This is a genomic window from Nocardioides fonticola (assembly GCF_039536805.1).
Taxonomy (GTDB): Bacteria; Actinomycetota; Actinomycetes; order Propionibacteriales; family Nocardioidaceae; genus Nocardioides; species Nocardioides fonticola.
The window spans coordinates 148,671-262,186 of the sequence record NZ_BAAAZH010000010.1 but is presented as its reverse complement, the minus strand read 5'-3'; the positions used below and the strand labels follow the sequence as shown (position 1 = coordinate 262,186).

The 113,516-nt window shown below is 73.1% G+C and carries 109 protein-coding genes and 3 tRNA genes (1 of these 112 only partly in view); 47 read left to right on the top strand and 65 right to left on the bottom strand.

All coding sequences use genetic code 11. From position 1 onward, the window contains the following. Nucleotides 1-817, bottom strand: the 5' portion of a protein-coding gene (locus ABD671_RS06510; protein ID WP_344732460.1) for an AMP-binding protein. 737 nt of this gene lie to the left of the window's left edge; the window shows 817 of its 1,554 coding nt (coding positions 1-817); it begins with the start codon at nt 815-817; the stop codon falls past the left edge of the window. A gap of 212 nt (nt 818-1,029) precedes the next feature. Between ABD671_RS06510 and ABD671_RS06505 the strand changes: the two genes are divergently transcribed. The 3 genes from ABD671_RS06505 to ABD671_RS06495 are packed head-to-tail and all read left to right on the top strand — an operon-like array spanning nt 1,030 to nt 3,828. Then, nucleotides 1,030-1,710, top strand: coding sequence for a hypothetical protein (locus ABD671_RS06505; protein ID WP_344732459.1), 681 nt, complete (start codon nt 1,030-1,032; stop codon nt 1,708-1,710). 10 nt (nt 1,711-1,720) lie between these two features. Next, the gene (locus ABD671_RS06500; RefSeq protein ID WP_344732458.1) at nt 1,721-3,175 is read left to right on the top strand and encodes a sensor histidine kinase; all 1,455 of its coding nucleotides are present in this window, start codon (nt 1,721-1,723) and stop codon (nt 3,173-3,175) included. Continuing rightward, nucleotides 3,160-3,828 carry a response regulator transcription factor gene (locus ABD671_RS06495; protein WP_344732457.1) on the top strand — a complete coding sequence of 223 codons (669 nt, stop codon included), beginning with the start codon at nt 3,160-3,162 and terminating at the stop codon, nt 3,826-3,828. Before ABD671_RS06500 ends, ABD671_RS06495 begins: the two co-directional genes overlap by 16 nt. A gap of 89 nt (nt 3,829-3,917) precedes the next feature. On the opposite strand, the gene ABD671_RS06490 is transcribed toward ABD671_RS06495, so the two are convergent. The 9 genes from ABD671_RS06490 to ABD671_RS06450 form a co-directional block, all read right to left on the bottom strand. Continuing rightward, nucleotides 3,918-4,553 carry a hypothetical protein gene (locus ABD671_RS06490; protein ID WP_344732456.1) on the bottom strand — a complete coding sequence of 212 codons (636 nt, stop codon included), beginning with the start codon at nt 4,551-4,553 and terminating at the stop codon, nt 3,918-3,920. 95 nt (nt 4,554-4,648) lie between these two features. Continuing rightward, on the bottom strand, nt 4,649-5,221 hold the full coding sequence (locus ABD671_RS06485; protein WP_344732455.1) for a TMEM165/GDT1 family protein: 573 nt from the start codon (nt 5,219-5,221) through the stop codon (nt 4,649-4,651). A gap of 310 nt (nt 5,222-5,531) precedes the next feature. Then, nucleotides 5,532-5,957, bottom strand: coding sequence for a hypothetical protein (locus ABD671_RS06480; RefSeq protein ID WP_344732454.1), 426 nt, complete (start codon nt 5,955-5,957; stop codon nt 5,532-5,534). After that, on the bottom strand, nt 5,954-7,339 hold the full coding sequence (locus tag ABD671_RS06475) for a DUF4331 domain-containing protein (RefSeq protein ID WP_344732453.1): 1,386 nt from the start codon (nt 7,337-7,339) through the stop codon (nt 5,954-5,956). The genes ABD671_RS06480 and ABD671_RS06475 overlap by 4 nt, the downstream gene beginning before the upstream one ends. A gap of 1 nt (nt 7,340) precedes the next feature. Then, nucleotides 7,341-7,592 carry a hypothetical protein gene (locus tag ABD671_RS06470; RefSeq protein ID WP_344732452.1) on the bottom strand — a complete coding sequence of 84 codons (252 nt, stop codon included), beginning with the start codon at nt 7,590-7,592 and terminating at the stop codon, nt 7,341-7,343. Nucleotides 7,593-7,704: 112 nt separating this feature from the next. After that, nucleotides 7,705-7,776, bottom strand: a tRNA-Val gene (locus ABD671_RS06465). Nucleotides 7,777-7,975: 199 nt separating this feature from the next. After that, complete coding sequence (locus ABD671_RS06460; RefSeq protein ID WP_344732451.1) at nt 7,976-8,452, bottom strand: peroxiredoxin; 477 nt, start codon at nt 8,450-8,452, stop codon at nt 7,976-7,978. Then, complete coding sequence (locus tag ABD671_RS06455; protein WP_344732450.1) at nt 8,445-10,058, bottom strand: AMP-binding protein; 1,614 nt, start codon at nt 10,056-10,058, stop codon at nt 8,445-8,447. The genes ABD671_RS06460 and ABD671_RS06455 overlap by 8 nt, the downstream gene beginning before the upstream one ends. 32 nt (nt 10,059-10,090) lie before the next feature. Then, complete coding sequence (locus ABD671_RS06450; RefSeq protein ID WP_425574891.1) at nt 10,091-10,537, bottom strand: DUF3052 domain-containing protein; 447 nt, start codon at nt 10,535-10,537, stop codon at nt 10,091-10,093. Between the two features lie 248 nt (nt 10,538-10,785). Between ABD671_RS06450 and aceE the strand changes: the two genes are divergently transcribed. Beyond that, the gene (aceE, locus tag ABD671_RS06445; protein ID WP_425574892.1) at nt 10,786-13,521 is read left to right on the top strand and encodes a pyruvate dehydrogenase (acetyl-transferring), homodimeric type; all 2,736 of its coding nucleotides are present in this window, start codon (nt 10,786-10,788) and stop codon (nt 13,519-13,521) included. A 118-nt stretch (nt 13,522-13,639) separates the two neighbouring features. Then, nucleotides 13,640-14,530, top strand: a complete 891-nt coding sequence (gene ppk2 / locus ABD671_RS06440; RefSeq protein ID WP_344732507.1) for a polyphosphate kinase 2 — start codon at nt 13,640-13,642, stop codon at nt 14,528-14,530. A 41-nt stretch (nt 14,531-14,571) separates the two neighbouring features. Here ppk2 and ABD671_RS06435 read toward each other — a convergent pair whose 3' ends face one another. Next, nucleotides 14,572-15,558: an alpha/beta fold hydrolase gene (locus ABD671_RS06435; protein ID WP_344732448.1), complete on the bottom strand. Its 987-nt coding sequence runs from the start codon at nt 15,556-15,558 to the stop codon at nt 14,572-14,574. A 181-nt stretch (nt 15,559-15,739) separates the two neighbouring features. Between ABD671_RS06435 and ABD671_RS06430 the strand changes: the two genes are divergently transcribed. From ABD671_RS06430 to ABD671_RS06405, 6 genes are all read left to right on the top strand, one after another. Beyond that, nucleotides 15,740-16,981: a PucR family transcriptional regulator gene (locus ABD671_RS06430; protein ID WP_344732446.1), complete on the top strand. Its 1,242-nt coding sequence runs from the start codon at nt 15,740-15,742 to the stop codon at nt 16,979-16,981. Between the two features lie 80 nt (nt 16,982-17,061). Continuing rightward, a complete protein-coding gene (locus tag ABD671_RS06425) occupies nt 17,062-18,246 on the top strand; it encodes an acyltransferase domain-containing protein (protein WP_344732445.1) in 1,185 nt (394 codons plus the stop codon). Further along, nucleotides 18,243-19,241: a beta-ketoacyl-ACP synthase III gene (locus ABD671_RS06420; protein WP_344732444.1), complete on the top strand. Its 999-nt coding sequence runs from the start codon at nt 18,243-18,245 to the stop codon at nt 19,239-19,241. The genes ABD671_RS06425 and ABD671_RS06420 overlap by 4 nt, the downstream gene beginning before the upstream one ends. Nucleotides 19,242-19,300: 59 nt before the next feature. Beyond that, nucleotides 19,301-19,546, top strand: a complete 246-nt coding sequence (locus ABD671_RS06415; protein ID WP_344732443.1) for an acyl carrier protein — start codon at nt 19,301-19,303, stop codon at nt 19,544-19,546. Nucleotides 19,547-19,613: 67 nt separating this feature from the next. Beyond that, entirely contained in the window at nt 19,614-20,864 is a 1,251-nt protein-coding gene (gene fabF, locus ABD671_RS06410; RefSeq protein ID WP_344732442.1) for a beta-ketoacyl-ACP synthase II, read from the top strand. A gap of 17 nt (nt 20,865-20,881) precedes the next feature. Further along, nucleotides 20,882-22,327, top strand: coding sequence for an acyl-CoA carboxylase subunit beta (locus ABD671_RS06405; protein ID WP_344732440.1), 1,446 nt, complete (start codon nt 20,882-20,884; stop codon nt 22,325-22,327). Here ABD671_RS06405 and ABD671_RS06400 read toward each other — a convergent pair. From ABD671_RS06400 to ABD671_RS06385, 4 genes are read right to left on the bottom strand one after another with little or no spacing between them, the layout of a single operon-like run. Beyond that, nucleotides 22,324-22,932 (bottom strand): methyltransferase, encoded by a 609-nt coding sequence (locus ABD671_RS06400; RefSeq protein ID WP_344732439.1) that lies wholly within the window; start codon nt 22,930-22,932, stop codon nt 22,324-22,326. The genes ABD671_RS06405 and ABD671_RS06400 overlap by 4 nt on opposite strands. Continuing rightward, complete coding sequence (locus tag ABD671_RS06395; protein WP_344732438.1) at nt 22,929-23,126, bottom strand: CDGSH iron-sulfur domain-containing protein; 198 nt, start codon at nt 23,124-23,126, stop codon at nt 22,929-22,931. The genes ABD671_RS06400 and ABD671_RS06395 overlap by 4 nt, the downstream gene beginning before the upstream one ends. Further along, complete coding sequence (locus tag ABD671_RS06390; RefSeq protein WP_344732437.1) at nt 23,123-24,121, bottom strand: iron-containing redox enzyme family protein; 999 nt, start codon at nt 24,119-24,121, stop codon at nt 23,123-23,125. The genes ABD671_RS06395 and ABD671_RS06390 overlap by 4 nt, the downstream gene beginning before the upstream one ends. Continuing rightward, a complete protein-coding gene (locus tag ABD671_RS06385; protein ID WP_344732436.1) occupies nt 24,121-26,130 on the bottom strand; it encodes a catalase in 2,010 nt (669 codons plus the stop codon). The genes ABD671_RS06390 and ABD671_RS06385 overlap by 1 nt, the downstream gene beginning before the upstream one ends. Nucleotides 26,131-26,391: 261 nt before the next feature. Between ABD671_RS06385 and ABD671_RS06380 the strand changes: the two genes are divergently transcribed. The 3 genes from ABD671_RS06380 to ABD671_RS06370 are packed head-to-tail and all read left to right on the top strand — an operon-like array spanning nt 26,392 to nt 28,351. Then, on the top strand, nt 26,392-27,189 hold the full coding sequence (locus ABD671_RS06380) for a sigma-70 family RNA polymerase sigma factor (RefSeq protein WP_344732433.1): 798 nt from the start codon (nt 26,392-26,394) through the stop codon (nt 27,187-27,189). Continuing rightward, complete coding sequence (locus ABD671_RS06375; protein WP_344732432.1) at nt 27,186-27,920, top strand: ANTAR domain-containing protein; 735 nt, start codon at nt 27,186-27,188, stop codon at nt 27,918-27,920. The genes ABD671_RS06380 and ABD671_RS06375 overlap by 4 nt, the downstream gene beginning before the upstream one ends. Then, nucleotides 27,917-28,351: an SRPBCC family protein gene (locus ABD671_RS06370; protein ID WP_344732431.1), complete on the top strand. Its 435-nt coding sequence runs from the start codon at nt 27,917-27,919 to the stop codon at nt 28,349-28,351. Before ABD671_RS06375 ends, ABD671_RS06370 begins: the two co-directional genes overlap by 4 nt. Here the strand turns inward: ABD671_RS06370 and ABD671_RS06365 are convergent. After that, nucleotides 28,327-29,031 (bottom strand): hypothetical protein, encoded by a 705-nt coding sequence (locus ABD671_RS06365; RefSeq protein ID WP_344732430.1) that lies wholly within the window; start codon nt 29,029-29,031, stop codon nt 28,327-28,329. The genes ABD671_RS06370 and ABD671_RS06365 overlap by 25 nt on opposite strands. 95 nt (nt 29,032-29,126) lie before the next feature. On the opposite strand from ABD671_RS06365, the gene ABD671_RS06360 reads away from it, so the two are divergent. Both ABD671_RS06360 and ABD671_RS06355 read left to right on the top strand, forming a co-directional pair. Continuing rightward, a complete protein-coding gene (locus ABD671_RS06360; protein ID WP_344732429.1) occupies nt 29,127-29,993 on the top strand; it encodes an SDR family oxidoreductase in 867 nt (288 codons plus the stop codon). A 1,100-nt stretch (nt 29,994-31,093) separates the two neighbouring features. Continuing rightward, complete coding sequence (locus ABD671_RS06355) at nt 31,094-32,377, top strand: HNH endonuclease signature motif containing protein (RefSeq protein WP_344732427.1); 1,284 nt, start codon at nt 31,094-31,096, stop codon at nt 32,375-32,377. A 42-nt stretch (nt 32,378-32,419) separates the two neighbouring features. Here ABD671_RS06355 and ABD671_RS06350 read toward each other — a convergent pair whose 3' ends face one another. The 6 genes from ABD671_RS06350 to ABD671_RS06325 all read right to left on the bottom strand — a co-directional run bounded on the left by ABD671_RS06350 (nt 32,420) and on the right by ABD671_RS06325 (nt 37,697). Continuing rightward, entirely contained in the window at nt 32,420-32,830 is a 411-nt protein-coding gene (locus tag ABD671_RS06350; protein WP_344732426.1) for a hypothetical protein, read from the bottom strand. Nucleotides 32,831-32,936: 106 nt separating this feature from the next. Continuing rightward, nucleotides 32,937-33,012 (bottom strand) — tRNA-Asn (locus ABD671_RS06345). 91 nt (nt 33,013-33,103) lie between these two features. Further along, nucleotides 33,104-33,595 (bottom strand): hypothetical protein, encoded by a 492-nt coding sequence (locus ABD671_RS06340; protein ID WP_344732425.1) that lies wholly within the window; start codon nt 33,593-33,595, stop codon nt 33,104-33,106. After that, nucleotides 33,595-35,469 carry a DNA primase gene (gene dnaG, locus ABD671_RS06335; RefSeq protein ID WP_344732424.1) on the bottom strand — a complete coding sequence of 625 codons (1,875 nt, stop codon included), beginning with the start codon at nt 35,467-35,469 and terminating at the stop codon, nt 33,595-33,597. The genes ABD671_RS06340 and dnaG overlap by 1 nt, the downstream gene beginning before the upstream one ends. Before the next feature lie 30 nt (nt 35,470-35,499). Beyond that, nucleotides 35,500-36,432, bottom strand: a complete 933-nt coding sequence (locus ABD671_RS06330; protein ID WP_344732423.1) for a 2-hydroxyacid dehydrogenase — start codon at nt 36,430-36,432, stop codon at nt 35,500-35,502. Next, nucleotides 36,429-37,697 carry a deoxyguanosinetriphosphate triphosphohydrolase gene (locus ABD671_RS06325; RefSeq protein ID WP_344732422.1) on the bottom strand — a complete coding sequence of 423 codons (1,269 nt, stop codon included), beginning with the start codon at nt 37,695-37,697 and terminating at the stop codon, nt 36,429-36,431. Before ABD671_RS06325 ends, ABD671_RS06330 begins: the two co-directional genes overlap by 4 nt. Before the next feature lie 139 nt (nt 37,698-37,836). On the opposite strand from ABD671_RS06325, the gene ABD671_RS06320 reads away from it, so the two are divergent. Further along, nucleotides 37,837-39,951 (top strand): AfsR/SARP family transcriptional regulator, encoded by a 2,115-nt coding sequence (locus ABD671_RS06320; protein WP_344732421.1) that lies wholly within the window; start codon nt 37,837-37,839, stop codon nt 39,949-39,951. A 37-nt stretch (nt 39,952-39,988) separates the two neighbouring features. Next, nucleotides 39,989-41,959, top strand: coding sequence for an acetoacetate--CoA ligase (locus tag ABD671_RS06315; protein WP_344732420.1), 1,971 nt, complete (start codon nt 39,989-39,991; stop codon nt 41,957-41,959). A gap of 9 nt (nt 41,960-41,968) precedes the next feature. On the opposite strand, the gene ABD671_RS06310 is transcribed toward ABD671_RS06315, so the two are convergent. Beyond that, nucleotides 41,969-42,286: a hypothetical protein gene (locus ABD671_RS06310; protein WP_344732419.1), complete on the bottom strand. Its 318-nt coding sequence runs from the start codon at nt 42,284-42,286 to the stop codon at nt 41,969-41,971. A 76-nt stretch (nt 42,287-42,362) separates the two neighbouring features. On the opposite strand from ABD671_RS06310, the gene ABD671_RS06305 reads away from it, so the two are divergent. After that, nucleotides 42,363-43,310, top strand: coding sequence for an NAD(P)/FAD-dependent oxidoreductase (locus ABD671_RS06305; RefSeq protein ID WP_344732418.1), 948 nt, complete (start codon nt 42,363-42,365; stop codon nt 43,308-43,310). Here the strand turns inward: ABD671_RS06305 and ABD671_RS06300 are convergent. The 6 genes from ABD671_RS06300 to ABD671_RS06275 form a co-directional block, all read right to left on the bottom strand. Further along, on the bottom strand, nt 43,307-44,017 hold the full coding sequence (locus tag ABD671_RS06300) for a fibronectin type III domain-containing protein (protein ID WP_344732417.1): 711 nt from the start codon (nt 44,015-44,017) through the stop codon (nt 43,307-43,309). The two genes, ABD671_RS06305 and ABD671_RS06300, sit on opposite strands and share 4 nt — an antisense overlap. Before the next feature lie 58 nt (nt 44,018-44,075). Continuing rightward, nucleotides 44,076-44,882: a VldE C-terminal domain-containing protein gene (locus ABD671_RS06295; protein WP_344732416.1), complete on the bottom strand. Its 807-nt coding sequence runs from the start codon at nt 44,880-44,882 to the stop codon at nt 44,076-44,078. Between the two features lie 463 nt (nt 44,883-45,345). After that, the gene (dusB, locus tag ABD671_RS06290) at nt 45,346-46,485 is read right to left on the bottom strand and encodes a tRNA dihydrouridine synthase DusB (RefSeq protein WP_344732414.1); all 1,140 of its coding nucleotides are present in this window, start codon (nt 46,483-46,485) and stop codon (nt 45,346-45,348) included. After that, nucleotides 46,482-47,252, bottom strand: a complete 771-nt coding sequence (locus ABD671_RS06285) for a hypothetical protein (protein ID WP_344732413.1) — start codon at nt 47,250-47,252, stop codon at nt 46,482-46,484. The genes dusB and ABD671_RS06285 overlap by 4 nt, the downstream gene beginning before the upstream one ends. Nucleotides 47,253-47,320: 68 nt before the next feature. Further along, on the bottom strand, nt 47,321-48,718 hold the full coding sequence (locus ABD671_RS06280; protein WP_344732412.1) for a glycine--tRNA ligase: 1,398 nt from the start codon (nt 48,716-48,718) through the stop codon (nt 47,321-47,323). 50 nt (nt 48,719-48,768) lie between these two features. Next, nucleotides 48,769-49,089, bottom strand: coding sequence for an antibiotic biosynthesis monooxygenase family protein (locus tag ABD671_RS06275; RefSeq protein WP_344732411.1), 321 nt, complete (start codon nt 49,087-49,089; stop codon nt 48,769-48,771). A gap of 194 nt (nt 49,090-49,283) precedes the next feature. On the opposite strand from ABD671_RS06275, the gene ABD671_RS06270 reads away from it, so the two are divergent. Genes ABD671_RS06270 through ABD671_RS06255 form a run of 4 tightly spaced genes read left to right on the top strand, consistent with a single transcriptional unit; the run spans nt 49,284 to nt 52,453 of the window. Then, entirely contained in the window at nt 49,284-50,246 is a 963-nt protein-coding gene (locus ABD671_RS06270; RefSeq protein WP_344732410.1) for a metal ABC transporter substrate-binding protein, read from the top strand. Next, nucleotides 50,237-51,043, top strand: coding sequence for a metal ABC transporter ATP-binding protein (locus tag ABD671_RS06265; protein WP_344732409.1), 807 nt, complete (start codon nt 50,237-50,239; stop codon nt 51,041-51,043). Before ABD671_RS06270 ends, ABD671_RS06265 begins: the two co-directional genes overlap by 10 nt. A gap of 1 nt (nt 51,044) precedes the next feature. Beyond that, on the top strand, nt 51,045-52,037 hold the full coding sequence (locus tag ABD671_RS06260) for a metal ABC transporter permease (RefSeq protein ID WP_344732408.1): 993 nt from the start codon (nt 51,045-51,047) through the stop codon (nt 52,035-52,037). 17 nt (nt 52,038-52,054) lie between these two features. Next, nucleotides 52,055-52,453, top strand: a complete 399-nt coding sequence (locus ABD671_RS06255; protein WP_344732406.1) for a Fur family transcriptional regulator — start codon at nt 52,055-52,057, stop codon at nt 52,451-52,453. Between the two features lie 9 nt (nt 52,454-52,462). On the opposite strand, the gene ABD671_RS06250 is transcribed toward ABD671_RS06255, so the two are convergent. The 4 genes from ABD671_RS06250 to ABD671_RS06235 all read right to left on the bottom strand — a co-directional run bounded on the left by ABD671_RS06250 (nt 52,463) and on the right by ABD671_RS06235 (nt 55,323). Continuing rightward, complete coding sequence (locus tag ABD671_RS06250) at nt 52,463-53,227, bottom strand: isoprenyl transferase (RefSeq protein ID WP_344732405.1); 765 nt, start codon at nt 53,225-53,227, stop codon at nt 52,463-52,465. Nucleotides 53,228-53,301: 74 nt separating this feature from the next. Beyond that, nucleotides 53,302-54,030 (bottom strand): DNA repair protein RecO, encoded by a 729-nt coding sequence (recO, locus tag ABD671_RS06245; RefSeq protein WP_344732404.1) that lies wholly within the window; start codon nt 54,028-54,030, stop codon nt 53,302-53,304. A 26-nt stretch (nt 54,031-54,056) separates the two neighbouring features. Further along, the gene (locus tag ABD671_RS06240; RefSeq protein WP_344732403.1) at nt 54,057-54,923 is read right to left on the bottom strand and encodes an alpha/beta fold hydrolase; all 867 of its coding nucleotides are present in this window, start codon (nt 54,921-54,923) and stop codon (nt 54,057-54,059) included. Between the two features lie 49 nt (nt 54,924-54,972). Then, nucleotides 54,973-55,323 (bottom strand): histidine triad nucleotide-binding protein, encoded by a 351-nt coding sequence (locus tag ABD671_RS06235; protein ID WP_344732402.1) that lies wholly within the window; start codon nt 55,321-55,323, stop codon nt 54,973-54,975. 78 nt (nt 55,324-55,401) lie between these two features. Between ABD671_RS06235 and ABD671_RS06230 the strand changes: the two genes are divergently transcribed. After that, complete coding sequence (locus ABD671_RS06230; protein ID WP_344732400.1) at nt 55,402-56,295, top strand: Gmad2 immunoglobulin-like domain-containing protein; 894 nt, start codon at nt 55,402-55,404, stop codon at nt 56,293-56,295. A gap of 129 nt (nt 56,296-56,424) precedes the next feature. Here ABD671_RS06230 and ABD671_RS06225 read toward each other — a convergent pair whose 3' ends face one another. Genes ABD671_RS06225 through hrcA form a run of 3 tightly spaced genes read right to left on the bottom strand, consistent with a single transcriptional unit; the run spans nt 56,425 to nt 59,431 of the window. Further along, a complete protein-coding gene (locus ABD671_RS06225) occupies nt 56,425-57,174 on the bottom strand; it encodes a 16S rRNA (uracil(1498)-N(3))-methyltransferase (RefSeq protein ID WP_344732399.1) in 750 nt (249 codons plus the stop codon). A gap of 14 nt (nt 57,175-57,188) precedes the next feature. Beyond that, complete coding sequence (dnaJ, locus tag ABD671_RS06220) at nt 57,189-58,370, bottom strand: molecular chaperone DnaJ (protein ID WP_344732398.1); 1,182 nt, start codon at nt 58,368-58,370, stop codon at nt 57,189-57,191. Between the two features lie 41 nt (nt 58,371-58,411). Then, nucleotides 58,412-59,431: a heat-inducible transcriptional repressor HrcA gene (gene hrcA, locus ABD671_RS06215; RefSeq protein ID WP_344732397.1), complete on the bottom strand. Its 1,020-nt coding sequence runs from the start codon at nt 59,429-59,431 to the stop codon at nt 58,412-58,414. A 163-nt stretch (nt 59,432-59,594) separates the two neighbouring features. Here hrcA and ABD671_RS06210 point away from each other — a divergent pair, with 163 nt between their 5' ends. The 5 genes from ABD671_RS06210 to ABD671_RS06190 are packed head-to-tail and all read left to right on the top strand — an operon-like array spanning nt 59,595 to nt 62,915. Then, on the top strand, nt 59,595-60,302 hold the full coding sequence (locus ABD671_RS06210) for a hypothetical protein (protein ID WP_344732396.1): 708 nt from the start codon (nt 59,595-59,597) through the stop codon (nt 60,300-60,302). Between the two features lie 23 nt (nt 60,303-60,325). Continuing rightward, nucleotides 60,326-61,177: an MBL fold metallo-hydrolase gene (locus tag ABD671_RS06205; RefSeq protein ID WP_344732395.1), complete on the top strand. Its 852-nt coding sequence runs from the start codon at nt 60,326-60,328 to the stop codon at nt 61,175-61,177. 50 nt (nt 61,178-61,227) lie between these two features. Beyond that, nucleotides 61,228-61,410, top strand: a complete 183-nt coding sequence (locus tag ABD671_RS06200) for a hypothetical protein (protein WP_344732394.1) — start codon at nt 61,228-61,230, stop codon at nt 61,408-61,410. 50 nt (nt 61,411-61,460) lie between these two features. After that, nucleotides 61,461-62,318 carry a DUF3097 domain-containing protein gene (locus ABD671_RS06195; RefSeq protein ID WP_344732393.1) on the top strand — a complete coding sequence of 286 codons (858 nt, stop codon included), beginning with the start codon at nt 61,461-61,463 and terminating at the stop codon, nt 62,316-62,318. A 45-nt stretch (nt 62,319-62,363) separates the two neighbouring features. Then, nucleotides 62,364-62,915, top strand: coding sequence for a DUF4870 domain-containing protein (locus ABD671_RS06190; protein ID WP_344732392.1), 552 nt, complete (start codon nt 62,364-62,366; stop codon nt 62,913-62,915). 31 nt (nt 62,916-62,946) lie between these two features. On the opposite strand, the gene ABD671_RS06185 is transcribed toward ABD671_RS06190, so the two are convergent. The 7 genes from ABD671_RS06185 to ABD671_RS06155 form a co-directional block, all read right to left on the bottom strand. Next, complete coding sequence (locus tag ABD671_RS06185; protein ID WP_344732391.1) at nt 62,947-63,462, bottom strand: TM2 domain-containing protein; 516 nt, start codon at nt 63,460-63,462, stop codon at nt 62,947-62,949. Nucleotides 63,463-63,481: 19 nt separating this feature from the next. Continuing rightward, complete coding sequence (gene hemW, locus ABD671_RS06180) at nt 63,482-64,690, bottom strand: radical SAM family heme chaperone HemW (protein ID WP_344732390.1); 1,209 nt, start codon at nt 64,688-64,690, stop codon at nt 63,482-63,484. Nucleotides 64,691-64,718: 28 nt separating this feature from the next. Next, nucleotides 64,719-68,177 carry an error-prone DNA polymerase gene (locus ABD671_RS06175; RefSeq protein WP_344732389.1) on the bottom strand — a complete coding sequence of 1,153 codons (3,459 nt, stop codon included), beginning with the start codon at nt 68,175-68,177 and terminating at the stop codon, nt 64,719-64,721. Nucleotides 68,178-68,189: 12 nt separating this feature from the next. Beyond that, nucleotides 68,190-69,770 carry a DNA polymerase Y family protein gene (locus ABD671_RS06170; RefSeq protein ID WP_344732388.1) on the bottom strand — a complete coding sequence of 527 codons (1,581 nt, stop codon included), beginning with the start codon at nt 69,768-69,770 and terminating at the stop codon, nt 68,190-68,192. Further along, nucleotides 69,767-70,432, bottom strand: a complete 666-nt coding sequence (locus tag ABD671_RS06165) for a hypothetical protein (protein ID WP_344732387.1) — start codon at nt 70,430-70,432, stop codon at nt 69,767-69,769. Before ABD671_RS06165 ends, ABD671_RS06170 begins: the two co-directional genes overlap by 4 nt. Before the next feature lie 113 nt (nt 70,433-70,545). Further along, a complete protein-coding gene (locus ABD671_RS06160) occupies nt 70,546-72,378 on the bottom strand; it encodes an AMP-dependent synthetase/ligase (RefSeq protein ID WP_344732386.1) in 1,833 nt (610 codons plus the stop codon). A 49-nt stretch (nt 72,379-72,427) separates the two neighbouring features. After that, a complete protein-coding gene (locus ABD671_RS06155; RefSeq protein ID WP_344732385.1) occupies nt 72,428-73,105 on the bottom strand; it encodes an MOSC domain-containing protein in 678 nt (225 codons plus the stop codon). A gap of 72 nt (nt 73,106-73,177) precedes the next feature. On the opposite strand from ABD671_RS06155, the gene ABD671_RS06150 reads away from it, so the two are divergent. From ABD671_RS06150 to ABD671_RS06140, 3 genes are read left to right on the top strand one after another with little or no spacing between them, the layout of a single operon-like run. After that, nucleotides 73,178-73,645, top strand: coding sequence for a hypothetical protein (locus ABD671_RS06150; RefSeq protein WP_344732384.1), 468 nt, complete (start codon nt 73,178-73,180; stop codon nt 73,643-73,645). Continuing rightward, nucleotides 73,642-73,956, top strand: coding sequence for a transcriptional regulator (locus tag ABD671_RS06145; RefSeq protein ID WP_344732383.1), 315 nt, complete (start codon nt 73,642-73,644; stop codon nt 73,954-73,956). The genes ABD671_RS06150 and ABD671_RS06145 overlap by 4 nt, the downstream gene beginning before the upstream one ends. Nucleotides 73,957-73,965: 9 nt before the next feature. Further along, the gene (locus ABD671_RS06140; RefSeq protein WP_344732382.1) at nt 73,966-75,084 is read left to right on the top strand and encodes an NAD-dependent epimerase/dehydratase family protein; all 1,119 of its coding nucleotides are present in this window, start codon (nt 73,966-73,968) and stop codon (nt 75,082-75,084) included. A 21-nt stretch (nt 75,085-75,105) separates the two neighbouring features. Here ABD671_RS06140 and ABD671_RS06135 read toward each other — a convergent pair whose 3' ends face one another. The 5 genes from ABD671_RS06135 to ABD671_RS06115 all read right to left on the bottom strand — a co-directional run bounded on the left by ABD671_RS06135 (nt 75,106) and on the right by ABD671_RS06115 (nt 80,606). Then, a complete protein-coding gene (locus tag ABD671_RS06135) occupies nt 75,106-76,023 on the bottom strand; it encodes an aminoglycoside phosphotransferase family protein (protein WP_344732381.1) in 918 nt (305 codons plus the stop codon). 146 nt (nt 76,024-76,169) lie between these two features. Continuing rightward, complete coding sequence (locus ABD671_RS06130; RefSeq protein WP_344732380.1) at nt 76,170-76,664, bottom strand: GNAT family N-acetyltransferase; 495 nt, start codon at nt 76,662-76,664, stop codon at nt 76,170-76,172. 7 nt (nt 76,665-76,671) lie between these two features. After that, the gene (gene lepA / locus ABD671_RS06125) at nt 76,672-78,618 is read right to left on the bottom strand and encodes a translation elongation factor 4 (protein WP_425574889.1); all 1,947 of its coding nucleotides are present in this window, start codon (nt 78,616-78,618) and stop codon (nt 76,672-76,674) included. A gap of 51 nt (nt 78,619-78,669) precedes the next feature. Further along, entirely contained in the window at nt 78,670-79,341 is a 672-nt protein-coding gene (locus tag ABD671_RS06120; RefSeq protein ID WP_344732378.1) for a response regulator, read from the bottom strand. 2 nt (nt 79,342-79,343) lie between these two features. Then, nucleotides 79,344-80,606 carry a sensor histidine kinase gene (locus ABD671_RS06115; protein WP_344732377.1) on the bottom strand — a complete coding sequence of 421 codons (1,263 nt, stop codon included), beginning with the start codon at nt 80,604-80,606 and terminating at the stop codon, nt 79,344-79,346. A gap of 144 nt (nt 80,607-80,750) precedes the next feature. Between ABD671_RS06115 and ABD671_RS06110 the strand changes: the two genes are divergently transcribed. From ABD671_RS06110 to rpsT, 3 genes are all read left to right on the top strand, one after another. After that, nucleotides 80,751-81,290, top strand: coding sequence for a hypothetical protein (locus ABD671_RS06110; RefSeq protein ID WP_344732376.1), 540 nt, complete (start codon nt 80,751-80,753; stop codon nt 81,288-81,290). Between the two features lie 97 nt (nt 81,291-81,387). Continuing rightward, the gene (locus tag ABD671_RS06105) at nt 81,388-82,389 is read left to right on the top strand and encodes a hypothetical protein (protein ID WP_344732375.1); all 1,002 of its coding nucleotides are present in this window, start codon (nt 81,388-81,390) and stop codon (nt 82,387-82,389) included. Between the two features lie 111 nt (nt 82,390-82,500). Beyond that, nucleotides 82,501-82,761: a 30S ribosomal protein S20 gene (gene rpsT / locus ABD671_RS06100; RefSeq protein WP_344732374.1), complete on the top strand. Its 261-nt coding sequence runs from the start codon at nt 82,501-82,503 to the stop codon at nt 82,759-82,761. Between the two features lie 79 nt (nt 82,762-82,840). On the opposite strand, the gene holA is transcribed toward rpsT, so the two are convergent. The 5 genes from holA to leuS all read right to left on the bottom strand — a co-directional run bounded on the left by holA (nt 82,841) and on the right by leuS (nt 90,839). Continuing rightward, the gene (gene holA / locus ABD671_RS06095; protein ID WP_344732373.1) at nt 82,841-83,848 is read right to left on the bottom strand and encodes a DNA polymerase III subunit delta; all 1,008 of its coding nucleotides are present in this window, start codon (nt 83,846-83,848) and stop codon (nt 82,841-82,843) included. Nucleotides 83,849-83,881: 33 nt separating this feature from the next. Further along, nucleotides 83,882-86,293 (bottom strand): ComEC/Rec2 family competence protein, encoded by a 2,412-nt coding sequence (locus tag ABD671_RS06090; RefSeq protein WP_344732372.1) that lies wholly within the window; start codon nt 86,291-86,293, stop codon nt 83,882-83,884. After that, nucleotides 86,290-87,342: a helix-hairpin-helix domain-containing protein gene (locus ABD671_RS06085; protein ID WP_344732371.1), complete on the bottom strand. Its 1,053-nt coding sequence runs from the start codon at nt 87,340-87,342 to the stop codon at nt 86,290-86,292. The genes ABD671_RS06090 and ABD671_RS06085 overlap by 4 nt, the downstream gene beginning before the upstream one ends. Before the next feature lie 145 nt (nt 87,343-87,487). Further along, nucleotides 87,488-88,345, bottom strand: coding sequence for a DegV family protein (locus ABD671_RS06080; protein WP_344732370.1), 858 nt, complete (start codon nt 88,343-88,345; stop codon nt 87,488-87,490). Between the two features lie 7 nt (nt 88,346-88,352). After that, the gene (gene leuS, locus ABD671_RS06075; RefSeq protein WP_425574888.1) at nt 88,353-90,839 is read right to left on the bottom strand and encodes a leucine--tRNA ligase; all 2,487 of its coding nucleotides are present in this window, start codon (nt 90,837-90,839) and stop codon (nt 88,353-88,355) included. Between the two features lie 188 nt (nt 90,840-91,027). Between leuS and ABD671_RS06070 the strand changes: the two genes are divergently transcribed. Beyond that, the gene (locus tag ABD671_RS06070; RefSeq protein ID WP_344732368.1) at nt 91,028-91,789 is read left to right on the top strand and encodes an SDR family NAD(P)-dependent oxidoreductase; all 762 of its coding nucleotides are present in this window, start codon (nt 91,028-91,030) and stop codon (nt 91,787-91,789) included. Nucleotides 91,790-91,896: 107 nt separating this feature from the next. On the opposite strand, the gene ABD671_RS06065 is transcribed toward ABD671_RS06070, so the two are convergent. From ABD671_RS06065 to ABD671_RS06055, 3 genes are all read right to left on the bottom strand, one after another. Continuing rightward, nucleotides 91,897-93,999 (bottom strand): PhoX family protein, encoded by a 2,103-nt coding sequence (locus ABD671_RS06065; RefSeq protein WP_344732367.1) that lies wholly within the window; start codon nt 93,997-93,999, stop codon nt 91,897-91,899. 135 nt (nt 94,000-94,134) lie between these two features. Next, nucleotides 94,135-94,365, bottom strand: a complete 231-nt coding sequence (locus ABD671_RS06060) for a hypothetical protein (protein WP_344732366.1) — start codon at nt 94,363-94,365, stop codon at nt 94,135-94,137. Nucleotides 94,366-94,510: 145 nt separating this feature from the next. Next, nucleotides 94,511-95,482: an AraC family transcriptional regulator gene (locus ABD671_RS06055; protein WP_344732365.1), complete on the bottom strand. Its 972-nt coding sequence runs from the start codon at nt 95,480-95,482 to the stop codon at nt 94,511-94,513. A gap of 50 nt (nt 95,483-95,532) precedes the next feature. On the opposite strand from ABD671_RS06055, the gene ABD671_RS06050 reads away from it, so the two are divergent. Further along, nucleotides 95,533-96,993, top strand: a complete 1,461-nt coding sequence (locus tag ABD671_RS06050; protein WP_344732364.1) for a flavin-containing monooxygenase — start codon at nt 95,533-95,535, stop codon at nt 96,991-96,993. On the opposite strand, the gene ABD671_RS06045 is transcribed toward ABD671_RS06050, so the two are convergent. Beyond that, nucleotides 96,983-98,674: an acyl-CoA synthetase gene (locus ABD671_RS06045; RefSeq protein ID WP_344732363.1), complete on the bottom strand. Its 1,692-nt coding sequence runs from the start codon at nt 98,672-98,674 to the stop codon at nt 96,983-96,985. The genes ABD671_RS06050 and ABD671_RS06045 overlap by 11 nt on opposite strands. A gap of 182 nt (nt 98,675-98,856) precedes the next feature. On the opposite strand from ABD671_RS06045, the gene ABD671_RS06040 reads away from it, so the two are divergent. From ABD671_RS06040 to ABD671_RS06020, 5 genes are all read left to right on the top strand, one after another. Next, nucleotides 98,857-100,332 carry an MFS transporter gene (locus ABD671_RS06040; protein WP_344732361.1) on the top strand — a complete coding sequence of 492 codons (1,476 nt, stop codon included), beginning with the start codon at nt 98,857-98,859 and terminating at the stop codon, nt 100,330-100,332. 93 nt (nt 100,333-100,425) lie between these two features. Next, a complete protein-coding gene (locus ABD671_RS06035) occupies nt 100,426-100,842 on the top strand; it encodes a hypothetical protein (protein ID WP_344732360.1) in 417 nt (138 codons plus the stop codon). A gap of 112 nt (nt 100,843-100,954) precedes the next feature. Next, the gene (locus ABD671_RS06030; RefSeq protein ID WP_344732359.1) at nt 100,955-101,344 is read left to right on the top strand and encodes a carboxymuconolactone decarboxylase family protein; all 390 of its coding nucleotides are present in this window, start codon (nt 100,955-100,957) and stop codon (nt 101,342-101,344) included. A 51-nt stretch (nt 101,345-101,395) separates the two neighbouring features. Further along, nucleotides 101,396-101,530 (top strand): hypothetical protein, encoded by a 135-nt coding sequence (locus ABD671_RS06025; protein ID WP_344732358.1) that lies wholly within the window; start codon nt 101,396-101,398, stop codon nt 101,528-101,530. 79 nt (nt 101,531-101,609) lie between these two features. Then, nucleotides 101,610-102,290, top strand: a complete 681-nt coding sequence (locus ABD671_RS06020) for an SGNH/GDSL hydrolase family protein (RefSeq protein ID WP_344732357.1) — start codon at nt 101,610-101,612, stop codon at nt 102,288-102,290. A gap of 9 nt (nt 102,291-102,299) precedes the next feature. Here the strand turns inward: ABD671_RS06020 and ABD671_RS06015 are convergent, their stop codons facing one another. Next, on the bottom strand, nt 102,300-103,226 hold the full coding sequence (locus ABD671_RS06015; protein ID WP_344732356.1) for a formylglycine-generating enzyme family protein: 927 nt from the start codon (nt 103,224-103,226) through the stop codon (nt 102,300-102,302). A 120-nt stretch (nt 103,227-103,346) separates the two neighbouring features. Here ABD671_RS06015 and ABD671_RS06010 point away from each other — a divergent pair, with 120 nt between their 5' ends. Together ABD671_RS06010 and ABD671_RS06005 are read left to right on the top strand one after the other, a co-directional pair. After that, entirely contained in the window at nt 103,347-105,017 is a 1,671-nt protein-coding gene (locus ABD671_RS06010; RefSeq protein WP_344732355.1) for a sulfatase-like hydrolase/transferase, read from the top strand. Between the two features lie 40 nt (nt 105,018-105,057). Beyond that, a complete protein-coding gene (locus ABD671_RS06005) occupies nt 105,058-106,530 on the top strand; it encodes a hypothetical protein (RefSeq protein WP_344732354.1) in 1,473 nt (490 codons plus the stop codon). On the opposite strand, the gene ABD671_RS06000 is transcribed toward ABD671_RS06005, so the two are convergent. Further along, nucleotides 106,527-106,955, bottom strand: a complete 429-nt coding sequence (locus tag ABD671_RS06000; protein ID WP_344732353.1) for a hypothetical protein — start codon at nt 106,953-106,955, stop codon at nt 106,527-106,529. The genes ABD671_RS06005 and ABD671_RS06000 overlap by 4 nt on opposite strands. 111 nt (nt 106,956-107,066) lie before the next feature. Between ABD671_RS06000 and ABD671_RS05995 the strand changes: the two genes are divergently transcribed. Together ABD671_RS05995 and ABD671_RS05990 are read left to right on the top strand one after the other, a co-directional pair. Beyond that, nucleotides 107,067-107,633, top strand: coding sequence for an RNA polymerase sigma factor (locus ABD671_RS05995; protein ID WP_344732351.1), 567 nt, complete (start codon nt 107,067-107,069; stop codon nt 107,631-107,633). Beyond that, a complete protein-coding gene (locus ABD671_RS05990; protein WP_344732350.1) occupies nt 107,630-108,421 on the top strand; it encodes a hypothetical protein in 792 nt (263 codons plus the stop codon). Before ABD671_RS05995 ends, ABD671_RS05990 begins: the two co-directional genes overlap by 4 nt. Before the next feature lie 93 nt (nt 108,422-108,514). Here ABD671_RS05990 and ABD671_RS05985 read toward each other — a convergent pair. The 6 genes from ABD671_RS05985 to ABD671_RS05960 all read right to left on the bottom strand — a co-directional run bounded on the left by ABD671_RS05985 (nt 108,515) and on the right by ABD671_RS05960 (nt 111,882). Further along, nucleotides 108,515-108,587, bottom strand: a tRNA-Ala gene (locus ABD671_RS05985). Between the two features lie 208 nt (nt 108,588-108,795). Then, nucleotides 108,796-109,407: a histidine phosphatase family protein gene (locus ABD671_RS05980; RefSeq protein ID WP_344732349.1), complete on the bottom strand. Its 612-nt coding sequence runs from the start codon at nt 109,405-109,407 to the stop codon at nt 108,796-108,798. Further along, complete coding sequence (gene rsfS / locus ABD671_RS05975) at nt 109,404-109,781, bottom strand: ribosome silencing factor (protein WP_344732348.1); 378 nt, start codon at nt 109,779-109,781, stop codon at nt 109,404-109,406. Before rsfS ends, ABD671_RS05980 begins: the two co-directional genes overlap by 4 nt. After that, nucleotides 109,778-110,431 carry a nicotinate-nucleotide adenylyltransferase gene (gene nadD, locus ABD671_RS05970; protein WP_344732347.1) on the bottom strand — a complete coding sequence of 218 codons (654 nt, stop codon included), beginning with the start codon at nt 110,429-110,431 and terminating at the stop codon, nt 109,778-109,780. Before nadD ends, rsfS begins: the two co-directional genes overlap by 4 nt. A 16-nt stretch (nt 110,432-110,447) precedes the next feature. After that, nucleotides 110,448-110,591: a hypothetical protein gene (locus tag ABD671_RS05965; RefSeq protein ID WP_344732346.1), complete on the bottom strand. Its 144-nt coding sequence runs from the start codon at nt 110,589-110,591 to the stop codon at nt 110,448-110,450. 28 nt (nt 110,592-110,619) lie between these two features. Then, on the bottom strand, nt 110,620-111,882 hold the full coding sequence (locus ABD671_RS05960; protein ID WP_344732345.1) for a glutamate-5-semialdehyde dehydrogenase: 1,263 nt from the start codon (nt 111,880-111,882) through the stop codon (nt 110,620-110,622). 106 nt (nt 111,883-111,988) lie between these two features. Between ABD671_RS05960 and ABD671_RS05955 the strand changes: the two genes are divergently transcribed. Continuing rightward, the gene (locus ABD671_RS05955; protein WP_344732344.1) at nt 111,989-113,491 is read left to right on the top strand and encodes a lysyl oxidase family protein; all 1,503 of its coding nucleotides are present in this window, start codon (nt 111,989-111,991) and stop codon (nt 113,489-113,491) included. The last annotated feature ends 25 nt before the right edge of the window (nt 113,492-113,516 follow it).

Here is a 113,516-nt window from a genome sequence, read left to right as displayed (position 1 = left end):
GGATCTCGCCCTCCCAGTCGCGGGCGGCCTCGAGGATGGAGGCGGCGACCGCGGGAGCCGCGCACATGATCGTCACGCCGTGGTCGCGCACCCGGCGCAGGATCTCGGCGCCGTCGATCTTGCGGATGACGACCTGCTTGATGCCGAGCCCGGTGGTGGCGAACGGCATGCCCCAGCCGTTGGCGTGGAACATCGGCAGCGTGTGGAGGTAGACGTCGCGGTCGCTCAGCGTGGTGTGCATGGCGAAGGTGACCGCGTTGGTCCAGATGTTGCGGTGGGTGATCTGCACGCCCTTGGGGCGCGCGGTCGTGCCACTGGTGTAGTTGATGCAGGCCGTGGCCGACTCGTCGTGCTCCCACGGCACGGGGACGGCGCCCTCGGGCGCGTACAGCTCGGCGTCGTCCTCGCCGATGATCACCTTGAACTCCGCCTTCACCTCGGCCAGCTCGTCGGCCAGCTCGGGGTCGATCACGAGCATCCGGGCGCCGGAGTGCTGGACGATGTACTCGACCTCGTCGGGGCGCAGCCGGAAGTTCACCGGCACCAGCACCCGGCCGTGACCGGCGACGCCGAAGAACGCCGTCAGCAGCCGCGCGCTGTTGTGGCTCACGAACGCCACGCGGTCGCCGAACCCGATGCCGAGCTCGTCGAGTCGCGCCGCCTGCCGCGCCGCCAGCCGGCCGATCTCGGCGTAGGTGAGCTCCCCGCCCCCGAGCGGCGAGGCGGGCTGCAGCGGCTCGTCGACGACGCCGACCCGGTCGCCGTAGACGCCGACCGCACGGTCGAGGAAGTCGGTGACGCTGAACGGGACGAACATGGGTCCTCCTGGCGGGAGCGCGGGCGGGCATCGCTGCCTGTGACGCTCACCACCTTAGGACGCCGTCCCATCCGCGCCGCCGCGTCGGCCCGGTCGCGCGCCGAGCGGCGATCATCGTGCGCCGAGCGGTCGGTGAGAGCGCGGTGAGTGCGCGATGAGAGTCCTCTCATGGCCGGCCACGGGCCCGCGACCTGCGTCACCATGAGTCCACCATGAAGCGCTACCTGCCGGGCCTCGCCATGCTGGCCCTCGCCCTTCCGCTCGCCGGCTACGTCGCCGGCGTGGTGACCAGCGCGGGTGCCGACCAGCAGCCGTCGCGATCGCCGATCGTGCTGACCGACCGGCCCAGCCCCAGCGAGGACGGCTCGCCGTCCCCGACGCCGCAGGACCCCCGCCCCACCCGGACGACATCGCCGGACGGGCCGGAGGACGGCCCATCCGCCGGGTCCGGGGACGACGCGCCCGGCGCTGAGAGCTCGCGATCGGTGGCGGTCGACGTCAGCCCGGGTGTCGACGACCTCTCCGACGACGGGGCCGGGGACGACCACGGGGACGACCACGGCGGCTCCGGGAGCAACGGCGGCAACGGCGGCAACGCCGGCAACGGCGGCGGATCCTCCGGCAACGGCGGCGGCTCGCACGGCTCGCACGGCCACGACGACGGCAAGGGCGGCGATGACGACGGAACGGGCGGCGGCAAGGGCGGCGGCAAGGGCGGCGACGACTCCGACGACGATCAGCAGTCCGGATCCGGCGGGAACGGGCAGACTGGGGACGACGACGGCGACGATCGAGGAGGTGACGACGACGGCTCCGAGGATCGGCGACCGGTCGTGGTCGCCCAGCGCATCGCACCCGACGGCGGCGCGGCCCGCACCCTCGCTCGCCTCTGAGCACCCGGCGGTGCACCTGAACCCGGCGCGCGGGCGTCGGCGTCCGGTCTTCTCGGTCCGCACCCGCATCACCGCGGTGGTCGCCCTGCTGGTCTCGGTCGCGCTGGCCCTGGCCGGCCTCATCGTCTACGTCGTCGAGCAGAACCGCATCGACGAGCAGACCGATCAGCGCATCGAGCAGGAGTTCGCCGAACTGCGCAAGCTCGAGGAGTCCCGCTCGTGGGACACCGTCGGCGCCCTGCTCGACCGCTACTTGACCAGCCACGTGCCCGACGCCGACGAGGTGCTGGTCACCTGGTACGACGGCGGCCCGCGCTTCGCCTCCCCCGAGGGCACCTCCGACTTCGCCAACTCCGCGCTGTTCGCCCGCACCGTCGAGCCCCTGCTGGCGACGAGCGGCACCGCCACCGTCCAGGTGCCGGAGTACGGGCTCGCGCGCTTCTCGGTGCAGTCGGTGGCCGGTGGCCCCCAGGCGCCCGACCAGAGCGGCGCCCTGGTGATCGTCACCTGGCTCGAACGCGGCCGCGACGGCCTGCACGAGACGATGCGCACCTACGCGATCGTCGCCGCCCTCTCGCTGCTGCTGGTCAGCGGCCTCGCGGGCGCGGTGGCCGGCCGACTGCTGGCACCGCTGCGCGACCTGCGCACGGCCGCGGAGGAGATCTCCGGCAGCGACCTCTCACGACGCGTGCCGACCCGCGGCAACGACGACATCACGGCTCTGACCGACACCGTCAACGGCATGCTGGCCCGGCTCGAGGAGGCCTTCGCCGGCCAGCGGCGCTTCCTCGACGACGCCGGCCACGAGCTGAAGACGCCCCTCACCGTGCTACGCGGCCATCTGGAGCTGCTCGACGCCGGCGATCCCGCCGAGGTGGCCGAGACCCGCGACCTGCTGCTCGACGAGGTCGACCGCATGGCCCGGCTCGTGGGCGAGATGATCCTGCTGGCCAAGTCCGACCGTCCCGACTTCCTGGCCCCGACGACCGTCGACGTCGGCGCCCTCACCGAGGGGCTTCTGGCCAAGGCGCGGGCGATGGCCGACCGCACGTGGACCCTCGACGGCACCGCCGAGGTCGACGCCGTGCTCGACGACCAGCGCATCACCCAGGCGGTGCTCCAACTGGCCGACAACGCCGTCAAGCACACCGCGGTCGGCGACGTCGTGGGCGTCGGCTCGGCCCTCGAGGACGGCGTCCTGCGCTGGTGGGTGCGCGACACCGGACCCGGCATCGACCCGGCCCACCGCGACCTCGTGCTGGAGCGGTTCGGGCGCAGCGCGGTGTCCGCCGACGACGAGGGCTTCGGCCTCGGGCTCTCGATCGTCCGCGCGATCGCCGAGGCGCACGGCGGCGAGGTCGCGATCGAGGACGTCGTACCCCACGGTGCGCGGGTGGAGCTGCGTCTGCCCTACCGTGTGCCGGACACCCCCGATGCCGAGGAGGTCGCATGGCCCGCATCCTGATCGTCGAGGACGAGAGCAGGATCTCCTCGTTCCTGGCCAAGGGGCTGCGCGCCGACGGTCACCAGACCACCGTTGTGAGCGACGGTCGGCAGGGGCTCGACGAGGCGCTCTCGGGCGGCCACGACCTCATGGTGCTCGACATCGGGCTGCCGACGATGGACGGCTTCTCAGTGCTCGAGGAGCTGCGCAGCAGCGGGTCGCGGATGCCGGTCATCGTGCTCACGGCCCGCGACTCGGTCACCGACACGGTCTCGGCCCTCGACGGCGGCGCCGACGACTACATGGCCAAGCCCTTCCGTTTCGCCGAGCTCCAGGCACGCATCCGCCTGCGGCTGCGCATGGCCGAGGCGACCGGCGAACCGGCGGCCGACCACCTCGCGGTGGGTCGTGTGCGCCTCGACCTGCGCACCCGGCGGGCCACGGTGGGCGACCAGGCGGTCGACCTGTCGGCACGCGAGTTCGCGCTCGCCGAGATGCTCATGCAGAACGCCGGCAACGTGCTCTCCCGCGAGCAGCTGCTCGACCGGGTGTGGGGCTTCGACTTCGACCCGGGCTCGAACGTGGTCGACGTCTACATCGGCTACCTGCGCCGCAAGCTGGGCACCACCGCCATCTCGACGGTGCGCGGCATGGGCTACCGCTTCGAGGGCTGAGCCCGCTCCCCCGCAGACACGTCGAGGCCGGTGCCACCCCGAGAGGTGGCACCGGCCTCGTGTCGTCGCGGTGCCGGAGGCGCGGGACCTCAGTCGTCGTCGCCGCCGTGGTCGCCGCCCCAGCCACCGTGCTCGCCGTCGTCGTCGCCCTCGTCGTCACCCTGGCCCTGGCCGGGACCGCCGGGGCCCTGCGAGGCGTGGTCGCCGTCGTCGTCGCCCTCGTCGTCGCCCTCGTCGTCGCCGCCCTGGCCCTGGTGGCCGTGGTCCTCTCCCACGTGACCGTGCTCGAGGCCCTCGTCGGAGGCGTGCTCGGCGCCCTGGGAGCCGTGGTGGTCCTCGCCCGGGCCGTCGTCGTCGCCGGGCTCGTCGGTCGGCTCGGTGGTGGGGTCGTCGCCGGGCTCGGTGACCGGCTCGGTCGCGTCGTCGTCGCCCGGCTCGGTGGTCGGCTCGGTGGTCGGGTCGTCGCTCGGACCGTCGGCGGGCGTGCCGTGCTCGGCGCGATGCGCGGCGAGCCGGGCCTCGCGCAGGGCGGCCCGGAGCTCGCGCAGCTGCGCGTTCTGGTCGGCGATCGAGTGCCCCCGACCGTGCTGCGACGTGGTGGCCGAGGTCGGCGTGGTCGCCGCGTTGTCGGCCTGGGCGCCGGGGACGGCGACCGCCGCGAGGGCGGCGACGGCGAGTCCGGCGATGCCGCTGCCGGCGATGAGGGACGTGCGCTTGGTGACCATCGGGTCTCCTCCAGATCAGGTCGTGGCTGTTGCCGTGATGGGAGGAATCTGTCGGTTCGCCATGAGGTGACCATGAAGGGCACGTGAGGGAGCTCTCACGCGAGCCCCTCCACGATCAGCAGCACACCGAAGATCGCGAAGAGCACGGCGGCACCGATGGTGATGACGCGCTCGGGGAGCCGCTTGCCCAGCACGGCGCCGACGCCGATGGCGAGGGCGTCGGCGGCGACCATGCCGAGCGTGCTGCCGATCCAGGTGCCGAACCAGCCCTCCTGGGTGGCGAGCGTGATCGTGGCGAGCATGGTCTTGTCGCCGAGTTCGGCGAGGAAGAAGGCGAGGCCGACCGCGACGAGGGCCGCTCCCTGGCTGCGGCGGGCCTTGTCGGCCTCCTCCTCGGTCAGTTCGTCGCCCCGCAGGGTCCAGGCGGCGAAGCCGAGGAAGGCCAGGCCGGCGACCACGGCGATGGCGCCCTGGTAGTCGGCGAACGCCTCGCCGATGAGCGCACCGATGGCCACCGAGGCGAGGTGCACGACGGCGGTGGCGACGGTGATGCCGATGAGGACGTCGCGTGCCCGGTAGCGGGCCGCGAAGGTCATCGCCATCAGCTGGGACTTGTCGCCGAGCTCGGCGACGAAGATGACGGCGGTGCTGAGCAGGAAGGCTTCCATGGGTGGGTCTCCTCGGCCGCGGCCGAGGTGACGCGCCCGGGGACGGCCTCTCGACCAGGGCCCGTCAAGGGGTCGCACGGATGCGACCACGGGATCAACTGGTCGAAAGTCTCGTCCGCCCCGTCGCCGGGGCCTGCCGGGCCGGACCCGCCCGTGGTGCGGCGGGTCAGTATGTCGACACGGCTGTTGGGGACTACTCCCTTTCGTCTCCGACCCTAACCCATCCCCGGACGTGAACCGCCCCCGCCCCCGGGGCACGGGAGGCGGGGGCGGTTCGTCCGGGTGCGACGAGCACCTGGACCGCGCCGACTCAGGCGGGCCAGGTCTCGGTGGTCACCTGCCCGCCGCGCACCTGCACGGTCAGGACGGCGTCCCGGGTGCCCTTGGGCATCAGGCGATAGCCACCCTCGCGCAGCTCGGGGAAGACCAGGGACGGCACGGGCCCGGCGCCGGTGGGACGCCGGACGACGGCCACGTGCTCGAGGTGCCCGTGCCCGTGGTCGTGCCCGTGGTCGTGCCCGTGGTCGTGCCCGTGGTCGTGCCCGTGGTCGTGCCCGTGGTCGTGCCCGTGGTCGTGGTGGTGGTCGTGGCCGTCGAGCGGCTCGATCTCCACCTCGGTGCCGACGAGGTGCTCGGGCATGGCCACGATCAACGCGCCGACGTCGCCGCCGATGTCGAGCAGCACCATGCCCTGCCCGGCCCAGCTGTTGTCCTCGGCGGTCATGGCCGCGCTCACGAGACCGACGTGGTGCCCGGCGTGGTCTGGTACCCGCCGCCGGGGTGGCCGAGGAACGGGAAGGTGTCGAGCAGCGGCGAGTTGGTGTAGCTCGTGCCGTCCTGCACCGCCGCGGCCGCATCGTCGGGCGTGTAGTTCGGGTCGACGAGCGGGATGGTGAGACCCGCCACCGCCCGCACCTCGATGGTCACCACGTCGTCGACGAGCCGGCGTCCGTTGGGGAATCCGGCGGCGTCGCCGCCGACCAGACCGAGCGGCTTCTCGGTGCCGGGCGTGGCGGGCGGGATCGCGACGTTGAGGCGCAGCATGTCGGCCTTGACCGCTCCGGTGTAGTTGGCGAACCCGGGGACGACGCCCTTGGGGATGCCGGTCAGCAGGATGGCGTCGAGGTCGGCGCGCGGCTTGGTGTAGGCCGCCAGCTTCGGGAACACGTCCGGGTAGAGCACGGGCAGCAGGCCCTGGAGCTCGGGCTTGTCGACGTACTTCGCGTACTTCGCATCGCCGCTCGGCTCCGAGGCGTTCCACTTGTCCTTCTTGGCCATCGGGATGAGGACCTCGTTGACGAGCGGGTTGCCGAGGCGGGAGACCTGCTTCCAGGGGCCGTGACCGACGTAGGTGCCGGTCTTCTCGTCGTACATGCGCGAGGCGCGGCGGCTCGCGGTCGCCCAGACGCCGATGGTCGACTTGGGAGCCTCGGGGTTGGAGGGCACCGAGCCGTCGCGGGTGAGCTCGTCGATGGAGACCTGCAGCGCGATGGTGTGCACGTTGTAGGACTGCACGGAGTTGATGCCGTCCATCGTCGCCAACGGGATGAGGTGCGCCTGGTTGAAGGGGCGCAGCGCACCGAGGTCGAAGATCGAGCCGAGGTCGACCCAGAAGGCGTCGGCGCGCTGGCCGGCGAAGACCTTGCGACCGCGCGGCAGCTTGTGCACGGCCTGGGCGGCGAGCTTCGGGTAGTCGGGCGTGCTGCGCGGGCCGACGTTGACCGGCGGGCAGGGCAGGTTGCGCTTGATGACCTGCTTCTTGCCGTCCTTGACGCGGGTCACGCTGTAGAACTGCGGCCGGTTCCAGGCCTCGCTGGCGATGTCGTCGATCGGCCCCGTGTTGTAGAGGAAGGTGTTGGGGTTGCGCACCTCGGTGGTGAAGCGGAACTGGTAGCTGATGTCGGCCTCGGAGGTGCCGCGGTTGGAGACGTGGATCTCGTAGAGCACGTCATCGCCGAACTCGAAGAAGTTCGGGCCGCTGTCGGGCTTCTGCAGCGGGATGAAGTTGGCGATCAGCACGACCTTGCCCGGGTCCTCCGGGCTGACGAACGCGTAGACGTCGGTGCTGTCGGCGACGGGGTCCTTGGAGATCTCCGGGGCTTCGCGGTGGGACGACATCTCACTGGCCTCCTGCGGCGTTGAGGATGCGGGTGACGAGGTCGCGGTCGCGGATGACGACCTCGCGCTCGCCGACCAGCAGTCGGAGTCGGTCGGAGGCGTGGTCCTCGATGTAGGCGACGACGGCCTCACGGGCGCGTCCGGGTCGGGGGGTCGCGGCCGAGGCGCTGCCGCCTCCGGCGAGGGTGACCGCGCCGGCGGCCGCACCGGCGCCGGTCATCGCGATCAGGGTTCTCCTGCTGGTCTCGCTCATGGTCCTGCCCTTCTGGGAGTCCGCGCATGTGCGCCGGGTCACAGAGAGTTCGGAGACGTGACCGGACCGGATGGGGGCATCGGGGCACGAATACCGCGAGGAGTGCGATGGGTGCGCAGTGAGGGGATCGAACCCCCGACCAGCCGGGTGTAAGCCGACCGCTCTACCGCTGAGCTAACTGCGCGAGGCCCCGACACCCTAGCGGGGTCGGGCCGGGCACGAAAAAGCCGAGCCGCTGGCGTCTCGGGTCACCAGCGGCTCGGCATGAAGAACAGTACAGGGCGCCACCATCGAGGTCGTCCGATTCGGCGAGATTTTGCTTTGGGATCCGTCGTCGCGGGCGTCCGGGACGACGGGGAACGCTCGCGAACCCCGGCCCTGGGTCAGGCCAGGGCGGCGAGCTGGCGCAGGTGCTCGTCGAGGTCGCGCCCCTCGGGCATCGCGTTGTGCACGGCCCACCGCAACAGGCCGTCCTTGTCGACGATGTAGGAGGAACGGCGCGGAGCTCCGGTGCGCTCGTCGAAGACGTCGTAGGCGCGGCTCACCTCGCCGTGCGGCCAGAAGTCGGAGAGCAGCGGGAAGTTGAGGCCGTCGGCGTCGGCGAAGGCCCGCAGCGCGAACATCGGGTCGCAGGAGATCGCGAGCACCTCGGTGTCGAAGGTGACGAACTCGTCGAGGCGCTGCCGGATGCCGGCCATCTCTCCGGTGCAGACACCGGAGAAGGCGTAGGGGTAGAAGAGGATCGCCACCGCCTTGCGGCCGCGGAAGGACGACAGCGTGACGTCCTGGCCGAACTGGTCGCGCAAGGTGAAGTCGGGGGCGGGGTCGCCGAGCAGGAGACCCCGCTCGGCCTCAGTCACGGTGGGACAGCTCCCGCTTGAGCACCTTGCCGGTGGCGTTGCGCGGCAGTTCGTCGAGGAAGACGATCTCGCGCGGCACCTTGTAGCGGGCGAGGTTGTCCTTCACCCACGTCTTCAGGTCGTCCTCTCCCACGCTCTCGCCCTCACGGACGACGACGAAGGCGCGCAGCCGCTTGCCGAAGTCGGGGTCGTCGACGCCGATGGCGGCGACGTCGGCCACGGCGTCGTGGCGGGCAAGGCAGTCCTCGACCTCCTTGGGGAAGACGTTCTCGCCCCCGGAGACGATCATCTCGTCGTCGCGACCCTCGACGTAGAGGCGGCCGTCGTGGCCGAACCGGCCGACGTCGCCGGTCGACATCAGGCCGGCGATGATCTCCTTGCCGCCGCCGCCGATGTAGCCGTCGAAGAGCAGGCCGTTGCCGACGAAGATCCGGCCGGCCTCGCCCTGCGGGACCTCGCGGCCCTGCTCGTCGAGGATGCGCACCACGGTGTCGTAGGGCGGGTGGCCGGCGGTCGTGGGCGCCTCGCGCAGGTCGGCCGGGCCGGCGATCGCGGCGTAGGCGACCTCGGTGGAGCCGTAGGTGGAGTAGAGGTTGTCGCCGAACTGGTCCATCCAGGTCAGCGCGAGGTCGCCCGGCAGCGCCGAACCGGAGGAGGCCACGACCTCCAGACCCGGGAGCGGGTAGGAGTCGAGGGTCTCCTGCGGCAGCGCGAGGATGCGCTGGAGGAAGACCGGGATCACCACGAAGGAGGAGCACTCCTCGTCGCGCAGCACCTGGAGGGCGCCCTCGGGGTCGAAGCGGCGCCGCAGCACGATCGTCGAGCCGAGCAGCATCGACAGCGCGAGGTGGCCGAAGCCCCAGGTGTGGAACAGCGGCGCGGCGATGTGGGTGCGCCAGCCGTACTTCAGCGGCAGACCGGAGAGCAGGGCGACCGCGGCGCTCACGCCGGCCTCGCCACGAGGAGCGCCCTTGGGCGTGCCGGTGGTGCCGGAGGTGAGGATGACGATGCGCGCGTGGCGTCGCGGCGGCGTCCGGTCGGCGCTGGAGCCGCTCGCGATGAACTGCTCGAGGGTCGGCAGGCTCGGCTCGGCGGAGTCGGTCCAGGCCAGCACGCGGTGGGGCACGTCGGCGCCCTCGAGCAGACCCTGGAACTCCTCGTCGAGGATGACGACCGCGGGCTTGTCGCGGGCCAGCACCTCGCGCAGCTGGGGACCGGCGAAGGCGGTGTTGAGCATCAGCACGTCGGCGCCGAGCTTGGAGGCGCCGTTGACGGCGTCGAGGAAGCCGCGGTGGTTGCGGCACATGACAGCGACGCCGTCGCCCTCGCGGACGCCGAGGGCGGCGAGCCGGTCGGCGACGGCGTTCGAGCGCCGCTGGAGCTCGCCGAAGGTGAGGCCGCCGAGCTCGTCGATGAGCCCGACCCGGTCGGGCTCGCGCAGGGCCAGGGAGGCGAAACCGCCGGCGACGCCGGGGCCCCAGTCCTTGAGGGTCTTGCCGAGCCGAGCGAGGGTCAGCGGGCTGTAGTAGCGGATGATCCCGGCCTGGGAGAGGACCTTGGCGCTGGTCCCCGCGTCGCGGACCCCGTTCAGCAGCTTCTCGAGCACGGAGGGACTCTAGCCGGGTTCAGCCTGAATGCTCAGCCGCGGGACTTGGGAGCGACCAGCTTGGTGGCCGACCAGTCCTTGCTCACCGCGGCGGTGGTGGTCTGGGAGAGGCCCGCGATGGGCGCGGCCTCGGCGATGTCGGCCGGGTCGACCGCCCCGGGACGTCCGACCTTCGGGGTGAGCAACCAGATGGAGCCGCCGCCGACGAGATCGGTCAGGGAGTCGACCAGGCCGTCGACGAGGTCGCCGTCGTCGTCACGCCACCACAGCAGGACGGCGTCGACCACGTTGCCGTAGTCGCCGTCGACCATGTCGGCGTCGATGGCGTCCTCGATGGCGATCCGCAGCTCGTCGTCGGTGTCGTTGTCCCACCCGAGCTCCTGGACCACCATGCCACTGGAGAGTCCCATCCGGGCCGCCGGTCCGGCGGCGGCCTCCTGGCCGGTCTGGGTGGACCCGCCACCCGCGGTCGCGCTCACGTATGCCTCCTGGTCGGTCTCCGAGTGTGGAGTAGTCCAGCGGAGATGACGGGCCGACGCAACCTCTTCGGGACGCTTGCCCCGCCGAGATACCGCTATCCGAGCGCCGCTGAACCGCTCACCGGACGATTCCCGGGCGTACTCGCGGGTAGATTCCTTGCCGCCATTTCGCGTGCCACGATGGCGAGGTGACCGAGGAAACATCCGCACCCACTGGTCAGGCTCGCACCGTCGGCACCCCGTCGGTCATCCACGAGGGACTGCCCACCCAGCTGCCCGACATCGACCCTGACGAGACCCAGGACTGGCTCGCCTCCTTCGACGCCCTCATCGACGAGCGCGGCCGCTCCCGCGCCCGCTACGTGATGCTGCGTCTCCTGGAGCGTGCGCGCGAGCAGGCCGTCGGCGTCCCCGCGCTGCGCAGCACCGACTACATCAACACCATCCCGCCCGAGCGCGAGCCGTGGTTCCCCGGCGATGAGGACGTCGAGCGCCGCATCCGCGCGTTCATCCGGTGGAACGCCGCGGTGATGGTCTCCAGCGCCAACCGCAAGGGCCTGGAGGTCGGCGGCCACATCGCCACCTACCAGTCCTCGGCGAGCCTGTACGAGGTCGGCTTCAACCACTTCTTCCGCGGCAAGGACCACCCCGGCGGGGGCGACCAGATCTACATCCAGGGCCACGCCTCCCCCGGCATCTACGCCCGGGCGTACCTCGAGGGCCGCCTGACCGAGGAGCAGCTGTTCCGGTTCCGCCAGGAGGTGCAGCACGGCGCCCACGCCGGCCTCTCCTCCTACCCGCACCCGCGCCTCATGCCGGACTTCTGGGAGTTCCCCACCGTCTCCATGGGCCTGACGGGCATCAACTCGATCTACCAGGCGCGGTTCAACCGCTACCTGCAGAACCGCGGCATCAAGGACACCAGCCAGCAGCACGTGTGGGCCTTCCTCGGCGACGGCGAGATGGCCGAGCCGGAGTCGCTCGGCGCGATCCGCATCGCCGCCCGTGAGGAGCTCGACAACCTCACCTGGGTCATCAACTGCAACCTCCAGCAGCTCGACGGCCCGGTCACCGGCAACGGCAAGATCATCCAGGAGCTCGAGGCCAACTTCCGCGGCGCGGGCTGGAACGTCATCAAGGTCGTGTGGGGTCGCGAGTGGGACGCCCTGCTCGCCCGCGACGTCGACGGCGTCCTGGTCAACAAGATGAACTCCACGCCGGACGGCGCGTTCCAGACCTTCTCGGTCGAGTCCGGCGCCTACAACCGCGAGCACTTCTTCGGCCCCGACCCGCGCCTGCGGGCGATGGTCGAGCACATGAGCGACCGGCAGATCGAGAAGCTGCCGCGCGGCGGCCACGACTACCGCAAGGTCTACGCGGCCTTCGACGCCGCCACCAAGCACGTCGGCCAGCCGACGGTGATCCTGGCGCACACGGTGAAGGGGTGGACGATCGACGCCCTCGAGGGCAAGAACGCCACCCACCAGATGAAGAAGCTGACCAAGGACGACCTGCGCAAGTTCCGCGACCGGCTCTACCTGCCGATCAGCGACCGCGACCTCGAGGCCGCCTACGACGCCACCGGCACCGCGCCGTTCTTCCACCCCGGCGCCGACTCCCCCGAGATCGAGTACATGCTCGAGCGCCGGCGGGCGCTGGGCGGTTCGCTCCCCCAGCGCGTCAACCGCTCGAAGCCGCTGACGCTGCCGGGCGACGCGATGTACGACGAGCTGAAGAAGGGCGCGGGCAGCCACAAGGTCGCCACGACGATGGCCGTCGTCCGGCTCCTGAAGGACTGGATGAAGGACCCCGAGATCGGACGCCGCGTGGTGCCGATCGCGCCCGACGAGTACCGCACGTTCGGTATGGACTCCATGTTCCCGAGCGCGAAGGTCTACGACCCGCACGGCCAGAACTTCGACTCCGTCGACCGCAACATGCTGCTGTCGTACAAGATGTCGGCCCAGGGCCAGATGCTCCACGAGGGCATCTCGGAGGCCGGGGCGATGGCCTCGGCGATCGCGGCGGGGTCGTCGTACTCCACGCACGGCGAGCCGATGATCCCCTTCTACATCTTCTACTCGATGTTCGGCTTCCAGCGCACCGGCGACTCGATCTGGGCGATGGCCGACCAGCTCTCGCGCGGCTTCCTGGTGGGGGCGACCGCCGGTCGCACCACGCTGACCGGCGAGGGCCTGCAGCACGCCGACGGCCACTCGCCGCTCATCGCGGCGACCAACCCGGCCGTCGTCCACTACGACCCGGCGTTCGGCTACGAGATCGCCCACATCATGCGGGCCGGGCTCGAGCGCATGTACGGCTCGAGCGAGGCGCACCCGCAGGGCGAGGACGTCATCTACTACCTCACCGTCTACAACGAGCCGGTCGACCAGCCGGCCGAGCCGGCCGGGGTCGACGTCGAGGGCATCCTGCGCGGCCTGCACCGCGTCGGCGCCGCCGAGGGTGACGGTCCGAAGGTGCAGCTGCTCGCCTCGGGCGTCGGACTGCCGTGGATCACCGAGGCCGCCCGCCTGCTCCGTGAGGAGTGGGGCGTGCAGGCCGACCTGTGGTCGGTCACCTCGTGGAACGAGCTGGCCCGCGACGCCATCGCCACCGAGCAGTGGAACCTGCTGCACCCGGGCGAGGCGCCGCGCACTCCGTACGTCACCACCAAGCTGGGCGGCATCGACGGCCCCGTCGTCGCGGTCTCGGACTTCATGCGCGCCGTGCCGCTGCAGATCGCCCGCTGGGTGCCGGCCGACTACCGGGTGCTCGGTGCCGACGGGTTCGGTTTCGCCGACACCCGCCCGGCCGCGCGCCGGTACTTCCAGATCGACGCGCAGAGCGTGGTCGTGCAGACCCTCCAGGCGCTCGCCGAGGCCGGCGAGATCGACCCGGCCCTGGTCGAGAAGGCGTCGGCGGCGTACCGCATCGACGACCCCACCGCGGTGGCCGGCGTCAAGCAGGAGGGCGGCGACGCCTGATCCGGACGCACCCGTCCCACCGACGGCCCCGACGTCCTCGTCGGGGCCGTCGGCGTTCGACCTGCGGCCCGCACGCCGTCACCGCCGATTCACGTCGCCTCCCTACGCTGCGCCCGTGATCATCGGCGACGTCCGTGCCCATATCGACCGCCTGCTGCTCGAGGGCCACACGATCGGCGAGGACCATGACGACGACCCGATCCTCATCGATCCGCAGGGCAACGCCGTCGACACGTGGCGGGAGAACTACCCCTACACCGAACGTCTCGACCGCCACGTCTACGACGAGCAGAAGTACCAGCTCCAGGTCGAGCTGCTGAAGTTCCAGACCTGGCAGCAGCGCACCGGCGCCCGGCACTTGATCCTCTTCGAGGGCCGCGACGCCGCCGGCAAGGGCGGCACCATCAAGCGGTTCATGGAGCACCTCAATCCGCGCCACGCGCGGACGGTCGCGCTGGTCAAGCCGTCGGAGCGCGAGGCCAGCCAGTGGTACTTCCAGCGCTACGTCCAGCACCTGCCGGCGGCCGGCGAGCTCGTGCTCTTCGACCGTTCCTGGTACAACCGCGCCGGCGTCGAGCGGGTGATGGGCTTCGCCTCCGAGGACGAGTACGAGACCTTCATGGGCCAGGCGCCGATCGTGGAGAAGATGCTCGTCGACGCCGGGATCTCGGTCACCAAGTTCTGGTTCTCCGTCACCCGGTCCGAGCAGCGCACCCGCTTCATCATCCGGCAGATCGACCCGGTGCGGCAGTGGAAGCTCTCCCCGATGGACCTGGAGTCCCTCGACAGGTGGGAGGCCTACACCGCGGCCAAGGAGGAGATGTTCCGGCGCACCGACACCAAGGCCGCGCCGTGGACGACCATCAAGTCCAACGACAAGAAGCGCGCGCGGATCAACGCGATGCGCTACTTCCTCTCCCAGTTCGACTACGACGGGAAGGACGACGAGGTCGTCGGGGAGCCCGACCCGCTCATCGTCCAGCGCGGCAAGAAGGCCGTCGGCGACTGACAGCCGGATCCAGCCCGGATCCAGCCCGGATCCGGCCGGACTCAGGCGATGGTGAGGGAGCGACCGCCGTGCCGCTCGCTGACCTCGCGGGCGACCTGCGGGATCGGCGCGGAGGCGCCGTTGCGCAGCAGCGCACGCCACCGCGCGCGGCTGTAGACCGCGGGCTGCGTGGACTGCACGAAGTCGGTGAGCAGGGTGACGAAGCGCTGCGGGTGGTCCTTGTGCGGGAAGTGGCCGGCGTCTGCGATCACCTCCACCCGCGCCTTCGGCGCGATGCGGGCCGCGGTGTCGGCGTGCCTGACCGGCAGCACCTGGTCGTCGCGGCCCCAGATGACGCACATCGGCATGGCCTCGGTCAGGTAGGCGCGGTCGGCCATCGTGACGATCTGGCCGCGCCAGTCGACGACCGCACGCACCACGTGCCGGATGGCCGCGCGGGCGGCCGGGTCGGCGAAGCTGTCGACGATGTCGGCGACCTCGTCGAGGTCGTGGGTGTACTTCGAGGGCAGGTGCGAGAGCGCACGCAGCGCGCCGGTGTTGACCTGCCGGACGCCGGGCAGGGTGGCCAGGCCCATCGCCTGGTGGAACCCGGGCGAGGCGATCGCGCGGATAGCGGGGGTGACCTCGGGGCCGAGACCGCCGGAGGCGACGAGCACCATCCGCTCGGTGCGCTCGGGGAACTGGTAGGCGAACTGCATCGCGACGCCGCCGCCGAAGCTGTGGCCGACGACGGTGACCTTGTCGATGCCGAGCACCGTGAGCAGGTCGCGCATGCCGTTGGCGTAGCCGCCGAGGGTGTAGTCGGCCCGCGGCTTGGCCGACTGCCCGTGACCGAGCAGGTCGGGGGCGATGACGGTGAAGCGCTGGGCGAGGGCGTCGATCACCGGCTCCCACGTGGTGTGGTCGCAGGCCAGACCGTGGAGCAGGAGGAGCGCCGGCCCCTGACCGACCTTGACGTATGCGCGCCGGTGACCGTGCAGGGTGACGAACTGGACCTCGTGCGTGGCCTCGGGGGGCGTTGCGGACACCGGTGCTCCTGACGTCGATTGGCGATCATTGAATCGCCAAATGCCCCGTGGATGTTGGGGTTTCAACGATTGGACCCGATGGTCCGACGCTGGGGCAGCGTTGTCACCGCAGCGTTGCGCCCCCGTTGCGAACACGTGTCCTCCTCACCCGGTCGGTGCGGGCGAGGACTAGGGTGCGAGTGTGCCGCGAGCCGCCCGGACAGCCGACACCGCCCGCAGTCGGGCGGCCGCGACCCTGCGCCGCTCCGCCGGTGCGCTCAGCACGGCCGCGACCGCCGAGATGGAGGCCACCCTCCCCTGGTACCGCGAGCTCAGCGCCGAGGAGCGCTCCTGGGTCGGGATGATCCTGCAGGCCGGCGTCCGGGGCTTCGTCGACTGGTACGGCACGGCCGGCGAGGCGGGGCCCGACGGCCACCCGCGTCCGCGCCTGGAGGCTCCGGCCGAGGGCACCGCGCTGGCGGCCTCGGTCTTCGGCGTCGCCCCACGTGCGCTCGCCGGCGTCATCAGCCTCCAGCAGACCGTCGCCCTGGTCCGGGCCGCCTTCGAGGCCGTCGATGCGAACGTCGATTCGCTGCTGGAACCCGAGGGGGCAGCAGACGTCCGCAGCGCCCTGGCGCGCTACTCCCGGGAGGTCGCCTTCGCGACCGCGGAGGTCTACGCCCGCGCCGCGGAGGCCCGGGGCGCCTGGGACGCCCGCCTGGAGGCACTCGTCGTCGACGCCGTGCTGCGCGCGGAGGCCGACGAGGCGGTGCTCGGCCGGGCCAGCGCGCTGGGCTGGACCGCCCAGGAGCGGGTGCTGGTGGTCATCGGCCCGGTGCCGCGACGTCGCAGCGAGGCCGATCTCTTCGAGGACGTGCGCCGGGTCGCCCGCGCCCACGAGGCCGACACGCTCTGCGCCGTCCAGGGCGACCGGCTCGTCGTCCTGCTCGGCGGGGTGGAGGCGGACTCCCCCGCGCTCGGTGCCGTCGGCGAGCTGTTCGGCGACGGACCGGTCGTCAGCGGACCGACCGCCGAGTCGCTCGCCACCGCGCACCTCTCGGCCCGGGCGGCACTGGCCGGGCTGCGGGCGGCACCGGGATGGCCCGACGCCCCGCGTCCGGTCGCCGCCACCGACCTGCTGCCCGAACGGGTGCTCGCCGGCGACGGCCACGCCCGCCGGCATCTGGTCGAGGAGATCTACCTCCCGCTGGCGCAGGGCCGCGGCGCCCTGGTCGAGACCCTGGCCGCCTACCTCGACTCCGGAGGCTCCCTGGAGGCGACCGGACGCCGATTGTTCATCCACCCCAACACCGTCCGTTACCGCCTGCGGCAGGTGGCGGACCTCACAGGACTGCATCCGGCCCGTCCCCGTGAGGCATTCACGCTCCAGATCGCGCTCGCGCTGGGACGGCAGTCCGGCCGCCCCAGCAGCCAGGAATTGTAGGAACCCTCCAAAGATCCGGCAGCGAGTTTCGTGCGCGCCGGACCTGAGCACCGCCGTCCGACGACGGCAGCATGGTGCCCGTGCTCGTGATCGTCGCCCCCGGACAAGGCGCCCAGTCGCCCGGCTTCCTCACCCCCTGGCTGGAGGACCCGGTCTTCGCCGCGCGCTTCGCCTGGCTCTCCAGCGTCGCCGGCCTCGACCTCGCCCACTACGGCACCGAGGCCGACGCCGAGACCATCCGCGACACCCGCATCGCCCAGCCGCTGCTGGTCGCGACGGGACTCGTGGCCGCCCTGCGGCTCTTCCCGCACCCCGGCGACTTCTTCGACCGCATCGGCGCGGTCGCCGGCCACTCCGTCGGCGAGATCGGGGTCGCCGCCGGCGCCCGGGCCATCACCGCCGAGCAGGCCATGGTGCTGGTGCGCGAACGCGGCAACGCGATGGCCGAGGCCGCCGCTACCACCGCCACCGGCATGACCGCGGTGCTCGGCGGCGACCGCGAGGAGGTGCTCGCCGCGATCGAGCGGCACGGCCTCACCGCCGCCAACGACAACGGCCCCGGCCAGATCGTCGCCGCGGGCACCCTCGAGCAGCTCGCCGCCTTCAAGGACGACGCCCCCGCCAAGGCCCGCCTGATGCCGCTCTCGGTGGCCGGCGCGTTCCACACCCACCACATGCAGCCCGCCGTCGCGCACCTCGAGACCCTCGCGCGCGCCGTGTCGACCCACGACCCGCGCACGCGCGTCATCTCCAACCGCGACGGCCAGGTCGTGCACGACGGCCGCGAGGTGCTGGCCCGGATCATCGGCCAGATCGCCTCGCCGGTGCGGTGGGACCTGTGCATGGAGACCATGGCCGACCTCGGCGTCACCGGCGTCCTGGAGATGCCGCCGGCCGGCACCCTGACCGGCATCATCAAGCGCGCCCTGCCCGGGGTGGAGACCTTCGCCCTCAAGACCCCCGACCAGGTCGACGCCGCCCGCGAGTTCTGCGAGAAGCACGGCGAGGCCTCCGGTCTCGACCTCACGCCGACCTGGCGGATGGTCGTCTCGCCCGCCAAGGGCACCTTCCGCCTCGACGCCGAGGCCGCCGAGCTCGACGTGCTGCGCGCCGGTGCCGCCATCGGCGCGGTCGCCAGCCTGCGCGACGAGATCAGCGTGACCGCCGCGCACGGCGGCCAGGTCGTCGAATGGCTCGTCGAGGACGGCGACCCGGTGGCCCCCGGCCAGCCGCTGCTGCGCCTGCACCCCGAGGGCGCCGCGTGACGGCCGAGCCCAGCGGGACGGCGTCCCACGCGCGCATCCTCGGGATCGGCGCCTACCGGCCCTCGGTCGTCGTCCCGAACTCCGACATCGTCGGACGCATCGACTCCAGCGACGAATGGGTCCAGCAGCGCTCGGGCATCAAGGAGCGGCGCTGGGCCGCCCCCGAGGAGACCGCCCGCTCGATGGGCGTCGCGGCCGCCGAGCAGGCGCTCGTGCGTGCCGGACTCGACGCCCGCCAGATCGACTGCGTCGTGGTGGCCACCATCAGCCACTTCATGCAGACCCCGGCCCTGGCCACCCTCATCGCCCACGACCTCGGCACCGAGCAGCCCGCCGCCTTCGACATCTCCGCGGCCTGCGCCGGCTTCAGCCACGGCATCGCCCTCGCGAACGACCTCGTGCGCGGCGGCTCGGCGCGCCACGTGCTCGTCATCGGCGTCGAGCGGCTCTCCGAGATCACCGACCCCGACGACCGCGGCTCGGCGTTCATCTTCGCCGACGGCGCGGGCGCCGCGATCGTCGGCCCGAGCCGCACCCCAGGCATCTTCCCCGTGGTGTGGGGCTCGGACGGCGAGCAGTACGACCTCATCCGCCAGCGCGACGACTGGCGCGACGTCATCACCTCCGAGACGCCGTCCATGCCCTACCTGCAGATGCAGGGCAACGCGGTCTTCCGGTGGGCGAGCTTCGCGATGGCCAAGGTCGGCCTCCAGGCCCTCGACCGCGCCGGCATCACCGTCGACGAACTCGACTGCTTCGTGCCCCACCAGGCCAACATGCGCATCACCGACGCCATGGCCCGCTCGATGAAGCTGCCCGACACCGTGCGCATCGCCCGCGACATCGCCGAGCAGGGCAACACCTCGGCGGCCTCCATCCCGCTCGCCCTCGACCGCATGTACGCCGACGGCGAGGCCCGCACCGGCGACCACGCCCTGCTCATCGCCTTCGGCGCCGGCCTCGCCTACGCGGCGCAGGTCGTCGTCCTGCCCTGACCCTGCACTCAGCCCGATCCACCACCGGCATCCGCCACCTCACAGAAGAAGGAACAGATATGCCCAGCACCGAAGAGATCCGCTCCAGCCTCGCCGAGATCGTCAACGAGGTCGCGGGTGTCGACGTCGACGACGTCCAGCTCGACAAGTCCTTCGTCGACGACCTCGAGGTCGACTCGCTCTCGATGGTCGAGGTCGTCGTGGCCGCCGAGGAGAAGTTCGGCGTGACGATCCCCGACGACGAGGTCAAGAACCTCAAGACCGTCGGCGACGCCGTCGCCTACATCGAGCGCGCCGCGGCCTGACGCCGTCCGCTCCCTCAGCACCCCTCGGGCATCGGCCCGACCCACTCCTCGGAAGGTCTTCGCACTCATGAGCCGCACGCGCGTCGTCGTCACCGGACTCGGCACCACCAGCCCGCTGGGCGGTGATGTCGTCAGCACCTGGGAAGGCATGCTCGCCGGACGCTCGGGCGTGCGCGCCCTCACCGAGGAGTGGGCGGCCGAGCTGGCCGTCAAGATCGCCGGCCGCGTCGCCGTCGAGCCCACCGAGGTGCTCGAGCGGGTCAAGGCCCGCCGCCTCGACCGCACCTCGCAGTTCGCGATGGTCGCGGCCATGGAGGCGTGGGCCGACGCCGGCCTCGACGGCGCCGTCGGCGAGGGCGGGCTGGACGGCGAGCGCGTCGGCGTCGCCCTGGCCTCCGGCATCGGCGGGGTCACCACCCTGCTGGAGAACTACGACGTCCTGAAGGAGAAGGGGCCGCGCCGGGTCTCGCCCCTCGCCGTCCCGATGCTCATGCCCAACGCGCCCGCGGCGAACGTGAGCCTGCACCTCGGCGCGAAGGCCGGGGCGTTCACGCCGGTCTCGGCCTGCGCCTCGGGCAACGAGGGCATCGCGCTGGCACTCGACCAGATCCGTCTGGGCCGGGCCGACGTCATGGTGGCCGGCGGCACCGAGGCCGCGGTGCACCCGCTGCCGATGGCCGCCTTCGCCAACATGATGGCGCTCTCGAAGAACCCCGGCGACCCCACCACCGTCTCGCGCCCCTGGGACACCGGACGCGACGGCTTCGTGCTCGGCGAGGGTGCCGGCGTCCTGGTGCTGGAGTCGCTGGAGCACGCCCAGGCGCGCGGCGCCCGCATCTACGCAGAGCTGCTCGGCGCGGGCATCACCTCCGACGCCCACGACATCGCCCAGCCCGACCCCGCCGGTCGCGGCGGCTCGCGGGCGATCCGCCGGGCCCTCGCCGACGCCGACATCGACGCCTCCGCGATCGCCCACGTCAACGCCCACGCGACCTCGACCCCGCAGGGCGACATCGCCGAGGGCCTCATGCTGCACGCCACCCTCGGGGCGCACGTCTCCGACGTCGTCGTCACCAGCACCAAGTCGATGACCGGCCACCTGCTCGGCGGCGCCGGCGCCCTGGAGGCCATCGCCACCGTGCTGGCGCTCCACCACCGCGTCAGCCCGCCCACGATCAACCTCGACGAGCAGGACCCCCAGGTCGAGCTCGACATCGCCATCAAGCCGCGCGACCTCCCGGTCGGCGACATCGCGGCCCTCAACAACTCCTTCGGCTTCGGCGGCGCGAACGTCGCCGTCGTCTTCGGCAGCGTCTGATCCCGGGAGGGAACCCCATGACCGCCACCGTGAACGCACCCGCTCCGGCCGCCGCAGCCAAGCCGCCGCGCGAGGACGACCCGCGCCACCCGCTGCACCGTCTCGCCGCGCTGCTCGACCCCGGCACGCTCGAGCTCATCAGCCCGGTCGACGACTCCGGCATGATCGCCGCGGTCGGCGCCGTGCGGGGCACCCGCGTGGTCGCCTTCTGCTCCGACCCGACCGTCATGGGCGGCGCGATGGGCGATGTCGGCTGCCGCGTCGTCGTCGACGCCTACCACCGGGCGCTCATCGAGCGGGTGCCGATCATCGGGCTGTGGCACTCCGGCGGCGCCCGGCTCGCCGAGGGCGTGCTCAGCCTGCACGCCGTCGGCCGCATCTTCCAGGTGATGACCCAGGCCTCCGGCGTCGTCCCGCAGATCTCGGTGGTGCTCGGCCCCGCCGCCGGCGGCGCCGCCTACGGGCCGGCGCTCACCGACGTGGTGATCCTCGGGCCCGAGGGCCGCATCTTCGTCACCGGCCCCGACGTCGTCCGCTCGGTCACCGGCGAGGACGTCGACATGCTGCGCCTCGGCGGCCCCGAGCCCCACGGGCGCCGTTCGGGCGTCGTCCACATCCTCACCGACACCGAGGCCGAGGCCCTCGAGCGGGCGCGGGTGACGGCGTCCCTGCTGGGCTCGCAGGGCGACCTGCGGCTCGCCGACGTCGACGACCGCGACCTCGAGGCGCTGCTGCCGGAGTCGAAGAAGCGCGCCTACGACGTGCACCCGCTGGTCGAGACGATCCTCGACGAGGGCACCGCCCAGGAGCTCCACGCCCGCTGGGCCCCCAACATCGTCACCGCCCTGGGCCGCTTCGGCGGACGCACCGTCGGCGTCGTGGCGAACAACCCGCTGCGGCTCGGCGGCTGCCTCGACTCCGCCTCGGCCGAGAAGGCCTCGCGGTTCGTGCGCATGTGCGACGCGTTCGGCGTCCCGCTCATCGTGGTCGTCGACGTGCCCGGCTACCTGCCCGGCGTCGGCCAGGAATGGGACGGCGTGGTGCGTCGCGGCGCGAAGCTGCTGCACGCCTTCGGCGAGTGCGTCGTCCCCCGCATCACGCTGGTGACCCGCAAGACCTACGGCGGCGCCTACATCGCCATGAACGCCCGCTCGCTGGGCGCCACCAAGGTGTTCGCCTGGCCGGGCGCCGAGGTCGCCGTCATGGGCGCCGTGGCCGCCGTCCGCATCCTGCACCGGCGCAAGCTCGCCGAGGTCGCCCCCGAGCTGCGGGCCGCCGTCGAGGCCGAGCTCGCCGCCGAGCACGAGCGCATCGCGGGCGGCGTCGACAAGGCGGTCGAGATCGGCGTCGTCGACGAGGTCGTCTCCCCCACCGCGACCCGCAGCACGCTCGCGCGGGCGCTGGTCGAGGCCGTGCAGACCGAGGGCGTGCGCCGCGGGGCGCACGGGAACATCCCGCTCTAGGGCGGGCCGGGGCGCCGCCACCGCACCACCACGCCACGCTCGGCCCGGCGGCGGCCGAGGTCGACCCAGTCGGCCTCCTCCAGGAGCCGGTCGGCCTGGTCGAGGTCGGCGAGCTGCAACAGCAGGTCGCCGTCCTCGGCGAGATGGTGCGCGGCGACCGCCAAACAGGCGCGCGCCACGTCGAGGCCGTCGGCTCCGCCGTCGATCGCACGCGGGGGGTCCTCGGGCCAGGCCGCGATCGCCGGCGTCGGCAGGTAGGGCGGGTCGGCGATGACGATCGGGAACCGCTCGTCGGCGTCCAGGACGCCGCACAGGTCGCCCTCGCGCACCTCGACCCGATCAGCCAGGCCCGCGGCCGTCGCGTTCGCCCGCAGGTAGTCGCAGGCCACCGCGTCGACCTCCACGGCCACCAGCGAGCGGCCCGAGAGCACGGCCGCGAGCAGCCCGATGTGGCCGGCACCGCTGCACAGCTCCAGGAGCCGACCCTCCGGTGCAGCCTCGGCGATCTCGGCGGCCCATCGCGACTGGATCTCGGTCCACGGGCGCGGGGTGAGGACGCGATGGTCGAAGGCGATCCGCAGCCCGCCGAAGCCCGTCGTCCTCATCGGGGACGCCGCTCGTCGGGCAGCAGCACGTGGGTGCCGTCGCACCACGGCAGCTCCGCCGACCGCAGACACCGGCAGATCGCCGAGACCGGACGCCGGGTCTCGTGCGTCCGCCCCTCGGCGTCCTGGACGACGTGGTCGCCGCGCAGCAGCATCGGCCCGCCCGGGCACAGGACGACGTCGGGGGTCCTCACGCGCCCTCCACCCCCCAGCGGTCGAACTGGGCGGCGGCGAACCGGGCCTCGAGGTCGAGGCAGGTGAAGGCGCCGAAGAGGACGTCGTCGCGCAGCTCGGGCTGCTCCTCCACCAGCGCCGCGCACACGAAGCGCAGCGCCAGCTGGTCGTGCACGCTGTCGGCCTCGACGTGCTCGCGGTAGTACCCGACGACGGCCTCGCCCAGACCGAGCCGGGCGAGTCCCTGCGCCAGGCGGCGGGAGGGCACCGAGCTGGTGGCCTCGAACGCCGCGAAGTGGCCGGCGGCCGCTCCGCGCAACCGCCGGCGCATCCCGAACAGCGACACCGCGTTGTTCTGCTCCAGCACCTCCAGCGGCGCCTCGTCGAGGTAGGCGCCGTACTCCGAGCGCAGACCGGCGCCCTCCAGCCCCGAGGCGAACAGCGCGTGGTGGAGCCGCTCCGGGCGCCCGCCGCCGTACTCGTCGTACTGGATCTCGGCGAGGGCCGCCTTCGCCCGGGTCGGGAGCCGCGGCACCAGCCACGCGGTCGGGTCGGCCTCCTTGAGGTGGTAGATCGAACGCATCCGCAGCAGCTCGCGGGCCTGCTCGGCGTCGGCGCGCGACTGCACGAACCGCGCCATCGAGGGGCCCTCGTGGGTCTCGATCAGCTCGATGAGGGCTGCGACCACGTCGTCCGCGGCACCCGGCTCGACACCCATCTCGGCCCGGGAGCGCCGCTCGGCGTCCCACCGCGACCGCAGGCGCGCCTCGAGGTCGCGCTCGAGCACGCGGCGCACCCGGGCGACCTCGGGGTCGCTCTCCGGATCGCTCGCGGCGTCGTCGGCGACGTCCTCGAAGCCGCGGTAGGACAGCTCGTGCAGCACCCAGAGCACCGAGGCGGCGTCCTCGGGGTCGGCGGCACGCACCTCCTCGTCGGCCGGGAGCTGCCGGGGCATCTCGACGAGCCGGTCGAAGACCTCCACGCCCAGGCGGCCGCGGGGTTTGGGCAGCCGCATCAGGCCACCGTCCCGCGTGCCCACACCCGATGCTCGGCCAGCAGATCGAGCACCGCGGCCGCAGCCTCTGCTGGGTCTGCGGCCGTCACCACGCCGACGTCGTCGCCGACCAGGGTGAGCAACTCCTCCGCACCCGCTCCCCAGGCGCCGAGCGCCTTGAGGTGGCGGTGGGCCTCCCCCAGCAGCCGGGCGTACCGGGCGTCACCGGCGACGGCCGGCGGGTCGGCCACCACCAGCGCATCGAACTCCACCGAGCGCGCCGTGTGCAGCGTGTGGTCGGCGACGGGTTCGGTGCCCTGCGGGGGCAGCGCACCGTCGGGGACGACGAGGAGCGCGGTGACGCCGTCGGCCTCCAGGGCCGCACGGACGGCGTCCCACTCGGCATCGGCGCCCCGCCGGGTCGGATCGAGGACGACGCCCACACGACGACCCGCGACGGGCCAGCGGCGGCCGAGTTGGGAGAGCGCCGGGCTGAGCACCACCTCGGGGGCCGAGTCCCCCTCGGTCGGCTCGGGGGCGGGAAGGCCCAACCCTGCCGCGACCCGGGCACCGAGCTCGGTGTCGATCACGGCCAGCTGGGCGGCCTGACGCGCGACGATCGTCTGGTCGAGGCACTTGCCGAGCTCGAAGCAGTAGGCCTCGACCACATGGTCCTGCTCGACCGGGTCCAGGCTCGCCCAGAACATGCGCGGCTGGGTGAGGTGGTCCTCGAACGAGATCGGGTTCGCCCGCACGCGGTGACCGGCCGGGATCGCCGTCGCCAGATCCTCCAACGCCGGGCCGTCGGCGCCGACGTGCATCGGGCACCCGCCGTCCAGCGAGTTCGGGCGGTACGGCGCGACGCCGGTGTGCACGTCCTGCTGGTGGAATCCGTCGCGCAGCATGTCGTTGACCGGCGCATGCGGCCGGTTGATCGGGAGCTGGTTGAAGTTCGGGCCGCCCAACCGGGTCAGCTGGGTGTCGACGTAGGAGAACAGCCGAGTCTGCAGCAGAGGATCGTCGGTGACGTCGATGCCGGGCACCAGATGACCGACGTGGAAGGCCACCTGCTCGACCTCGGCGAAGAAGTTCCGCGGGCCGCGCTCGAGGGTCAATCGCCCCACCGGCTGCACCGGCGCCCACTCCTCCGGCACGAGCTTGGTGGGGTCCAGCAGGTCGATGCCCTCGAAGAGCTGGTCCTCGGCGTCCGGCATCACCTGCATGCCGAGCTCCCAGGAGGGCAGGGCGCCGGCGGCCAGGGCGTCGTAGAGGTCGCGTCGGTGGAAGTCGGGGTCGATGCCGCCGAGCAGTTGGGCCTCCTCCCACGTGAGGGAGTGGACGCCGAGGTCGGGCTTCCAGTGGAACTTCACCAGCGAGGTCGTGCCGTCCTCGGCCACGACCCGGAAGGTGTGGACGCCGAATCCCTCCATCGTCCGGTAGCTGCGCGGGATGCCGCGGTCGGACATGTTCCAGATCGTGTGGTGCTGGGCCTCGGTGTGCAGCGAGACGAAGTCCCAGAAGGTGTCGTGGGCGCTCTGCGCCTGCGGGATCTCGCGATCGGGGTGCGGCTTGCCGGCGTGGATGACGTCGGGGAACTTGATGCCGTCCTGGATGAAGAAGACCGGGATGTTGTTGCCGACCAGGTCGAAGGTGCCCTCCTCGGTGTAGAACTTCGTCGCGAATCCGCGGGTGTCGCGCACCGTGTCGGCCGATCCCCGCGACCCGAGGACCGTGGAGAACCGCACGAACACCGGCGTCTCGACGCCGGCGGCGAGGAAGGCGGCCCGGCACACCGAGGACGCCGTCCCGTAGGCCTCGAAGGTGCCGTGGGCGCCGGCGCCGCGGGCGTGGACGACGCGCTCGGGGATCCGTTCGTGGTCGAAGTGGGTGATCTTCTCGCGCAGGTGGTGGTCCTGGAGGAGCGTCGGGCCACGTGGGGTGGCCTTGAGCGAGTGGTCGGTGTCGCGCACCGGGACGCCGGTGCTGGTGGTCAGTCGGTCACCCTGCTGGGAGGGGGCTTCGGGATGCATGGGGTCCTCGTCGTCGGGGGTGGACGCCCGCTCGGTGCATGGCGGGCGGTCATGCACCGGTGACCCGTCGCGCCACGAACATGCCGCCCCACCCCGTCGGGTGCGCCGCTGAGGTGTCCGCGCCGCGTCGATGCCTCGCGCTCGCCCGCGTCGCCCGGTCAGGCGAGGTCGTCCCCACGATCGGCCGCTACGGTCGAGGGTGCGACACCTTGCTGGAGACCACGGCAAGACGCCCACCGCCACCTCGGATGGTGACTCTGCATGTCGTCCGTATCCCTTCTTCCCAGCTCCTCCTCCGATGCCCGGACGGTCGAGCGCACCCGACGCCGTGTGCGCACGGCCGCCCTGATCGATCGAGCCCGCGGCGCGATCGACGACGATCGCGATGCACTGCTCAACCAGGTGGTCATCGAGAACCGGGGCGTCGCCGAGGCGGTCGCCGCGCACTTCCGCGACCGCGGGGTGCCGCTGGAGGACCTCCATCAGACGGCCTACGAAGGCCTGCTCAAGGCGGTGCGACGCTTCGACCCCGATGCCAGCGACGATCTGCTCACCTTCGCCGTCCCCACGATCCGCGGCGAGATCCAGCGGTACTTCCGTGATCACGGGTGGTCGGTCCGGCCGCCACGTCGTGTGCAGCGGCTGCGCGGGGAGATCCGGGTCGCCACCGAGGACCTCCGCAACGAGCTCGGGCGTGAGGCCCGGCCGCAGGAGGTCGTGGCGCGCCTGGGCATCGACCGCGCCGCGTACGCCGAGGCGATGCGCGCCGACGGGGCGCAGCACGCGACCTCGCTCGATCAACCGACCGCTGCCGACTCCATGACGGTGCTCGGCGACCTCCTGACCGCCGATCCCTCCGCGGAGCCCAACGAGGACAGGGTCGTGGTGGCCGGGCTCCTGCGCACCCTCACCGAGCGGGAGCGGCTCATCGTGCGACTCCGGTTCGTCGACGACCTCACCCAGACCGAGATCGGCGAGCGGGTCGGCGTGACCCAGATGCAGGTGAGCCGACTGCTCTCCGGGATCCTGTCCCGCCTGCGCGACGAGCTCGAGCGGTGAGCGCGCCGCCCGACGCAGCGTGGTTCGCGCGGATGGGTCGCGACCTGCTGCGCGAAGGTGACGTGCCCGTGACCCTCGACCGGGTCGTCGGCCGCGGGGCCGACGTCGTCCCGGGTGCCGAGGCGTGCAGCATCACGCTGCGGCGGCAGCGGGGCTCGGCGACCACCGCGGCCGCGACCGACCCGGCCGTCGTCGACCTCGACGAGGCGCAGTACGCCCTCGACGAGGGGCCGTGCCTGGAGGCGGTGCTCGGCGACGCCGGGACGCTGGTCGCCCGCGACCTCGCCGACGACCCGCGCTGGCCGCGGTGGGGGCCGGTCGCCGTCGCCGGCGGCTTCCGCTCGGTCATCGCCGTCCGGCTGCAGGCGCCGGGCAACGCCACCGGCGCGCTGAACCTCTATGCGAGCGGACCCGACGCCTTCACCCACGACTCGATCGACGTGGCCGAGGTGTTCGCCGAGCATGCCTCCGCGGCCCTCGACCACGCCCACGAGGTCTCCGGCCTGCGGACGGCGATGGAGTCGCGCCACCGCATCGGCATGGCCCAGGGCGTGCTCGCGATGCGCTACGGGATCGGCTTCGAGGAGGCCTTCGAGGTGATGCGACGCGTCGCGAGCGACACCAACACCAAGCTGCGCGACCTGGCGGCCGAGGTGCTCGACCGGCGCGAACTCCCGCCGCATCTCGTGGCGGACGCCGTTCCCGCCGAACCCGAGGAGGACACCGCATGACGCTCACCCAGCGCCTCATCGAGGCGACACCCGACGAAGTGTGGGACGTGCTGGCCGACGGCTGGCTCTACCCGCTGTGGGTGGTCGGCGCCTCCCGCATGCGCGAGGTCGACGCCGCGTGGCCGAAGGAGGGTGCGGAGATCCACCACTCCGTGGGCGCGTGGCCGGCCCTCCTCGACGACACGACGATCGTCGAGGAGTGCGTCGCCGGTCATCGGCTGCGACTGACGGCCCGCACCCGGCCGTTCGGGGAGGCCGCGGTGACGCTGTGCCTCGACCCTGCCGGCGACCAGACCCTCGTGACGATCCGCGAGGACGTCGTCGGCGGCCCGGGGCGGGTCGTGCCGCGCCCGGTGCGGGCTCCGCTCATCCGTTGGCGCAACACCGAGACGCTGCGTCGCCTGGCCTACCTCGCCGAACGCAGGGTCTGAACCGCGCCCGGGACGACGGCCAGGGAACCGTCGGTCCCCCGCTCCACCCGGGGCGTCCGCCCCGGCGACCCGCCCTCGCGCCCCACTGTCGCGAGGGCGAGTCGCACCGCCTCCTCGGGCAGCGCGCCGTCGGCGAGTTCGGCGGCGGCTCGGGCTGCGACCGTCGCCGCATCAGGCACCGTGGACCTTCCGCGGCGCCGTCCCACGACCCGGGCCGCCGTTCCGTCGCAGCGGGCCACGATCGCATCGCCGTCGTCGAGCACGATCGCGACCATGTGGACGGCCTGGCGCTGGGCGAGGCGGGCGGCCGCCCGGCCGATCGCCGTCGCGGTGCGAGGCAGCCGGCCGCCCTCCGCGCCGGCGAGCGACGCGAGCCCCAGGACCACGAGGGTCGCCCCCGCGACCGGGTGCGGATCGGGCCCCGGGTCGTGCCACACCACCGGGCGGCGGCGGGCGATCCGCTGCACCTGCGCCCGCCGCTCCCGGTCGACCGCCGCGCCGCGACCCTCGAGCACCACCACCGCAGCCGGCTCGCCGCCTGCTCCGCTCCACTCCCCTGCGGCCGGGCGCTCCAGCGCCCGGCCGCAGGTCGCCGCGAGGTCCGCGACGGCGTCCTGCCAGCCGGTGGCGGGGGATCCGACCAGCAGGAGCGGAGCGATCGCGGCGGGGACCGCGATCATGGGGGGCGCGGGAGCAGGGGTCATGGGCTCCGGTATCCCGTCGTGGGGATTCCATGCATGCGCATGGGAACGGGCTCGCGGGACACCGGTCCGACATGACCTCCGACGACGCGTCCTTCCCCGCCCAGCAGCAGGACCATCCCGGCACCACCGCTCAGATGCGACCGCGACCCGACCACGGCGAGGAGACCTACCGCGGACACGACCGCCTGCTCGACCAGGTCGCGCTCGTGACCGGCGGCGACTCCGGTATCGGACGGGCCATCGCACTCGCCTACGCGCGCGAGGGCGCGGACGTCGCCTTCACCTACCTGCCCGAGGAGACCGATGATGCCGAGGACACCGCACGTCTGATCCGCGCGGCCGGACGACGTGCGCTCCCCCTCGCCGCCGATCTGCAGCGACCGACCGCCTGCCGCACCGTCGTGGAGTCGGTGGCAGGAGAGTTCGGCGGCCTCGACATCCTCGTCAACAACGCCGGCTACCAGTGGGCGCGCTCCGACGGCCTGGAGGAGATGGACGACGAGCGGATCGATCGCACCTTGGCGACGAATGTAGGCGCCCTCCTGCGACTCCTCCGCTCCGCGCTTCCCCACCTGCGCCGTCGTCCCGGCTGCGTGATCAACTGCAGTTCCATCCAGGCCTACGACCCCTCGGCGGCACTGCTCGACTACGCCGCGACCAAAGCGGCGATCAACAACCTCACCGTGAACCTCGCCCAGGCGCTCGGCCCCGACGGCATCCGCGTCAATTGCGTCGCCCCCGGCCCCATCTGGACGCCGCTGCAGCCGGCGACCCAGCCTCCGGACAAGGTCGCGCACTTCGGCGAGGACACCCCGCTGGGTCGCGCCGGCCAGCCCGCGGAGGTGGCGCCCGCCTTCGTCTTCCTCGCCTCACCGGGGGACGCGTCCTACATCTCGGGCACGGTCCTGGGCGTCACCGGCGGGAAGCCCGTCTTCTGACCGGGGAGCGGGATGTGGGGGCGCGGTGCGGCCTTCGGTGGTCGAGGTGCGAGGCGCCCTCCGGTGGTCGAGGTGCGAGGCGCCCCGGCGCCGAGCCACGAGACCGGTGGGACTGGCTGCTTCGGTGGGGACGTAGTCGTCGCTCATGGCCTGATGCCGGCTTTCAGGCTCGCTTCGGTTGAGAGGCGCCGGCTGCGCGGGTGCCGGGTTGCGCTCGGTGTTCGGGTCGCCGTCGGCGTTGGGTTGAAATGCGCTGGCTACGCGGGTGGGGGGTTTCCGGCTGCTGCTCGTCTCACCGGGATTCGAGGCTCGCTTCGCTCGCACCTCAGCCACCGGCGTTCCTCCGGTGGTCGAGGTGCGAGGCGCCCCAGCGCCGAGCCGCGAGACCCGGCGAGGTGGGCGCCGACAATGGGGACGCCGTCGCTGCTCCGTGTCTTCTCCCGGCTTCCTCGCTCGCTCTGGTTGATAGGCGCCGGCTATGGCGGCGGCCGGGTTGCTCTCGGTGTTCGGGTCGCCGTTCGCTTCGGATGAAAGGCGCCGGCTACGGGGGAATCTGGTTGCTCTCGGTGTTCGGGTCGCCGTTCGCTTCGGTTGAGAGGCGCCGGCTACGGCGGTGCCGGGTTGCTCTCGGTGTTCGGGTCGCCGTTCGCTTCGGTTGAAAGGCGCCGGCTAGGCAGGTGCCGGGTCGCTCTCGGTGTCCTTGTCGCCGTTCGCTTCGGTTGAAAGGCGCCGGCTAGGCAGGTGCCGGGTCGCTCTCGGTGTCCTTGTCGCCGTTCGCTTCGGTTGAAAGGCGCCGGCTACGGAGGTGGGCGGTTGCGGCTGCTGCTCGTCTCACCAGGCTTCGAGGCTCGCTTCGCTCGCACCTCAGCCACCGGCGTTCCTCCGGTGGTCGAGGTGCGAGGCGCCCCGGCGCCGAGCCGCGAGACCCGGCAAGACAACCGCTGGCAGTAGGGACGATCTACGGCTCCCGTCCGGTGGCTGAGGTGCCCGAGCCCCCAGGCGAGGGCCTCGAAGCCCAGCAAGCCGCACAGCAGCCGCAACCACGAAGATTCCAACCCCTGAACCCTTGTCTTCGAACATGTGTTCGAGTAGACTGAGGCATGGCCTCCACCACCAACCAGGATCTCCGTGACCCGCGGTCCCTCCTGGTTCTCGCGCGTGATGCGCGGATGGTCGCCGACGACGCCGAACGGTCCGTGTTCATCGCCGCAGCCCAGTGGGCTCTCGCCCACCCGGCGGCTGATGAGTGGGACAGCGCGTGTGTTCCGGGCACCGAACGCACCCTCGCCATCGCCGGCCAAGGTGCACCCCTGGTGGCCGAGTTCTGCATCGACGAGTTCGCCGCCGCGATCGGCTTGTCCAGCGACGCCGGGCATTACTACGTCGGCGACGCATTGGAGTTGGCTGCTCGTTTGCCGCGGTGTTGGCGGCGTGTGGAGGCCGGTGAGGTGGCGGTGTGGCGGGCACGGAAGATCGCCCAGGCCACTCGCTTGTTGTCGCCCGAGGCCGTCGCCCTGGTGGACCAGCGGTTGGCGTCGTTCGCGCACTCCATCGGCGGACGCGGGATCGAGCAGACAGTGAGAGCAGCCGAAGCCGAAGCCGACCCCGAGGTCCTGCGTGCGAGGCGGGAGGCGGCTGACGACAAGCGACACGTCACCATCTACTCCCGTCACGTCGACTTCCACGGCAGGGTCGACATCGAGGGAGCCCTCGATCTGGCCGACGCGTTGGACCTCGAGGACGCTCTCGCCGCCGTCGCCGCCCAACTCAAGGACCTCGGCTGCACCGAATCCCTCGACGCCCGGCGGGCCATGGCCCTCGGCGAACTCGCACGACGCGACCATGCCCTCACCTTCGAGTCGGCTGGAATGGGTGAGCCGGTCCGCAGCAAGCGGACCCTCCATCTCTACGTCCACATCAGCCACGCACCCGGCCAGAACCCGTTCGGTACGGCTGCTCGTGTGGAGAACACCCGCACCGCCCTCGACCTCGACACCCTGCGGTCGTGGTGCACCGACCCCGACACCCAACTCGTCGTCCGGCCCGTCCTCGACATGGCGGAACAGCGGTCGAGTGAGTCCTACGAGATCCCCACGCTCCTGCGCGAGCAGGTGATCCTCCGCGACGTCACCTGCGTCTTCCCCCACTGCACCAGGCCCGCCCGCAGCGCCGACATCGACCACATCGTCCCCTGGGACGAAGGTGGAAGCACCAGCACAGACAATCTCGCCGCGCTGTGTCGACATCACCACCGCATCAAGACCCACCACGGCTGGACCTACGAACCGCTCGAACCCGGAGCCGGCCCACCCGGCAGCTACCGGTGGACCAGCCCCCACGGCCAGCACTACCTCCGCACCCCCACCGGCACCACGACAGCCTGAACCCCACCCGGGGCTCAGGCCCGTCGTGCTGCCCGGGCACCGTCAACGCACGAGCGCCACGGTCTCCAGTCCGGAGGAGTCCAGGCAGTCCTGGAGCGGTGCGACGGCATCGTCGGTGACGACGTCCTGCCACCCGCCCCGGTCGTAGAAACCGCCGGCGAGGCGCACGTCCGTACCGACGACGTAGCGGTCGTCCCCGACGGCGACGGCGTCGGCATCGGCGTCCCAGGAGGCGGCGTCGGTCCAGACGGCGACCGCGGTACCGACGACGAGGCAGTCCCCCGCCCGGCGCAACTGGCCCTCGACCTGGGCGGCGGGGAAGTCGCCGTCGGCGGAGTAGCCGCGGATGACAGGGCCGTCGGCGGTGGGCGCATCGCCGCCGCAGGCGGCGGTGGCCGTGGTGACGGCGACGGCGGCGAGGAGCAGCAGCGAGCGGCGGATCCGGTGCGGCATCCATCCAGCGTGATGCGGTGCGGGCGGCCTGTCAGCCCTCGCACACGGATCGTGACGGTCCGGTGACATGACGAGAGCCCCCCACTCGTGGAGTGAAGGGCTCGTCTGGCTCCCCCGGTTGGACTCGAACCAACAACCCTGCGATTAACAGTCGCATGCTCTGCCAGTTGAGCTACAGGGGATCGCTGTGCGGCGCGCACACCTTAGCAACGCCGGGTCGCGGGGTCGAAATCGACCCCGCCACGACCCCGCCACGACGCCGCCACGACCCCGTCAGGACGCCGTCAGCCCGACCTCGGCGGCGAGCTCGGCGCGGGCGGCGGCCACGGCGGCGACGACGTCGGGGGCGGCGGGATCGAGGCCGCGATCGAGCTCGTCGGTGACGACCAGGGTGCCGTCGCCGCGGCGCCGGACGACGACGCGCACGCCACGGCGTCCGGCGATCGGCGTGTGCCGCACGAGGACGACGGAGTTGGTGACCCGCTCGCGGAAGAGCTGGAGGAACAGCGCCGGATCGACGAGCGGCAACCGGTGGGCGTAGCCGCCGGCGACGGTGACGACGAGGGCCTCGTCCTCGCCGTCCCAGGAGCCGTCGCGGACGTGCTCCCAGGGGATGCGCTCCCACCGGTCGGCGACCGGCGCGTAGAGGGCCAGGCGGGTGCCGCCGACGGCACGGCCGTCGGTGAGGGCGGCGGAGGCGAGCAGCCGCTCGCCCTCGGCGACCTCGACGGCGGGGCCGGGACGGCGGGAACCGAAGAGGCCCATCACTCGGCCCCGACGATGCGGTCGCGCAGGGTGCGTCGGTGCTGCTCGAGGGCGGCGAGCTCGCCGAACATGCGGTTGTAGGCCTCGGAATCCTCGACGGGGTTGGTGCGCTGGAGCCGCGACTTCACCTCGGCGATGCGGCGCAGCGCGGTGAGCTCGAGCAGCCGGAAGACGTGGTGGGCGACGTAGCCGGCGTCCGGCTCCTTCAGCGTGAGCAGCGGCTCGACGCCCAGCTCGGAGACCGCGGCGGCGATCTCGGGGGCGCCGGCGTGCTCGCGCACCCGGGCGGCCCAGGCGGCGTCGCCGGAACCGGACGCCGGGCCGCCGGCCGCCGCCACGGCCTCCCAGACCCCGCGGTAGACGGGGTGGGTGAAGTCGTTGACGCCGATGTCGCCGGTGGTGCGCCCGATCGCCATCGGATGCTGGACGACGAGCTTCAACGTCTCGCGCTCGATGGCGAACCGCGGGTCGCGCGGGTCGGGGACGTCGGCGCGCGGCGCGACGGGCGCGGCCGGCGCCTCGGGCTCCCGCCCTCCCTTGGCGGCCCGCGCGGCGGCGCGGCGCACCTCGGCGCGGGCCTCGTCGGGGTCGACGCCGACGAGCTGGGCGAGCTCGCGGGCGAACGCGTCGACCTTCGACCGGTCGCGCACGCTGGAGACCAGGCGGGCACCCTCCCGCAGCGCGTCGACCCGGCCGTCGGCGCGGTCGAGGTCGTGACGGCCGACGACGTTGCCGAGCACGAAGCGGTAGAGCGGCACCCGACGCGCGACCAGCTCGCGGACGGCGCCGTCCCCCTGCTGGATGCGCAGGTCGCACGGGTCGAGCCCGCTCGGCTCGACGGCGACGTAGGTCTGGGAGACGAAGTTCTGGTCGCCGTTGAAGGCGCGCATCGCGGCCTTCTGGCCGGCGGCGTCACCGTCGAAGGTGAAGATCACCTCGCCGCGGAACTCCTCGTGGTCGTGCAGGAAGCGGCGCAGCACCTTGGCGTGCTCGTCGCCGAACGCGGTGCCACAGGTGGCGACCGCCTGCCCGACGCCGGCCAGGTGGCAGGCCATGACGTCGGTGTAGCCCTCGACGATGACCGCGCGCGAGCTCTTGGCGATCTCGCGGCGGGCGAGGTCGAGCCCATAGAGCACCTGGCTCTTCTTGTAGATCGTGGTCTCGCTGGTGTTGAGGTACTTGGCCTCGATGCGGTCGTCGTCGAAGATCCGCCGCGCGCCGAACCCGATCGTGTCGCCGGTGGCGTCGCGGATCGGCCACATGAGCCGCCCGCGGAACTTGTCGTACGCCGACCGCCCGACCGCGACCAGACCGGCCGCGACCAGCTCGTCGACGCTGAACCCGCGCCCGCGCAGGTGCCGCAGCAGCGCCTCGCCGTCGCGGGGCGAGAACCCGACGCCGAAACGCAGCGCGGCCTCCTGGTCGAACCCGCGCTCGGCCAGGAACTGGCGGGCCACCAGCGCCTCGGGGCCGCCGAGCTGCTCGGCGTAGAACTCCTGGGCCACCTGGTGCGCGCCGACCAGGCGGCTGCGCTGCGGGCCGCGCGGACGGTCGTCGTTGCCGTCGGCGTCCTCGCGCTCCAGGACGACGCCGACCTTGTCGGCCAGCCGCTCGACGGCCTCGCTGAAGGTGAGGCCGTCCATCTCCTTGACGAAGTCGATGACGTCGCCGCCGGCCTGGCAGCCGAAGCAGTGGTAGAAGCCGCGGCTCGGGGTGACGTGGAAGGACGGCGACTTCTCGTCGTGGAAGGGGCACAGACCCTTGAGCGACCCGCCGCCGGCGTTGCGCAGTGTCACGTACTGCGACACGACGTCGTCGATCCGAGCCTTCTCGCGCACCTCGCTGATGCTCTTCTCTCGGATGCGGCCGGCCACGAGCGCGATCCTACGGACACCGCGAGGGGCTCAGTACTCCCCCGCCATCACGTTGTGGAGGGGCTGCCCCGCCGCGTACCGCTCCAGCTGCTCGCGCACGAGCCGGTAGGCGCGCGGCCACATCGCCGAGGAGGCCCCGCCGACGTGCGGCGCGATGAGGACGCCGGGGGCTCGCCACAGCGGATGGTCGGGCGGCAGCGGCTCGGGATCGGTGACGTCGAGGGCCGCGGTCACCCGCTCCTGCTCGAGGGCGGCGACCAGGTCGTCGGTCACCACGACGCCGCCGCGCGCCACGTTGACCAGCAGCGCGCCGGGGCGCATGCGGGCGAGGAAGTCGGCGTCGACGAGGCCCCGGGTCTCCTCGGTCAACGGCACGATGAGGACGACGACGTCGGCGTGCGGCAGCAGTTCGGGCAGCTCGGGGAGGGCATGGACGGCGCCGCGCTCGTCGCGCCGGGCGGTGCGGGCGACCCGCACGACCTCGGTCTCGAAGGCCAGCAGCCGCTCCTCGATGGCCTGCCCGATCGCGCCCGCGCCGATCAGCAGCACCCGCTTGTCGGCGAGAGCCGGGCGCCAGGGGCGCTCCCACACGCCGGCGTCCTGCTGGCGCACGAACTGCGGCACCCCGCGCAGGGAGGCGAGGATCAGGGTGAGGGTCAGCTCGGCGGTGGAGGTGTCGTGGATGCCGCGACCGTTGCACAGCGCGACGCCGTCGGGCACCCGGCCGCGCACGTTGTCGACGCCGGCCGACAGCAGCTGCACCACCTCCAGCGACGCCATGCGCGGCAGCACGTCGCCGACCTCGGTGCCCATCGCGTACGGCGTCACGTAGAAGCGCACCTGCTCGACCGAGTCCGGCACGTGCTCGCGCGGGTCGACGACCTCGTAGCGCAGTCCGGCCGGCACCTCGCCGAGCTCCGCGGGGTCGAAGGGCAGCCAGACGAGCGGGTCGGGGGCGGTCACGCCCCCATGATGCCGTCGCGGCACAGGCGCGCATGCCAGGCCACCGCGCTCGCGTCGGTGAGCGAGGCCACCTGGTCGAGCACCACCCGCAGCCGCGCGGCGTCGTCGGCGGCCTCGCGCCAGTCGTCGGCGAAGGCGCGGTCGAGGACGTCGGGCGCGCGGTCGAGCAGCACGGGCACGAGGTCGGCGAGGAGGTCGCGTTGACGGTCCATCGCGGCGAGCCGGTCGGAGGCGCCCATGACGAAGTGGGCGGCGACGCCCTTGAGCACCGCGATCTCCAACGCCGTGCGCTCGGGGACGACGAGATCGGCGCCGTAGCGCACCGGGAGGGCGTCGCCGGCGGCGCCCGATCCCAAGGTCGCCTGCTGCACGGCCCCGCAGAAGCGGCCGATGAGGTCGCTGGTGAGGTTCTTCAGCGCGGCCAGCGATCGGCGCGACCCGTCGTAGGGGGCGGTGGGCCAGCTGCCGACGGCGCGCAGGTCGGCGAGCACCTCGTCGAGGACGTCGTCGGGCTGCTCGGCCAGCCCCCAGTCGCGCAGCGTCGCCCACACCGGCGCGGTGTCGCGGTGCAGGGTGGCGAGGTCGAGACGGTCGGCCACCACGCCGTCCTCGACGTCGTGGACGGAGTAGGCGACGTCGTCGGCGAGGTCCATGATCTGCGCCTCGACGCAGCGGCGGGACGCCGGGGCGCCCTCGCGCAGCCAGCCGAAGACGGGCAGGTCGTCGGCGTAGACCCCGAACTTCACCGCCTCGTAGCCCTCGGCCGCCCGCGGCCAGGGGTACTTCGTGCAGGCGTCGAGGGTGGCCCGGGTGAGGTTGAGGCCGACCGAGCGGCCCTCGGCGTCGACCGTCTTGGACTCCAGCCGGGTGAGCAGCCGCAGCGTCTGGGCGTTGCCCTCGAAGCCCCCGCACGGGCCGCCGAGCTCGTCGAGCACCCGTTCGCCGTTGTGCCCGAACGGCGGGTGCCCGAGGTCGTGGGCGAGCGCGGCGGTCTCGGCGATGTCGGGATGGCTGCCCAGCGCACGGGAGAGGTCGCGGGCGATCTGGGCGACCTCGAGGCTGTGGGTGAGCCGGTTGCGCACGAAGTCGTCGCTCTGCGGGCCGACCACCTGCGTCTTGGCGGCCAGCCGGCGCGAGGCCGCGGCGTGCACCACCCGGGCCCGGTCGCGCTCGAACGGCGTGCGCTCGGGGGCGTCGACCCGTTTGGGCGGCTCGGGGACGACGCGTGCCCGGGCGGCGTCGTCGTAGCGGTCGAGGGGATCCATCGCGCCCGACCCTAGTGGCCGGAGCCGACGATCCGGCGTCCGGATCAGTGCTACTACCGAGGCGTCCAGGCCGCTGCTTGCCTAGAATCGCGGTCATGGCCGGCTCGGGAACCACCTCGCGGTACGGGAGCCCCGCGCGATGACCCTCGCCGTCTCCCCCGGCTACGTCACGCAGTCCGCTGCCCTGGCGCGCAGCGTCCTCGACGACCTGGGCAGCGAGCCCGGCCGCACCCTGGAGCGTCACGGCCAGGAGCTCATCGCCCGGCTGCTGCTCGAGGACTGGCTGCGGCTCGCCGACGCCGTCCGGGACGACGACGGCTCGCTGCCCGCGGCCTTCTCCTGGCGCTGCGGCTACGCCCTGCACCACCTCGGCCACCTCGCGCAGGCCCGCGACGTCGTCCGCGCCGGACGCGAGGACGACGCCGCCCTCCCCGATCGCGCCCGGCTCAGCGCCATGCTGGCCGCGATCGCCTGGAACCAGGGCGACGAGACCGACTGCCGACGGCACGCGGCGCGAGCCGCCGACCTGGCGGGCGACGACCCGGGCGCCGGCGCCTACACCTGGGTCTCCCAGGCCCTCCTGGCGGCCATCTCCGGCGACCGCGACGCCAACCTGCGCGCCTACGACCGCGCCCTGGCGGCGGCCGAGGCCGCCGGCGACCTCATCTCGCAGGAACGCATCCACAACAACCTCGGCTCGGCGGCCCTCGAGGAGGGTCGCTTCGACGACGCCGTCGACCTGCTCACCCGCGGACTGGAGATCAACGACCGCACCCACCACCACTCGGGCACCGCGGTGCTGCGCCACAACCTGGCCGAGGCGATGTTCTTCTCCGGCCGCCTCGACGAGGCGCTGCTGGAGGTCGAGTCCGCGCGCACCATCTGGACCGCGATCGACTCCCCCAGCGCCGGCGGCGCCTGGCAGCTCGCCGGCGACATCCAGAGCGCGCGCGGCAACGCCGCCCAGGCCGCCGACGCCTACCGGGAGGCCGTGCGGCTCGGCGACGACCAGGACGACGTCCAGACCCTCCTGCCGGCGCTCGCGGGCCTCCTGCGCGTCGTCGTGGCCGAGGACCCCACTGAGGCCGACCTCGTGCTCGACCGTCTGATGCGTCTGCGCGCGACCGCGGGCGGCGCGGTGGCGCACACGGCGTCCGGCTGGGCCTCCCTCTATCGCGGCGAGTTCGAGCGGGCCCGCGCCCACGCCGCCTCCGCGCGCGAGGAGGCCGCCCAGCACCGCGACCGGCCGCGGTTGGCCGAGTCCCTGCTGCTGGCCACACTGGCCGAGGAGGAGCCCTGCGCCGACGACCCGCGGCTGCGGGAGGCCGTCGACCTCCTGGCCGACCTGCGCATGCCGGTGCCGATCGCCGTCGGCGAGCTGGTGCGCGCGGAACTCGGCCGCGACCAGCTCGGCCGCCAGCTCGCCGCCGACCAGCTGCGCGAGCTGGGCGTGCACGCCGACGCCGCCCGCCTGGCCGGCCCGCTGCATGCCGCGCGGTCGCGTCGTCCCAGCCCGGCGGTGCGGGTGCACACCCTGGGGCGTTACCTGATCCACCGCGACGGCGAGCCGATCCCATCCTCGAGCTGGCCCTCCCGCAAGGCGCGGGAGGTACTCGGCGTGCTGGCCGGGCGCGGCGCCGCCGGCATCAGCCGACCGGCGCTCGGCGCCCTGCTGTGGCCCGACGTCGACGACGTCGGCAACCGGCTCTCCGTCGCGCTCTCGCACCTGCGCGCCACCCTCGACCCCGAGAAGCGCCACAGCGCCGACCACTACCTCATCGGCGGCCGCGACCACGTCTTCCTCGACCTCGAGCACGTCTCGGTCGACGTCGTCGACTTCGAGCAAGGTGCCCAGGCCGCCCTCCGCGCCTACCGCGACCGCGATCCGCGGGCCGCCCGCATGCTGGAGGCCGCCGCCTCCCTGCACACCGGCGCGTTCATGGAGAGCGAGCCGGCCGAGGAGTGGCTGCTCGACCTCCAGGAGCGCGTCGAACGGCTCGGTCGCGAGGTCATCGAGGCGCTGGCCGCCGTCCACGCCGCCGGGCCCGACCCCGCGGCCGCCGTCCCGTGGCTGGCCCGCCTACTCACCATGGACCCCTACGACGAGCCCACCTACCGCATCGCGGTCAGCACCCTGTGGCGGCTCGGGCGCTACGGCGAGTCCCAGCGCTTCCACCGCACCTACGCGCTGCGCATGGCCGAGCTCGGCGTCCCCGCCCGCACCTGGGAGGACCTGCGCGAGGGCGACGGCTGAGCGTCGTCCCGCCGACCGGGATGCCAGACTCGGCACCATGGCCTCGACCGTCCCCGACCAGCTGTGGACCCCGCCGCTCGACGGCACCAGCCGCCTGGAGCGGTTCGCCGCCCGCCTCGCCGCCGACGGCGTCCTCGACGCCGCGACGGCCGCCGACTACACCGCCCTCCAGGCGTGGTCGACCGCGCACCTCGATCGGTTCTGGGGTGCGGTGCTGGAGGAGTTCGACGTGCCGAGCGAGGGCGAGCGCAGCCCGGCGCTGGCCGACGCGGCCATGCCCGGCGCGCGCTGGTTCCCGGGGCTGCGCCTGAACTACGCCGAGGCCGTGCTCGCCCTGCCCGGCCGCGCGGCGGACGACGTCGTCGTCATCGCCGAGTCGCAGTCGCGCGCGAGCGTGGAGCTGACGGCGGCCGACCTGCGCGAGCAGGTCGCGCGGGCGCGCGCCGGACTGGTCGCGGTCGGGGTCGGCCGTGGCGACCGCGTCGCCGCCTACGCCCCCAACATCCCCGAGACGCTGGTGCTCCTGCTGGCCGCCGCCAGCCTCGGCGCGGTCTTCTCCTCCTGCGCACCGGAGTTCGGCACCCAGAGCGTCGTCGACCGGTGGCAGCAGATCGAACCCACCGTGCTGCTCGCCGTCGACGGGTACCGCTACGGCACCAAGCCCATCGACCGCACCTCCGAGGTCGCGGCGATCCGCGCGTCCCTGCCGTCGCTGCGCACGACCGTGTGGCTGCCGTACCTGGACGCCGCCGCGCCGGCCCCCGAGGGCGCGCTCACGTGGGCCGACTTCACCGCCGCCACCGGCCCGCTCAGGTTCGAGCGGCTGCCCTTCGAGCACCCGCTCTACGTGCTGTTCTCCTCCGGCACCACCGGGTTGCCCAAGCCGATCGTGCACGGCCACGGCGGCATCACCCTCGAGCACGTGAAGGCGCTCGGGCTCCACCAGGACCTCGGCCCCGACGACCGGTTCTGCTGGTTCTCCACGACCGGCTGGATGATGTGGAACTACCTCGTCTCCGGGCTCGCGGTCGGCGCCACGATCGTGCTCTTCGACGGCGACCCGGCAGCCCCCGACCTCGGGGAGATGTGGCGGCTGGTCGAGCGGCAGGGCGTCACGGTCTTCGGCACCAGCGCACCGTTCCTCATGGCCTGCCGCAAGGCCGGGCTGCGGCCCGCCGAGATCGCCGACCTCTCCCGGGTGCGCGAGCTCGGCTCCACCGGCGCGCCCCTGCCGGCCGAGGGATTCCGCTACGTCTACGAGGCGGTCTCCCCGACCGTCCACCTCGCCTCGCTGAGCGGCGGCACCGACGTCTGCTCCGGCTTCGTCGGCGCCGCGCCGACCGTGCCCGTGTGGGCGGGCGAGATCTCCTGCCGCCTGCTGGGCGCCGCCGTGGAGTCCTTCGACGACCAGCGGCAGCCGGTGCGCGAGAGCCTGGGCGAGCTGGTCATCACCGCGCCGATGCCCTCGATGCCGGTGGGGTTCTGGGGCGACGACGGCAGCCGCTACCGCGCCGCCTACTTCGAGGACATCCCCGGCGTCTGGCGCCACGGCGACTGGATCACCATCACCGAACGCGGCAGCTGCGTCATCACCGGGCGCAGCGACGCCACGCTCAACCGCGGCGGCGTGCGGCTGGGCACCGCGGAGTTCTACACCGTGGTCGAGTCGCTGCCGCAGGTGCGCGACAGCCTCGTCGTCCACCTCGAGGACGACGAGGGCGGTGCCGGACGACTGCTGCTCTTCGTGGTGCCCGCGCCCGGCCACGACCTCGACGACGAGCTGCGCCGCGAGATCGCCGGCGCGCTGCGCTCGCGGCTCTCCCCGCGGCACGTGCCCGACGACGTCCTCGCCGTCAGCGCCCTGCCCCGCACCCTGTCGGGCAAGAAGCTCGAGGTGCCGGTCAAGCGCATCCTGCTGGGCGCCTCGCCCGACGAGGCCGCGGCGGCCGGCGCCCTCACCGACGCCGGCGCCCTCACCGAGATCGAGGCGCTGCGCGACCGGCTCTGAGTCGGCCCGTCACCGGCGCGGGAGGTTGCGGCGCGGGTCGGGCGGACGCGGCGGACGTGCAGCGAGGTCGGCGGGCATCGCGACCTCGATCGGGCGCAGGTCGTCGGCGGAGATCCAGCGCATCGACAGCGCCCACGGCAGCTCCCCGCCGCCGGAGGCCCACACCACCAGGCCCTCCCACACCGCCGGCCGGCCCGGCCGTTCGCGGCTGCGCCACTCCACCAGCAGGCCCAGCAGCACCGGCCCGTGGCCGAGACTGCCGCGCAGGTCGATCCACACCGGTCGCGGGTCGATGGCCCGGAACAGGAAGCGGTCGGAGGCACCCACGCCCCGAGAATAGAACACCAGTTCGAACAGCGGACCGGGAACCGGCGCCTTGGACGCCGCTGGGAGACTGACCGCCGTGGACCCGATCATCGTCGTCGGCGCCGGCATCTCCGGCGTCGCCTGTGCCCGCACCGTCGCCGACGCCGGGCTGCCCGTGCAGCTGCTCGACCGCGGTCGCCGCATCGGCGGCCGGATGGCCAGCCGGCGCTTCGAGGGCCGGCCGGTCGACATGGGCGCCTCCTACTTCACCGTGAGCGACGAGCGCTTCGGCGCCGTCGTCGAGGGCTGGCGCGAGGCGGGCCTGGCGCGGCCGTGGACCGACACCTTCACCGTCCTCTCCCCCGGCAGCGCGCCGCGCACCACCACCGGGCCGACGCGCTGGGCCACGCCGCAGGGTCTGCGCTCGCTCGTGGAGGACCTCGCCGCACCGCTGGCGGTCGAGCAGGCGGCCGTGGCGCAGGTGACGCACCGCGACGGCGTCCTGCACGTCGACGACCGACCGGCGTCGGCCGCCGTCCTGGCGATGACGGACTCCCAGGCGCGTGCCGTGCTCGGCGAGGGCCTGGCGGAGGACGCCGCCGTCCTCACCCGCGCCTCGGAGCCGGTGATCGCCCTGGTGGCCTGGTACGCCGAGCGGCTGTGGGACCTCGACGGCGCCTTCGTCAACGACGACCCCGACCTCGCCTGGATCGCCGACGACGGATCGCGCCGCGGCGACCTCGCCCCCTACCTCGTCGCCCACTCCACGCCCGAACTGGCGCAGCCGCACCTCGAGGCGCCCCAGGAGGCGGGTGCCCCGATGGTGGCCGCGCTGCGACGCCTGCTCGACCTGCCCGAGCCGGAGGGCACCTACGTGCACCGGTGGTCGCAGGCCCGCCCGATCGGCGAGCGCCCCGCACCCTTCCACCTCTCCGAGCGCGGGCTGGGCGTCTGCGGCGACGGCTGGGGCCCGGTCAGCAAGGTCGAGGGCGCCTGGCTCTCGGGCACCGCGCTGGGCGAGGAGCTCGTGCGCCACTTCGGTTAGTGGCGCACCCGCACCCGCACCCGCACGACCGCGGGTGCGCCGACGCCGGCGCTGTTGACGGCCCGGACGGCGAAGCGGTGCCGGCCCGGAGCGAGGTGGCGGAAGGTGATCCGCGGCATCGGGAGGAACGGGCCTGTGCGGTAGGTGCGCACGTGGCGACCGTCGCGCGTGATCCGGTAGGAGGTCACGAGACCGCCGTTGTCGGGCCCTGGGCCGAACCGGAGCTGCACCCGGTGCGCGCGCACGACCGCCCGGAGATGGCGGACGGCGTCCGGTACCTGCGCACCCTGGACCGCGTAGCTGTGCTCCGCGACGTTGCCCGCCCGATCGGACGCCGTCACGGTGACGACGTGCTCGCCGTCGGGCACGCTCACCTGCACCGCGTAGTCGACGTCCTGGAGGTAGTCGGCGCCCCACGGCTGGAACCAGCCGTAGGGGGTGAACCCGGTGCCGTCGTCGTAGGGACGCTCATCGACGACGACGTCGTCGAGGCGCACCTCGATGCGGGCCAGATCGTCGCCCTCGGCGAGGTCGCCCCAGAACTCGAAGACCTCGCGCTGACAGGGGTCGCTGCAGAGCACGGGCGTGGTGTCGATCTGCGGCGGCGTCGTGTCGGGCGTCGCCTCGTCGGCGCGGGCGCCGCCCAGCGCACCGGGCCCGACGAGCAGGCCGGCGACGAGCGCGAGGACCACGGGGAGGCGAGGCACGGGCGCCATCATGCCGGGTGAGCAGCGGCCCGCGCGGGAACTCGGGGCGATGGGGGGATCAGTAGACCGCGACGTGCACGTGATCGTAGTGGTTGGCGGTGGCCGACCCGCGGTCGGACATCGGCCGCCAGCCCTCGCTCGCCCGCTCGGGGGTCCAGATGCGCTGGCGCCAGATGATGTCGAAGAGCCCGAGGGCGGCGGCGTTGCGCTGGAGGTAGGCGGCGATCGCGTCGCCGAGGGCGACGTCGCTGGTCATGATGTCCAACGCCTTGCCCGAGCTGTGCTCGCCGTGGTCGTCCCAGCCGCCGTAGGTGGTGATCTGCGGGAAGGCGTGGCAGACGGCCCGGTAGACGGCGACCGCGCCCGCGGTCAGGCCGTTCTCGACGCTGCCGTCGGGGCAGGGCGCCGTGGACAGCCCGGCGGTCGCGGCCAGCGGCTTGTCCTCCGAGAGGTAGCCGGCGGTCACCCAGCGGGCGACGCCGTCGACGACGACCTCGACGCGGTCGTCGGCGGTGCGGCCGGTGATGAGCACCTTCTTGCCGGCCTCGATCTCGCCGACCTTGCGGGCCGAGGCCCCCGAGGCGCTCCACAGGTTCAGGGCGGTGGTGGTCCAACGCGGCGTCTGCGCGAGGGTGACGGCGAGCTCGGTGCGGGCGGCGTCGCGCGAGACCCGCTCGGCGCGGGCGTCGGCCCGCTCCTCGGCACCCTCGGCGAGTGCCTCGCTGACCGCAGCGGCAGCGGCGTCGGAGAGCCGGGCGGCGGCGACGTCCCTCGGGGCGGGGGCGCCGTCCTGGGCCAGGACGCCGAAGGTCACGGCCCCGGCGGTCGCCAGCACGGCGAGCGGGGCGGCCACGAGAACGGGCACGGACCTGGCAGACCCCAGGAGGCGGGCAGTGGTGTCCCGCTTGTGGCGATGGTGTGCCACAGCGCTGATCCTTACTCCATCGATGCCCCCGCAGCGTGGGCTGCGAGGGTGTCCGTCCGTGCGGCGCCGAGTCACCGTCCTTCAGGACACGGTCATGGAGTCAAACACAGGGAAAGTCGACTCGCCGAATCTTCTTTGAGGTTCCCCGGTAAAGGTTGTGTGGTTCAGGTCACCCGAACCGGGGTCCGGCCGCGGGGCGCGACGGCGTCCTCGGGGGCCGCGCGTGAGGGGGAACACGCTCGCGGACGGCGTCCTGAGGGGAGGTGCGGGATCCGGCCATCGCCCCACCAGCACCACTGGTCACACCGGACAGGCGGAACTGGCCGATTGCGGCGTCCCGGGGCCGGTTTTCGGCCAGTTTCCCCGGTCGGCCGGGGAAACTGGCTCCCCCGGCCCGCCCACCTCAGCCCCCCGTCGTCTCCGCGACGTCCTCGGTGATGACGCAGTCCAGGCCCTCCATCGACTCCAGCCAGCCCTCGGGGAGCACGACCCGCTCGCGCGGGGAGCCCTGACGTCCGCGCGGGACGCCGAGCTCGGAGGCCGGGAACTCCTCGTCGGGGTCGAGCTCGGCGAGCAGCACGTCGAGCTCGGCGAGGCTGGTGACCAGCGCCAGGTCGCGGCGCAGCCGGCCACCGGCGGAGAAGCCCTTGAGGTACCACGAGACGTGCTTGCGGAACTCCTTGCATGCCCGCTCCTCGCCCATGTGGCGGGTGAGCAGCTCGGCGTGGCGGCGCATGACGTCGCGCACCTCGCCCAGCCGCGGCCGTTCGATGACGACCTGCTCGCCGGGTGCGCTGGAGAACGCGGCGGCGAGATCGCGGAAGAGCCACGGGCGGCCGAGGCAGCCGCGACCGACGACCACGCCGGCAGCGCCGGTCTGCTCGACCATGCGGACGGCGTCGGCGGCCTCCCAGATGTCGCCGTTGCCGAGCACCGGGATGTCGACGTGCTCGACGAGCCGGCCGATCGCCTCCCAGTCGGCGCGCCCGGAGTAGGCCTGGGCGACGGTGCGTCCGTGCAGCGCGATCGCCGCGACGCCGGACTCCTGCGCGATGCGACCGGCGTCGAGGTAGGTGAGGTGGTCGTCGTCGATGCCCTTGCGGGTCTTCATCGTCACCGGAACGCCGTAGGGCGTCGCAGCGGCGACCGCACGCTCGAGGATCGCGCCGAGCAGGTCGCGCTTCCACGGCAGCGCCCCGCCGCCGCCCTTGCGGGTGACCTTCGGGACCGGGCAGCCGAAGTTGAGGTCGATGTGGGCCACGCCGTACTCGGCGCACAGGATCTCGGCGGCCTTCCCGACGTAGACGGGATCGGTGCCGTAGAGCTGCACCGAGCGCACGGTCTCCAGCTCGTCGAAGACCAGCATGTCCTTCGTGTGCTGATCGCCCTCCACCAGGCCGCGGCTGGTGATCATCTCGCAGACGTAGAGGCCCGCCCCCTGCTCGGCGCACAGGCGCCGGTAGGCGGCATTGGTGATGCCGGCCATGGGGGCCAGCACCACCGGGGTCTCGACATGCAGCGAGCCGAGGGTCAGCCCGGTCACGACCCGGACTTCTTCCCGTTCTTCTTCGAGCCCTCGCCCTGAGAGCCCTTCGAGCCCTTGTCGGTCTTCGCCGGCTCGTAGGGGACGACGTCGCCGCTCCACGTGATCGGGTTGAAGTCCTGGGTCGGGCGGAAGCTCACGGCCTGGAGGTCGCCGGCGTCGGGGAGCAGGTAGACCAGGCACGCCTTGGCGCGATCACCGGGCGCGAACTTCTTGGGCAGCGGGGTGCTCGGGCACGCCGGGTAGGTGGTGACGAAGGAGGACGCCTCGACGAGGGTGTCGTCGCCGTCGACCGCGTACAGCGGGATCGTGCGCCCGCCCAGCTCGGTGTCGCCGGCGTTCTCGACGGTGACCCGCACGAAGTACGGCGAGGCGGTCTTGAGGTTTTCGGGCAGCTTCCAGCCGCTGAAGCTCTTCTTCAGCGTGGTGCTCTCCAAGGAGTCGACGGTGACGTCGAGGACGCCGATGAGGCCCTGCTTGGGCTCCCACGCCACGACCGCCTGGTCGCCGGTCGAGAGCGCGCTGCCCTGCCCGGTGAGCTCGACCCCGGTCGGGACGTCGAGGTAGGGCGTCTCCCCCGCACCCGGGGTGGCGTCCTGGGACGCCGTGGGGCTGCCCGACACGGTCGGGATGCCGGCCGGCTCCTCATCGCCCGAGCAGGCGGCGGTGCCGGTGGCGAGCAGCACGAGCGCCGCGATCGCGAGCACCGGACGCCGGTGCCCCCGGTGCGCGTGCACCCGCTCGATGCCGTTGACGATGGACCCCACCTCACACCCTCCCGTGGTCGTGGACGCTCAGTCTGCCGCACCCTGCTGCGGTCGAGGACCGCAACACCTCAACAGCCCAGCAGGCGCTCGGCGAAGTACGCGGTGACGCCCGAGAGACTGATGCGCTCCTGCGACATGGAGTCGCGCTCGCGGATGGTGACGGCGTCGTCCTCGAGGGTGTCGAAGTCGACGGTCAGGCAGTACGGCGTCCCGATCTCGTCCTGGCGGCGGTAGCGACGGCCGATCGCGCCGGAGTCGTCGAAGTCGACGTTCCAGTTGCGGCGCAGCTCGGCAGCGAGGTCGCGGGCCTTCGGGGAGAGGTCGGCGTTGCGCGAGAGCGGCAGCACCGCGACCTTGACCGGCGCGAGACGCGGGTCGAGGCGCAGCACGGTGCGCTTGTCGACGCCGCCCTTGGTGTTGGGGGCCTCGTCCTCGTGGAAGGCGTCGACCAGGAAGGTCATCAGGCTGCGCGAGAGACCGGCTGCCGGCTCGATGACGTAGGGCGTGTAGCGCTCGCCGGCGGCCTGGTCGAAGTAGGAGAGGTCCTGGCCGGAGTGCTTGGCGTGGGTGGAGAGGTCGAAGTCGGTGCGGTTGGCGATGCCCTCGAGCTCACCCCACTCCGAACCGGCGAAGTTGAAGCGGTACTCGATGTCGACGGTGCGCTTGGAGTAGTGGCTGAGCTTCTCCTGGGCGTGCTCGTAGTGCCGCAGGTTGGCGGGGTCGATGCCGAGGTCGGTGTACCAGGCCGTGCGGGTGTCGATCCAGTACTGGTGCCACTCCTCGTCCTCACCCGGCTTGACGAAGAACTCCATCTCCATCTGCTCGAACTCGCGGGTGCGGAAGATGAAGTTGCCCGGCGTGATCTCGTTGCGGAAGCTCTTGCCGATCTGGGCGATGCCGAACGGGGGCTTCATGCGCTGGGAGGTCACGACGTTGGCGAAGTTGAGGAAGATGCCCTGCGCGGTCTCCGGGCGCAGGTAGTGCAGACCGGACTCGTCCTCGATGACGCCGAGGTAGGTCTTGAGCAGGCCGGAGAACTGGCGCGGCTCGGTCCAGGCGCCGCGGACGCCGCAGTTGGGGCAGGCGATGTCGGCGAGGTCGACGGCGTCGGGGTCGTCGAGGCCCTTCTTCTCCGCGACCGCCTCCTGGAGGTGGTCGGCGCGGAAGCGCTTGTGGCACGACTGGCACTCGGTGAGCGGGTCGGTGAAGGTGTCGACGTGGCCCGAGGCCTCCCAGGTCTGGCGCGGGAGGATGACGCTGGAGTCGAGGCCGACGACGTCGTCGCGGGACTGCACCATCGCCTTCCACCACTGGCGCTTGATGTTGTCCTTCAGCTCCACGCCCAGCGGGCCGTAGTCCCAGGCGGAGCGGGTGCCGCCGTAGATCTCACCGCACGGGTAGACGAAACCTCGACGCTTGGCGAGCGAGACGACGTTGTCGACGGCGGACGGGGGCGGCTTGGCCACGGAGGGACTCCTGCGTCACGAGGCCGGCTGGCTGCCGGCACTGGGAGGCCTCAGCCTAACGATCGGACGTCGGCGACGTTGAGGTCGGTCCCGGCATCGGCCGGTTCGTAGGCCGACGGCTCCTCGATCGCCCGCCCGAGCACCGGGACGGCGGTCAGCTTGACGTCGTAGGACGACAGCGCGCGCCGGTACGCGCCGACGTTCTCCCAGGTGGTGACGAGGGTCCACAGCTCCGGGTCGTCGACGTTGCGTCCGACCTGGCCGGCCACGTAGCCCGGCCGCGCGGCCAGGGCACCCCGGGCGGCGAGCAGGTCGGCGCGGAAGGCCTCGGCCTCGGCGGTCGGGACGCGGAAGCGGTTCACCACGAGCACGGGTCGATTCTGGCAGGGGTGTGGAGGGTGGGTTGCGCGGGCCGGGGGCGGGTGCAGGAGTCACCGGTGCACCGGTGACTCCTGCACTTCTCAGGGAAAACATCGCCTGAGAAGTGAGAGTTTCCCCTGAGAAGTCGCCCGCCGAGGGTCCATGAAATTGACAATCGTTCTCAGTAGTCTTGACAATCGTTCTCATGCGCCGCTCCACCGTCCCCGCCCTGCTCGCCACCCTCGCGCTCGCCACGGCCGCCCTCTCCGGATGCTCGGCCTTCTCCGAGGACACCGCCTCCGACAGCGCGGCCGCCGACGGCAAGGTCCAGGTCGTCGCGGCGTTCTACCCGCTCCAGTTCATCAGCGAGCGCGTCGGCGGCGATCTCGTCGACGTCAGCGACCTCACCAAGCCGGGCGGGGAGCCGCACGACCTCGAGCTCACCCCCGCCCAGAACGCCGAGGTCATCGACGCCGACCTCGTCGTCTACGAGAAGGGCCTGCAGGCCAGCGTCGACGCCGCCGTCGAGCAGCGCCCCGACGACGGCGCCACCTACGACGTCGTCCCGACGGCGAAGCTGGAGGACATCTCCCACGGCGGGCACGACGACGCCGCGCACGACCACGGCGAGGAGGAGTCCGGCCTCGGCGACCTCGACCCCCACTTCTGGCTCGACCCGCTGAAGCTGGCCGACGTCGCCGACGGACTGGCCGACCAGCTGGCCACGATCGACCCCGACCACGCCGACACCTACCGCGCGAACGCCGACGCCCTGCGCGCCGACCTGGAGAAGATCGACGGCGAGTTCACCGCCGGCCTGAAGAACTGCGAGCGCGACACCATCGTGGTCTCCCACAACGCCTTCGGCTACTGGGCGCGCTACGGGCTGAACATCGAGCCGATCTCCGGGCTCTCCCCCGACGCCGAGCCGACCCCCGCCGACCTCGCCCGTCTCCAGGACGTCATCGCCAGCGACGGCATCACCACGGTCTTCGGCGAGGCCTTGGTCTCCCCGAAGCTGAGTGAGACCCTGGCCAACGACATGGGCATCACGACCGCCGTCCTCGACCCCATCGAGGGGCTCACCGACAAGACCTCCGACCAGGACTACCTCTCGCTCATGCGCTCCGACCTCGCCGCGCTCCAGAAGGCCAATGCATGTCAGTGATCTCGTTGCAGGACGGGGCGGTCGCCATCGGCGGCCGCCCTGTGCTGCGTCATGTCGACCTCGAGGTCGACGCCGGTGACGTGCTCGCGCTCATGGGCGCGAACGGCTCGGGCAAGACCACCCTGGTCCGTGCGCTGACCGGGCTGCGGCCGCTGGCCACCGGGCACCTCGACCTCTTCGGGGTGCCCTTCGACCGTTTCCACGACTGGCAACGCATCGGCTACGTGCCCCAGCGCGCCAGCGCAGCCAGCGGCGTCCCCGCGTCGGTCTGGGAGGTCGTGGCCTCGGGCCGCCTGACCCGACGCCGACTGCTGCGTCCGCTCTCCCGCGCCGACCGGGCCGCGATCGCCCACGCACTGGAGGTCGTCGGACTCGCCGACAAGGCCAAGGACGGCATCGGTCAGCTCTCCGGCGGCCAGCAGCAGCGCGCGCTCATCGCCCGCGCCCTGGCCGGCGAGCCCGAACTGTTCTTCCTCGACGAGCCCACCGCCGGTGTCGACCTCCCCAACCAGCAGGCCCTCGCCGACGCCCTCGGCGTCCTGAAGGCCCAGGGCGCCACCATCGTGCTGGTCGCCCACGAGCTCGGCCCTCTGGCGCCGCTCATCGGCCGGGCGGTCGTCATGCGCGACGGTCGCAAGATCTACGACGGTCCGCCACTGGCCGACCACGAGGTGCACGCCCCCTGGATCGGCGAGGTGCACGCGCACCACCACACCGAGCACCACGCCGCTCATCTGTCCAGCCACGCACCGCAGCTGCGCTCCCCGCTCGAGGCCCGTCCCGAGGGGAGCCGCTGACATGGACCTCTTCAGCTACGCCTTCATGCAGCGCGCGCTCATCGCGGCCGCGCTCACCGGACTCGCCGCCCCCGCGGTCGGCACCTACCTGGTGCAGCGCCGGCTCTCCCTCATGGGCGACGGGCTCGGCCACGTGGCCGTCACCGGCGTCGCGCTGGGCCTGGCCTTCAACTCCTCGCCGATCTGGACGGCGATGCTGGTGACCGCCCTCGGCGCGCTGGTGACCGAGCTGATCCGCGAACGCGGCTCCGTCAACGGCGACGTCGCCCTCGCGCTGCTGTTCTACGGCGGCCTGGCCGGCGGCGTCCTCATCACCGGCGTCGCCGGCGAGAGCGCCTCGCGCCTCCAGGAGTTCCTCTTCGGCTCGATCACCACCATCACCGTCTCCGACATCCTCGTCGTGATGGCGCTCGCGGCCGTCGTCCTGATCATCGCGATCGGGTTGGCGCCGCAGCTGTTCGCCGTCTCCCAGGACGTCGACTTCGCCCGGGTCGCCGGACTGCGGGTGCGGGTCTACAACCTGCTCATCGCCGTGCTCGCCGCCGTGAGCGTCACCGTGGCGATGCGCACCGTCGGCCTGCTCCTGGTCTCCGCCCTGATGGTGGTGCCGGTGGCGACCGCCCAGCAGCTGACCCGCTCCTTCCGCGCGACGCTGGCGGCCGCGATGGCGATCGGCGTCCTGGCCTCCACCGGCGGACTCGCGGTCTCGGCCGAGGCCTCGAAGTACGCGACCGTGGCGCCCGGCCCGACGATCGTGATCATCGCCCTGGCCGGATTCGCCGTCACCTGGCCGGTCGGCGCCTGGCTGCGGCACCGCCGCCGCCTCACCTCGCCGTTCGCCGATGTCATCGACGAGCACCTGCCGACCGAGGGACACGACCACGATCACGGCCCCGCCTGCGGCCACGTCGCCGTCCCGCACGGTGATCATGTGGACTACCTGCACGACGGCCACCGGCACGCTGTGCACGGCAGCCACTACGACGAGCACTGAGACCAGGAGACGCGAACGTGAGCGAGACCCCGGCACCGACCCGCCGTCCGACCCGCCAGCGGGCGGCGGTGGCGGAGGTCATCGCGTCGGTCGACGTGTTCCGCTCCGCCCAGGAGATCCACACCCTGCTGCGCGAGCGCGGTGAGACCGTCGGCCTCGCGACCGTCTACCGCACCCTCCAGCTGCTGGCCGACGGCGGCGAGATCGACCGGCTGGTGACCGAGGACGGCGAGGCGATCTACCGCGCCTGCTCCCCCACGCACCACCACCATCTCGTCTGCCGCTCGTGCGGACGCACCGTCGAGGTCGAGGGGCCCGCGGTCGAGCGCTGGACCCACGCCGTCGCCGAGGAGCACGGCTTCGCCGACGTCAGCCACACCCTGGAGATCTTCGGCACCTGCCCGGCCTGCCGCTGAGCGGCTGCGTCAGGCGCTGCCGTAGCGGCGATCGCGCTCGGCGTAGATCTCGATGGCCCGCCACAGGGCCCGGCGATCGACGTCGGGCCAGAGGATGTCGGTGAAGACCATCTCGGAGTACGCGGCCTGCCAGAGCATGAAGTTCGAGAGCCGCTGCTCCCCCGACGTGCGCCAGATCAGGTCGGCGTCCGGGAGCTCGGGCACGTAGAGGTAGCGGGCGAAGGTGCGCTCGTCGATCTTGTCGGGGTTGATCCGACCGGCGGCGGCGTCGCGGGCGATCGCGCGGGCGGCGTCCGCGAGCTCGGCGCGGCCGCCGTAGTTCACACACATCGTGAGGGTGAGGACGTCGTTGTGGCGCGTCATCTCCTCGGCGACCTGGAGTTCCTTGATGACCGAGCGCCACAGCCGGGGCGCCCGGCCGGCCCAGCGCACCCGTACGCCGAGCTCGTGCATCTCGTCGCGGCGCCGGCGGATGACGTCGCGGTTGAAGCCCATGAGGAAGCGCACCTCCTCCGGCGACCGGCTCCAGTTCTCGGTGGAGAACGCGTAGGCCGAGATCGCCTTCACGCCGATCTCGATGGCGCCCTCGACGACGTCGAACAGCGAGCTCTCGCCCTCCTGGTGGCCGCGGGTGCGGGGCAGGCCGCGTTCCTTGGCCCAGCGGCCGTTGCCGTCCATGACGATCGCGACGTGCTCGGGCACCAGCTCGCGCGGGATCGCGGGCGGGGTGGCGCCGGAGGGGTGCGGCGTGGGCGGTCGGACGGCGCGCTTCACGAGGCGGCAGCCTAGTCGGCGACCTCCGCCGTCCCTCGATGCCCGCCGGCGGTCGGCGCGGCGGCGGCGCGGCGTCAGCGCTCGACGTGCTCCAGCGAGCGCAGTCCGCGCTCGAGGTGCCAGGCGAGGTAGGCCGAGACGAGGCCGCTGGCCTCGCGGCGCGAGCGGTCGTCGGCCTCGGCCACGACCGGCCAGTCGCCAGCGAGCAGCGCGCCGAGCAGCACGACGGTCTCGGCGGACGGTGAGGCCGAGCCGGGGATGCGGCAGGTCGTGCAGAGCATGCCGCCCATCGAGGGGTTGAACCAGCGGTGCGGTCCCATGAGGCCGCAGTGGGCGCAGGCCTCGAAGGACGGCGCGTAGCCGGCGACCGCGAGCGAGCGCAGCAGGTAGGAGTCGAGGATGGCGCCGGCGGGCTTCTCCCCCGCGACCAGCGCCCGCAGGCCGCCGACGAGCAGGAGGAACTGCTGGAGCGCCGGTTCGCGCTCCTCGCTGGCCAACCGCTCGGCAGTCTCGAGCATCACGGTGCCGGCGGTGTAGCGCTCGTAGTCCAGGCCGATGCCGGCGTGGAACGGGGTGAGGGTCTCGGCCTGGGTGACGGTGTCGAGGTTGCGGCCGTCGGCCAGCTGGAGGTCGACGTGGGTGAAGGGCTCGAGCCGGGAGCCGAACTTCGAGGTGGTGCGCCGCACCCCCTTGGCGACCGCGCGGACACGCCCGTGCTGACGGGTCAGCAGGGTGATGATGCGATCGGCCTCGCCCAGCTTGTGGGTGCGCAGGACGATCGCCTCGTCGCGGTAGAGCGGCACTCCCCCATTGTGCCGTCCGGGTGGGCTCAGCTGGTGGAGCGGGAGGCGCGACGCGCGCGTCGCGGGGCACGCCAGCACGAGAGCGCGAAGTTCGTGGCGATGCGGTCGAGCCGCTCGGGCCGGTAGCGCCACTCCAGGATCGAGCCGGCCTCGACGAACGTGGCGTTCGGCAGCTCCCCGGCGAGCATCTGCGCGTCGGCGAAGGGGTGGATCGGATCGGCGGGGTGACCGACGACGATCGCCGGCGCGGTGATGGTGCGCCGCTCGCGGGCGGGCGGCGCGACCCGGCCGAAGAAGAGTCCGTGGACGACGGCGCCCATCGGCGCGGGCCGCTGGTCGAGGGTGTCGAGCACGATGCTCGGCCAGAACCCGACGGCCCGGCGCGGCACCCAGCGGGTGGCCAGCCGCAGCGCCGTCACGCTGATCGGCGCGAACCGCGCGGCCAGCAGCAGCGGGGCGAAGGCGATGATGCCCGCCTCGACGGCGTTGTCGAGCACCGGCATCTCGACGATGAGGCCGCGCACCCGCTCGGGCGCGATCGCAGCCACCTCGAGGGAGACGTTGGCACCGAGGGAGGTGCCGCCGATCACCGCCTGCGGGGCGCCGAGATGGTCGAGGAGCGCCAGCACCTGCTCGGCGAACGCGGTGACCGAGTAGGCCTGCGGATCGGCGGGCCGGTCGGAACGCCCGTGCCCGAGAAGATCGAGGGTCACCACGTGCAGGCCCTCGGCCGCCAACGCCCGGGCGAGCGGCTGCTGCATCCGGCGCGGCATGAGCTGACCGTGCAGCAGCACGACCCAGGAGTCGCCGCTGCCGTACTCGGTGTACTCGAGGCGGTCGCGGTGCCCCTCGCTGTCGAGGAAGAACTGACCGACGCTCTCGGAGACCAGCATGGGGCCGAGCGTAGTGGCCCGGGCGTGTCCGTACTCGCGGCCCGAGGGATCAGGCCAGATGCTCGTCGAGGTTCTTCCCGCCGAGCACATGACCGTGGGCGTGGAAGACCGTCTGCCCGCCCGCGCGTCCGGTGTTGAAGATCAGCCGGTAGCCGGCCAGCCCCTCGAGGCGGGCGACCTCACCCGCCGCCGCGACGAGGTCGGCGAGGCCCGCCGGGTCGGCGGCGCCGAGCTCGCCGACGTTCTCGTGGTGCTCGCGCGGCACCACGAGCACGTGCGTCGGCGCCTGGGGGTTGATGTCGCGGAACGCGATGCTGCGCTCGGTGGTGTGGACGATCTGGCCGGGGATCTCGCCGGCCACGATCTTGCAGAACAGGCAGTCGTTCACGGGGGCGCTCACGGTCACGAGGTTGCCACAGTGCGACGCCGCGCGGCGCGTCGCCTGGTCTAGTCACCCGCGCTCCCTCACCCTGGAACGGTGAGGACCTCGATGGCCGCCGCCCTGACGACCGCGCTGCTCGCCCTGCCGCTGACCGCCTGCGGCTCCGACGACGACCCGGCACCGGCCTCCGGCGCGGCCGAGGGCTCGGGGACGCCGTCCCGCGGCGACGGCGCAAGCGCCGAGCCGAGCACGGCGCCGTCGTCGCCGGAGCCGGCCGGCACGACGGTGCCGGTGTACTACGTCGGCGACACCCCGCAGGGCCCGCGCCTGTTCCGCGAGTTCCGGCGGGTGACCGGCGACCCGCTCGCGGCCGCGGCCGCCCTCGTCACCGACGGCAACCCGCTCGACCCCGACTACCGCACCCTCTTCCCCGGCGGCACCTTCACCTCGGTGGCGGTCGAGGACGGCGTCATCGTGGCCACGCGCGACGACCGCGACTGGCAGACGCCCGGCGACCTCTCGGAGGCCGACGGCGCCCTCGCCCTCCAACAGCTCGTCTACACGCTCCAGGGCGCGCTGCAGCAGCGGCTGCCGGTCGAGGTGCGCGTCGACGGCGAGGCCGACTTCCTCTTCGGCACCGATACCGCCGGCGGCGTGGCGAACGCGGCACCGCTCGACACGCTCGGCCTGGTCAACGTGACGTCCCCCGAGGAGGGCGCGAGCGTCGGCGCCACCCTGAAGGCGAGCGGCGTCGCGTCGTCCTTCGAAGCGACCGTGCCGTGGCGCATCCTCGACGCCGACGGGAACGCGGTGCTCGACGGGTTCGCCACCGCCGAGGGCTGGATCGACAAGCTCTACCCCTGGAGCACCGGGATCGACGTCTCGGCTCTCGCGCCCGGCGACTACGTGTTCGAGGCCTCCACCGACGACCCCTCGGGTGGCGAGGGCGGCGGCCCGACCGTCGACACGAAGGACTTCACGGTCTCCTGACCCGCCCGGCGCCGGAGTCCCGGCGTCCCGGGCGTCCGCGCCCCAGGCGTCCCACGGGTCAGGTGAGTCTGGCGGTGGGCGTACGAAACTTCAGCTGACCAACGACAGAGTCCCCGGGCGGCCGGTGACTCAGACGACCGACCCCCACCGCGGCGTCCGCGCGAGCAGCGCGGCGACGGCCGCGACCCCGGCGGTGGAGGTGCGCAGCACCTCGGCGCCCAAGCGCACCGGGTGGGCGCCGGCGGCGGTGAAGGCGGCGATCTCCTCCTCGGTGATCCCACCCTCGGGGCCGACCACCACCGCGATCCGGCCGGCGGCGGGCACGTCGTGGGCGGCGAAGGAGGCCACGGCGTCCTCGTGCAGCACGAGCGCGAGGTCGGCCTCGGCGAGCAACGCCGCGACGACCGCGGTGTCGGCGAGGGGGGCGACCTCGGGCGTCCAGGCGCGGCGGGCCTGCTTGCCGGCCTCCCGGGCGGTGGCCACCCACTTGGCGTGCGACTTCACCGCGCGCTCACCCTTCCAGACCGCCACCGATCGCGACGCCGCCCAGGGCACGATGCGGGCCGCGCCGATCTCGGTGAGCACCTCGACGGCCAGCTCGCCGCGATCGCCCTTGGGCAGGGCCTGGACGACGACGATCTCCGGGGCGGGCGCGGGCTCGTGACGCAGCTCCTCGACGCCGACGGCGAAGAGCCGCTTGCCGGTCTCGGTGACCTCGCCGGTCGCGACGGTGCCCTGCCCGTCGGTCAGGACGACGCGCTCGCCCACCCGCAGCCGACGCACGGCCACCGCGTGGTGGGCCTCCTCGCCCTCGACGGTGACCGCGTCGCCGACGCCGACGCCGTCCAGGGACGGCACCAGGTGGACGGGAAGCGACATCGCGGAGCCGCGGATCAGTGCGCGTTGAAGGCGTCGCGCAGACGCCCGAAGACCGACTTGCTGCCCGGCCGCACGCTGCCCGAGGGCTGCTCCTCGCCGCGGATGGCCGCGAGCTCGCGCAGCAGCTCCTCCTCGCGCGGGCCGAGGCGGGTGGGCGTCTCGACCTGGACGCTCACGACGAGGTCGCCGCGACCGCCGCGCAGCGAGGGGACGCCGCGCCCGCGCAGCACCTGCTGGTGCCCCGACTGGGTGCCCGGGCGGATGTCGAGCTCGAACTCGGTCTCGAGCTCGGTGGCGGTCTCCTCCCCCTCGGCGACGACGTCGGCCTCGAGCGTGGGGAGCGTCAGCGTGGTGCCGAGGGCGGCCGCGGTCATCGGCAGGGTGATGGTGCAGTGCAGGTCGTTGCCGTGCCGGGTGAAGGTCTCGTGCTCGGCCACGTGGATCTCGACGTAGAGGTCGCCGGCGGGGCCGCCGCCGGGGCCGACCTCGCCCTGCTCGGAGAGCTGCACGCGGGTACCGGTGTCGACACCGGCGGGGATCTTGACCGTCAGCGAGCGGCGCGAGCGCACCCGGCCGTCGCCGCCGCACTCACGGCAGGGGTCGGGGATGATCGTGCCGAAGCCGCGGCACGCGGCGCAGGGCCTCAGGGTGCGGATCTCGCCGAGGAACGAGCGCTGCACGTGGGCGACCTCGCCCTGGCCGCGGCAGGTCTCGCAGGTGATCGGCCGGCTGCCGGCCGCGGCGCCGTCGCCGTGGCAGGTGGTGCACAGCACCGCGGTGTCGACCTTGATCTCGCGGGTGACGCCGAAGGCGGCCTCGGCCAGCTCGACCTCGAGCCGGATCAGCGCGTCCTGTCCGCGACGAACGCGCGGACGCGGACCACGACCCTGGCCAGCGCCCGGGCCACCGCCTCCGAAGAAGGCGTCCATGATGTCGGTGAAGGAAAACCCGGCACCCTGGCCGAAACCACCCGCCCCACCACCGAACGGGTCGCCGCCGCGGTCGTAGGCCGCCCGCTTCTGCGGGTCGGAGAGGACTTCGTAGGCCGCCGTGACCTCCTTGAACCGGTCCTGGGCGGCGGGGTCGGGGTTCACGTCGGGGTGCAGCTGGCGTGCCAGCTTGCGATACGCCTTCTTCAGCGTGTCGGCGTCCGCGTCGCGGGCGACTCCGAGGAGGTCGTACAGGTCCTGGCTCACGTGACTGGTCGTCCTTCGAGGGTGGTGGTCGGGACGGGCTCTCAGGCCTCGTCGAGGATGCGGGAGACGTAGCGGGCGACAGCGCGCACCGCCGCGATGGTGCCGGGGTAGTCCATGCGGGTGGGGCCGACGATGCCCAGCGTGGCGAGGGAGTCCTCCCCCGGACCGTAGCCGGAGGAGACGACGCTGGTGGAGGCGAGCTGCTCATAGGGGCCCTCGGCGCCGATGCGCACCGTGACCGTGCCGCCGGAGCTGGCCTCGCCGAGCAGCTTCAGCAGGACGACGTGCTCCTCCAGCGCCTCGAGCAGCGGGCGGACGGCGGAGTCGAAGGAGTCGCCGTAGCGGGCCAGGTTGGCCGCGCCGCCGACCGCGACCCGCTGGTCGGAGCGGTGGTCGCTCATGGCCTCGGTGAGCACCTCGACGACGGCGGCGGTCGGGTCGCCGGCGTCCGGGTGCTCGGGCACGATCTCGCGGGCGGCGGCCGCGGCCTCGGCGATCACCCGGCCGGTCACGGCCAGCAGCAGGCGCGAGCGCAGCGAGGCCAGGGCCTCCTCGCCGAGGTCGGCGGGGAGCTCGACGAGGCGCTGCTCGACGCGGCCGGTGCTGAGGATGAGCACGACCAGCAGGCGCGCCGGGGCCAGCGCGACCAGCTCGACGTGGCGCACGGTGCTGCGCGAGAGCGTGGGGTACTGCACGACGGCGACCTGGCGGGTCAGCTGGGAGAGGAGCCGCACCGAGCGCTGGACGACGTCGTCGAGGTCGACGGCGCCGTCGAGGAAGGTCGAGATGGCCCGGCGCTCGGCCGTGCTCAGCGGCTTGACGGTGGTGAGCCGGTCGACGAAGAGCCGGTAGCCCTTGTCGGTGGGCACCCGGCCGGCGCTGGTGTGGGGCTGGGTGATGAACCCCTCCTCCTCGAGCACCGCCATGTCGTTGCGGACCGTGGCCGGGGAGACCCCGAGCCCGTGGCGCTCGACGAGCGCCTTGGAGCCGACCGGCTCCTCGGTGGAGACGTAGTCCTCGACGATGGCACGCAGCACGGCGAGCCTGCGGTCCTCCTGCACGTCGCCTCCTGGGATCGACCCGGTTCGACCGGGTTGGCACTCCGTTCCGTCGAGTGCCAAGCCTACTCGGTGGCGGTGGCCCCGCGAGGGAGGTCCCGGGGCGACCGTCGACACCTCACCAGCATTTGGTTAGGCTTGCCTTACCTAGTCTCGAGGAGTCCCGATGTCCGTCCTGCGCCCGACCGCCACCGACCGCGCAGCCGCGAGCGACCTCGCCCGCCGCGCCCGGACCGTGCTCGCCCTGCCCGCCTCCGCCCACCTCGCCGTCGAGGACGTCGAGCACCTCGACGCCGGCGACCTCGCGCTGTGCGACCTGGCCGGCGTGCCCACCCTGGGCTGCCCGGCCGACTCCCCGCTCGCCCGGGCCGCCGCCGAGGGACGCGGCGCCGTCCTGACCGTCACCGGCGGCCTGGCCGACCACCCCGGACTGGTCACCGTCGTCGGCCGGCTGCGCACCCTGCGCGTCGAGCGGTGCTCCTGCCCCTGCGACGACGGCGAGCGGCACGTCGTCCGGCTCGAGCCGCGCTACGTCGCCCTCGAACTCCCGGGCGAGGCACGGCGCCGCGTGCCGATGGCCGCCTTCTCCTCCCCCGAGCACGCGCTCAACCCCGGCTACCTCGCCCGCGCACTGCGGCACGCCAACACCTGCCACGCCGACCTGCTGCGCGAGACCCTCGCCACCGCCACCGGGCGTGCGCCGGGCGAGATCCTCACCGCCGAGATCAGCGGGCTGACGCCGTCCGGTCTCGAGGTCACCTGGGTCGACGCCGCCGGCGCGCACCGTCGCGGTCTCGCCTTCCCCCGCACCGCCGCCGACGCCGACGACCTCGCCCTGCTGATGCGCGGGCTGCTGCACGTGGGCCTGCGCTGAGCGGGGGCCACTAGGGTCGGTGCGTGGAGTTCCGCGAGATCGCCGACCGGGTCTGGGTGCACCGCGCTGCCTGGTTCGACCTCAACATCGTCGCCATCGGCGGACGTGACGGCGTCGTCGTCGTCGATCCCCACGGCTCGACCGCGGCCGGACGACAGGTGCGCGACGCCATCGCAGCGCTCGGCGCCGGGCCGGTGCGGGCGGTGATCAACACCCACGAGCACTTCGACCACACCTTCGGCAACGCGGCCTTCCGCGAGGCCGACCCCGACGTGCCCCTCCATGCCCACGAGGTCGCGGCCGAGCGCACCCGGGACGTCGGCGAGCGGGTCCAGCGCGCCTACGCCGAGGAGCACCCCGACGACGAACGCACCCCCGAGGTGCTCGCCACCGAGATCGTGCCGGCCGACCACACGTTCTCCTCGGTGCGGGTGCTCGACCTCGGCGACCGTGCGCTCGAACTCGTCCACCCCGGGCGCGGCCACACCGCCGGCGATCTCGTCGTCCGCATCGGCGACGCCGACGTTCTCCTGGCCGGCGACCTCGTCGAGGAGTCCGCCCCACCCGCGCTCGGCGCCGACTCCCACCCCATGGACTGGCCGCTGAGCCTCGACACCGTGCTCAGCCTGACCACCCCGGCGACCGTGGTGGTTCCCGGCCATGGCGCCCTGGTCGACCGGGCGTTCGTGGAGGAGCAGCGCAACCTGCTGGGCATCGTCGCCGAGACGATCCGCGACCTCGCCGGCCGCGGCGTCCCGCTCGACCAGGCGCTCGAGGTCGGCGAGTGGCCCTACCCGCGCGAGGTGCTCGCCGACGCCGTGGCCCGCGGGTACGCCGACCTGCCGCGGGCACAGAAGCGGCTGCCGCTCGTCTGACCACCCCGACGCATGGGGGCGGCGCTGCGGATGCGGAGCACCGTGGGGACATGACGATCCCACCGGACCCCACCCACGAGCCCGCCGGCGACGACCTGCTCCCGGCCGACCTCGTGCCCTCCGACGACAACCCGCTGGCTGAGGGTCTCCCCGACGGCGAGACCGCCGGCGACCTGCGACACGAGGGCAAGCACGTCGACCACCGCCTGCACGAGGAGACCGGTCGCGACTGATCGCGGCGCGTCGGCCGGGCACGGCGCGTCCGGCTTCCTACCCTCGTGCGGTGAGCGATCGATACGGCAGCGACGTCCTGGCCGGCGACTGGCGGGTGCCGAAGCGGGGCCGCGCCGTCGAGCACCCCGCCGACCCCGGCCTCGTGGTCGAGGAGGTCACCACCGACTGGTGCGGCGAGATCGTGGCGGTCGACCGCGACCTGCACACCGTGACCCTGGAGGACAGGCGCGGCAAGCGCCGCACCTTCCCGCTCGGTGCGGGCTTCCTGCTCGAGGGACGCCCGGTCATCCTCACCGCGCCCGTGCGGCAGAAGGCGCCCGCCGCGCCCACCCGGACGGCGTCCGGCTCGGTGGCGGTGCCGAACGCGCCGGCCCGCGTGGCGCGTGCGAGCCGGATCTTCGTCGAGGGCCGCCACGACGCCGAGCTGGTCGAGAAGGTCTGGGGCGACGACCTGCGCATCGAGGGCGTGGTGGTGGAGTACCTCGGCGGCGTCGACGACCTGGCCGACCACCTGCGCGACTTCCGTCCCGGTCCGGGCCGCCGGGTCGGCGTCCTGGTCGACCACCTGGTGGCCGGCTCGAAGGAGAGCCGCATCGCCCAGGGCATCGCCCGGTCGGCGGTCGGGCCGCACGTGCTCATCGTCGGCCACCCGTTCGTCGACATCTGGCAGGCGGTGCGCCCCGACCGGCTCGGGCTGGCGGCCTGGCCGACGATCCCGCGCTCGATCGAGTGGAAGAAGGGCGTGTGCCAGCACCTCGGCTGGCCGCATCGCGACCAGGCCGACATCGCCCGCGCCTGGCAGCACATCCTCGGCCGCGTGCGCTCCTTCGCCGACCTCGAGCCGGCGCTGCTGGGCCGGGTCGAGGAGCTGATCGACTTCGTCACCGCGGACGGTCCCACCGGCTGAGGCCTGTGCCAGGATCGGGATCAGCTCGCCGATCGGGAGGACACCATGAGCGACCAGCAGCCGTACCCGGGCACCTCCGGGGAGCACGACCCGTCCGGATCGGGCCCGCAGCCCTACCCGCAGCAGCCGTACCAGCAGCCCTACCCGCAGCAGGGCTACCCGCAGCAGCCCTACCCACAGCAGGGGTATCCGCAGCAGGGGTATCCGCAGCAGGGCTACCCGCAGCAGTACCCCGTCGGGTACGCGGCACGGCCGCCGATGAACCCGGCCGACGAGCGCACGTGGGGATGCGCGGCGCACTGGTCGGCCCTCGTCGGCGCCGTGGTGGCGATGGCCTTCGTCGGGCCGCTGGTGGTGATGCTGGCCAAGGGCAACGAGTCGGCCTATGTGCGCCGGCAGGCCGTCGAGTCGCTGAACTTCCAGCTCTCGATCCTCATCTACGCGATCGTCTCGTTCGTGCTGGCGTTCGTGCTCATCGGGTTCCTGCTGCTGCCGGTCGTCGGCATCCTCTGGCTGGTGTGCACGGTGCTGGGCACGGTGCGCTCCTCCAACGGCGTGGAGTACCGCTACCCGCTGACGATCCGGATGGTCAGCTGACCATCCGGATCGTCCGGGGTTGTTCAGGGCGTCAACTGCGCAGCGGGCGGCCCTGCGGGTCCTTGCTGTCCGAGGCGAGCAGGATGATGCCGTCGATGAAGGGCCACAGCGCGCCGAGGCCGCAGGTGAAGATCGTGACCAGCAGCTGCCACACGCCGGTCTTGGTGTCGCCGATGTAGAAGCGCCCGATGCCCAGCGGGATGAGGATCTGGAGCAGCCCCGCGATGAGCTTGGACTTGTCGGAGTAGGGCACCCCGGTCACCGGGTGCACCCCGTACGGCGCCCCGGGCACGGCGCCCGGCGGCGGGTAGCCGCCCTGCGGGTACCCCTGCTGCGGGTAGCCCTGCTGGGGATATCCCTGCTGGGGGTGGGCCTGCTGCGGGAAGCCCTGGGGCGGGGGCGGCGGATGCTGTCCGGGCTGCGGGTACCCCGGCGGCGGAGGCGGCGGAGGCGTCTGGCCGTAGGGCGGCGGAGGCGGCGCGCTCGACGGCGGCGGGGCGTTCGGAGGCGGGACGGACTCGCTCGGTTCCGGTGGCGGCGTGGTCATGGCCCCACCCTAGGCCCGCTCAGCCCAGCAGGTCGCGGACGACGGCGTCGGCCAGCAGCCGTCCGTCGCGGGTGAGCACGAGCCGGTCGGCGTCGGCCTCGATCAGCCCGCGGTCGAGGAGATCGGGGACGGCGGCGCGGCCGGCGTCGTCGAGCACCGCCAGGTCGAGTCCGCTGCGCAGCCGCACCTCCAGCAGCACGCGTTCGACGCGCCGATCGTCGTCGGCGAGCACCTCGCGGGCCTGGGCGGGGCTCAGCCCGGCACGCAGCCGCTCGGTGTAGGCGGCGGGGTGCTTGCGGTTCCACCACCGCACGCCGCCGATGTGGGAGTGCGCACCCGGCCCGACGCCCCACCAGTCGGCGCCCTGCCAGTAGAGGACGTTGTGGCGGCATGCCGCACCGGGTCGCGCCCAGTTCGACACCTCGTACCAGGAGAGTCCGGCGGCCCCGAGCAGATCGTCGACGAGCACGTACTTGTCGGCGAGGTCGTCGTCGTCCGGTGCCGGGATCTCCCCGCGGCGCACCCGGCGGGCGAGCGCGGTGCCGTCCTCGACGATGAGGGCGTAGGCCGAGAGGTGGTCGGGCTCGCAGTCGAGTGCGGCCCGCACAGAGGCCTCCCAGTCGGCGAGGGACTCCCCCGGCGTGCCGTAGATGAGGTCGAGGCTCACCTGCTCGAAGCCGGCCTCCCGCGCCCAAACCACCACCTCGGGCACCCGCCGCGGGTCGTGGGTGCGGTCGAGCACCCGCAGCACGTGGGTCACCTGGGACTGCATGCCGAAGGAGACGCGGGTGAAGCCGAGCTCGCGCAGCCGATGCAGGCTCGCCGGCGTCACGGAGTCGGGGTTGGCCTCGGTGGTCACCTCGACGTCGTCGGCCAGCCCGAACTCCTCGCGGACGGCGTCGAGCAGGCGCCCGAGGTCGTCGGGAGCCAGGAGCGTGGGGGTGCCGCCGCCGACGAAGACCGTGTCGACCGGCCGGTCGACCTCGCCCAGCACCCGGCGGGCCAGGCGCACCTCCTCCACGGCGGTCGCGGCGTAGTCGATGCGCGCCACCCCGGGGCCGAGCTCGTCGGCGGTGTAGGTGTTGAAGTCGCAGTAGCCGCACCGCACGGCGCAGAACGGCACGTGGAGGTAGAAGCCGAACCCGCGCTTCCCCACCGCGGCGAGAGCCGAGGCCGGCAGGGCGCCGTCGTCGGGGACGGGCTCGCCGTCGGGCAGGGCGCTGGGCACCGGGTCATCCTCACACGGGGGCGGTCGCTCACCGGAAGTCGCGCGAGCGCAGGCGGCCCTCCAGCGCCTGGGCGGCGTCGGGGAGGACGTCGGCGAGTGCGGAGAGCTTGTCGGCCACCAGGTTGGTGACGCCGTCGCGGCGCTCGACGATCCCGCGGATCACCATCGTCTGGGAGCGGGTGGCCACCGCGCGGTGCTTGCGCCACAACCCCTGACCGCAGACGACGTTGAGCATGCCGGTCTCGTCCTCGAGGTTGAGGAAGGTGACCCCGCCGGCGGTGCCCGGGCGCTGCCGGTGGGTCACGACCCCGGCCACGTGCACCCGACGACGGTCGGCGACCCGATGCCGTCCGTCGGCACCGCCGGTGAGGTCGGTGACGGCATGGATGCCGGCCTGCCGCAGCGTGGCGCGCAGGAACGTGAACGGGTGCTGCTCGGTGGTGACGCCGGTGGCCCACAGGTCGGCGAGCATCGTGCCGACGTCGTCGAGGAGCGGCAGCTGCGGCGCCGTGGCGGCCACGGCGACGCCCTCGAGATGCTCCTCGCTCTCGGTCCACCCGGCCTGCCATAGGGCCTGGCGGCGATCGAGACCCCAGCCCTCGCAGGCGCCGGCGGTGGCCAGCGCCTCGAGCTGGCGAGCGTCGAGCCCGGCCCGGCGGGAGAGGTCGGTGAGGTCGCGGAAGGGCCGCTCGGCCCGGGCCGCGACGATGCGGGCGGCCACCTCGCGGCCGATGCCGCGCACCTCGGCGAGCCCCAGTCGCACCGCGAAGCCGGTGTCGCGGCGGTGCTGCGGCGTCGGGTCGGGGGTGCCCGCGACGAACGGCGGCGGCTCGCCGAGGTGGTCGTGGCGGCAGGCCTCCAGCCCGGTGGCGGTCGGGACGACGTCGTCGCGCAGCGGCTCGAGGTCGGCCTCGACCCCCGAGCGCAGCAGGTCGGGACGGCGCACCTCGACGCCGTGGCGCAGGGCGTCCTGGGTGAGCGACTGCGGGGAGTAGAAGCCCATCGGCTGCGCGCGCAGCAGCCCGGCGAGGAAGGCGGCCGGGTAGTGCAGCTTGAACCACGAGCTGGCGTAGACGAGGAGCGCGAAGGAGAGCGCGTGGCTCTCGGCGAAACCGAAGTTCGCGAACGAGCGGATCTGGAGGTAGATCGCATCGGCCCGCTCGCCGGTGATGCCCTTGCGGGCCATGCCCTCGTACAGCTTGCGCTCGATGCGCTCGATGCGTTCGAGCCCGCGTTTGGAACCCATCGCGCGGCGCAGCAGGTCGGCGTCGTCGGCGTCGCAGTCGCCGAGGATCATCGCCATCTGCATCAGCTGCTCCTGGAACAGCGGCACCCCGCGGGTGCGTTCGAGGACGCCGCGCACCGACTCGTGCGGGTAGGTGATCGGCTCGCGGCCCATGGCCCGCCGGATGTAGGGGTGCACGGCGCCGCCCTGGATGGGGCCGGGGCGGATGAGCGCGATCTCGATGGCCAGGTCGTAGAAGCAGCGCGGCTGCAGGCGCGGCAGGGTGCCGATCTGGGCGCGGCTCTCGACCTGGAAGACGCCGATGGAGTCGGCGCGGCAGAGCATGTCGTAGACGGCCGGCTCCTCCTTGGGCAGCGTCTGGAGCTCCCAGTGCTCGCCCAGATGCTCGGCGGCCATCGCGATCATGTGGTTCAGGGCGCTGAGCATGCCCAGACCGAGCAGGTCGAACTTCACCAACCCCATCGAGGCGCAGGCGTCCTTGTCCCACTGGAGCACGGTGCGCTTGTCCATGCGGGCCCGCTCGATGGGCACCACCTCGCCGATGGGCTGCTCGGTGAGCACCATGCCGCCGGAGTGGATGCCGAGGTGCCGGGGCGCCCCGACGAGCTGCTCGGCCAGCGCGACGACGCCCGGCGGCGGCGCCTCCCCGGGGGCGGCGGGCGCGGTCTCGGGGCGGCCCTCGGCCAGCTGTTCGGCCACCACGGAGGTCCAGCTGGTGACCTGCTTGGACCAGGCGTCCTGCTGGCCCGGGGAGTAGCCGAGCGCCTTGGCGGCGTCGCGGATCGCCATCTTGGGCCGGTAGCTGATGACGTTGGCGACCTGGGCGGCGTTGCGGCGTCCGTAGGTGTCGTAGACCCACTGGATGACCTCTTCGCGCCGGTCGGAGTCGAAGTCGACGTCGATGTCGGGCTCCTCCTCGCGGTGCTGGGAGATGAACCGCTCGAAGGGCAGGCCGTAGCGCACGGAGTCGATGGCGGTGATGCCCAGGGCGTAGCAGACCGCGGAGCTGGCCGCCGACCCTCGGCCCTGGCACAGGATGCCGTTCTCGCGGGCGAAGGCCACGATGTCGTGGACGATGATGAAGTAGCCGGGGAAGTCCTTGCGGTCGATGATGGCCAGCTCCCGCTCGACCCGGTCGCGGGCCTCGGCCTCGTGCGGGGTGCCGGCGTAGCGCAGCGCGAACCCGCGTTCGGTGAGCACCCGCAGCCAGCTCGCCGGGGTGTGCCCCTCGGGGACGCCGCGCTTGGGCAGCCGGGGGCTGGCCTTGCGCAGGTCGAAGGCGATCTCGTCGGCCAGGACGACGCTGCGGGCCACGGCGTCACGGTGCCGGGCGAAGCGGCGCAGCATCTCCTCCCCCGAGCGCAGGTGCGCCACCCCCGAGGCCGGCAGCCAGCCGTCGAGCTCGGCGAGGCTGCGCCGGGCCCGGATCGCGGCCATCGCCGCGGCCAGCCGCCGCTGGGACGGCGTCGCGTAGTGCACGTTGTTGGTGGCCACGGTGGGCAGCCCGTGCTCGGCGGCGAGACCGGCCAGCACGCCGTTGGCCACCGAGTCGCCGGGATGGGCGTGGTCGTGGAGCTCGACGACGACGTGCTCGCGGCCGAACCGCTCGACCAGGGCGCGCAGCGCGGACGCCGCCGCATGAGGCCCGCCGGCTGCCAGCGCCTGGCGCACCGCGCCCTTGCGACAGCCGGTGAGCACCAGCCAGTGGCCGCGGCCGCGGTCGACGAGCTCGTCGAGGTCGTGGTCGGGGCGGCCCTTCTCGTCGCCGCGCAGATGCGCCTCGGTCATCGCCCCGGCGAGCCGGTGGTAGCCCTCGACCCCGCGGGCCAGGAGCAGCAGGTGGGTGCCGCCGGGATCGGCGACCCCGAGCTGGGGCGCGTCGAGCCCGAGGCTGAGCTCGGCGCCGTAGATGGTGCGCAGCTGCGGGAACTCCCGCGCGGTCTCGGCGAACATCGGGGCGCCGGCGAAGCCATCGTGGTCGGTGAGCGCCAGGCCGTGCAGGCCCAGCCGCACCGCCTCGGCGACGAGCTCCTCCGGCGCGCTGGCGCCGTCGAGGAAGCTGAAGTTGCTGTGGCAGTGCAGCTCGGCGTAGGGCACCACGGGGCCCTGCGGCGCGACGACGTCGGGCACCCGCGGGCGGCTCTTGCGGCCCGAGATGGGCGCCTCGGGCGGCGGCGCGGAGCGACCCGAGAGCCGGCGCTCGAGCTCCTGCCAGGGCACGGCGGGGTTGCTGAAGCCCATCAGCGCGACCGCTCACTCATAGCCCGCGACCGCCTCCCAGGCGCCGCCGAGGTGGGTGACCAGCCAGGCGCGGCCGTCGGCGCCGACGACCTGGACGCGCATCGTCGGGGCGCGGCGGGCGGCGTCCTCGCGCCACCACTCCTCCTCCCACCAGCCCTCCTCGACCGGCCACGGACCGGCCCAGCCGACGATCGGCTGCCAGCGGTCCTCCAGATGCAGACGGGTGGGTTCGCCGCTGAGCAGCCCGCGCTCGTCGAGGACGACGGGCCGGCCGCGGCCGTCGTGGATCTGCACCGGCCACGGCACCGGGAAGACCCGGGACGGCGCGGGGCCGGGCAGCGCGCCGGGCCAGGGCAGGTCGCTGGGCCGCAGCCCGTGCGGGCGTTCGCCCCAGGGCACGAGGGTCTGCCGGGCCGCCGGGGAGCGCCCGCCCTGCACGACCGGGGTGAGCACGCGGTCGTGGCCGAGCAGGCCCTGGAGCCGGGCGATGCCGCGCTCGACGCGGGCGTCGGTGCCGCCCCACAGCGCCTCGGCGTGCACGTGCTCGGGGACGACGATCTCGGGCACGAACCGCAGCCCGGTGACCCCGGCGTGCACCGACCCGAGCCCGACACCCTGCCCGGCGCCCTGGCCGGCGAGCTGGTAGCGCAGCCGGTCGAGGACGTCGGCGGCGGTGAACCAGCGCGGATGCAGCCAGCTGCGGGCGAGCAGCGCGGGCTCGCCCTCGGTGAGCACCTCGATGCGCAGCTCGGTGCAGACCAGCCGGCGCTGCAGCAGCCCGGCGACCAGCTGCTCGCAGGTGCGGCGGGCGGAGAAGCAGATGGTCTCGGCGGAGTCGAGCGCGGGTTCGAAGGCGATGTCGACGACGAGGTCGGGCGGCGGGACGCGCGGGGCGAACCGGGCGCTCTCGACGCCGCCGAGCACCTGGTGCAGCCGCGAGGTGGCCGCCCCGAAGCGGGTACGGACGTCGGGGGCCGGCAGCGGCAGCAGGTCGCCCAGCGTGGTGAGCCCGAGGCGGCGCAGCAGGCTGACGGCGTCGGCGTCGTCGATGACCTCGACGGGCAGGTCGACGAGGAAGTCGCGGGCGCCGCCGGGCGGCACGATGCGCGACTCCTGCGGGCCGGCGAGCCGGGCGGCCTGCTCGGCGGTGAGCAGGTCGTCGGCGACGCCGATGCGGCAGTCCCACACCCCGGCGGTCACGAGCCGCTCGGCGATCACCGCGGCGGTGGCGGCCTCGTCGCCGTAGAAGCGGCCCGGCGAGCGCAGCGCGGCCAGGCCCGGGCGCAGCAGCGCCACGCCGGGCCGGATCTCCTCCAGCACCGCGAGCACCGTCTCGAAGGCGCGGGCGTCGCGGTCGGGGTTGTCGGGCAGGAGCAGCAGTTCGGGGCAGCGGCCCTGGGCGTCGCGGCGGCGCATGCCGCGCCGGATGCCGAAGGTGCGGGCGGTGTCGGTGCAGGCCACCACCCGGTGGGCGGCGAGCACGGCGGCGGGACGGCTTGCCGGGACCGCGCTCCCCGACCCGCCGGACTCCTCGGCCAGGGCGGCGACCACCGGCCAGTCGGGGCACCAGACGACGAAGACCCGGGCGCTCATCCGGCGTCCGCCGCCCACATCGGCATCGGGGTGCTCGCGGGCACCGGCTCGCCGCCCAGCACGAGCCGCTGCGGGGGCGCGGAGCCGCGATGCACCTCGACGACGGCGCGCCGGGCACGCAGCAGGCCCTCACCGCGCCCGACCCCCGACCACGACACCTCGGCCAGGCGCAGCCGGGCGGCGCACCGCGGCCACTCCCCCTGCACGACCAGCGCCGCCGAGCGCTCACGCAGCCGGGCGGCCAGCCGCTCGGCCAGGGACGGCGCGATGCGCCCACGGGGCGGGCGCAGCACCACCAGGTCGGCGATGTCGACGAGCGCGGCGACGGCCTCGACCCACTGCTCGCCGGGGTCGGGCACCAGCACGGTGCGCTCGAGGTCGACCCCCCACTGGGCGGCTGCCTCGAGACCGAGGTCGTCGATGCCGACGACCCCGCACCAGGCGCCCGCGCCGGAGGGTCCGGCCATGAGGGCGAGGGTCAGGGTGGTGCTGTCGACGCTGTAGGCGGCCCCGGCGCGCAGCCGCAGGACCGGGGCGAGATCAGGGTGCGTGACGAGGTCGACGCCGGCGTCGGTGCCGACCAGGCCGCCCCGCTCCAGCCGCGCGATGCGCTGGCGCAGCAGGGCCACCTGATCGCTCGGAGGAGGGACGGTGGTGGCCACGCCCCATCATCGAACACCTGTTCGAACAAATCAACCGGGAGTCCACTGCCGGTCCGCCCCGGGCGGTCCCCGGGCTGGAATGAGCCGGAGATCAGCCGGAGATCAGCCGGAGATCACTGGTAGAACGCGTCGATGCGCTCCTTGTTGCGATCCTCCACCACGTTGCGCTTCACCTTCAACGACGGGGTCAGCTCACCGCTCTCGATGGAGAGGTCGTGGTCGAGGATGTCCCACTTCTTGATGGTCTCCCACCGGTTGAGCTTGCCGTTGAGCTCCTCGACGTACTCCCCGATCACCGCGCGCATGCGCTCGCTGCGCACGACGTCGGTGTAGCTCGCGCCGGCCATGTCGTTCTCGGCCGCCCATGCGGTGGCGGCATCGGGGTCGATGGTGATGAGCGCGACGACGAAGTTGCGCTCGTTGCCGAAGACCATGAACTGGCTGACCAGCGGGCAGATGGCCTTGAACTTGGCCTCGATCGCCGGCGGGGCGATGTACTTGCCGCCGGAGGTCTTGAAGAGGTCCTTGATGCGGCCGGTGATGCGCAGGTGGCCGTCGGCGTCGAGGGCGCCCTTGTCGCCGGTGTGCAGCCAGCCGTCGGCGTCCAGCGCCTTGGCGGTCTCCTCGGGCAGGTTGTGGTAGCCGGCCATGATGTGCGGGCCGCGCAGCAGCACCTCGTCGCCCTCGCCGATCTTGATCTCGGTGCCCGGCAGCGCGGGGCCGACGGTGCCGATCTTGTAGTCGTCGGGGTGGTTGACCGAGGCGCCGGCGGCGTTCTCGGTCATGCCGTAGCCCTCGAGGATGAGGATGCCGGCGGCGTGGAACCAGTTCGCGATGTCGGCATTGAGGGCCGCGGAGCCGGAGATGAAGAACTTCACCCGGCCACCGAAGCGCTCGCGCACCTTGGCGAAGACGAGCTTGTCGAAGAGACCGTGCTGGAGCTTCAGCGGCAGCGGCACGGGCTTGCCCGCGCGCTTGAGCTCGTCGACGGCCATCCCGACCTTGAAGGCCTGGTCGAAGATCTTCTTCTTCGCACCGCCCTCGCTCTCGGTCATGGTGACGATGCGGGCGTAGGCCTTCTCGAAGATGCGCGGGGCCGCACCCATGAAGGTCGGGCGGACGACGGCGAGGTTGTCGATGATCTTGTCGACGCGGCCGTCGATGGCGGTGGCGAAGCCGCAGGCCAGCTGGGCCGAGAGCAGCACCTTGCCGAAGGCGTGGGCCATCGGCAGCCACAGGAACTGCAGGTCGTCCTCGTGCAGGATATCCTGCACCCGGATGGCCTCGCCCTCGTAGACCCAGGAGCGGTGCAGCAGCCGCACGCCCTTGGGGCGGCCGGTGGTGCCGGAGGTGTAGATGAGGGTGGCCAGGGCGTCGGGCGCGATGCCGCGGGCGACCTCCTCGACGGCACCCGGGTGCTCGGCCAGGTAGGCCTCGCCCTCGCTCGCGAGCTGCTCCAGGCCGACGACCCAGCCCTCCGGGGCGTCGGGGGCGTCGACCTTCTCGAAGGTCACGACCCGGACGACGTCGGGCAGCTGCTCGCGGAAGGCGACCAGCTTGGCGACCTGCTCGGCGTCCTCGGCGAAGACGACCCGCGAACCGGAGTCGGCGAGGATGTAGGCGACGTCGTCGCCGTTGGTCGAGGGGTAGACGGTGGTGGTGGCGCCACCGGCGCACATGACCGCGAGGTCGGCCAGGATCCACTCATAGCGGGTGCCGGACGCGATGCCCACCCGCTCCTCGGCCTGCAGGCCCAGTGCCAGCAGGCCCGCGGCGAGCCGCTCGACCTGGCGGCCGGCCTGGCGCCAGGTGACGGACTCCCACGCGGTGCCGACGGGGAAGCGGAACGCCTCGACCTCGGGGCTCTTCGCCACCCGGTCGAGGAACTGGACGGCCACGTTCTGCGGCAGGTGGTCCACGAAGCTGGTGTCTCGCACGATCGCCATGCGGAGTAACTTAGATCACGATCCCTACTCGCGGGTCACATGTCCGCCCTTACGACGGCAGCGCGACGTCCTCCTGGCCTCCGGCGAGAGCCCGCACGTACTTCTCGGCCTTGTCGCGGGCCTCCGGCACCAGGTCGGGGACCTCCAGCAACCGCGGCAGCAGGGTGCGGTCGGTGCTCACCGCCCGGTAGAAGGTCGAGACGCTGACGCCGTGGCCGGGACGGTGCACGACCTCGACGGCGTCGCCGGCCGCGAGCACGCCCTCCTCGAGCACCCGCAGGTACGGCCCGGGGCGCCCCTCGGCCGCGAACCGCTTGACCCAGGCCCGGTCGTCGTAGCCGCAGTGGCCCATCCAGCGCTTGAACTCAGCACAAGGCGTGCGCACGGAACGGACCTCGAGCAGCACGGTGCCGATGCGCCACCGCTCGCCGATCTCGGCCTCGTTGACGTCGATGCCCTCGGTGGTGAGGTTTTCCCCGAACTGCCCCGGCGCCACCGGCTCGCCGAGCCGCTCGGCCCACAGCCGCAGATCCTCGACGGCGAAGGCGTAGACGGCCTTGTCGAGACCGCCGTGGTACTTGCGGTTGGAGACCTGGTCGCCCTCGAGGCCGAGGGCGTGCACCCGCACCGGCCCCTCGACCGCGGTCTTGTCGATGGAGGTGCGACCGATGGTCGCCCAGTCCGTCTCGCGGGGCAGTCCGACGTTCACCGACAGCAGCTGGGCCATGACCGGATCCTCGCACGATCCCCGGCCGCGGATCACTTTCCTTTTCGGAAAGTCGCGCCTATGCTTTCCGTCATGGAAACCTCTCGGGAACAGCTCACCGAGGCCCACCGCGCCCTGCTGCGCGCCGAGGCCTCCCCCTTCATCGACTACCCGCGGCTCGGCCGCTGGTACCCGTTCGCCTGGGCCGCCTGGGCCGCCTGGCTGGTGACGACGATCGATCTCGACCCGTCCTCGCCCCTGGCTCAGCTCGCCCTGTCGCTCTCACCGGTCGTGATCGCGTTCCTCTTCCTCGGCTGGTACGCACGTCGGCACGGCGCCCTCCCGCGGGACGGCCGCGCCGCACCCGCACCGCTGCGCCGGCTCGCCCGCGTGCTGTGGGCGCTCGCCGTCGTCCTCGTCCTGGTCGTGGTCGGCGCGGACGCCGTCCTGGGCCCCGTCGTCTCGATCCCCCTCGCCGCCGTCGGCGCGGGCGCCGCCATCGCCTGGTACGAGGCCTCCTACGCGCGGATCGCGGCACGGCTGCGCCGGGAGCTCGCGTGATCGACGACCTCGACCCGCTGATCCACGCCCCCAAACGGCTGGCGGCGATGGCGATCCTGGAGATCTCGACCCAGGCGACCTTCCCGGCGCTGCGCGAACGGCTGGCGGTCAGCGACTCCGACCTGTCCAAGCAGATGAGCGCGCTCGAGGCGGCGGGCTACGTCGAGGTGCGCAAGAGCGGTCGGGGCCGTGGCAGCACGACGACCTTCCGCATCACCGACGCGGGACGCTCGGCCTACCGTCGGCACCGTCGTGCGTTGGAGGCGATCCTGACCTCCGACCCTTCCCCGGACGTCGTCCCCGAGCGCTAGTTTCGGGCCATGGGATCCCTCGCACCTCGCCTGCGCGACCCCGTGCTCGTCACCGGCGCGTTCGGGCTGGTGGGGCGCGCGGTCGTCGAGCGGCTGCTCGCCGACGGCCGCGCCGTCGTCGCCAGCGATCTCGACACCCCCGCCTTCCACCGCTGGGCGCGCCGTCTCGGTCGCCTGCACGGCGAGCGGGGCGCGTTCCGGGCCGACCCCGCCGACCTCACCGACGAGCACCAGACGCGGCACCTCGTCTGGTCGAACCGGCCGCGCGCCGTCGTCCACCTGGCCGCGGTGATCCCCCCGGCCTGCTACCAGCGCCCGGGGCTCGCCCGGCGGGTCAACGTCGAGGCCACCGGCCACCTGGTCGAGGCGGTGGCGGCGGCGTCCGCACCGCCGCGGTTCGTGCTGGCCTCCAGCGTGGCCGTCTACGGCCGCCGCAACCCGCACCGCACCAGCGACCTGCTCACCGCGGCGACGCCGGTGGCGCCGTCCGATCTCTACGGCGAGCACAAGGTCGAGGCCGAGACGCTCGTGCGCGAGCGGCTCGCCTCCTTCGCGGTGCTGCGCCTCGGCGGCGTCCTGAGCGCCGACGTCGGCGGCGCCGGCACCGGGATGGCCTCGATGGACTTCGAGGGCATGCTGCCCACCGACCAGCGCATCACCACCGTCGAGGTGCGCGACGTCGCCCGCGCCTTCGCCGCGGCCGTCGCGCTGCCCGACGACGTCCTCGCCGCGGTGGCCGGGCGCACCTTCCTCATCGGCGGCGACGAGACCCATCGGCTCGTCCAGGGCGCCATCACCCCGGCCATCACCGCCGCGATGGGCCTCGAGGACGCCGTCCCGCCCGGGCGCCCCGGCGACCCCGACGACGACGCCAGCTGGTTCGCCACCGACTGGATGGACACCGCGGAGTCCCAGGCCGTGCTCGACTACCAGCGCATCAGCTGGCCCGACCTGCTCCAGGAGGTGCACGACCGCGCTGGAGCACGCCGCTACGCGTTCCGACTCGCCGCACCGGTGCTGAACGAGGTCATCCGGCGCCGCCCGGCCCGCCTCCGCGCGGTCGGCCGCACGCACGCCGACCCGTGGGGCGACGTCGCGGCCACCTTCGGCTCACCCCGGGAGCACTGAGGGGGCCTCCTCCCCCGGGGCTCAGTCCTGCACGGCCTTCGCGATCGCGAGGCACATCGTCAGCCACGAGGCGGTGTCGAGGCGGCGCATCTCGGCCGCGTCGTCCTCCAGACGCCACAGGGCGTTGACGAGCATCCGCACGATCACCCAGTCGCGAGCGCGGTCCTCCTCCAGGCCGGCCGCGTCGATCACCGCGTGGAAGCGGCGGCGGACGCCGTCGCGCACGTCGCCGGCCAGCTCGTCGAAGCGGTTCCACAGCAGGGGCGCCGGCTCGAAGTGGGGGTCGCCGGACAGCGGCTTGGGGTCGATGGCGCGCCAGCCGCCGGCCGTCGGGTCGGCCAGCACATTGGCGTAGTGCAGGTCGGTGTGCAGCAGTCGACCGTCGGTGGCGGTGTCGGTGGCGAGGTCGCGGGCCAGGTGGGCGGCCTGCTCGACCATCCGCCGCGGGAGCGGCGCCGAGCGCGGGAGAGCGGCCAACCGGGCCGCCCAGTCCTCGCACAGCACGGAGAGCAGACGCAGCTGGGGCGGAGCCGGCAGGTGGAGGCCGCGGTACAGCTCCCCGACCGTCTCGCACGCCGCGACGTCCCACTCCTCGCCGAGATCGCGCGATGCCAGCCGCTCCAGCAGCAGGGCGCCGCGGCGCGGATCGGCCCGTAGCAGCGTCACGGCACCGCGACCGTGCCAGTGCTGCAGCGCCAGCGCCTCGTGCTCGGACTCCTCGTCGACGAACCCGATCTTCAGGACGGCGTCGGCCCGCTCCCGCGTGCGCACCGGGACGACGAGCGCGCAGTACCCGTGGGTCGGCTCGCCGTCGACGACGAGCTCCCACTCCCCCAGCAGATCGCGAAGCAGCCGCGGCACCGACTCCACGAACCCCGCCCACGCCGGACCGCGGGCGGCGATGGCCGTGAACGACGGCGGGAGGGTCACGAGGGCCACGGCGTCATCCCATCACGGGGGTGGTGGGGGCCGTTGGTCTGAGTCACCGGCCGCCCGGTGGCCCCCTACGCCGCTGTCGTTGGTCAGCTGACGTTTCGTACGTCCACCGCCGGACTCATCTCACTGCTGGGACTGGAGTGACGAGCTCAGACCGTCCGGATCCAATGGTCCGGCGGGACGTCGGGGCGGCCGGGCACGGCCTCGGTCGTCTCGACCCAGCCCTCGCCCCAGAGCGCGTCGGCCACCCGCCGCCAGAAGGGTCCGGCGGCGGTGTTGAGGTGCTGGAAGGGGATCTCCCAGCCGCCCGGGTGCCGGCCGATCACCTCGGCCGCGAATCCGAGGCCGACACCGCCGCGGCGCGCGGCCGGGACGACGAAGAAGGCCTGGAGGAGATGCTCGCGTTGCTCACCGGGTCGCACCAGCGCGAAGCCGATCGGGGCGTCGTCACCGGTGTTCGGGTGCGGACGCCACGCCAGGTACCCGTGCCGATCGGGCGCGGGATAGGCGTCGAGCCACTCGTGCCGGTAGCGCCCGTCGGCGTACGGGAAGCCGTCGACGGCCGGCGCGAGGTCGTGCCGGAAGTCCTGCCACAGCCACGCAACGACGTCCCACTGGTCGTCGGCGACGGGCAGTACCTGCACGACGCGCCTACTTCTTGCCGGCCTTCTCCGCGCCGCCGCCCCCGGTGGAGAGCGCGGCCACGAAGGCCTCCTGGGGGACCTCGACGCGCCCGACCATCTTCATGCGCTTCTTGCCCTCCTTCTGCTTCTCCAGCAGCTTGCGCTTACGGGTGATGTCGCCGCCGTAGCACTTCGCGAGGACGTCCTTGCGGATGGCGCGGATGTTCTCGCGCGCGATCACCCGGGCGCCGATGGCGGCCTGGATCGGCACCTCGAACTGCTGGCGCGGGATGAGCTCCTTGAGCTTGCCGGCCATCATCACGCCGTAGGAGTAGGCGGCGTCCTTGTGCACGATCGCGGAGAACGCGTCGACCGGCTCGCCCTGGAGCAGGATGTCGACCTTCACCAGGTCGGCCACCTGCTCACCGGAGCGCTCGTAGTCGAGGGAGGCGTAGCCCTTGGTGCGCGACTTCAGCTGGTCGAAGAAGTCGAAGACGATCTCGCCCATCGGCAGCGTGTAGCGCATCTCGACACGGTCCTCGGACAGGTAGTCCATGCCCTGGAGCGTGCCGCGCTTGGTCTGGCACAGCTCCATGATCGTGCCGATGTAGTCGCTGGGGCTGAGGATCGTGGCCCGGACGACGGGCTCGTGCACCTCGCGGATCTTGCCCTCGGGGAACTCGCTGGGGTTGGTGACCTCGTGCTCGGTGCCGTCCTCCATGACGACGCCGTAGACCACGTTGGGCGCGGTGGAGATGAGGTCGAGACCGAACTCGCGCTCGAGGCGGTCGCGGGTGATCTCCATGTGCAGCAGACCGAGGAAGCCGCAGCGGAAGCCGAAGCCCAGCGCGCCGGAGGTCTCCGGCTCGTAGGTGAGCGCGGCGTCGTTGAGCTGCAGCTTCTCCAGCGCCTCGCGCAGATCGCCGAACTGGTCGCCGTCGATCGGGTAGAGACCGGCGTAGACCATCGGGTTGGGGTGCTTGTACCCGCCGAGCGCCTCGGTGGCGCCGTGGTTCTGAGTGGTGACGGTGTCGCCGACCCGCGACTGGCGCACGTCCTTCACGCCGGTGATGAGGTAGCCGACCTCGCCGACGCCGAGCTCGCCGGCCTTGACCTGCTCGGGGCTGATGACGCCGATCTCGAGCATCTCGTGGGTGGCGTTGGTCGACATCATCTTGATGCGGTCGCGGTGGTTGAGCTTGCCGTCGACGACACGCACGTAGGTGATGACACCGCGGTAGGTGTCGTAGACGGAGTCGAAGATCAGCGCACGCGCCGGCTTGTCGGCGTCGCCCACCGGCGGCGGCGTCTGCTGGACGACGTGGTTGAGCAGCTCCTCGACACCCACGCCGGTCTTCGCGCTGACCCGCAGGACGTCGTCGGGGTCGCAGCCGACGAGTCCGGCCAGCTCGGCGGCGTACTTCTCGGGGTTGGCGCTGGGCAGGTCGATCTTGTTGAGCACCGGGATGATGTGCAGGTCGGCGCCCATCGCCAGGTAGAGGTTCGCCAGGGTCTGCGCCTCGATGCCCTGGGCTGCGTCGACCAGCAGGATCGCGGCCTCGCAGGCCTCGAGGGACCGCGAGACCTCGTAGGTGAAGTCGACGTGGCCCGGGGTGTCGATCATGTTGAGCACGTAGTCGCCGGGCTCGGCGCCCTGCTCGTTGCCCGGCGCGACCCGCCACGGCATGCGCACCGCCTGGCTCTTGATCGTGATGCCGCGCTCGCGCTCGATGTCCATGCGGTCGAGGTACTGGGCCCGCGCGCTGCGCTCGTCGACGACGCCCGTCAGCTGCAGCATGCGGTCGGCCAACGTGGACTTGCCGTGGTCGATGTGGGCGATGATGCAGAAGTTGCGGATGACCGACGGATCGGTGCGGCCGGGCTGGGGTGCGGCCTGGGGCGGGACAGCGGGCACGGAGTGTCTCGGGTCTCTCGATCGGGTGGCGGTGCGGACGTCGTCCGGCCATTCTCCCATCCCCCGGGCCGCGGGCCGAACCGAAGCCGGGAACCGGCGTCAGTCGGGGAGTCAGCCGGCGGGAGCGACCAGACCGCGGTCGAAGGCGTAGACGATGGCCGCGGCGCGGTCGCGCAGGTCGAGCTTGAGGAAGATGCGGCCGATGTGGCTCTTCACCGTGACCTCCGAGATGACCAGGGTCGCGGCGATCTCGCTGTTGGTCAGACCGCGCCCCATCAGCCGCAGCACCTCCAGCTCGCGGGCGGTGAGCTCCTCGACGGCGTCGCTCGCCGCGACCGCGGACGGCGCGGCCCGGTAGGCGCTGAGCACGCGCCCGGTCACCGTGGGATCGAGCAGCGCCTGCCCGGCGGCCACCGCTCGGACGGCGCGCACGAGATCCTCGGCGGGGCTGTCCTTCAGCAGGAACCCGGCGGCTCCGGCGCGCAGGGCGCCGGAGAGCAGCTCGTCGTCGTCGAACGTGGTGAGCACCAGCACCGGCGGCGCCGCGGGGTCGGCCGCGAGCGCGCGGGTGGCGGTGATGCCGTCGACCCGGCGCATCCGCAGGTCCATCACCACCACGTCGGGGGCGTGCGCGGCGACCGCGGCGGCCACCTGGTCGCCGTCCTCGCACTCGCCCACGACCTCGATGCCGTCGCGGCGGCGCAGGATGCGGCGCAGGCCCGAGCGCACGAGCTCCTGGTCGTCGACCAGCAGCACGCGCACCAGCTCCTCCGGCGTCGCCATGCTCACTGCGTCACCACCCGGCGGATCGTCGAGAGCGCCGGCAGCGGGAAGCAGGCCAGCAGCGGTGCCAGGGCGTCGTCCTCGGCCCGCGGGAGCACGACCCGCACGGTCCAGAGCCGTCCCTCGACGCCGGCGGTGAAGCGCGCCCCGATCTGCTCGGCGCGCTCGGCCATGCCGCGCAGCCCCGAGCCGTCGGCGTTGCGGGTCGCGCCGCGGGGCACCGGGTTGCGGATGGTCAGCAGTCCGTGGTCGCTGTCGAGGTCGAGGCGGACCAGGGCCCGCGAGCCGGGCGCGTGCTTGGCGACGTTGGCCAACGACTCCTGCACGATCCGGTAGAGCGCGAGGGACGTCGCCGGTGGGACGTCGTCGCCCGCGCCCTGCGCGTGATCGACCAGCAGGACGACGTCGAGGCCGGCGGCCCGGAAGTCGTCGACGAGCTCGGGGACGTCGGCGAGTCCCGGCAACGAGGCGCGGGCACCGCCGGTCTCGGCCTGACCGAGCAGCCCGACGACCCCGCGGATGTCGTTCATCGCCTGCCGGCCGACCCGCTCGGCGTCGTGGAGGGCTGCGGCGACCTCGGCGGGGTCCTCGCCGTCCTCGAGATCGCGGCGTGCCGCGGTGAGATGGAGCATCGTGACGCTGAGGGAATGGGCGACGAGATCGTGGATCTCCCGCGCGATGCGCTGGCGCTCCTCGAGCGTGGCCTGCCGGGTGCGTTCGGCCTGACTGCGCCGCTCGGCCTCGAAGCGCAGCTGCTGGAAGCGCATGATGAAGCCGACGTCCCACCCGATCACGATGGCCGCCAGCCACACCCCGCTCGCCTCGATCGGCAGGGTGCCGTCGGCGACGAGCACGAGCACCAGCGGGAGCGTGGCGGCCACCGCGAGGCCGCTGCGCAGGAGCGGCAGGCAGGCGCCGAGCTCGCCGGCCATCAGCACGAGCAGCGCCGGGGCGAAGTCGTACTCCACCGGATAGCGGTGCATCAGCAGCAGCGTCGCGCCGCCGGTGAACACCCAGAAAAGGGGCGCCGGAGCGACGCGGCCGAGGGAGGAGACCGACCACGGGAGCAGCGCGACCAGCACGAGCGCGGCCGCGGCCGGCATGTCGGCCAGCGGCCGTTGCAGGACGACGACGAGCGCGGAACCGCCCAGCACACTGTGGATGAGCAGCGGGATCCACAGCGGGAACGCCGGGTACCCGTTCGCGACCCACCGGTCGTGGGTCGCGGCCACCTGCAGGGTGACGCGCATCAGCAGGGCACGCACGGTGCTCAGCGTAGGGCGAGGTGACCGGCTGCACATCCGACTCCGGGCGGAGCGGGCCGCTGCGCGCTCCGCCCCTGGGAGGGTCGCCAGGACCCGACCACCGGTGGCAGCCCGGCGGGTGGCCGGATCCCTAGCGTCGTCGTCATGACGACCGCACCCTCCCCCACCTGGCAGCGCGTCCACCTCCGCTCCGCCGGGGTGCGCGACCTGCTCGACGACCTCGACGCACGGATCGCCGCCGGAGAACCCGCCCACGCCGTCCGCATCGACCGGGTGCCGGAGGGCTACGACGACCTCGACGACCTCCTCGTCCAGGTCTACGGCACCTGGATCCGCCGCCTGCAGGCCCGGCTGGAGCAGGCCTGGGAGCTCGACGTCCCGCTCACCGACGTCGGCCCCGAGCACGCCGCAGCCGCGGCCTGGGCGACGACCGCCCGCGAACTCCCGGGTGCCCGCGCCCTCCTCGACGCCTACGCCGACCGCCCGGCCCTGCGCCGCCTGCGGGCCTCGGAGGAGAACTGGATGGCGCTGACGACCGGGATCGACGGCGCGACCCTCATCGACATCGCCCGCGCCGGCGTCGCCCGCACCCCCGCAGCGACGCCCGCTCCGGACGCCGTCCCGGCCCGGCTGAGCTTGCGCGAGCGGCTGGGCCGCGAGCTGCGCGCGCTGCGCATCGCCTGATCCCGCGCCGACCTCCCCGGCCCTCCCGATACCCCCACCCGACGCCCGCCCGGATACCGAGTTGTCCGGGCGGGCGTCGGCGCGTCACAGTGCGCGGGTGGCAGGACACATCCCTCACGGCAACACGGCCCGGCGGCTCCAGTGGAGCTTCCTGCCGCCCGCGCTGCGTCGGGCGATCGAGCAGCAGTGCGGCGCCCCGATCGTCGAGGCGATCTCCTGCGACGCCGGCTTCACCCCGGGGCTCGCCTCGGTGCTCATCGACGCCGACGGCGGGCGCCACTTCGTCAAGGCGGCCTCGGTGCAGGCGCAACGGATCTTCGCCGAGGCCTACCGGGAGGAGGCCCGCAAGCTGCGCGGCCTCCCCGAGGGCGCACCGGCGCCCCGTCTGCTCTGGACCCTCGGGGTCGGCCCCGACGGCGGACCGGCCACCGACGGCTGGGACGACTGGGTGGTGCTCGGCATCGAGTACGTCGAGGCCCGCCAGCCCCAGCGCCCCTGGCGGCAGGACGACGTGAACGCCGTCCTGGCGATGCTGACCGCCACCGCCCCGCACCTCGCCACGGCCCCCGACGTGCTCGGCCTGACCCCGGTCGGGCGGGAGTTCGCCGACTGGCCGGCCTTCTGGGAGCGCCCCGCCCTGGCCGCCCTCCCCCACGCCGCCGAGGCGGCGGAGCTCGCGGCCGGCTTCGCCGAGGCGACGGCCGGCGAGGCGATCGTCCACACCGACATCCGCGACGACAACCTGCTGCTCTGCGACGACGGCCGGGTGCTGCTGTGCGACTGGAACTGGCCGGTCGCCGGGGCACCGTGGATCGACAGCGTGCTGCTGCTCATCGGCCCGCGCGGCGACGGGCTCGACGTCGAGCCGCTGCTCGCCGCCCACCCGCTCACTGCGGACGTGCCGCCGGCCCACATCGACGCCTGGCTGGCGCTGGTCACCGGCTACTTCCTCGCGATGGCCGCCGAGGCGGTCCCGCCGACCTCGCCCCACATCCGGGTCGCCCAGCGCTGGCAGGGCGAGGTGTGCTGGTCGTGGTTGGCCGAGCGCCGCGGCTGGACGTCCGCCGTCGTGGCCGACGGGGTCTCCGGCGCCCGCTGAGGATTTGAGGCCGGACGACGCGCACTGTTAACCTCGTGCGTCGCGCGGCGGCTGCCTGCGCCGACCCACAGACTTCCGCTCCGCATCCGATTTCGATCCGAAGGCACATCAGTGGCGAACATCAAGTCCCAGATCAAGCGCAACAAGCAGAACGAGAAGCGCCACGAGCGCAACAAGGCGGTCAAGACCGGCCTCAAGTCGGCGATCCGCAAGTTCCGCGAGGCCGCCGAGGCCGGGGACAAGGAGACCGCTGTCGCGCTCGGCCGCGACGCGGCCAAGAAGCTCGACAAGGCCGCCTCCAAGGGCGTCATCCACAAGAACCAGGCCGCCAACCGCAAGTCGGCCATCGCGAAGAAGGCCGCGTCCCTCTGACGGACGCCCCACGCGTGCGAACGCCCCGACCGCACCGGTCGGGGCGTTCTGCTGTTCCGGGCCCTTCACCGGCGCGCGGTCAGCGTGACTCGCGCAGCCCCGCGATCGTGAGCACGAGACGCTCCAGGGTGTAGGAGGCGTCGCTGGCGGCGCCCTTCACGTCGGCGTCGGCGCGCGCCACGGCCCGCACCGCCGCGGCGAGACCGGCCGGGCTCCAGCCACGGGACTGCTCGCGCAGGGTGCGCAGCTTCCAGGGCGGGACGCCGACCTCGCGGGCCAGGTCGGCGTCGCGCATGCCGCGCGGTACGCCCTGGAGACGGGCGAGGCCGCGGGCGCTGCCGGCGAACGCCGAGGTGACCAGGACCGCCGCGGTGCCGCCGTCGAGCGCCCAGCGCAGCTCCTCGAGGGCGCGCTGGCGGTGCCCGGAGAAGGCGGCGTCGGCGACGGCGAAGGACTTCGCCTCGGCCCGCCCGCCGAAGTAGCGCTGCACCTTCTCGACCGTGAGCGCCTCGCCCGGGAAGTCGTGGGCCAACTGGTCGGCGGCCGCCGCGAGGGAGCGGAGATCCTGGCCGACCGCCTGCACGAGGAACGAGGCGGCCTCGGGGTCGATACGTCCCCCGTGCAGCCGGACCTCGGCTCCGACGAAGGAGGGGAACTCCGAGGCCTTGAGCTCCTCGGACTTCCACTCGACCACCGTGGGCAGCTTGCGCAGCTTGTTCAACGTGCCGCTGCCCTTGACGCCACCGCCGTGCACCAGCACGAGCGCGACATCGTCGGCCGGGGCGCCGGCGTAGTCGAGGATGCCCTCGACCGACTCCTCCGGGAGGTTCTCCAGGGCCCGCACCACGACGCAGCGCGTGGTGGAGAAGAGGGACGGCGCGGCGAGCTCGCCCAGCGTGGCGAGGCTGAGCTCGGCGGCGAGGGTCTCGGCCAGCTCGGCGTCGGCGTCGTACTCGCGGATCGCCCGCCGTGCCGCCTGGACCGAGCGCTCGTTGAAGAACTCCTCCTTGCCGGTGACCAGGACGACCCGACCGAGCAGGTCGGCTGCCCGAGGGCCGTTCGCGGTGCGGGAGGAGGTCTGCGCCATGGTGGGGCCAGCCTGTCACAACCCGCCGACGATTCACGGCCGGGTGACCGCCGTGGCGACGCCGTCGCGCTGGGTGATCGCCACGGCTCCGTCGCGGTCGGTGCGGAACACCAGCGTGCCGTCGCCCTCCAGCGCCTCGACCGTGGAGGCGGCCGGATGCCCGTAGTCGTTGTCGGCGCCCACGCTGATCACGGCGACCCGCGCCTGGAGCGAGGCGAGCCAGCCGAGGTCCTGGTAGCGGCTGCCGTGATGCGGCACCTTCAGGACGTCGACCCGCAGCCCCGGCGTCGCCCGGGCGAGCTGGGCCTGACCGTCGGGTTCGAGATCCCCGGTGAGCAGCACGCGCAACCCGCGGGTCACCGCGAGCAGGACGACGCTCGCGTTGTTGGCCGTGCTGCCGTCGCCCGGCCCTGGATGCGGTGGGCCGGGCTGCGGCCACATCGAGGTGAAGTCGATCCCGTCGGTGCGCCAGTGCTGGCCGCCGGTGAGGGTGTGCAGAGGGATCGCGTCGGCGGCGGCGATCGCCTCGACGTCGTCGACCGCTCCCGGTGGGTCGAGCAGGGTCGTGACGAGGATGCCCCCCACGGCCCGCCCGTCGACGGCCCCGGCCAGGCCGTCGACGTGATCGGCGTGGAAGTGGGTGAGCACGAGGAGCTCGATGCGCCGGATCCCGAGCTCGCCCAGACAGCGGTCGATCGCCCGCGGATCCGGCCCGACGTCGACCACCACCGCACTCCCCGGACGGTCTCCGCGCAGCACCAGGCCGTCGCCCTGCCCGACGTCGCAGGCCACCAGCACCCAGCCCGACGGCGGCCAGCCGGGCGTGGGCGGCCGGACCAGCACGACCACCACGAGCGCGAGTGCGACCGCGGCTCCCCGGACGCGGGTCGAGACCAGGCGAGGTCCGGCGACCGCGACGGCCCCACACACGAGCACCAGCACGGTGAGCGCCGCGGGACCACTGCGCCAGTCCAGCGCCGCCATCGGCAGATCGGCACCGTGGCGGGCCACGACGACGATCCACGCGACGCACCAGCTCGCGAGGGTGCCGAGCAGCCCACCGGCCCAGGGCCACACCAACTGGACGAGCCCGCCGGCCAGGCCGATCACCGTGGCCGGCCCGACCACCGGGGCCACCAGCAGGTTCGCCCCGACGGCCACCAGGCTCACCTGGCCCGACAGTGCCGCGACGATCGGGGTGCAGGCCACCTGGGCGGCGACCGGCACCGCGATCGCCTCCGCCACCCAGCGGGGCAGCCAGCGACCCAACGCCTCGCACCAGGCCGGAGCGAGCAGCAGGATGCCGGCGGTCGCGAGCACCGAGAGGGCGAAGCCGGCCGAGACCGCGAGCCGCGGATCGAGGAGCAGCAGGACGACGATCGCGACCCCGAGCGCCCGTGGTCCGCGCCGCCGGGCGTCGGGCCCGAAGGCGACCAGGGCGACCGCTCCCATGACCGCCGCCCGCAGCACGCTGGGCTCGGTACGGGCCAGCACCACGAACGCGGCGATGGTGAGAGCACCGAGGAGCAGCGACCACCGCCCCCGCACGCCGATCAGTCGGGCCAGCGTGAGCATCGCCGCGAGCAGCAGTGTGAGGTTGGTGCCGGAGACGGCGAGCAGGTGGGTGAGGCCGGTGGTGCGGAAGTCGGCCGCGAGATCCTGCGGCACCGAGGCATCGTCACCGTCGACCAGGGCGGGCACCAGCCCGGCCTGCTCGGGCGGTCGATCGGCGACCGAGGCGCGCAGCGCTGCGCGGACGTGGGCCGAGACCCGCCACCAGACATCGGGCGCGGCCACCACCTGCGGCGGGCCACGGGGATCAACGAGGGCGGCGGCGTCGCCGTCGGCAGGTGCCAACCGGCCTCGCACCTCGACGGTGGACCCCACTGCGACCCCGCTCCAGGCGGCGTCGCCGAGTACCACCACCGGCGCCCGCACCCGCCAGCGCCGACGGTCGGCCTCGAGGGTCCGCACCTGGGCGCGCACGACGACGATGTCGCCGAACCGACCCGTCACCCGGTGGGGGTCGTCGGTGACCACCAGGCGCAGCGAGGCGGAGGCGCGTCGTGCGGCGAGGTCGGCGACCGGCCCCCGGCCGACGTCCTCGGAGCGGAGGACGGCGATCAGCAGCACGGTGGCGGCGACAGCCACCACGGCGACGGCGGTCGTGGCGGTGATGCCGGGAGCGGCGCTGATGGCGGGGCCGGTGGTGGCGCTGACGCGACCGCGGGCGCGCGACCGCACCACCGCCGCCGCGCAGGCCGCCAGGACGACGCCGCCGAGGGCGAGCCCGGCGAGGGCCGCGCCGCGAGCGGCCACGGCGAGCCCGGTGAGCGCTCCGGCCCAGGCGCCGATCGCGAGCAGCGGAGCCCGCAGGTCGAGCCGAGCGGCCGGGGCGGCAGGATCGGCAGAGTCGGCAGGATCGCCGTCCGCGGAGGCCCTCACACCGTCACCCAGGGCCGGATCTGCGCCAACGTCGCCTCACCGATGCCGTCGACGTCGAGCAGTTCGTCGACGGAGGCGAAGCCTCCGTGCTCGGTGCGGTAGGCGATGATCGCCTGCGCCGTGACCGGGCCGACCTCGGGGAGCGCCTCCAGCGCGGCGGCGTCGGCGGTGTTGAGGTCGACGAGGTGATCGGGCGCCGGAGCGGCCGCCGCCGATCCCGACACCGGCGGCTGCGCTCCCGATGCCGGCTCCCCCCGAACGCCCACCAGGATCTGCTCGCCGTCGACCAGCACCCGGGCGAGGTTGAGGCTGGTCAGGTCGACGCCCGCGCGAGCCCCGCCCGCCGCCTCCAGCGCGTCGACCACCCGCGACCCCGCGGGCAGCACGGCGATGCCCGGACGGCGCACCCGCCCCGCGACGTCGACCGTCACCTCGGCGGGAGCGACCGACGGCGCGGCGCTGGGGACCGCGGAGACCGCCCCGGCCGAGGCGGACGGGAGCGGATCGCCCGGAACCGCCGCGCCGACCGGACTCGGCGCGGGCACGGGGACGGCGCTGGGCCGGGCGCGCACCAGGAACCAGCAGGTGAGCCCGAGGCCGAGGGCGAGCACGAGGGCCACGGTGGTCAGCCCGCCGGGCGAGAGCGCGAGCCGACCGCGCAGCGTGTCGGGGACGGCGACCTCGGCGACGCGAGCCCAGACCGACTCACCCGCGCGTCGCGAAGCGTGGCGCCCGGGCACCGCCAGCGACGGCGGCGCCCCGACCGGCGCCCCGATCGGCGTCCCGACCGGCAGGTCCGGCACGCTGATCGGGTCGAGCGCGTCGTCGGCATCAGGCTCGACCGGCGTCTCGCCCCGCACCCGCGTGGTGCCTCCCCACCAGGTGGCCGGCCCGGGGACGACGACAGGGGCGTCGTCCTCCGTCGGGGCGGGAGCGGTCGCGGCGTCGCCGTCGGAGGCGGGCGACCAGGTGCCGTTGAGCTCCGCGCGCAGAAGGGCCAGCCGCCGATCGACGGCCGCCTGGTGATCGGTCGAGACCCGAGCTCGCATACCTCGACGCTAGGGACGCCGCAGGGTGCTGGGCACCCGCCGGCTGCGATCTGGGGAGGACCAGCGCGGCGCCCCCGCCTGTGGAGGATTCGTGGCCTCGCCACACGAGCCCCGGGCAGGACTCAGGTCAGGACTCAGGCAGGAATCAGGGCACCGGCGCGACGCAGACCGCGATCATCCCCGGCCCCACATGGGCGCCGAGCACGGCGCCGAGCTCGCCCGCGGCGACCTCGCCGACGACCTGCTCCCCCAGCCGTTCGCTCAGCCGCGCGGCCAGATCGGCGGCCCGGTCGGGGTTCGCCAGGTGCGCGACGCTGACCTCGACCCGCTGCTCGCCCGCCGCTTGGACGGCGAGGTCCTCCAACCGCGCGAGCGCCCGGCCGGTGGTGCGCACCCGCTCCAGCGAGCCGACCTTCCCGTCGGTGATCTGCAGCAGCGGCTTCACCGCGAGCGCACCGCCGAACAGCGCTGCCGCGGCCCCGATGCGGCCGCCGCGGCGCAGGTACTCCAGCGTGTCGACGTAGAAGAGCGAGAGGCTGGCGGCGGCCCGGTCGCGCGCTGCCGCCGCGACCGCCTCGACGTCTCCTCCGGCAGCGGCCACCGCCGCTGCCGAGAGGGCGGCGTACCCGGTGGCGATGCCCACCTGGCGGCTGTCGACGACCGCGACGGGCAGCGGTGCCCGGCGGGCGGCGACCTGCGCCGACTCCACGGTGCCGCTCATCTCCCCCGACAGGTGCACCGAGACGACCGCCTCGTAGCCCTGCGCCGCGAGCTCCTCGTAGCGGGCCAGCAGCAGCTCGGGCGAGGGCCGCGAGGTCGACACCGGCGTCCACGCCCGCAGGGCGGCCGCCACGAGTTCGGGGGTCGCCTCGGGGGCACCCTCGTCGTAGGCGCTCGCGCCGATGATCACCTGGAGCGGCACCACGACGACACCGTGCTCCGCGGCCAGCTCCGCAGGGAGGCTGGCCGTGGAGTCGGTGACGACGGCGACGCGCTGGCTCACCGGCCGGTCACACCACGATGTTGACGAGCTTGGGGGCGCGCACGATGACCTTGCGCACCGGCCGGCCGTCGATGGCGCGGACGACGTCGGCGTCGGCCAGCGCGAGGGCCTCCAGGTCGGCTTCGGCGATGTCGGGGGCGACCTCGAGCCGCGCCTTCACCTTGCCCTGGATCTGGACGACGGCGGTGACCGACTCCTCCACGAGCAGGGCCTCGTCGACGGTCGGCCAGCCCACCCGGGCGACGGTCGGCTCGTGTCCCAGCCGCTCCCACATCTCCTCGGCGGTGTACGGAGCCACCAGCGAGAGCAGGATCGCGACGGCCTCGGTGGCCTCGCGCACCGCGGGGTCGGCCGGCCCGCAGCCGGAGTCGATGGCCTTGCGGGTGGCGTTGACCAGCTCCATGGTGCGCGCGACGACGACGTTGAACCGGTAGCTCTCGATGAGCTGGGCCGCGTCGTGCAGGGTGCGGTGGGTGACCCGGCGCAGGGCGACGTCGCCCTCGGCGACCGGAGCACCCGGGTGCGAGGTCACGTCGCCGGCCAGCCGCCAGGCCCGCTGCAGGAACTTCAGCGACCCGGCCGGCGAGACGTCGGCCCAGTCGATGTTGTCCTCCGGCGGGCTGGCGAAGATCAACGTCAGCCGGACGGCGTCGACGCCGAACTCGGCGAGCTGGTCGCCCAGGTTGACGCCGTTGCCCAGCGACTTGCTCATCTTGCGGCCGTTGTTGATGACCTTGCCCTGGGAGAGGTACGCCGAGAACGGCTCGTCCCAGTCGATGAGGCCGGCGTCGCGCAGCACCTTGGTGAAGAACCGCGCGTACAGCAGGTGCAGGACGGCGTGCTCGTCGCCGCCGATGTAGAGGTCGATCGGCCCCCACGCCTTCGCCAGCGCGCTGTCGAAGGCCTGGGTCTCGTCGTTCGGCGAGAGGAACCGCAGGAAGTACCACGAGGAGTCCACGAAGGTGTCCATCGTGTCGGTGTCGCGGGTGGCGGGGCCACCGCACGTCGGGCAGGCGACGTTCACCCACTCCGTCGCCGCGCCGAGCGGGGAGGTGCCCTTGGGCTTGAGGTCTGCGCCGCGCAGGTCGGGCAGGGTGACGGGCAGCTGGTCGTCGGGCACCGGCACCTCGCCGCACGTGGCGCAGTGGATGATCGGGATCGGCGCGCCCCAGTAGCGCTGACGGCTCAGCAGCCAGTCGCGCAGCCGGAAGTTGACGGTGCCGGTGCCGTGCTCGCCGGCCTCGAGCAGCTCGATGACGGCCCGGATGCCGGCCGCCTTCTCGCTCAGGCCGTTCAGCGGCCCGGAGTTCACGTAGGTGCCGTTGCCGGTGGTGGCGACGCCGGAGACGGCGGGGTCGTCGTCGCCGGTGTCGACGACCATGCGCACCGGCAGGTCCATCGCGCGGGCGAAGTCGAGGTCGCGCTGGTCGTGCGCGGGCACGGCCATGATCGCGCCGGTGCCGTAGTCGGCCAGCACGTAGTCGCTGGCCCAGATGGGCAGCTGCTCGCCGTTGACCGGGTTGGTGGCGTGGACGCCGAGGAACACGCCGGTCTTGGGCCGGTCGGTGGCCAGCCGGTCGATGTCGGAGGCCTTGCGCACCTCGGTCAGGTAGGCCTCCAGGGCGGGCCGCTGCTCGTCGGTGACGAGGGACGCCGCCAGCTTGGCGTCGGCGGCCACCACCATGAAGGTCGCGCCCCACAGCGTGTCGGGGCGGGTGGTGAAGACGGTGACCGGGTCGTGGCCCTCGACGGCGAAGCTGACGTGGGCGCCCTCGGAGCGGCCGATCCAGTTGCGCTGCGCGTTGACGACCTTGTCGATCCAGGTGGGCTGCAGCTCGTCCAGGCAGTCGTAGAGCTCCTGGGCGTAGGCCGTGGTGCGGAAGTACCACTGGGTCAGCTCGCGCTTGGTGACCTCGGCGCCGCAGCGCTCGCAGGTGCCGTCGGCCAAAACCTGCTCGTTGGCCAGCACGGTCTGGTCCTGCGGGCACCAGTTGACCGGCGAGTTCTTGCGGTAGGCCAGGCCGCGCTCGTGGAAGCGCAGGAACAGCCACTGCGTCCACCGGTAGTACTCGGGGTCGGAGGTGTGCAGCCGCCGGGTCCAGTCGAAGCTGGTGCCGTAGCGCTGCATCGAGGCGAACTGGGTCTCGATGTTGGCGTAGGTGTAGGTGGCCGGGTGGGTGTCGTTGCGGATCGCGGCGTTCTCGGCCGGCAGCCCGAAGGAGTCCCAGCCCATCGGGTTGAGCACCTCGTAGCCGCGCTGCCACCAGTAGCGGGAGATCACGTCGTGGATCGCGAAGACCTCCGCGTGCCCCATGTGCAGGTCGCCGCTGGGGTAGGGGAACATCGTGAGCGCGTACTTCTTCTCCCGCTCCCCCGCCAGCACGGCGTCGTCGTCGGCGCGGAAGGGCTCGAGCCGCTCCCACACCGGCAGCCACTTCTCCTCGACCGCCTTGACGTCGTAACTCTCGCTGGCCTGCGTCTCGCTCATCGTCATCTCTCTTGCGCCTGGGGGACCCCGCCCCGCTCCGTCCGCCCGCGGTGCGGGCATGAAAAAGCCCCTCGCGCAGAGGGGCGGCCGCGTCGTGTCCGGCTGGGCCGGTGAGGACGACGCGGCTAGATAAGGAGCAGGGTCCGATGCATGGCGGCATGATACCGCTCCCGCGCGTGGCTACAGTGCGGGCCATGACCCTCACCGACCTGTTCCGGCTCGACGGCAAGGTCGCCGTCGTCACCGGCGCCTCCAGCGGCCTCGGGGTCGCCTTCGCCCAGGGCCTCGCCGAGGCCGGTGCCGACGTCGTCCTCGGCGCCCGCCGCGCCGACCGGCTCACCGAGACCGCGGCCCTGGTCGAGGCGGCCGGACGCCGCGCGCTGTGCGTCGAGACCGACGTCGCCGATCCGGCCGCGTGCCAGCGGATCATCGACCTGGCGATGGAGGAGTTCGGCCGCGTCGACGTGCTGGTCAACAACGCCGGCATCGGCACCGCGGTGCCCGCGACCCGCGAGACCGTCGAGCAGTTCACCCAGGTCATCGACGTCAACCTCAACGGCTGCTACTGGATGGCCCAGGCGTGCGGGCGCGTGATGGCGCCGGGGTCGAGCATCATCAACATCTCCTCGGTGCTCGGCATCACCACGGCCGGCCTGCCGCAGGCCGCCTACGCCGCCTCGAAGGCGGGCCTCATCGGACTCACCCGCGACCTGGCCCAGCAGTGGACCGGACGCAAGGGCATCCGGGTCAACGCGATCGCGCCGGGCTTCTTCGCCTCCGAGATGACCGAGCAGTACCCGCCGGGCTACCTGGAGAGCCAGCAGCAGCGCATCCCCGCGGGCCGCAAGGGCGACCCGCGCGAACTGGCCGCCACCGTCGTCTTCCTGGCCTCGGACGCCGCCGGCTACATCACCGGGCAGACCCTGCCGGTCGACGGCGGCATGACGATCACCTGACGCCACCCGCCCGCCCTTCCCGCACACGCGCCGCGGCCCCGGATCCTCCTCGGATCCGGGGCCGCGGTCGTCGTGCTGGGTGGTGCAGGGTGGTGCAGGTCGGCCGATCAGCGCTTGCGGAAGGCGACGCAGACCGCCGGACGCGGGAAGTCGTCGCTGTGCGGCCAGGTGCTGGTCGGCGTCTCGAACGTGGCGGTGTCGCTCTCACCGGGGTGCTGGACGGCGAAGAACAGCGACCGGTTGTTGTCGGTGATGAACGGGCCGCAGGTCTCGGCGTTCTTCGGCATGGTCACGAACTGCTGCACCTGGCCGCGGTTCGCGCCCTCGACGGCGACCCGGAAGAGGCCGTCGTTGGAGCCGAGCACGTTGCCGTCGGTGGCGATCCACAGGTTGCCGAGCGAGTCGAAGGCGACGTTGTCGGGGCAGCTGATGGGGCTGACCTTGGACTTGTCGAAGCCCGCGAAGTAGGTCTCGGGCGCCGACGGGTCGCCGCAGACCAGCATGAGGTCCCACCCGAACGTCGTGGCCGTGTGGTCGTCGCCGTCGGCGGTGAGCTCGAGGATGTAGCCGTTGCGGTTGCCGCTGGCCGAGGTCAGGGGCTGACCGAGGGCCGAGCGCACCATCGAGGTCGACAGCGGGTTGGCCTCGTCGACCGGCGTGGTCGCGTTGCCGCGGTTGGAGTTGTTGGTCAGGGCCGCGTAGACCTTGCCGTTGACCGGGTTGATGTCGACGTCCTCGGGACGGTCCATCTTCGTGGGGCCGACCTTGTCGGCGGCGAGGCGGGTGAAGATGAGGACGTCGTTGACGCTCATCCCGTCGACGAACGACTGGGTGTCGCTGGTCAGCGGGATCCACTGACCGGTGCCGTCGTACTTGCTGTCCGCGGTGCCGTTGCCGGTGAACTTCGCGACGTAGAGCGTGCCCTTGTCGAGGAGCAGCTTGTTCTTGGCGCGCGCCTTGGCGGTGTTCGCGGGGTCGAAGGTGCCGGCCGAGACGAACTTGTACATGTAGTCGCCGCGCTCGTCGTCGCCCATGTAGACCACGACGCGCTTGTCCTTGGCGATGACGACGTTCGCGCCCTCGTGCTTGAAGCGGCCGAGCATCGTGTGCTTCTTCGGCGCCTCGTTGGGCTTGAGCGGGTCGACCTCGACGATCCAGCCGAAGCGGTGCACCTCGTGGGGCTCGATCGAGAGGTCGAAGCGCGAGTCGATCTCGCTCCAGCCGCGCGAACCCGAACCGGTGATGCCGTAGCGGGCGTACTGGGCGGTGTAGCGGGAGTCGAGGCTGCCGGACTTGTCGAAGTAGCCGTTGAAGTTCTCCTCGCCCGAGAGCACCGTGCCCCAGGGGGTGAGACCGCCGGCGCAGTTGGCGAAGGTGCCCTTCACGATCGCACCGAACTTGTCCTGCTTGGTCTTCAGGCGCTCGTCGCCGACGGCGGGGCCGGTGAGCTGGAAGGGCGTGGTGGCGGTGATGCGCCGGTTGTAGACGGCCTTCGACAGGTCGCTCGACTGCGCCCAGGAACCGGGCACGAGACCGCGGGTGATCTGGACGACGGACATGCCGTGGTAGGCCATCGAGAGCTGCTTGATCTGCGCCGAGGTGTACTTCCCGGTCGGGTACATCATGTTCTCGTTGGTGTACTCGTGGTTGCACACGAGCAGCGCCTCGGTGGCGCTCTTGCCCAGCGGCAGGACGCCGACGTAGTCGTTGTTGTAGCCGAACTGCTTGGCAGCGGCCTCCGGCGTCTGCTGGTAGACGTCGAACTCCGGGGCGTCGGCGAGCACCGGGTCGCCCCACCGCATGACCACGTCGTGGTCGAAGCCGTCGGCCACGACGACCGCGTCGCGCTTGTTCGGGGCGACGGGCTTGAACTCGACCTTCGCGAGGTCGTCGGTGCCGGCCACCCGGGCAGCGCCGCCGCGGGCGACGGTCGGCGCGCTCTCGGCGGCGGCGGCCGCGCGCGGGTCGAGTGCGAGACCGGTGGCGACCACGGCACCGAGGCCCGCGGCGCCGGTGAACAGGGTGCGGCGCTTGAGCGCGTGGCCCACCTCGTCGCGGATGTGGTTGTTCTCGCTGGTGTTCGGCTCGGGGTGGTCGCAGGCGTTGGCGCACCGGAAGTGACAGGTGGCGTAGCTGCGGGAGCCGTGTCGCAGGCCGGGGCCGACCTCGACGAGCGGCAGGGTGCGACGGGACTCGGGGGCGAGGGTCATGCGGTGATCTCCGATGGTCGTGCGTGCGGGGTGATGAGGCGGTGCTGCGGTGATGCTGTGGTGATGCTGTGGCGGTGCTGCGGGCCGGTGAGGAGACCCGGGAACGGAGTCGGCCGCCGGCTCGGGCGGCCGGGCTCAGCGGCCCGGCTGGGCGCTGCCGCTGATGGCGGATCCGGCGACGCCGTCCGCGCCGGCCGGGACGGGCGCGACGTCGGAGGCCGGCACCGGATCACCGGAGACGATCGCGCCGAACGCGAGCGAGGCGAGCGCGAGGCCGAGCATCGCCAGGACGCCGTCGCGCCGGTCGTGGCGGGCCGGGCGCGGGACGGCGAGCGACCGCGTTGCGGGCAGCACGATCTGGGACATGCCGGAGTTCCTTCCGGGCGGGGGCACGGGGCCCCGCGGACTTCGAACGTGCCCAACCGACCAGTCGCCGGTGAACAGGCGCCCCCACCCAGGTGTCACGTCGGTGAGCGGTGGCGGACGACTCGTCAGCTGTCGCCGGCTGTCGTCAGCGGCCGGTCGGCGTCCGACCGGTCCAGCGGCGGTGGGCGCGGATGAACGTGGTCGCGTCGGCGTACCCGAGGCGCCGGGCGACCTCCTGCACCGGGAGGGCGAGCGGCGGGGCCAGCAGGGCGCCGGCGAGGTCGGCCCGCACGTCGTCGAGCAGCGCCTGGTAGGCCACCCCCTCCGCGGCCAGACGTCGGCGCAGCGTGCGCTCGCTCCACCCCAGCGCAGCGGCGACCGCGGCGGCGGGCGCGCCGTCGGGGAGCAGTTGAGCGAGGACGACGCGCACCTCGCGCTCGGCGTCCCCGGCCCGGCGGCGCCGCGAGGCCAGGTCGCGGCACAGCGATTCGGCGGTGTCGCGGTCCAGGGCGCCGGCGTCGCGCAGCGGCAGCGCAAGGTCGGCCGCGGGGAACCTCAGCAGCGCCTCCCCGGGGCCGACCGTCAGCCGCGCCCGCACATCGGGCACGAGTTCGCGCAGCACGCAGGCGATGGCCGTGGCATCGCGCGCCACCACGAACGTCCGGACGTCGGCGGGCACGTGGGCGCCGTCCACGACGACCTCGACGGCGTCGTCGCGCGCGGTCGTCCTCGGGAGGGTGAAGACGTGGCTGAGGTCGAGGTAGCGCAGCGTCAGGTCGGCCAGGTCGAAGAGGGTGCGCGAGGTCGCCAGGGCGTAGCCGAAGGCCCCGAAGGTGGCGGCGCGGTAGCGGGCGCCGACGGCGGCGCCGGCGTGCGGCCGGCGTGCGTGCAGGTTGCGGATCACCCGCAGCTCCTGGGCGGCCGTGACCTCGCCCGGGCGCAGGTCGGGGCTCGTCCAGGTCTCGAGCAGGCCGGTGCCGTCCAGCAGGTCGCCGAGCCCGATGCCCTCCTCGACGCCGAACGCGACGAGCAGGGCCACGCCCTCCACCGAGCGGGGGAAGCCCGCGCGCACCGCAGGGTCGGGCGCCGCCGGCAGGCGGGGTGGAACCGAGGACATGTCCGGAATTGTCGATGATCGCGGGGTCGACGCGCACTACCGTCCTCGACGTGGAACCTCGTGTCGTCATCATCGGAGCCGGCTTCGGCGGGCTGGGCACCGCCCGCGCACTGCTGCAGCGCGGCATCACCGACATCACCGTGCTCGAGCGCGCGGACGACGTCGGCGGGGTCTGGCGCGACAACACCTATCCGAACGCCGCCTGCGACGTCCCCTCGCCGCTCTACTCGTGGTCGTGGGCGCCGAAGCTCGACTGGCAGCGCCGCTACGGCACGCAGCCGGAGATCCTCGACTACATCCGCGAGACCGCCGCCCACGAGGGGCTCCTCGAGCACGTGCGTCTCGGCGTCGAGGTGGCCACCGCCGACTTCGACGAGGACACCGCCACCTGGACCGTCACCGCCACCGACGGTGCGACGTGGAGCGCCGACCTCGTCGTCTTCGCCACCGGCCAGCTCTCCAACCCGATCATCCCGAACATCCCCGGCGAGCTCGACGGCCCGACCTTCCACTCCGCGCAGTGGAACCACGACGTCGACCTGCGCGGCAAGAAGGTGGCCGTCATCGGCACCGGTGCCAGCGCGATCCAGTTCGTGCCGGGCATCGCCGACGACGCCGCGCAGATCACGATCTTCCAGCGCTCGGCGCCCTACGTCGTCCCGAAGCCCGACCAGGCCTACCGGCCGCTGCACCACCAGCTCTTCTCCCGGTTCCCGGCGCTGATGGCGGCCGAGCGGGGGTCGTGGTTCTGGCTGACCGAGCGCTTCAACGCCTCCCTCACCGGCGACTCCCCCATCAGCGGACCGTTCCTCAAGACCCTCGAGACCGCCTGGCGGGCGAACCTGCGCGCCACGATCAAGGACGCCGCACTGCGGGCCAAGCTCCAGCCGGACTACCCGCTGGGCTGCAAGCGGCTGCTGTTCTCCAACGAGTGGTACCCGACCCTGGCGCGCGACCACGTCGACGTCGTCACCGACGCCGTCGCGGCGATCGAGGCCGACGGCGTCCGCACCGCCACCGGCGAGCTGTACGAGGCCGACGTCCTCATCTGGGGCACCGGGTTCGCCGCCACCGACTTCCTGCGCGGCATCGAGGTCTCCGGCCCCGGCGGGAAGCTCGCCGACACCTGGACCGAGGGCGCGCACGCCCACCTCGGCATCACGGTGCCGGGCTTCCCGAACCTCGCGATCGTCTACGGCCCCAACACCAACCTCGGCGGCAGCTCGATCATCAAGATGCTCGAGGGCCAGGCCACCTACATCGCCGAGCTGGCCGAGGCGCTCGCTCAGGAGCGGGTGCGCACGTTCGAGCCGCGCGCCGACGTGGCGACCTCATGGGACGACCAGATGCAGCGCCGCCTGGCGCACGGCGTGTGGTCGGGATGCAGCAGCTGGTACGTCGAGAAGACGCCCGGCGGCGGCCAGCGCATCACCACCAACTGGCCCGGTCAGGTCGCCGAGTACGTCGAGCGCACCGCGAGCGTCGACTGGGCCGAACTCGTCACGACGTGACGGACTCGACCGCCCCCGGCACCCCCTGCGTCTCGAGGGTCTCCAGCGCGCGGGCCTTGGCCCACCGGTAGTCGGCCTTGCCCGAGGGCGACCGCTCGACCAGCGGCACCCGGACGACGGCCTTCGGCAGCTTGTAGCGCGCCACGTGCTCGGCGGCGGCGGCCACGAGGTCGTCGTCGCTGGCCTCGGCGCCCTCGGCGAGCTGGACGACGGCCACCGGCTCGCTCCCCCACCGCTCGGAGGGGCGCCCGACCACGACGACGTCGCGGACGGCGGGGTGAGTGGCGAGCGCCCGCTCGACCTCCTCGACGAAGATCTTCTCCCCGCCGGAGTTGATGGTGACGCCGTCGCGCCCCAGCAGACGGATCGCGCCGTCGGCCAGCAGGTCGGCGCGGTCGCCGGGGATCGAGTAGCGCACGCCGTCGATGACCGGGAAGGTGCGCGCGGTCTTCTCGGCGTCCCCGAGATAGCCCAGCGGCACCCGGCCGCGCTGGGCGAGCCAGCCGCCGCCCTCGCCGGGCTCGAGGGTGCGGGTCATCAGGTCGTCGACGACCGTGGTGGTGGGCACCGGGGTGAAGGTGGCGGTGGCCGCCTCCATGCCCTTGAGCGACATCGAGCTCAGCTGGAGTCCCGTCTCCGAGGACCCGGCGGCATCGAGGATGATCAGGTGCGGCAGCAGCTCGAGCAGGGTGTCGCGCACGGACGGCGTCAGCGGGGCCGAGCCGTTGTTGATCGCCGCCAGCCCGGAGAGGTCGTGGCGACCGGTGCGGATCTCGTCGATGATCGGGCGCGCCATGGCGTCGCCCACGATCGGCAGGCTGATGCAGCGCTCGCGGACCGCGGTGGTCAGCACGTCGCCGGCGTCGAAGCTGCGCACGTCGTGGGGCAGCACGACCGCTCCGCCGTTGGTGATCAGATGGAAGGTCGACCACTGGGCGGCGCCGTGCATGAAGGGCAGCGCCATGAGCGTGCGCATGCCGCCCTGCGCGGCCACGGCCGCCGCCGCGATCTGCTCGTAGGAGGTGAACGGCTCGTTGGTGCCGAACGGCGTGCCACCCATCGAGGTCACGTAGATGTCGTCGTTGCGCCACAGCACGCCCTTGGGCATGCCGGTGGTGCCGCCGGTGTAGAGCACGAAGAGGTCGTCGCCGCTCGGCTCGGGCATCCCGGCGGACGGCGCCGGCGTGGCGACGGCGTCCTCGTAGGCGACGGCGCCGTCGAGCAGCGGGTGGCCGGAGTCGTCGGCGACCTGCACCAGCACCCGCAGGTCGGGGAGCTCGGCGCGGATGCGGGCGACCGCGGGGGCGAACTCGGCGTGGTAGATCAGCGCGGTCGTGCGAGCGTCGCGCAGCAGGTAGCGCAGTTCGTCGTCGACGTAGCGGTAGTTGACGTTGAAGGGCGCGACCCGGGCCCGGTAGCCGGCGATCATGCCCTCGAGGTACTCGTTGCCGTTGCGCAGGTAGAGCCCGAGGTGGTCCTGGCCGGACTCGTGACCGGCCAGCGTGCTGCGCTCGGCGTGCACGCCGAGACCGGCGGCGACGAGGAAGTGCGCGAGACCTTGCACGCGCTGCTCCATCTCCGCATAGGTCAGCCGGCGCTCGCGCCAGACCAGCACCTCCTGATCGGGCACCGCGGCCGCGACGGTGGAGAAGACGGTGGAGAGGTTGAAGCCGTCGCGCATGGGTCCGCCTGAGTCCGTGGATACGAGAACGTGTTCTGGTTCCGGATGCTAGCGCGGAGTGATCCGCGCCACACCCGATCAACGCTCGCAGATGCGGCGGGGTTCCCGGACGCCGTATAGGTTGACCCGGACAACCAAGTATCGGCGCCCCCGCCACGGTCGCCACCGTCGGAAGAGGAGTCATGTCGGTACACGACGAGATCGGGACGAGCCGTCCGGCCGCAGTCGACCCCGCAGCCGCCGAGCGCGAGATCCGCGCCCACACCTCGCCGGGCCGGGCCCGTCTCGAGCTGCTCGCCGTGGGCCTGGGCGGCCTCGCGGTCTCGATGGCGCAGACCCTGCTGGTGCCGGTGCTGCAGACGCTGCCCGGCGAGCTCGGCGCGAGCTCGGCCGACGTCGAGTGGCTGCTCACCTCGACCCTCCTGGTCGCCGCGGTCTCGGTGCCGGTGCTCGGTCGCCTCGGCGACATGTACGGCAAGCGCCGCATGCTGCTCATCTCGCTCGTCGCGCTCGTGGTCGGCTCGCTCATCACCTGCTTCACCGACAATCTGGGCCTGCTGATCCTCGGCCGCGGCATCCAGGGCATCTCGATCGCGGCGATCCCGCTGGGCATCAGCCTGCTCGCGACCCTCCTCCCCCGCGACCGCGTCGGCTCGGCCATCGCCGTGATCAGCGCGATGCTGGGCGTCGGCGGCGCGCTCGCACTGCCCATCGGCGGCCTCATCGGCGAGCACGCCGACTTCCACGCCCTGTTCTGGCTCACCGCCGCCATCGGAGCGGTCGCGGTGGTCGCGATCGCCGTCCTCGTGCCGGAGTCGCCGGTGCGCACCGGCGGGCGGATCGACCTGATCGGCACCGTGCTGCTCTCCGGAGCGCTCGTGGCGCTCCTGCTGCCGCTCGCCGAATCCTCCTCGTGGGGATGGACCTCGGGGCGCACGCTCGGCCTGCTCGGCCTCGGCGTGGTGCTCGTGCTGGTCTTCGGCTGGAGCCAGACCCGCATCGCCGAGCCGCTGGTCGACCTCGTGGCCCTGCGGCGTCCTCCGATCGTGCTCACCAACATCGCCTCGGTGCTCTTCGGCTTCGGCCTCTTCGCCTCGATGATCGGCACCGCCGGCTACCTCCAGGCACCGGAGTCGACTGGGTACGGGTTCGGCGCCTCGATCGTCTTCAGCGGCGTGTGCATGCTGCCCGGCGGCCTGGCGATGCTGGTGCTCTCCGACACCACGGCCGGCATCATCCGGCGCATCGGGGGCGCCCGCACCCTGGCGCTCGGCGGCGCGATCCTCGCGTTCGGCTGGCTGATGCGCATCGTGCTGACCGGGGAGCTGTGGATGATCGTCGTGGGCAGCGCCGTGGTCGGCATCGGCGCCGCCATCGGCTACGCCGCGATGCCCAGCCTCATCAACGAGCACACGCCGCCGACCGAGATCGCCGCGGCCAACGGGCTGAACTCGCTGGCCCGCAGCCTCGGGACGTCGATCGCCAGCGCTGTGGGCGGCTCGCTGCTCGCGGCCCACACCATCAGCGTGCAGGCCGGCGAGGTCTCCTTCGATCTGCCCTCGCTGGGTGGCTACCGGCTCCTGTTCGGGCTGTGCGTGGCCGCCTCGGTGGCCGCCGCCGCGTTGGCGCTGGCGATCCCGCGGCCGGCGTCCGACTGACTCCGCGCCCGTCACCGGACCTGCCGCCCGTCCCGACCGGCGGTATGGGAAACTGACCGCGAACGTCCGTCCGACACCGCAGGAGATGCAGCGATGGCCTTGCCCGCGCGCCGCGAGGGGTACGTCCCGGTCCCCCGTCAGCCCACCGACGACATCACCCCGGAGCCGGTCGTCCTCCACACCTCCACCGACGCGGGCTGGATGGTCGCGCTGCTCGGCGCCGGCGGCGTCGTCCTCTCGAGCTGGACCCTCTTCGGTCTCGGCGAGAACGGCATGTGGGCGGGCTACTGGTGCTCCCTGCTCGGCACGATCGCGGCGATGGCCGCACTGGGCCTGCGCACCACGATGCCGCGGCTGCCGCTGCTCGCCACGCTCGGCTTCTGCGGCGGCCTGCTGATCGTCCTGGGCATCGCCAAGGACTGGGGCACGATCCCGCTCATCTCGATGGTCGCCGGCGGCGCGGCGATCGTCATCGGCGCCGGCATGCAGTCGGCGTCCGCCGGGCGCTGACGGCGCCACCACGACCTCGCGAGGCCGGTCCCCGACAGGGGGCCGGCCTCGTGTCGTGTGAGGAGCACGACGTCGACTCGCATAACCCCCCGGGGGGTTGTAGGATCGCGACATGACGACCACCGCAGACACCACCGCCCGCCACGGCCACGGAGCCGACGTCCTCGCCGACCTCTCGCCCCTCCACCGCGAGCTGCGCCGGGCGATCCCCGACGTCTACCGCGGCTTCCACGCCCTCCACGCGGCCTCCTTCGCCGAGGGCGAGCTCGACGTGCGCACCAAGGAGCTCATCGCCCTGGCGATCGGGGTCGTCGAGGGCTGCGACGGCTGCATCGCCTCCCACGCGGAGGCCGCCGTCCGCGCCGGCGCGACCCGCCAGCAGGCGGCCGAGGCGATCGGCGTGACTTTCTTGATGAAGGGCGGACCTGCGACGATCTACGGACCGCGCGCCTACGACGCCTTCTGCGAGTTCGAGGACCGCCAGCGCCCCGCGGCCGAGTGACCCTCCGGCCGACACCCACGAACCCCGACCGATCCCACGAGGAGAACCACCATGTGCGTCCCCACCCCCTGCACCTGCGGCAAGACCACCTGGGCCGGCTGCGGCGAGCACATCGCCGACGTGAAGCGCGTCGTGCCGGCCGAGCAGTGGTGCGAGGGCCACGACGGCGAGACCGTCGACGCCTGAGCCTGCACCCGAGCCCGCATCCGGGCCTGGATCCGCGCGTCCGGGTCCGTTCGGCGGATCGATGACGCACCATAGAGGAGTGCGAGGACGATCCCGGGTCGGTGCCGCCGTCCTCGTCGCCCTCGTCCTGGTCGCCGCCGTGCTGCTCGGTGGGGCCCGCCGCAGCCACGGCACCGAGACCCGCGTCGCGCGCTGCGAGCGCTACCAGCAGACGGCGGACGCCGTCGAGAGCCGGGTTCCGGCTGCGGAGGCCGCCCTGGTGGTGATCGGCGACTCCTGGTCGGTCGGCCTGGGCCTCGCGGATCGGTCGGCCGCCTGGCCGAGCCGGTTGCCCTCCTCCACGCGCGTCGCCGGCTTCTCCGGCTCCGGATACGGCGCCCTCGCCTCGTCGTGCGGCGCCGTCTCGTTCGCCGACCGCGCACCCGAGGCGCTGCGCGACACCGCCCCCGGAGTGCCTGTCATCGTCGAGGGCGGCCTCAACGACTGGGACTCCACCGACGCCGAGATCACCGCCGGGTTCCACAACCTCATGCGGGAGCTGCGGGGTCACGAGGTGCTGGTCGTCGGACCACCGGCGGCCCCCGCCCGGGCGGCCTTCATGGGACGGGTGTCCAGCCTGCTGGCCGACCTCAGCCGCCGGGCCGGCGTCCGCTACCTCCCCACCGACGATCTCGACCTGATCTACCAGCCCGACGGCCTGCATCCGAGCCCGGCCGGAGCGGCCGTGTTCGGCGACGCTGTCGCAGCCGCTCTGGACTGACGACGGACCTCAGCGGTCGGCCGCGACCCGGAAGCCGAGGTTGCCCGTGCTGTCGCCCGGAGCGCTGTGGTCGCGCGCGGCCACGCGGTAGCGGTTGCAGTAGGAGTCGTGGCACAGATAGGAGCCGCCCCGTCGCACGCGGTCGGCGGCGGAGGGCCCGACGTCCCAGGTGCTGGCGGTCCACTCCCACACGTTGCCGACGGCATGGTGCAGGCCGTAGCCGTTCGGCGCGAGCGCCTTGACCGGCAGCGGCCCGACCGAGGCGGGTCCGCCGTCGGGCAGGTCGGGGAAGCGTCCCTCCCAGATGCGGGCGCGGCGGGTGCGGCCCTCCTCGGGATGCGTGTCGCCCCAGGGGTAGATCGCGCCCTCGAGGCCACCACGGGCGGCGTACTCCCACTCCTGCTCGGTGGGCAGCCGGACGCCGGCCCAGGCGCAGTAGGCCTCGGCGTCGTGGGCCGAGACATGGACGACGGGGTGCTGGGCGAGGCGGGCGGCGTCCGTGCCCGGGCCGCCGGGATGCCGCCAGTCGGCGCCGTCGACGGCGCACCACCACGTGGCTCCGACGGGGCGGCCGCGCACCGCGGAGGGGTCGGCGACGAGGAGATGGAAGACGAAGGACCAGCCGGCCTGTTCGGCCTCGGTGACGTAGCCGGTCTGCTTGACGAAGGTCGCGAACTGCTGGTTCGTCACGGTCGTCGCCGCGATGCGGAACGGCGCGACGCCGACGTCGCGTACCGGCCCCTCCCCCTCGCCGGGGTTGGCGAGCGGACCCTCGTAGCCCATCGCGAACGTGCCGCCGTCGAGGTCGATCAGGCCCTTGATGCGCGGAGCGGCCGGGCGCGGCGGACCGATGGTGAGCAGATCGGCGCGCGGGTCGGAGCCGGGCGCAGCGTGCTCCTCGTGGGGTCCACGACCCGGGGCGCAGCACCCGCTCATCCCCGGCCTCCCACGGCGCGCACCATAGTCGACCGGATCACTCGACTTCTACTCCCGGTCGCCCGATGTTCATCACATTTATCTCGCGTGACTTTATGGAGTTAGTGGCGTTGGGCGGGCGTGCGATCGCTTCTCACCCGCCCCCTCCCCCGACGCAGCCTCCTGGCCTCCGGCGCCGCCGGTGCCCTCGCGCCTGCCATCGCGCCGACCGCCGATCCCGCCACGGCGGCAGGGGCTCGCAGCTCTCGCGGGGGCCGCAAGGGCCGGCGTCCCAACATCGTCCTGATCCTCGCCGACGACTTCGGCTACGGGGCCCTCGGCGCCTACGGCCAGCAGGTGCTCAAGACACCGCACCTCGACAGGCTCGCGGCCGAGGGCATCGCCTTCACCCAGGGCTACTCCGGCGCCAGCGTGTGCGCGCCGTCCCGCACGACGCTGCTCACCGGCATGCACGGCGGGCATGCGCGCGTGCGCAGCAACTCCTTCCGCACCACCGGCGTCCAGCCGCGGCTGCTGGCGCGCGACACCACCATCGCGCAGGTGCTGGCCGCCGCCGGCTACCGCACCGGCATCTACGGCAAGTGGGGCTTCGGGGACGACGACTACCTCACCCCCACGCCGATCGGCGTCACGTGCAGCATCCACCAGGCGGCCGACGTCGGCACCGGCGACTTCGCGGTGTCGAACCGGCACGACCCCAGCCACCCGCTCCAGAAGGGCTTCGACGCCTTCGAGGGCCTGGTCACCACCGAGCACGCCTTCCAGTACTGGCCCGACTACCTGTGGCGCCAGAACCGCCGCGTGCGCCTGCCCGCCAACGAGGGCGAGGTGAAGGGCACCTACGCCCCGCAGGTCTATCTCGAGGGCGCGCTCGACTTCATCGACGCGCACCGCGACGAGGAGTTCTTCCTCTACTTCGCCCCGCAGCTCGTGCACTTCCCCAACCAGGTGCCCGACACCAAGCCGTACGACGACCAGCTGACCTGGACGCCGGACATGAAGGCCTACGCCTCGCAGTACACGCTCCTCGACGACCACGTCGGGCAGATCATCGCCAGGCTGAAGGAGCACGGGCTCGCCGAGGACACGCTGGTGATCTTCACCGGCGACAACGGCCCCACCCCCAACGAGCACCTGCTCGTCGGATCGACCCGCTGCGCCGACGTGCAGTCGCCGTCCCCCGACTCGGCGCTGGCCGACTACCTGTGGGACACCAACGGCGGCCTGCGGGCCGGCAAGCACAGCCTCTACGAGGGCGGCATCCGGGTGCCGTTGGTCGTCTGGGGCCCCGGGGTGGTGCGCCAGGACGGCGCCGCGGTGGCCGACAACCCGTGGGGCTCGGTCGACCTGCTGCCGACGCTGGCCGACTTCGCCGGCATCACCGCCCCCTCCGACGTCGACGGCGTGTCGGTGCGCGACTGGATCACCGGTGAGCGCCGGGGCCGCATCGCGCACCCGCCGCTGTACTTCGAGCGGCCGCCCAACACCGACCAGAACCTCGACGGCGGCCCGCCCGCGCAGCTCGTCTACACCACGGCGCTGCGGTGGGGGAACTGGAAGGCCGTGCGTCACGCGCCGGGTCAGGACCCGAGCATCCCCGACAGCCAGGCGAAGTTCGAGCTCTACGACCTCGACTCCGATCGCGGCGAGCTGCTCGACGTCTCGCTGCTCAACCCCGACGTCGCCGCGCGCATGCAGAAGCGGATGCGGGCCAACCACGCGCCGCCGCCGTACGCCCGCAAGGCCTACCGGCCGCGCCGTACCGGCCGGGAGTTCCGGCTGCGCGGCTGACCCCACCGATCGTCCGTTCCCTCCCCTGAAGGACTCCCCCGTGCCGTTGCGCCGTACCGCCCTCGCCGTGCTGCTCCCCCTGCTGGCGCTGCCCGCCGTCGCGATCCCCTCCCTCGCCCCGGCCCTCGCCGGCCCGGGCACCGCCGATCGGTGGACGGCCGCACCGGCGATGCCCGCGAACCGCTACGCCGGCCCCGACGGCACCTCCTCGATGCACGGGGACGCCGGCGCCTCCGACACCACGCCGTTCGCCGGCCCCGGCGCGGGGGCGGTGCTGGGCCAGCCGGTCGTGCTCGGGTCGGTCTGCCCGACGATCCTCGCGGGCTCGGACGCCATGCCGATCGCCCTGTGCACCGAGTACGTCGACCGGGCGCCGACGGTGAACCTGCTCGATCCGCAGACCCTCCTCCCCCTCGCTCGGCTGCACCTGTCGGCCGGCGCCCTGCTCGGCGGCGTCTACGCCTATGTCGACGACCGCGACCGGCTCGTCACCGTCGACGGCGGCACCGGCGACGTCGTCCGCATCGCGCACACGCAGGACGGGCCGCTGGGCACCTGGCAGCTCGCGATCGACGACCGGTTCCCCACGGCCCCGGCGTTCCGGAAGGCCTGCGGCAGCACGACGTGCGACGCGATCGCCACCGTCTCCCCCGGCTACGACGGCCGCATCTGGTTCGCCACCAGCGCCGGGCGCGCGGGCTACGTCGCCCCGCGCACGAAGCGCGTCGTCCTGCGCACCCTGGGTGCCCCGGGCACGTCGAAGGCCACCGAGAAGGTGTTCAACAGCATCGCGACCGGCCCGGAGGGTGCCGCGGTCACCACCGACCATGCCCTCTACCTCGTGCGGGCGACCCGCACCGGCGCGATCCGGGTCGTGTGGCGCCGCGCCTACGACCGCGGCCCGGCCCGCAAGCCCGGCCAGCTCAGCTACGGCAGCGGAGCGACGCCGACCTACTTCGGCCCCCGCACGGGGCACGAGTACGTCGCGATCACCGACAACGCCGCCCCGCGCGAGCACCTGCTGGTCTACCGCTCCGACACCGGCCGGCTGGCCTGCTCGGCCCCGCTGTTCGCGAAGGGCGCCTCCGGCACCGAGAACTCCCCCATCGGCATCGGCGGCTCGGTGTTCGTCGCCAGCACCTACGGCTACCCCTACCCCGCCGGCACCGACGGGACGCCGTCCGAGCCCGCCTCGGCCGACTTCACCGGCGGCATGCAGCGTGTCGACCTCACCCGCGACGGGTGCCGCACGGTGTGGCGCACCGACGTGGCCTCCTCGGCGGTGCCGCGGTTCTCGCGCGCCGAGCAGGTGATCTACACCGTCACCCGCGACGCGAACCAGGTGTACCGCCTCGTGCGGATCTCCCCCGACACCGGAGCCGAGCTCAGCTCGCTCACCCTCGGTGCCGGGCCGGCGTCCGACACCCTGCAGATGGTCGGCACGATCCTGCCCGGCGGCACCCTGTTGCAGGGCACGATCGTGGGCTACACCGCGATGCGGCCAGGCTCCTAACCGAACGCCTCGACGACGAACCCTGCGAGCAGCACGCCGAACGCGCCGATCTCGGCGACGGCAAGGCTCACCATGAATCCGCGCACGAGCGCGCCCGGATCGCGCAGCTGGTTGTCGGTGTCGCGGCGGATGCCGTGCACGGTGTAGCTCGCGACGGAGGCGGCGAAGTAGAAGGCCAGGACGCCGGCTGCGGCGAGGTCGACGGCCGTCGTCCAGGCCGACAGCTCCACGAAGGCGGCGACCAGCAGCAGCGCGAAGGAGTAGAGCAGCGCGGCGCGGTGGGCGATGTCGGTGTAGGGGTGCGCGTGCCCCTGCGGGCTGGCGAGGATCTGGCGGTACTTCAACTGCCCGAGCAGCAGCGCCCAGAGGAACATCAGGCCCGCGAGCAGGAGCACGATGCGGGTGTCGGTGCCGAGGTGGTCCACGGGGCCATCCTGACGGCTCGGCACCATCCGGGGGGACCGGCACGCCCCGATCGCGGGCCAGGATGGCACCCGGCGTGACACACCTCAGCGGGAGTCGGACAGGTAGGGGGCATGAACCAGATGTCACGGGCACCCGATGCCGAGGGTGAGTTCACCGCCTTCTACCGGCGCGAGTACGGCGACCTGCTCCGCTTCGTCCAACGACGTGCCGGACCCGACGTCGCCGAGGACGCCGCGGCCGAGGCGTTCCTCGTCGCGTGGCGGCGGCTGGACGAGGCGCCGTCCGAGCCCGAGGCCGCGCGTGCGTGGCTCTTCGGCATCGCGCGCCACGTGCTCCTCAACCAACACCGCGGCGACCGACGCCAGCGGGCCCTCGGGATCCGGCTCGCCGACCACCCGACCGCCCTCGGGCCGGCCGGTGCGGATGAGCCCTCGACCCTCCTGCTCGACCTCCAGCGGGTCTGGCCGCGCCTGACGAGCGTCCACCAGGAGGCGCTGGCGCTCACGATCTTCGAGGACCTCGACGCCCCTTCCGCAGCGGAGGTTCTCGGCATCTCGCCGGTCGCCTACCGCCTGCGTCTGAGCCGGGCACGACGAGCCCTGCGGCTCCTCCTCCAGACCCATCCCCTGTCGGCCGCAGCGCCGACCCCCGCGCACGAAGGGACCCTGCACCGATGAACACCACCCACGAGAACGCCCTGCGACGCCTCGACGCCGCCGACCCCGCCGCCGACGCCGGCTCGCTGCGCGCGCAGGCCGACCTGGCGCGCATCCTGCGCACCCCCCGCGACGCCTCGATGGCGCCGGCTCGCCGGGCGCACCGGCCCGTCGCGCGCATCGTCGCCGGCACGGGGGCGGTGGCGGCCGCCGCGGCGACCGTCTTCGTCGTCCTCCCCTCGTTGACCGGGGACGACCGTGCCTTCGCCTCCTGGACGCCGCAGGGCACCGCCCTGACGGCCGCGGAGGCCAACCAGGCGGCCGACGACTGCCGTGCGGCCCAGTCCGACGCCGCAGGGTCCGACCTCGCTCCGCAGCTCGCCGCGGCCCGGTCCGCGCTGGCCGAGCGCCGCGGCGACTGGACTACCGTCGTGCTGACCGGCCCTGGCGGGTTCGACGCCCTGTGCGTCACGAACACCTCCGCGGCCGGCGACATGTTCGGCTCGATCGGCGTGCCGAACGTCGACACCTCGCCCGCCGCACGCGCGATCGAGATCACCGACCTCGGCACCGGGACCATCCGCTCAGGGGATCTCTCCCTCGTGGCGGGCCTCGCGGGCGCCGACGTCGTCGGCGTCACCTACCGCAGCCCCAGCCGCGGGGACGTCGAGGCCACCGTGGCGGGCGGGCACTTCGCCCTGTGGTTCCCGGGCGATGAGCTCATGGCCGCGGAGTCCGCCGGGGTCGAGCTGACGCTCACCTTCGCGGACGGCAGGGAGGAGTCGGTGCGGGCCGGGCTCGGCGACTGAACCACCGCCCCAACCCGAGCCCACACCCGAGCCCACACCCGAGCCCGAGCCCGAAATGACGAGAGCCGCCCCGAAGGGCGGCTCTCGTGTCGGTGGAGCTGAGGGGACTCGAACCCCTGACCCCCTGCATGCCATGCAGGTGCGCTACCAGCTGCGCCACAGCCCCGTACCTGTCTCCCCCGCTCGCGCGGTGACGACCTGCGGAACATTAGCCGACGGGTGGCGAGGAAGGAAAATCGGGGTGGGTGTGTCACGCGAGGTGTGACGTTGTGCAGGCTCAGAGGCCCGATCCACCTGCAGAGCGTCACACCAAGGACAAGGTTCGGCGGTCACCCGCCGAACCTTTCAGGGGGCCGCGCCCGTCCCAGAGCCCCTCAGCCCGTGACGACCCGGTTGTAGGCGGTGAGGCGCAGCGGGCCGGGTTCGAGGGCGTCGAGCACCACCCAGCCGCAGTTGTCCAGGCCGCGCAGCACGGTGCGGCCCTCGGTCGGCCAGCCGACGAGGGCCGGGACGGCGTCGCGGATGGCGGCGCCGTGGGAGACGGCGATCCCGACGCCGCCGTCGGGGACGGCGTCGAGCAGTTCGAGGAGGGCGGCGGTCATGCGGGCGACGACGTCGGCGGCGTCCTCGCCCCCGGGGACGACGTCGAAGTTGCCGCGGCGGAACTCGGCGAACTCCTCCGGCGCCAGCGCGCCGTACTCGGCGTGCGTGAGCCCTTGGCGCTCGGCGAGGAAGTACTCCCGCAGGCGCGGGTCGGTGCGCACCGACAGGCCCGTGGCCTCGGCGAGATAGCCGACGGTCTGGCGGGCGCGGAGGCTGTCGGAGCTCCACAGCACCGCCGGCTCCAGCCGCGCCAGGACGGCGGCCGCGGCCGCGCCCTGCTCATGGCCCAGCTCGTCGAGCTCGGACTCGGCCTGGCCCTGCACGCGGTGGACGGCGTTCCAGGTGGTGCGCCCGTGCCGCAGGAGGACGAGGCGGCGGCTCACCGCTCGCCGGAGACGACGTCGGCGGGCAGCTCGATGAGCGGGCAGTCGCGCCAGAGCCGCTCGAGGGCGTAGAACTGGCGCTCCTCCTCGTGCTGCACGTGCACGACGATGTCGCCGTAGTCGAGGAGCACCCAGCGGCCCTCGCGGTGGCCCTCGCGGCGGATCGGCTTGGCGCCGGCCTCGCGGAGCTTGTCCTCGACCTCCTCCACGATGGCGCCGACCTGGCGCTCGTTGCTGGCCGAGGCGAGCACGAAGGCGTCGGTGATGGCGAGCTGCTCGCTGACGTCGAAGGCGACGATGTGCTGGGCGATCTTGTCGCTGGCCGCGCGGGCGGCGACGTGGACGAGGCCGACGGCGTAGTCGGTGGCGGTCATGAGAGGAGGTCCTCCGCGGGGAGCGCGCGCCGGGGCGCGGGCTCGGGGTCGAGGGCGGGATAGAGGTGGTGCTTGGCGATGTACTGGACGACGCCGTCGGGCACGAGGTACCAGACCGGCTCGCCGCGCCGCGTGCGGTCACGGCAGTCGGTGGAGGAGATCGCCAGGGCGGGGATCTCCAAGATGGTGACCCGGTCGGAGGGGATGGCGGCGAGCATCTGCTCGTCCATCTCGTAACCGGGCCGGGTGCAGCCGACGAACTGCGCCAGCTCGAAGAGTCCAGCGGCGTCGCGCCAGGTGAAGATGTCGGCCAGGGCGTCGGCGCCGGTGATGAAGTACAGGTCGGCGTCGGGCATGGAGGCCCGCAGGTCGCGCAGGGTGTCGACGGTGTAGGTCGGCCCCGCCCGGTCGATGTCGACGCGGCTGACGGTGAAGCGCGGGTTGGCGGCGGTCGCGATGACCGTCATGAGGTAGCGATGCTCGGCCGGTGAGACCTCGCGATCGGACTTCTGCCAGGGGTCGCCGGTCGGCACGAACACGACCTCGTCGAGGTCGAACCAGGACTGCACCTCCGAGGCCGCCACCAGGTGTCCGTGGTGGATGGGGTCGAAGGTGCCGCCCATGACGCCGACCCGGCGCCGCGCCGTCATGCGGGAGCCATCATGCTCAGCTGTGCTCGCGGCCGTTGCCGAAGGCGATGAGGGCGAAGAGCAGGAACAGCAGGATGCCGAAGGCGATACCGCCGACCACCCAGTGGTTCCATCCCCCACTGGTCTCCTCGGCGGCCCGGGCGATCAAGAGCGTCGTCATGCGCCCAGACTACCGGCCCGGGTCGTCGTCAGCGGACGTGCCCGTCGCCGGTGACGATGTACTTCGTCGAGGTCATCTCCGGCAGCCCCATCGGCCCTCGCGCGTGGAGCTTCTGGGTGCTGATGCCGATCTCGGCGCCGAAGCCGAACTCGCCGCCGTCGGTGAAGCGGGTGCTGGCGTTGACCAGGACGGCGGCGGAGTCGACCGCGGCGGTGAACAGGCGGGCCGCGCGCTGGTCCTCGGTCACGATCGCCTCGGTGTGGTGGCTGGAGAAGCGCCGGATGTGGGCGATGGCCTCGTCGACGGAGGCGACGACCCGCGCGGAGATCTCCAGGGCGAGGTACTCGGTGGCGTAGTCCTCGTCGGTGGCCGGCTCGACGCCGTCCTGGGCGGCGAAGACCTCGTCGCCGTGGATGCGCACGCCGGCCTGCTGGAGCGCGGCGACGATGCGCGGCACGAAGAGGTCGGCGATGTCGGCGTGCACGAGCAGCGACTCGGCGGCGTTGCAGACGCTGGTGCGCTGGGTCTTGGCGTTGAGCACGATCGCGACCGCCTTGTCGAGGTCGGCGGCGGCGTCGACGTAGACGTGGCAGTTGCCGACCCCGGTCTCGATGACCGGCACCGTCGACTCCTCGACCACGGAGCTGATCAGGCCGGCGCCACCGCGCGGGATGAGGACGTCGACGTACCCGCGGGCGCGCATGAGCGCCTTGACGGTGTCGTGGGAGTCGGCGGGCACCAGCTGGATGACCTCGGGGTCGACGCCGGCGGTGGCGACGGCATCGCGCAGCACCGCCACGATGGCGGCGTTGCTGGAGGCGGCACTGGAGCTGCCGCGCAGCAGCACCGCGTTGCCGGACTTCAGGCAGATGCCGGCGGCGTCGGCGGTGACGTTGGGCCGGGCCTCGTAGATCATCCCGACGACGCCGAAGGGCACCCGCACCTGGCGCAGCTCCAGGCCGTTGGCCAGGGTGCTGCCGCGCACTACCTCGCCGACGGGGTCGGCGAGCCCGGCGACGCCGCGCACGCCCTCGGCCATGTCGGCCAGGCGTGCGTCGGTGAGCCGCAGCCGGTCGATGATGTTGGACGGCGTGCCGCCCGCCTCGGCGCGGGCGACGTCCTCGGCGTTGGCGGCCAGGATCTCCGCAGCGCGGGCGAGCAGGGCATCGGCCATGGCCACCAGGGCGGCGTCCTTGGTCGCGCGGGTGGCCAGCGCCAGCCCGTGACTGGCCTCGCGGGCCCGGACCGCGAGGGCGAGGACGTCGTGCTGCGAGGTGGCGGTGGCGCTCATGGGGAGATCGTAATGAGCCGAGCTGTCCGTACCGGCCGCGCGTGCAACCGCCGGACGGGCGCCGCCGTCCTACGCTGCGATCCGACCCCACGCGAAAGGCCCGCTCGTGCCCACACCGCTCCGCCGTACCTCCCTCGCCGCCGTCGCGGCCCTCTCCCTGACGGCGTTGGCCGGCACCGGGCAGGCCGCCCGCGCCGACGACCAGCCCCGCTCGACCGTCGCCGCTCCGCTGGGCCTGTGGGCTCCCGCCTCGCTGACCCTCCAGCGCATGGGCGGCATGGTCTACACCGACCTGGGATTGCGGGCGATCGCCCATGACCGCGCCTTCGAGCTCCGCTCGACCCGCGCGTCCTACGACGACCCGATCCGCACGGTCTGGGAGTCGCCCACGGGCCCGGTCGCGCTGCCCGACGGCACCCAGACCGACTTCAACGGGCTGCCGGATCTGGTGAAGGTGACCTTCACCAAGGACGGCGCCACGAAGCCCGCGCTGACCACCTCGGTCAGCGGGTGCCTCTCGGGCTACATCACCGAGCGGGTCAGCCCCGACGCGCCGGCGACCTCGCCCTACCCCCGCCAGTGCTACTACAACCCCTACTCGCTGGGGTCGGTGCAGGGCATCCAGGCGGGCTGGTCGACGATGCTGATCCCCAACGGCCTCGGGGTGCGCCTGCGGACCGGTCACTACACCGCGACCGCGACCATCGCCGAGCCGTACGCGTCGTCCTGGAACCTCGCCCCGCAGGACGCCACCCGCACCATCGAGGTCACCGTGGAGAAGGGCGAGGGACCGATCCCGGTCGACCGGACGCGGCAGCACTCCCCCGCCGCGCAACCCGCCGCGCAGCCCGCCGCCCAGCGCCCGACGGGGCAGCGCGCCGGCGACCCGCCGTCCACCACCCCCGACCTGCGGGCCCTGCCCGCCTGGGGCATCGCCCTGAGCCCGAACGGCAAGCGCCTGCTCTTCTCGGCCACTGTGTGGAACGCCGGCACCAGTCCGCTGGTGGTCGACGGGTTCCGCCGCGACGGCGAGGACCTCATGGACGCCTACCAGTACTTCTTCGACGCCGACGGCGAGCAGACCGGCTACCAGCAGGTCGGGCAGTTCGAGTGGGACCCGCGCCCGACCCACCTGCACTGGCACTTCGAGGACTTCGCCAGCTACACCCTGCTCGACGCCTCGCAGACCGAGATCGAGAAGTCGAAGAAGGAGGCGTTCTGCCTGGCCAACACCGACGCCGTCGACCTCACGGTGCCCAACGCCCGCTGGAACGTCGACAACTCCGATCTGTCGACCGCGTGCGGCGACTACTCCTCGCTCTCGGTGCGCGAGGTGCTGGCCTCGGGCTGGGGCGACACCTACGCCCAGTTCCGCGCGGGCCAGGCCTTCGCGATCGACGACCTGCCCAACGGCACCTATTACATCAAGGTCGCGGCCAACCCCGGTGGCAACCTGATCGAGAGCGACACCACCAACAACACCGCCCTGCGCAAGATCGTGCTCAGCGGCAAGCCCGGCACGAAGCGCAAGCTGACGGTCGAGCAGGTCGGCATCATCCAGGAGGGCTGCGGTGGCACCGCAGTGGTGGGCGCCGCCCGCGGCTGCTGAGACCCGCCCCCAGGAACGCCAGAAC

Bases quoted from the DNA above. Each gene is read 5' to 3' on its own strand.
- ABD671_RS06505 (WP_344732459.1), top strand. From the start codon at position 1,030: ATGAAGCGCTACCTGCCGGGCCTCGCCATGCTGGCCCTCGCCCTTCCG.
- ABD671_RS06495 (WP_344732457.1), top strand. From the start codon at position 3,160: ATGGCCCGCATCCTGATCGTCGAGGACGAGAGCAGGATCTCCTCGTTC.
- ABD671_RS06490 (WP_344732456.1), bottom strand. From the start codon at position 4,553: ATGGTCACCAAGCGCACGTCCCTCATCGCCGGCAGCGGCATCGCCGGA.
- ABD671_RS06485 (WP_344732455.1), bottom strand. From the start codon at position 5,221: ATGGAAGCCTTCCTGCTCAGCACCGCCGTCATCTTCGTCGCCGAGCTC.
- ABD671_RS06475 (WP_344732453.1), bottom strand. From the start codon at position 7,339: ATGTCGTCCCACCGCGAAGCCCCGGAGATCTCCAAGGACCCCGTCGCC.
- ABD671_RS06470 (WP_344732452.1), bottom strand. From the start codon at position 7,592: ATGAGCGAGACCAGCAGGAGAACCCTGATCGCGATGACCGGCGCCGGT.
- ABD671_RS06415 (WP_344732443.1), top strand. From the start codon at position 19,301: ATGCCCAGCACCGAAGAGATCCGCTCCAGCCTCGCCGAGATCGTCAAC.
- fabF (WP_344732442.1), top strand. From the start codon at position 19,614: ATGAGCCGCACGCGCGTCGTCGTCACCGGACTCGGCACCACCAGCCCG.
- ABD671_RS06405 (WP_344732440.1), top strand. From the start codon at position 20,882: ATGACCGCCACCGTGAACGCACCCGCTCCGGCCGCCGCAGCCAAGCCG.
- ABD671_RS06400 (WP_344732439.1), bottom strand. From the start codon at position 22,932: ATGAGGACGACGGGCTTCGGCGGGCTGCGGATCGCCTTCGACCATCGC.
- ABD671_RS06390 (WP_344732437.1), bottom strand. From the start codon at position 24,121: ATGCGGCTGCCCAAACCCCGCGGCCGCCTGGGCGTGGAGGTCTTCGAC.
- ABD671_RS06385 (WP_344732436.1), bottom strand. From the start codon at position 26,130: ATGCATCCCGAAGCCCCCTCCCAGCAGGGTGACCGACTGACCACCAGC.
- ABD671_RS06380 (WP_344732433.1), top strand. From the start codon at position 26,392: ATGTCGTCCGTATCCCTTCTTCCCAGCTCCTCCTCCGATGCCCGGACG.
- ABD671_RS06370 (WP_344732431.1), top strand. From the start codon at position 27,917: ATGACGCTCACCCAGCGCCTCATCGAGGCGACACCCGACGAAGTGTGG.
- ABD671_RS06365 (WP_344732430.1), bottom strand. From the start codon at position 29,031: ATGATCGCGGTCCCCGCCGCGATCGCTCCGCTCCTGCTGGTCGGATCC.
- ABD671_RS06360 (WP_344732429.1), top strand. From the start codon at position 29,127: ATGACCTCCGACGACGCGTCCTTCCCCGCCCAGCAGCAGGACCATCCC.
- ABD671_RS06355 (WP_344732427.1), top strand. From the start codon at position 31,094: ATGGCCTCCACCACCAACCAGGATCTCCGTGACCCGCGGTCCCTCCTG.
- ABD671_RS06350 (WP_344732426.1), bottom strand. From the start codon at position 32,830: ATGCCGCACCGGATCCGCCGCTCGCTGCTGCTCCTCGCCGCCGTCGCC.
- ABD671_RS06340 (WP_344732425.1), bottom strand. From the start codon at position 33,595: ATGGGCCTCTTCGGTTCCCGCCGTCCCGGCCCCGCCGTCGAGGTCGCC.
- ABD671_RS06325 (WP_344732422.1), bottom strand. From the start codon at position 37,697: ATGGATCCCCTCGACCGCTACGACGACGCCGCCCGGGCACGCGTCGTC.
- ABD671_RS06320 (WP_344732421.1), top strand. From the start codon at position 37,837: ATGACCCTCGCCGTCTCCCCCGGCTACGTCACGCAGTCCGCTGCCCTG.
- ABD671_RS06315 (WP_344732420.1), top strand. From the start codon at position 39,989: ATGGCCTCGACCGTCCCCGACCAGCTGTGGACCCCGCCGCTCGACGGC.
- ABD671_RS06270 (WP_344732410.1), top strand. From the start codon at position 49,284: ATGCGCCGCTCCACCGTCCCCGCCCTGCTCGCCACCCTCGCGCTCGCC.
- ABD671_RS06265 (WP_344732409.1), top strand. From the start codon at position 50,237: ATGTCAGTGATCTCGTTGCAGGACGGGGCGGTCGCCATCGGCGGCCGC.
- ABD671_RS06260 (WP_344732408.1), top strand. From the start codon at position 51,045: ATGGACCTCTTCAGCTACGCCTTCATGCAGCGCGCGCTCATCGCGGCC.
- ABD671_RS06240 (WP_344732403.1), bottom strand. From the start codon at position 54,923: ATGCTGGTCTCCGAGAGCGTCGGTCAGTTCTTCCTCGACAGCGAGGGG.
- ABD671_RS06225 (WP_344732399.1), bottom strand. From the start codon at position 57,174: ATGTCGCTTCCCGTCCACCTGGTGCCGTCCCTGGACGGCGTCGGCGTC.
- ABD671_RS06210 (WP_344732396.1), top strand. From the start codon at position 59,595: ATGTCCGTCCTGCGCCCGACCGCCACCGACCGCGCAGCCGCGAGCGAC.
- ABD671_RS06200 (WP_344732394.1), top strand. From the start codon at position 61,228: ATGACGATCCCACCGGACCCCACCCACGAGCCCGCCGGCGACGACCTG.
- ABD671_RS06190 (WP_344732392.1), top strand. From the start codon at position 62,364: ATGAGCGACCAGCAGCCGTACCCGGGCACCTCCGGGGAGCACGACCCG.
- ABD671_RS06185 (WP_344732391.1), bottom strand. From the start codon at position 63,462: ATGACCACGCCGCCACCGGAACCGAGCGAGTCCGTCCCGCCTCCGAAC.
- ABD671_RS06175 (WP_344732389.1), bottom strand. From the start codon at position 68,177: ATGGGCTTCAGCAACCCCGCCGTGCCCTGGCAGGAGCTCGAGCGCCGG.
- ABD671_RS06170 (WP_344732388.1), bottom strand. From the start codon at position 69,770: ATGAGCGCCCGGGTCTTCGTCGTCTGGTGCCCCGACTGGCCGGTGGTC.
- ABD671_RS06160 (WP_344732386.1), bottom strand. From the start codon at position 72,378: ATGGCGATCGTGCGAGACACCAGCTTCGTGGACCACCTGCCGCAGAAC.
- ABD671_RS06155 (WP_344732385.1), bottom strand. From the start codon at position 73,105: ATGGCCCAGCTGCTGTCGGTGAACGTCGGACTGCCCCGCGAGACGGAC.
- ABD671_RS06150 (WP_344732384.1), top strand. From the start codon at position 73,178: ATGGAAACCTCTCGGGAACAGCTCACCGAGGCCCACCGCGCCCTGCTG.
- ABD671_RS06140 (WP_344732382.1), top strand. From the start codon at position 73,966: ATGGGATCCCTCGCACCTCGCCTGCGCGACCCCGTGCTCGTCACCGGC.
- lepA (WP_425574889.1), bottom strand. From the start codon at position 78,618: ATGGGAGAATGGCCGGACGACGTCCGCACCGCCACCCGATCGAGAGAC.
- ABD671_RS06120 (WP_344732378.1), bottom strand. From the start codon at position 79,341: ATGGCGACGCCGGAGGAGCTGGTGCGCGTGCTGCTGGTCGACGACCAG.
- ABD671_RS06110 (WP_344732376.1), top strand. From the start codon at position 80,751: ATGACGACCGCACCCTCCCCCACCTGGCAGCGCGTCCACCTCCGCTCC.
- holA (WP_344732373.1), bottom strand. From the start codon at position 83,848: ATGGCGCAGACCTCCTCCCGCACCGCGAACGGCCCTCGGGCAGCCGAC.
- ABD671_RS06085 (WP_344732371.1), bottom strand. From the start codon at position 87,342: ATGCGAGCTCGGGTCTCGACCGATCACCAGGCGGCCGTCGATCGGCGG.
- leuS (WP_425574888.1), bottom strand. From the start codon at position 90,839: ATGACGATGAGCGAGACGCAGGCCAGCGAGAGTTACGACGTCAAGGCG.
- ABD671_RS06070 (WP_344732368.1), top strand. From the start codon at position 91,028: ATGACCCTCACCGACCTGTTCCGGCTCGACGGCAAGGTCGCCGTCGTC.
- ABD671_RS06065 (WP_344732367.1), bottom strand. From the start codon at position 93,999: ATGACCCTCGCCCCCGAGTCCCGTCGCACCCTGCCGCTCGTCGAGGTC.
- ABD671_RS06060 (WP_344732366.1), bottom strand. From the start codon at position 94,365: ATGTCCCAGATCGTGCTGCCCGCAACGCGGTCGCTCGCCGTCCCGCGC.
- ABD671_RS06055 (WP_344732365.1), bottom strand. From the start codon at position 95,482: ATGTCCTCGGTTCCACCCCGCCTGCCGGCGGCGCCCGACCCTGCGGTG.
- ABD671_RS06045 (WP_344732363.1), bottom strand. From the start codon at position 98,674: ATGCGCGACGGCTTCAACCTCTCCACCGTCTTCTCCACCGTCGCGGCC.
- ABD671_RS06040 (WP_344732361.1), top strand. From the start codon at position 98,857: ATGTCGGTACACGACGAGATCGGGACGAGCCGTCCGGCCGCAGTCGAC.
- ABD671_RS06035 (WP_344732360.1), top strand. From the start codon at position 100,426: ATGGCCTTGCCCGCGCGCCGCGAGGGGTACGTCCCGGTCCCCCGTCAG.
- ABD671_RS06030 (WP_344732359.1), top strand. From the start codon at position 100,955: ATGACGACCACCGCAGACACCACCGCCCGCCACGGCCACGGAGCCGAC.
- ABD671_RS06025 (WP_344732358.1), top strand. From the start codon at position 101,396: ATGTGCGTCCCCACCCCCTGCACCTGCGGCAAGACCACCTGGGCCGGC.
- ABD671_RS06015 (WP_344732356.1), bottom strand. From the start codon at position 103,226: ATGAGCGGGTGCTGCGCCCCGGGTCGTGGACCCCACGAGGAGCACGCT.
- ABD671_RS05995 (WP_344732351.1), top strand. From the start codon at position 107,067: ATGAACCAGATGTCACGGGCACCCGATGCCGAGGGTGAGTTCACCGCC.
- ABD671_RS05990 (WP_344732350.1), top strand. From the start codon at position 107,630: ATGAACACCACCCACGAGAACGCCCTGCGACGCCTCGACGCCGCCGAC.
- rsfS (WP_344732348.1), bottom strand. From the start codon at position 109,781: ATGACCGCCACCGACTACGCCGTCGGCCTCGTCCACGTCGCCGCCCGC.
- nadD (WP_344732347.1), bottom strand. From the start codon at position 110,431: ATGACGGCGCGGCGCCGGGTCGGCGTCATGGGCGGCACCTTCGACCCC.
- ABD671_RS05965 (WP_344732346.1), bottom strand. From the start codon at position 110,591: ATGACGACGCTCTTGATCGCCCGGGCCGCCGAGGAGACCAGTGGGGGA.
- ABD671_RS05960 (WP_344732345.1), bottom strand. From the start codon at position 111,882: ATGAGCGCCACCGCCACCTCGCAGCACGACGTCCTCGCCCTCGCGGTC.